126 protein-coding genes, 4 tRNA genes and 11 pseudogenes (2 of these 141 only partly in view) are annotated in these 112422 nt (G+C 43.3%); 87 read left to right on the plus strand and 54 right to left on the minus strand.

Annotated features, from left to right (window positions below; genetic code table 11):
- The 11 genes and pseudogenes from fliO to fliF all read right to left on the minus strand — a co-directional run.
- Nucleotides 1-443: the 5' portion of a flagellar biosynthetic protein FliO gene (fliO, locus tag ACSJJG_RS07975; RefSeq protein WP_481090407.1), read on the minus strand. It extends 28 nt beyond the left edge of the window; only the first 443 of its 471 coding nucleotides appear in the window; its start codon is at nt 441-443; the stop codon falls past the left edge of the window.
- 5 nt (nt 444-448) lie between these two features.
- Nucleotides 449-856: a flagellar motor switch protein FliN gene (gene fliN / locus ACSJJG_RS07980; protein ID WP_047767905.1), complete on the minus strand. Its 408-nt coding sequence runs from the start codon at nt 854-856 to the stop codon at nt 449-451.
- On the minus strand, nt 849-1856 hold the full coding sequence (gene fliM, locus ACSJJG_RS07985) for a flagellar motor switch protein FliM (RefSeq protein WP_481089054.1): 1008 nt from the start codon (nt 1854-1856) through the stop codon (nt 849-851). The genes fliN and fliM overlap by 8 nt, the downstream gene beginning before the upstream one ends.
- A 5-nt stretch (nt 1857-1861) precedes the next feature.
- Nucleotides 1862-2338, minus strand: coding sequence for a flagellar basal body-associated protein FliL (fliL, locus tag ACSJJG_RS07990; RefSeq protein WP_481090408.1), 477 nt, complete (start codon nt 2336-2338; stop codon nt 1862-1864).
- Between the two features lie 217 nt (nt 2339-2555).
- Nucleotides 2556-3032, minus strand: a pseudogene (locus ACSJJG_RS07995) (flagellar hook-length control protein FliK); the annotation flags it as partial.
- 389 nt (nt 3033-3421) lie between these two features.
- Complete coding sequence (locus tag ACSJJG_RS08000; protein WP_481089055.1) at nt 3422-3988, minus strand: hypothetical protein; 567 nt, start codon at nt 3986-3988, stop codon at nt 3422-3424.
- The gene (gene fliJ / locus ACSJJG_RS08005; RefSeq protein ID WP_481089056.1) at nt 3985-4431 is read right to left on the minus strand and encodes a flagellar export protein FliJ; all 447 of its coding nucleotides are present in this window, start codon (nt 4429-4431) and stop codon (nt 3985-3987) included. Before fliJ ends, ACSJJG_RS08000 begins: the two co-directional genes overlap by 4 nt.
- A gap of 135 nt (nt 4432-4566) precedes the next feature.
- On the minus strand, nt 4567-5931 hold the full coding sequence (gene fliI, locus ACSJJG_RS08010) for a flagellar protein export ATPase FliI (RefSeq protein WP_481089057.1): 1365 nt from the start codon (nt 5929-5931) through the stop codon (nt 4567-4569).
- Nucleotides 5931-6638 (minus strand): flagellar assembly protein FliH, encoded by a 708-nt coding sequence (gene fliH / locus ACSJJG_RS08015; RefSeq protein ID WP_481089058.1) that lies wholly within the window; start codon nt 6636-6638, stop codon nt 5931-5933. Before fliH ends, fliI begins: the two co-directional genes overlap by 1 nt.
- Nucleotides 6631-7623, minus strand: coding sequence for a flagellar motor switch protein FliG (fliG, locus tag ACSJJG_RS08020; RefSeq protein ID WP_481089059.1), 993 nt, complete (start codon nt 7621-7623; stop codon nt 6631-6633). The genes fliH and fliG overlap by 8 nt, the downstream gene beginning before the upstream one ends.
- Nucleotides 7620-9332, minus strand: a complete 1713-nt coding sequence (gene fliF / locus ACSJJG_RS08025; RefSeq protein WP_481089060.1) for a flagellar basal-body MS-ring/collar protein FliF — start codon at nt 9330-9332, stop codon at nt 7620-7622. The genes fliG and fliF overlap by 4 nt, the downstream gene beginning before the upstream one ends.
- Before the next feature lie 283 nt (nt 9333-9615).
- Between fliF and fliE the strand changes: the two genes are divergently transcribed.
- The 4 genes from fliE to ACSJJG_RS08045 all read left to right on the plus strand — a co-directional run bounded on the left by fliE (nt 9616) and on the right by ACSJJG_RS08045 (nt 12629).
- On the plus strand, nt 9616-9927 hold the full coding sequence (gene fliE, locus ACSJJG_RS08030; RefSeq protein ID WP_481089061.1) for a flagellar hook-basal body complex protein FliE: 312 nt from the start codon (nt 9616-9618) through the stop codon (nt 9925-9927).
- Between the two features lie 465 nt (nt 9928-10392).
- A complete protein-coding gene (locus ACSJJG_RS08035) occupies nt 10393-10809 on the plus strand; it encodes a hypothetical protein (RefSeq protein WP_189759184.1) in 417 nt (138 codons plus the stop codon).
- A 165-nt stretch (nt 10810-10974) separates the two neighbouring features.
- Nucleotides 10975-11325, plus strand: coding sequence for a hypothetical protein (locus tag ACSJJG_RS08040; RefSeq protein ID WP_189759183.1), 351 nt, complete (start codon nt 10975-10977; stop codon nt 11323-11325).
- Between the two features lie 110 nt (nt 11326-11435).
- Nucleotides 11436-12629, plus strand: a complete 1194-nt coding sequence (locus ACSJJG_RS08045) for an IS4 family transposase (RefSeq protein ID WP_189761394.1) — start codon at nt 11436-11438, stop codon at nt 12627-12629.
- Between the two features lie 191 nt (nt 12630-12820).
- Here the strand turns inward: ACSJJG_RS08045 and ACSJJG_RS08050 are convergent, their stop codons facing one another.
- The 3 genes and pseudogenes from ACSJJG_RS08050 to cycA form a co-directional block, all read right to left on the minus strand.
- A complete protein-coding gene (locus tag ACSJJG_RS08050) occupies nt 12821-13324 on the minus strand; it encodes a GNAT family N-acetyltransferase (protein ID WP_481089062.1) in 504 nt (167 codons plus the stop codon).
- 388 nt (nt 13325-13712) lie between these two features.
- Nucleotides 13713-14538: pseudogene (locus tag ACSJJG_RS08055) on the minus strand (IS630 family transposase).
- 355 nt (nt 14539-14893) lie between these two features.
- Nucleotides 14894-16315 carry a D-serine/D-alanine/glycine transporter gene (cycA, locus tag ACSJJG_RS08060; protein WP_481089063.1) on the minus strand — a complete coding sequence of 474 codons (1422 nt, stop codon included), beginning with the start codon at nt 16313-16315 and terminating at the stop codon, nt 14894-14896.
- 233 nt (nt 16316-16548) lie between these two features.
- Between cycA and ACSJJG_RS08065 the strand changes: the two genes are divergently transcribed.
- Nucleotides 16549-16624, plus strand: a tRNA-Lys gene (locus ACSJJG_RS08065).
- Between the two features lie 22 nt (nt 16625-16646).
- On the opposite strand, the gene ACSJJG_RS08070 is transcribed toward ACSJJG_RS08065, so the two are convergent.
- From ACSJJG_RS08070 to ACSJJG_RS08145, 16 genes are all read right to left on the minus strand, one after another.
- Entirely contained in the window at nt 16647-17723 is a 1077-nt protein-coding gene (locus ACSJJG_RS08070) for a tyrosine-type recombinase/integrase (protein ID WP_189761094.1), read from the minus strand.
- Nucleotides 17624-17959, minus strand: a complete 336-nt coding sequence (locus ACSJJG_RS08075; protein WP_189761093.1) for a helix-turn-helix domain-containing protein — start codon at nt 17957-17959, stop codon at nt 17624-17626. The genes ACSJJG_RS08070 and ACSJJG_RS08075 overlap by 100 nt, the downstream gene beginning before the upstream one ends.
- A gap of 197 nt (nt 17960-18156) precedes the next feature.
- Nucleotides 18157-18822 (minus strand): MT-A70 family methyltransferase, encoded by a 666-nt coding sequence (locus ACSJJG_RS08080; RefSeq protein WP_481089064.1) that lies wholly within the window; start codon nt 18820-18822, stop codon nt 18157-18159.
- Nucleotides 18823-18996: 174 nt separating this feature from the next.
- On the minus strand, nt 18997-19407 hold the full coding sequence (locus tag ACSJJG_RS08085; RefSeq protein WP_189761090.1) for a hypothetical protein: 411 nt from the start codon (nt 19405-19407) through the stop codon (nt 18997-18999).
- Nucleotides 19404-19895 (minus strand): ASCH domain-containing protein, encoded by a 492-nt coding sequence (locus ACSJJG_RS08090; RefSeq protein ID WP_189761089.1) that lies wholly within the window; start codon nt 19893-19895, stop codon nt 19404-19406. The genes ACSJJG_RS08085 and ACSJJG_RS08090 overlap by 4 nt, the downstream gene beginning before the upstream one ends.
- Nucleotides 19892-20323 carry a zinc-finger-containing protein gene (locus ACSJJG_RS08095; RefSeq protein ID WP_189761088.1) on the minus strand — a complete coding sequence of 144 codons (432 nt, stop codon included), beginning with the start codon at nt 20321-20323 and terminating at the stop codon, nt 19892-19894. Before ACSJJG_RS08095 ends, ACSJJG_RS08090 begins: the two co-directional genes overlap by 4 nt.
- A 245-nt stretch (nt 20324-20568) precedes the next feature.
- A complete protein-coding gene (locus ACSJJG_RS08100) occupies nt 20569-21462 on the minus strand; it encodes a RecT family recombinase (protein ID WP_189761087.1) in 894 nt (297 codons plus the stop codon).
- Between the two features lies 1 nt (nt 21463).
- On the minus strand, nt 21464-22276 hold the full coding sequence (locus ACSJJG_RS08105) for a PD-(D/E)XK nuclease-like domain-containing protein (RefSeq protein WP_189761086.1): 813 nt from the start codon (nt 22274-22276) through the stop codon (nt 21464-21466).
- Nucleotides 22254-22568, minus strand: a complete 315-nt coding sequence (locus ACSJJG_RS08110; protein ID WP_189761454.1) for a hypothetical protein — start codon at nt 22566-22568, stop codon at nt 22254-22256. Before ACSJJG_RS08110 ends, ACSJJG_RS08105 begins: the two co-directional genes overlap by 23 nt.
- The gene (locus tag ACSJJG_RS08115; RefSeq protein WP_193836471.1) at nt 22565-22954 is read right to left on the minus strand and encodes a hypothetical protein; all 390 of its coding nucleotides are present in this window, start codon (nt 22952-22954) and stop codon (nt 22565-22567) included. Before ACSJJG_RS08115 ends, ACSJJG_RS08110 begins: the two co-directional genes overlap by 4 nt.
- Before the next feature lie 71 nt (nt 22955-23025).
- Nucleotides 23026-23199: a hypothetical protein gene (locus ACSJJG_RS08120; RefSeq protein WP_193836470.1), complete on the minus strand. Its 174-nt coding sequence runs from the start codon at nt 23197-23199 to the stop codon at nt 23026-23028.
- A 540-nt stretch (nt 23200-23739) separates the two neighbouring features.
- Nucleotides 23740-23931, minus strand: coding sequence for a DUF551 domain-containing protein (locus tag ACSJJG_RS08125; RefSeq protein ID WP_223281926.1), 192 nt, complete (start codon nt 23929-23931; stop codon nt 23740-23742).
- Between the two features lie 40 nt (nt 23932-23971).
- The gene (locus tag ACSJJG_RS08130; RefSeq protein WP_189761423.1) at nt 23972-24199 is read right to left on the minus strand and encodes a hypothetical protein; all 228 of its coding nucleotides are present in this window, start codon (nt 24197-24199) and stop codon (nt 23972-23974) included.
- Between the two features lie 73 nt (nt 24200-24272).
- Entirely contained in the window at nt 24273-25862 is a 1590-nt protein-coding gene (locus ACSJJG_RS08135) for a DUF262 domain-containing protein (RefSeq protein WP_223281901.1), read from the minus strand.
- A gap of 82 nt (nt 25863-25944) precedes the next feature.
- Nucleotides 25945-26199, minus strand: a complete 255-nt coding sequence (locus ACSJJG_RS08140; protein WP_189761184.1) for a hypothetical protein — start codon at nt 26197-26199, stop codon at nt 25945-25947.
- A 681-nt stretch (nt 26200-26880) separates the two neighbouring features.
- On the minus strand, nt 26881-27591 hold the full coding sequence (locus ACSJJG_RS08145; RefSeq protein WP_189761183.1) for an XRE family transcriptional regulator: 711 nt from the start codon (nt 27589-27591) through the stop codon (nt 26881-26883).
- 110 nt (nt 27592-27701) lie between these two features.
- Between ACSJJG_RS08145 and ACSJJG_RS08150 the strand changes: the two genes are divergently transcribed.
- The 13 genes from ACSJJG_RS08150 (at nt 27702) to ACSJJG_RS08210 (ending at nt 34170) form a co-directional block, all read left to right on the plus strand.
- Complete coding sequence (locus ACSJJG_RS08150) at nt 27702-27917, plus strand: transcriptional regulator (protein ID WP_189761182.1); 216 nt, start codon at nt 27702-27704, stop codon at nt 27915-27917.
- A gap of 144 nt (nt 27918-28061) precedes the next feature.
- Nucleotides 28062-28439 carry a hypothetical protein gene (locus tag ACSJJG_RS08155; RefSeq protein ID WP_189761181.1) on the plus strand — a complete coding sequence of 126 codons (378 nt, stop codon included), beginning with the start codon at nt 28062-28064 and terminating at the stop codon, nt 28437-28439.
- 206 nt (nt 28440-28645) lie between these two features.
- Nucleotides 28646-29548 carry a replication protein gene (locus ACSJJG_RS08160; RefSeq protein ID WP_223281872.1) on the plus strand — a complete coding sequence of 301 codons (903 nt, stop codon included), beginning with the start codon at nt 28646-28648 and terminating at the stop codon, nt 29546-29548.
- Entirely contained in the window at nt 29545-30279 is a 735-nt protein-coding gene (locus ACSJJG_RS08165; RefSeq protein WP_189761179.1) for a replication protein P, read from the plus strand. Before ACSJJG_RS08160 ends, ACSJJG_RS08165 begins: the two co-directional genes overlap by 4 nt.
- 1 nt (nt 30280) lies before the next feature.
- The gene (locus ACSJJG_RS08170; protein ID WP_189761178.1) at nt 30281-30616 is read left to right on the plus strand and encodes a nucleoside triphosphate pyrophosphohydrolase family protein; all 336 of its coding nucleotides are present in this window, start codon (nt 30281-30283) and stop codon (nt 30614-30616) included.
- A gap of 2 nt (nt 30617-30618) precedes the next feature.
- Nucleotides 30619-31035 (plus strand): phage protein NinX family protein, encoded by a 417-nt coding sequence (locus tag ACSJJG_RS08175; RefSeq protein WP_189761177.1) that lies wholly within the window; start codon nt 30619-30621, stop codon nt 31033-31035.
- On the plus strand, nt 31032-31223 hold the full coding sequence (locus ACSJJG_RS08180) for a Lar family restriction alleviation protein (RefSeq protein ID WP_189761176.1): 192 nt from the start codon (nt 31032-31034) through the stop codon (nt 31221-31223). Before ACSJJG_RS08175 ends, ACSJJG_RS08180 begins: the two co-directional genes overlap by 4 nt.
- Complete coding sequence (locus ACSJJG_RS08185) at nt 31204-31440, plus strand: hypothetical protein (RefSeq protein WP_189761175.1); 237 nt, start codon at nt 31204-31206, stop codon at nt 31438-31440. The genes ACSJJG_RS08180 and ACSJJG_RS08185 overlap by 20 nt, the downstream gene beginning before the upstream one ends.
- A gap of 10 nt (nt 31441-31450) precedes the next feature.
- Nucleotides 31451-31894, plus strand: a complete 444-nt coding sequence (locus ACSJJG_RS08190) for a recombination protein NinB (protein ID WP_189761174.1) — start codon at nt 31451-31453, stop codon at nt 31892-31894.
- Nucleotides 31895-31987: 93 nt separating this feature from the next.
- Nucleotides 31988-32584: a recombination protein NinG gene (locus ACSJJG_RS08195; protein WP_189761368.1), complete on the plus strand. Its 597-nt coding sequence runs from the start codon at nt 31988-31990 to the stop codon at nt 32582-32584.
- An 8-nt stretch (nt 32585-32592) separates the two neighbouring features.
- Nucleotides 32593-32781 (plus strand): helix-turn-helix domain-containing protein, encoded by a 189-nt coding sequence (locus tag ACSJJG_RS08200; protein WP_399494491.1) that lies wholly within the window; start codon nt 32593-32595, stop codon nt 32779-32781.
- Nucleotides 32703-33392: a hypothetical protein gene (locus ACSJJG_RS08205; RefSeq protein ID WP_311062333.1), complete on the plus strand. Its 690-nt coding sequence runs from the start codon at nt 32703-32705 to the stop codon at nt 33390-33392. Before ACSJJG_RS08200 ends, ACSJJG_RS08205 begins: the two co-directional genes overlap by 79 nt.
- Before the next feature lie 439 nt (nt 33393-33831).
- Nucleotides 33832-34170: a hypothetical protein gene (locus tag ACSJJG_RS08210; RefSeq protein WP_282885465.1), complete on the plus strand. Its 339-nt coding sequence runs from the start codon at nt 33832-33834 to the stop codon at nt 34168-34170.
- Here ACSJJG_RS08210 and ACSJJG_RS08215 read toward each other — a convergent pair.
- A complete protein-coding gene (locus tag ACSJJG_RS08215; RefSeq protein ID WP_189761445.1) occupies nt 34141-34380 on the minus strand; it encodes a hypothetical protein in 240 nt (79 codons plus the stop codon). The genes ACSJJG_RS08210 and ACSJJG_RS08215 overlap by 30 nt on opposite strands.
- 167 nt (nt 34381-34547) lie before the next feature.
- Here ACSJJG_RS08215 and ACSJJG_RS08220 point away from each other — a divergent pair, with 167 nt between their 5' ends.
- The 8 genes from ACSJJG_RS08220 (at nt 34548) to ACSJJG_RS08255 (ending at nt 37245) form a co-directional block, all read left to right on the plus strand.
- Nucleotides 34548-34880 carry a phage holin, lambda family gene (locus tag ACSJJG_RS08220; protein ID WP_189761361.1) on the plus strand — a complete coding sequence of 111 codons (333 nt, stop codon included), beginning with the start codon at nt 34548-34550 and terminating at the stop codon, nt 34878-34880.
- Nucleotides 34861-35100 (plus strand): hypothetical protein, encoded by a 240-nt coding sequence (locus ACSJJG_RS08225; protein ID WP_189761358.1) that lies wholly within the window; start codon nt 34861-34863, stop codon nt 35098-35100. Before ACSJJG_RS08220 ends, ACSJJG_RS08225 begins: the two co-directional genes overlap by 20 nt.
- A complete protein-coding gene (locus tag ACSJJG_RS08230) occupies nt 35097-35492 on the plus strand; it encodes a structural protein (protein WP_189761360.1) in 396 nt (131 codons plus the stop codon). The genes ACSJJG_RS08225 and ACSJJG_RS08230 overlap by 4 nt, the downstream gene beginning before the upstream one ends.
- Nucleotides 35489-35869: a hypothetical protein gene (locus ACSJJG_RS08235; RefSeq protein WP_189761362.1), complete on the plus strand. Its 381-nt coding sequence runs from the start codon at nt 35489-35491 to the stop codon at nt 35867-35869. The genes ACSJJG_RS08230 and ACSJJG_RS08235 overlap by 4 nt, the downstream gene beginning before the upstream one ends.
- Complete coding sequence (gene lysC / locus ACSJJG_RS08240) at nt 35784-36038, plus strand: Rz1-like lysis system protein LysC (protein WP_420856253.1); 255 nt, start codon at nt 35784-35786, stop codon at nt 36036-36038. The genes ACSJJG_RS08235 and lysC overlap by 86 nt, the downstream gene beginning before the upstream one ends.
- A gap of 14 nt (nt 36039-36052) precedes the next feature.
- Nucleotides 36053-36295, plus strand: coding sequence for an Acb2/Tad1 domain-containing protein (locus tag ACSJJG_RS08245; protein WP_189761357.1), 243 nt, complete (start codon nt 36053-36055; stop codon nt 36293-36295).
- A 22-nt stretch (nt 36296-36317) separates the two neighbouring features.
- Entirely contained in the window at nt 36318-36500 is a 183-nt protein-coding gene (locus ACSJJG_RS08250) for a Lar family restriction alleviation protein (protein WP_189761273.1), read from the plus strand.
- A gap of 178 nt (nt 36501-36678) precedes the next feature.
- Nucleotides 36679-37245 (plus strand): sce7726 family protein, encoded by a 567-nt coding sequence (locus ACSJJG_RS08255; RefSeq protein WP_189761270.1) that lies wholly within the window; start codon nt 36679-36681, stop codon nt 37243-37245.
- Here ACSJJG_RS08255 and ACSJJG_RS08260 read toward each other — a convergent pair.
- On the minus strand, nt 37242-38303 hold the full coding sequence (locus tag ACSJJG_RS08260) for a beta family protein (RefSeq protein WP_189761271.1): 1062 nt from the start codon (nt 38301-38303) through the stop codon (nt 37242-37244). The genes ACSJJG_RS08255 and ACSJJG_RS08260 overlap by 4 nt on opposite strands.
- Before the next feature lie 397 nt (nt 38304-38700).
- Between ACSJJG_RS08260 and ACSJJG_RS08265 the strand changes: the two genes are divergently transcribed.
- The 21 genes from ACSJJG_RS08265 to ACSJJG_RS08365 all read left to right on the plus strand — a co-directional run bounded on the left by ACSJJG_RS08265 (nt 38701) and on the right by ACSJJG_RS08365 (nt 53440).
- Nucleotides 38701-39228 carry a KilA-N domain-containing protein gene (locus ACSJJG_RS08265; RefSeq protein WP_189761274.1) on the plus strand — a complete coding sequence of 176 codons (528 nt, stop codon included), beginning with the start codon at nt 38701-38703 and terminating at the stop codon, nt 39226-39228.
- Complete coding sequence (locus ACSJJG_RS08270; protein ID WP_189761272.1) at nt 39225-39635, plus strand: hypothetical protein; 411 nt, start codon at nt 39225-39227, stop codon at nt 39633-39635. The genes ACSJJG_RS08265 and ACSJJG_RS08270 overlap by 4 nt, the downstream gene beginning before the upstream one ends.
- Before the next feature lie 154 nt (nt 39636-39789).
- The gene (locus ACSJJG_RS08275) at nt 39790-40236 is read left to right on the plus strand and encodes a hypothetical protein (RefSeq protein WP_189760187.1); all 447 of its coding nucleotides are present in this window, start codon (nt 39790-39792) and stop codon (nt 40234-40236) included.
- Nucleotides 40237-40245: 9 nt separating this feature from the next.
- Entirely contained in the window at nt 40246-40845 is a 600-nt protein-coding gene (locus ACSJJG_RS08280; protein ID WP_189760186.1) for a hypothetical protein, read from the plus strand.
- A 2-nt stretch (nt 40846-40847) separates the two neighbouring features.
- The gene (locus ACSJJG_RS08285) at nt 40848-42320 is read left to right on the plus strand and encodes a terminase (protein ID WP_189760185.1); all 1473 of its coding nucleotides are present in this window, start codon (nt 40848-40850) and stop codon (nt 42318-42320) included.
- Between the two features lie 12 nt (nt 42321-42332).
- A complete protein-coding gene (locus tag ACSJJG_RS08290; protein WP_189760184.1) occupies nt 42333-43760 on the plus strand; it encodes an anti-CBASS protein Acb1 family protein in 1428 nt (475 codons plus the stop codon).
- Nucleotides 43717-44685, plus strand: coding sequence for a structural protein (locus ACSJJG_RS08295; RefSeq protein ID WP_189760183.1), 969 nt, complete (start codon nt 43717-43719; stop codon nt 44683-44685). Before ACSJJG_RS08290 ends, ACSJJG_RS08295 begins: the two co-directional genes overlap by 44 nt.
- Before the next feature lie 20 nt (nt 44686-44705).
- Complete coding sequence (locus tag ACSJJG_RS08300) at nt 44706-46076, plus strand: DUF2213 domain-containing protein (protein ID WP_189760182.1); 1371 nt, start codon at nt 44706-44708, stop codon at nt 46074-46076.
- A 5-nt stretch (nt 46077-46081) separates the two neighbouring features.
- Entirely contained in the window at nt 46082-46507 is a 426-nt protein-coding gene (locus tag ACSJJG_RS08305; protein ID WP_189760181.1) for a hypothetical protein, read from the plus strand.
- Nucleotides 46508-46517: 10 nt separating this feature from the next.
- On the plus strand, nt 46518-47603 hold the full coding sequence (locus ACSJJG_RS08310) for a major capsid protein (protein ID WP_189760180.1): 1086 nt from the start codon (nt 46518-46520) through the stop codon (nt 47601-47603).
- Nucleotides 47604-47612: 9 nt separating this feature from the next.
- On the plus strand, nt 47613-47867 hold the full coding sequence (locus ACSJJG_RS08315; protein WP_223281742.1) for a hypothetical protein: 255 nt from the start codon (nt 47613-47615) through the stop codon (nt 47865-47867).
- Nucleotides 47845-48216 (plus strand): DUF7370 family protein, encoded by a 372-nt coding sequence (locus tag ACSJJG_RS08320; RefSeq protein ID WP_223281741.1) that lies wholly within the window; start codon nt 47845-47847, stop codon nt 48214-48216. Before ACSJJG_RS08315 ends, ACSJJG_RS08320 begins: the two co-directional genes overlap by 23 nt.
- 2 nt (nt 48217-48218) lie before the next feature.
- Nucleotides 48219-48566 (plus strand): hypothetical protein, encoded by a 348-nt coding sequence (locus tag ACSJJG_RS08325; protein WP_189760179.1) that lies wholly within the window; start codon nt 48219-48221, stop codon nt 48564-48566.
- Between the two features lies 1 nt (nt 48567).
- On the plus strand, nt 48568-48936 hold the full coding sequence (locus ACSJJG_RS08330) for an HK97 gp10 family phage protein (protein WP_189760178.1): 369 nt from the start codon (nt 48568-48570) through the stop codon (nt 48934-48936).
- A complete protein-coding gene (locus tag ACSJJG_RS08335; RefSeq protein ID WP_189760177.1) occupies nt 48933-49307 on the plus strand; it encodes a phage tail termination protein in 375 nt (124 codons plus the stop codon). Before ACSJJG_RS08330 ends, ACSJJG_RS08335 begins: the two co-directional genes overlap by 4 nt.
- A gap of 49 nt (nt 49308-49356) precedes the next feature.
- Nucleotides 49357-50109, plus strand: a complete 753-nt coding sequence (locus ACSJJG_RS08340) for an Ig-like domain-containing protein (RefSeq protein ID WP_189760176.1) — start codon at nt 49357-49359, stop codon at nt 50107-50109.
- A 49-nt stretch (nt 50110-50158) separates the two neighbouring features.
- On the plus strand, nt 50159-50851 hold the full coding sequence (locus ACSJJG_RS08345) for a DUF6246 family protein (protein WP_189760175.1): 693 nt from the start codon (nt 50159-50161) through the stop codon (nt 50849-50851).
- A 166-nt stretch (nt 50852-51017) separates the two neighbouring features.
- The gene (locus ACSJJG_RS08350) at nt 51018-51905 is read left to right on the plus strand and encodes a DNA-processing protein DprA (RefSeq protein ID WP_189760174.1); all 888 of its coding nucleotides are present in this window, start codon (nt 51018-51020) and stop codon (nt 51903-51905) included.
- Complete coding sequence (locus tag ACSJJG_RS08355) at nt 51902-52552, plus strand: hypothetical protein (RefSeq protein ID WP_189760173.1); 651 nt, start codon at nt 51902-51904, stop codon at nt 52550-52552. Before ACSJJG_RS08350 ends, ACSJJG_RS08355 begins: the two co-directional genes overlap by 4 nt.
- Before the next feature lie 155 nt (nt 52553-52707).
- On the plus strand, nt 52708-53049 hold the full coding sequence (locus tag ACSJJG_RS08360) for a hypothetical protein (RefSeq protein WP_189760172.1): 342 nt from the start codon (nt 52708-52710) through the stop codon (nt 53047-53049).
- Entirely contained in the window at nt 53039-53440 is a 402-nt protein-coding gene (locus ACSJJG_RS08365) for a hypothetical protein (protein ID WP_189760171.1), read from the plus strand. The genes ACSJJG_RS08360 and ACSJJG_RS08365 overlap by 11 nt, the downstream gene beginning before the upstream one ends.
- Nucleotides 53441-53465: 25 nt before the next feature.
- On the opposite strand, the gene ACSJJG_RS08370 is transcribed toward ACSJJG_RS08365, so the two are convergent.
- Entirely contained in the window at nt 53466-53654 is a 189-nt protein-coding gene (locus tag ACSJJG_RS08370) for a hypothetical protein (protein ID WP_189760170.1), read from the minus strand.
- Nucleotides 53655-53764: 110 nt separating this feature from the next.
- On the opposite strand from ACSJJG_RS08370, the gene ACSJJG_RS08375 reads away from it, so the two are divergent.
- From ACSJJG_RS08375 to ACSJJG_RS08430, 12 genes are all read left to right on the plus strand, one after another.
- Complete coding sequence (locus ACSJJG_RS08375) at nt 53765-54298, plus strand: hypothetical protein (protein WP_189760169.1); 534 nt, start codon at nt 53765-53767, stop codon at nt 54296-54298.
- Nucleotides 54299-54444: 146 nt separating this feature from the next.
- Nucleotides 54445-54615, plus strand: coding sequence for a hypothetical protein (locus ACSJJG_RS08380; protein WP_189760168.1), 171 nt, complete (start codon nt 54445-54447; stop codon nt 54613-54615).
- 147 nt (nt 54616-54762) lie between these two features.
- Entirely contained in the window at nt 54763-58053 is a 3291-nt protein-coding gene (locus ACSJJG_RS08385) for a tape measure protein (protein WP_189760167.1), read from the plus strand.
- Between the two features lie 12 nt (nt 58054-58065).
- Nucleotides 58066-58305: a hypothetical protein gene (locus ACSJJG_RS08390; RefSeq protein WP_189760166.1), complete on the plus strand. Its 240-nt coding sequence runs from the start codon at nt 58066-58068 to the stop codon at nt 58303-58305.
- A 180-nt stretch (nt 58306-58485) separates the two neighbouring features.
- On the plus strand, nt 58486-59118 hold the full coding sequence (locus ACSJJG_RS08395) for a hypothetical protein (protein WP_189760165.1): 633 nt from the start codon (nt 58486-58488) through the stop codon (nt 59116-59118).
- A 68-nt stretch (nt 59119-59186) separates the two neighbouring features.
- On the plus strand, nt 59187-59522 hold the full coding sequence (locus ACSJJG_RS08400) for a phage tail protein (RefSeq protein WP_189760164.1): 336 nt from the start codon (nt 59187-59189) through the stop codon (nt 59520-59522).
- Nucleotides 59519-60223: a phage minor tail protein L gene (locus ACSJJG_RS08405; RefSeq protein WP_189760163.1), complete on the plus strand. Its 705-nt coding sequence runs from the start codon at nt 59519-59521 to the stop codon at nt 60221-60223. The genes ACSJJG_RS08400 and ACSJJG_RS08405 overlap by 4 nt, the downstream gene beginning before the upstream one ends.
- Nucleotides 60224-60227: 4 nt before the next feature.
- Nucleotides 60228-60941 (plus strand): C40 family peptidase, encoded by a 714-nt coding sequence (locus ACSJJG_RS08410; protein ID WP_189760162.1) that lies wholly within the window; start codon nt 60228-60230, stop codon nt 60939-60941.
- The gene (locus tag ACSJJG_RS08415) at nt 60884-61477 is read left to right on the plus strand and encodes a tail assembly protein (protein ID WP_189760161.1); all 594 of its coding nucleotides are present in this window, start codon (nt 60884-60886) and stop codon (nt 61475-61477) included. The genes ACSJJG_RS08410 and ACSJJG_RS08415 overlap by 58 nt, the downstream gene beginning before the upstream one ends.
- Entirely contained in the window at nt 61477-64722 is a 3246-nt protein-coding gene (locus ACSJJG_RS08420) for a TipJ family phage tail tip protein (protein ID WP_282885464.1), read from the plus strand. Before ACSJJG_RS08415 ends, ACSJJG_RS08420 begins: the two co-directional genes overlap by 1 nt.
- Nucleotides 64719-65771 (plus strand): hypothetical protein, encoded by a 1053-nt coding sequence (locus ACSJJG_RS08425; RefSeq protein ID WP_189761369.1) that lies wholly within the window; start codon nt 64719-64721, stop codon nt 65769-65771. The genes ACSJJG_RS08420 and ACSJJG_RS08425 overlap by 4 nt, the downstream gene beginning before the upstream one ends.
- A 17-nt stretch (nt 65772-65788) precedes the next feature.
- On the plus strand, nt 65789-67033 hold the full coding sequence (locus ACSJJG_RS08430) for a phage tail fiber protein (protein WP_282885463.1): 1245 nt from the start codon (nt 65789-65791) through the stop codon (nt 67031-67033).
- A 455-nt stretch (nt 67034-67488) separates the two neighbouring features.
- Here ACSJJG_RS08430 and ACSJJG_RS08435 read toward each other — a convergent pair whose 3' ends face one another.
- A complete protein-coding gene (locus ACSJJG_RS08435; RefSeq protein WP_481089065.1) occupies nt 67489-67755 on the minus strand; it encodes a helix-turn-helix domain-containing protein in 267 nt (88 codons plus the stop codon).
- Between the two features lie 411 nt (nt 67756-68166).
- Here ACSJJG_RS08435 and ACSJJG_RS08440 point away from each other — a divergent pair.
- Nucleotides 68167-69297, plus strand: a pseudogene (locus ACSJJG_RS08440) (ISAs1 family transposase).
- A gap of 59 nt (nt 69298-69356) precedes the next feature.
- Here the strand turns inward: ACSJJG_RS08440 and ACSJJG_RS08445 are convergent.
- From ACSJJG_RS08445 to ACSJJG_RS08470, 6 genes and pseudogenes are all read right to left on the minus strand, one after another.
- A complete protein-coding gene (locus ACSJJG_RS08445; protein ID WP_189761331.1) occupies nt 69357-69794 on the minus strand; it encodes a hypothetical protein in 438 nt (145 codons plus the stop codon).
- A gap of 377 nt (nt 69795-70171) precedes the next feature.
- Nucleotides 70172-70402 (minus strand): annotated as a pseudogene (locus ACSJJG_RS08450) (terminase TerL endonuclease subunit); the annotation flags it as partial.
- A gap of 53 nt (nt 70403-70455) precedes the next feature.
- Nucleotides 70456-70716: a phage major capsid protein gene (locus ACSJJG_RS08455; protein ID WP_223281895.1), complete on the minus strand. Its 261-nt coding sequence runs from the start codon at nt 70714-70716 to the stop codon at nt 70456-70458.
- Nucleotides 70717-70853: 137 nt separating this feature from the next.
- Nucleotides 70854-71237, minus strand: coding sequence for a hypothetical protein (locus ACSJJG_RS08460; protein ID WP_189761330.1), 384 nt, complete (start codon nt 71235-71237; stop codon nt 70854-70856).
- A gap of 2 nt (nt 71238-71239) precedes the next feature.
- The gene (locus tag ACSJJG_RS08465) at nt 71240-71467 is read right to left on the minus strand and encodes a hypothetical protein (protein ID WP_189761329.1); all 228 of its coding nucleotides are present in this window, start codon (nt 71465-71467) and stop codon (nt 71240-71242) included.
- A gap of 238 nt (nt 71468-71705) precedes the next feature.
- Nucleotides 71706-72400 (minus strand): IS1 family transposase gene (locus ACSJJG_RS08470; protein WP_282885640.1). Its coding sequence is split into 2 segments (ribosomal slippage): nt 71706-72151 and nt 72151-72400, totalling 696 coding nucleotides; the frame shifts between segments, so codons are not numbered across the junction.
- 25 nt (nt 72401-72425) lie between these two features.
- Here ACSJJG_RS08470 and ACSJJG_RS08475 point away from each other — a divergent pair.
- On the plus strand, nt 72426-73691 hold the full coding sequence (locus ACSJJG_RS08475) for an IS4 family transposase (RefSeq protein ID WP_399494503.1): 1266 nt from the start codon (nt 72426-72428) through the stop codon (nt 73689-73691).
- Nucleotides 73692-73920: 229 nt separating this feature from the next.
- On the opposite strand, the gene ACSJJG_RS08480 is transcribed toward ACSJJG_RS08475, so the two are convergent.
- The 3 genes and pseudogenes from ACSJJG_RS08480 to ACSJJG_RS08490 all read right to left on the minus strand — a co-directional run.
- Complete coding sequence (locus ACSJJG_RS08480) at nt 73921-74136, minus strand: hypothetical protein (RefSeq protein ID WP_481089066.1); 216 nt, start codon at nt 74134-74136, stop codon at nt 73921-73923.
- 192 nt (nt 74137-74328) lie between these two features.
- Entirely contained in the window at nt 74329-74883 is a 555-nt protein-coding gene (locus ACSJJG_RS08485; RefSeq protein WP_481089067.1) for an Hcp family type VI secretion system effector, read from the minus strand.
- Nucleotides 74884-75372: 489 nt separating this feature from the next.
- A pseudogene (locus tag ACSJJG_RS08490) lies at nt 75373-75522 on the minus strand (winged helix-turn-helix domain-containing protein); the annotation flags it as partial.
- Between ACSJJG_RS08490 and ACSJJG_RS08495 the strand changes: the two are divergent.
- Together ACSJJG_RS08495 and ACSJJG_RS08500 are read left to right on the plus strand one after the other, a co-directional pair.
- Nucleotides 75519-75914, plus strand: a pseudogene (locus ACSJJG_RS08495) (phage portal protein); the annotation flags it as partial. The pseudogenes ACSJJG_RS08490 and ACSJJG_RS08495 sit on opposite strands and share 4 nt — an antisense overlap.
- A 187-nt stretch (nt 75915-76101) precedes the next feature.
- A complete protein-coding gene (locus ACSJJG_RS08500; protein ID WP_189760628.1) occupies nt 76102-76446 on the plus strand; it encodes a hypothetical protein in 345 nt (114 codons plus the stop codon).
- Nucleotides 76447-76527: 81 nt separating this feature from the next.
- Here the strand turns inward: ACSJJG_RS08500 and ACSJJG_RS08505 are convergent.
- A pseudogene (locus tag ACSJJG_RS08505) lies at nt 76528-76831 on the minus strand (hypothetical protein).
- 122 nt (nt 76832-76953) lie between these two features.
- On the opposite strand from ACSJJG_RS08505, the gene ACSJJG_RS08510 reads away from it, so the two are divergent.
- Both ACSJJG_RS08510 and ACSJJG_RS08515 read left to right on the plus strand, forming a co-directional pair.
- Entirely contained in the window at nt 76954-77187 is a 234-nt protein-coding gene (locus ACSJJG_RS08510) for a phage holin family protein (RefSeq protein ID WP_189760627.1), read from the plus strand.
- Nucleotides 77159-77407: pseudogene (locus ACSJJG_RS08515) on the plus strand (IS1 family transposase); the annotation flags it as partial. The gene ACSJJG_RS08510 and the pseudogene ACSJJG_RS08515, both read left to right, overlap by 29 nt.
- Before the next feature lie 74 nt (nt 77408-77481).
- Here the strand turns inward: ACSJJG_RS08515 and putP are convergent.
- On the minus strand, nt 77482-78966 hold the full coding sequence (gene putP, locus ACSJJG_RS08520) for a sodium/proline symporter PutP (RefSeq protein WP_481089068.1): 1485 nt from the start codon (nt 78964-78966) through the stop codon (nt 77482-77484).
- 519 nt (nt 78967-79485) lie between these two features.
- Between putP and putA the strand changes: the two genes are divergently transcribed.
- Nucleotides 79486-83466 (plus strand): trifunctional transcriptional regulator/proline dehydrogenase/L-glutamate gamma-semialdehyde dehydrogenase, encoded by a 3981-nt coding sequence (putA, locus tag ACSJJG_RS08525; RefSeq protein WP_481089069.1) that lies wholly within the window; start codon nt 79486-79488, stop codon nt 83464-83466.
- Nucleotides 83467-83670: 204 nt separating this feature from the next.
- Here putA and fliZ read toward each other — a convergent pair whose 3' ends face one another.
- The 3 genes and pseudogenes from fliZ to ACSJJG_RS08540 all read right to left on the minus strand — a co-directional run bounded on the left by fliZ (nt 83671) and on the right by ACSJJG_RS08540 (nt 86274).
- Complete coding sequence (gene fliZ / locus ACSJJG_RS08530) at nt 83671-84183, minus strand: flagella biosynthesis regulatory protein FliZ (protein WP_189760624.1); 513 nt, start codon at nt 84181-84183, stop codon at nt 83671-83673.
- A 53-nt stretch (nt 84184-84236) separates the two neighbouring features.
- Nucleotides 84237-84959 carry an RNA polymerase sigma factor FliA gene (locus ACSJJG_RS08535; RefSeq protein ID WP_047771773.1) on the minus strand — a complete coding sequence of 241 codons (723 nt, stop codon included), beginning with the start codon at nt 84957-84959 and terminating at the stop codon, nt 84237-84239.
- A gap of 274 nt (nt 84960-85233) precedes the next feature.
- A pseudogene (locus tag ACSJJG_RS08540) lies at nt 85234-86274 on the minus strand (FliC/FljB family flagellin).
- A gap of 275 nt (nt 86275-86549) precedes the next feature.
- On the opposite strand from ACSJJG_RS08540, the pseudogene fliD reads away from it, so the two are divergent.
- The 3 genes and pseudogenes from fliD (at nt 86550) to fliT (ending at nt 88810) form a co-directional block, all read left to right on the plus strand.
- A pseudogene (gene fliD / locus ACSJJG_RS08545) lies at nt 86550-88012 on the plus strand (flagellar filament capping protein FliD).
- A gap of 13 nt (nt 88013-88025) precedes the next feature.
- Nucleotides 88026-88436, plus strand: a complete 411-nt coding sequence (gene fliS, locus ACSJJG_RS08550; protein WP_481089070.1) for a flagellar export chaperone FliS — start codon at nt 88026-88028, stop codon at nt 88434-88436.
- Nucleotides 88436-88810 carry a flagella biosynthesis regulatory protein FliT gene (gene fliT, locus ACSJJG_RS08555; protein WP_481089071.1) on the plus strand — a complete coding sequence of 125 codons (375 nt, stop codon included), beginning with the start codon at nt 88436-88438 and terminating at the stop codon, nt 88808-88810. The genes fliS and fliT overlap by 1 nt, the downstream gene beginning before the upstream one ends.
- Nucleotides 88811-89594: 784 nt before the next feature.
- Here the strand turns inward: fliT and ACSJJG_RS08560 are convergent.
- From ACSJJG_RS08560 to ACSJJG_RS08575, 4 genes and pseudogenes are all read right to left on the minus strand, one after another.
- Nucleotides 89595-90788, minus strand: a complete 1194-nt coding sequence (locus tag ACSJJG_RS08560) for an IS4 family transposase (RefSeq protein WP_189761394.1) — start codon at nt 90786-90788, stop codon at nt 89595-89597.
- 351 nt (nt 90789-91139) lie between these two features.
- Nucleotides 91140-92037, minus strand: a pseudogene (locus ACSJJG_RS08565) (IS982 family transposase).
- 316 nt (nt 92038-92353) lie between these two features.
- A complete protein-coding gene (locus ACSJJG_RS08570) occupies nt 92354-93346 on the minus strand; it encodes a M29 family metallopeptidase (protein ID WP_189760442.1) in 993 nt (330 codons plus the stop codon).
- Nucleotides 93347-93809: 463 nt separating this feature from the next.
- Entirely contained in the window at nt 93810-94721 is a 912-nt protein-coding gene (locus ACSJJG_RS08575; protein ID WP_481089072.1) for a LysR family transcriptional regulator, read from the minus strand.
- A gap of 119 nt (nt 94722-94840) precedes the next feature.
- On the opposite strand from ACSJJG_RS08575, the gene ACSJJG_RS08580 reads away from it, so the two are divergent.
- The 11 genes from ACSJJG_RS08580 to ACSJJG_RS08630 all read left to right on the plus strand — a co-directional run bounded on the left by ACSJJG_RS08580 (nt 94841) and on the right by ACSJJG_RS08630 (nt 102746).
- Nucleotides 94841-95773: a DMT family transporter gene (locus ACSJJG_RS08580; RefSeq protein ID WP_481089073.1), complete on the plus strand. Its 933-nt coding sequence runs from the start codon at nt 94841-94843 to the stop codon at nt 95771-95773.
- A 43-nt stretch (nt 95774-95816) separates the two neighbouring features.
- Complete coding sequence (locus tag ACSJJG_RS08585; protein WP_481089074.1) at nt 95817-96188, plus strand: hypothetical protein; 372 nt, start codon at nt 95817-95819, stop codon at nt 96186-96188.
- A gap of 180 nt (nt 96189-96368) precedes the next feature.
- A complete protein-coding gene (locus ACSJJG_RS08590; protein WP_481090409.1) occupies nt 96369-96770 on the plus strand; it encodes a GFA family protein in 402 nt (133 codons plus the stop codon).
- 300 nt (nt 96771-97070) lie between these two features.
- Nucleotides 97071-97730 carry a UvrY/SirA/GacA family response regulator transcription factor gene (gene uvrY, locus ACSJJG_RS08595; RefSeq protein WP_481089075.1) on the plus strand — a complete coding sequence of 220 codons (660 nt, stop codon included), beginning with the start codon at nt 97071-97073 and terminating at the stop codon, nt 97728-97730.
- A 23-nt stretch (nt 97731-97753) separates the two neighbouring features.
- Nucleotides 97754-99586, plus strand: a complete 1833-nt coding sequence (gene uvrC / locus ACSJJG_RS08600; protein ID WP_481089076.1) for an excinuclease ABC subunit UvrC — start codon at nt 97754-97756, stop codon at nt 99584-99586.
- A gap of 56 nt (nt 99587-99642) precedes the next feature.
- Nucleotides 99643-100191 (plus strand): CDP-diacylglycerol--glycerol-3-phosphate 3-phosphatidyltransferase, encoded by a 549-nt coding sequence (pgsA, locus tag ACSJJG_RS08605; protein ID WP_481089077.1) that lies wholly within the window; start codon nt 99643-99645, stop codon nt 100189-100191.
- Nucleotides 100192-100335: 144 nt separating this feature from the next.
- Nucleotides 100336-100411: transfer RNA gene (locus ACSJJG_RS08610), tRNA-Gly, on the plus strand.
- 5 nt (nt 100412-100416) lie between these two features.
- Nucleotides 100417-100490 (plus strand) — tRNA-Cys (locus ACSJJG_RS08615).
- 6 nt (nt 100491-100496) lie between these two features.
- Nucleotides 100497-100583: transfer RNA gene (locus ACSJJG_RS08620), tRNA-Leu, on the plus strand.
- Between the two features lie 165 nt (nt 100584-100748).
- Nucleotides 100749-102011: a tyrosine-type recombinase/integrase gene (locus ACSJJG_RS08625; protein WP_481089078.1), complete on the plus strand. Its 1263-nt coding sequence runs from the start codon at nt 100749-100751 to the stop codon at nt 102009-102011.
- 528 nt (nt 102012-102539) lie between these two features.
- Nucleotides 102540-102746 carry a helix-turn-helix transcriptional regulator gene (locus tag ACSJJG_RS08630; protein WP_099133550.1) on the plus strand — a complete coding sequence of 69 codons (207 nt, stop codon included), beginning with the start codon at nt 102540-102542 and terminating at the stop codon, nt 102744-102746.
- Between the two features lie 143 nt (nt 102747-102889).
- Here the strand turns inward: ACSJJG_RS08630 and ACSJJG_RS08635 are convergent, their stop codons facing one another.
- Nucleotides 102890-103063: a hypothetical protein gene (locus ACSJJG_RS08635; protein WP_285810986.1), complete on the minus strand. Its 174-nt coding sequence runs from the start codon at nt 103061-103063 to the stop codon at nt 102890-102892.
- A gap of 133 nt (nt 103064-103196) precedes the next feature.
- Here ACSJJG_RS08635 and ACSJJG_RS08640 point away from each other — a divergent pair, with 133 nt between their 5' ends.
- The 7 genes from ACSJJG_RS08640 to ACSJJG_RS08670 all read left to right on the plus strand — a co-directional run bounded on the left by ACSJJG_RS08640 (nt 103197) and on the right by ACSJJG_RS08670 (nt 112186).
- Complete coding sequence (locus ACSJJG_RS08640; protein WP_481089079.1) at nt 103197-105635, plus strand: phage/plasmid primase, P4 family; 2439 nt, start codon at nt 103197-103199, stop codon at nt 105633-105635.
- Nucleotides 105636-106276: 641 nt separating this feature from the next.
- The gene (locus tag ACSJJG_RS08645) at nt 106277-108088 is read left to right on the plus strand and encodes a non-ribosomal peptide synthetase (RefSeq protein WP_481089080.1); all 1812 of its coding nucleotides are present in this window, start codon (nt 106277-106279) and stop codon (nt 108086-108088) included.
- Nucleotides 108085-109359, plus strand: coding sequence for a hypothetical protein (locus ACSJJG_RS08650; RefSeq protein WP_481089081.1), 1275 nt, complete (start codon nt 108085-108087; stop codon nt 109357-109359). Before ACSJJG_RS08645 ends, ACSJJG_RS08650 begins: the two co-directional genes overlap by 4 nt.
- Complete coding sequence (locus tag ACSJJG_RS08655; protein WP_481089082.1) at nt 109359-109967, plus strand: thioesterase domain-containing protein; 609 nt, start codon at nt 109359-109361, stop codon at nt 109965-109967. Before ACSJJG_RS08650 ends, ACSJJG_RS08655 begins: the two co-directional genes overlap by 1 nt.
- Nucleotides 109964-110605 carry a phytanoyl-CoA dioxygenase family protein gene (locus ACSJJG_RS08660; protein WP_481089083.1) on the plus strand — a complete coding sequence of 214 codons (642 nt, stop codon included), beginning with the start codon at nt 109964-109966 and terminating at the stop codon, nt 110603-110605. Before ACSJJG_RS08655 ends, ACSJJG_RS08660 begins: the two co-directional genes overlap by 4 nt.
- Before the next feature lie 7 nt (nt 110606-110612).
- Nucleotides 110613-110837: a hypothetical protein gene (locus ACSJJG_RS08665; protein WP_481089084.1), complete on the plus strand. Its 225-nt coding sequence runs from the start codon at nt 110613-110615 to the stop codon at nt 110835-110837.
- A complete protein-coding gene (locus ACSJJG_RS08670) occupies nt 110834-112186 on the plus strand; it encodes a hypothetical protein (protein ID WP_481089085.1) in 1353 nt (450 codons plus the stop codon). The genes ACSJJG_RS08665 and ACSJJG_RS08670 overlap by 4 nt, the downstream gene beginning before the upstream one ends.
- Here ACSJJG_RS08670 and ACSJJG_RS08675 read toward each other — a convergent pair.
- Nucleotides 112173-112422, minus strand: the 3' end of a protein-coding gene (locus ACSJJG_RS08675) for an IS982 family transposase (RefSeq protein WP_481089086.1). Its footprint extends 650 nt past the window's final position; only the last 250 of its 900 coding nucleotides appear in the window; its start codon lies beyond the right edge, outside the window; the stop codon is at nt 112173-112175. The two genes, ACSJJG_RS08670 and ACSJJG_RS08675, sit on opposite strands and share 14 nt — an antisense overlap.

Raw genomic sequence — 112422 nt, forward strand, 5'->3', positions numbered from 1 at the left:
TTTAGCATCTGACCAAATGGCAGCGACTTGAGTACGGTTTCCTTGTCCACGTTGTCAGACGGTACAGGCATTTGATGCAGCATACTGATCTGTTGGGATGTGACCCCCAAAACCAGCCAGTTATCCTCAACTTCTACCACAACAACCCGTTCTTTCGGTCCAAGGGCGCAGCTTGCCTTAACGTTTAGCAAACGATGATTTTTGCTTTTGGCAGGGGAAAAACCTAAACGGCGAACTAACCATGTTATGAAGAAAATCAGCAATAAAATACCGCCCAGGGCACTGCTGACTTGCATCAGCGTTTGGCTGGCTGGAAGAGGGGCACTATTGCCTGTCTGTTTGATCGTATTCACATGGGCATAGCTGACTGCCGTGTTAACAGGTGCAGCATCAGATGCCGCACCATGTTGAAAAGAAGTATGAACGGAGGGCTGGTTCGCCATCATAGTTAACGACTCAAGCGACGCATGCGTTCAGAAGGAGTGATGATATCTGTGATACGGATACCGTATTTATCCGATACGACAACCACTTCTCCCTGTGCGATCAAATAACCATTAATCAGAATATCCAATGGTTCTCCCGCCAAACCATCAAGGGGAACGACTGAGCCTTGTGACAATCTCAACAGTTGTTTGATGGTCATTTTAGTACGGCCTAGCTCGACAGAGAGCTTGACAGGAATATCCATGATCAAATCAATATCGGAAAGTTGGGCCAACGCATCCTGCGCTTCCAGATTCTCAAATATTGACGCGCCGCCGTCAGAGGTTTGCTGTGCGGCCTGTTGTTCCAGCGCTTCTGCCCACATATCTTCAGTCGAGCTGGTATCTGTAGGTTGTTTAGCATCACTCATTGGGCTTTTCCTCATCCAGAGCAGTTAAAACAGGGTTAATCAGGTGTTCAACACGCAGGGCATATTGCCCGTTTAGGGTTCCATATTGACTGGTGAGCACAGGCACACCATCAACGTGAACGATCAGGCGTTCAGGTTTTTCAATCGGCAAGATATCGCCTCTTTTCAATTGAAGGATTTTTGACAGCCGCAGAGGAATATCAACAAAGTTCGCCACCAGCTCTAATTCTGAATGTTGAACTTGTTTCACTAAACTTTCACGCCACTGGCTCTCTTCCTGACGCACATTTTCCACAGGGGGATTGGTCAGGCGCTCGCGCAGAGGCTCGATCATGGCGAATGGAATACAGATATTGAATTCCCCGGTCAATGCACCGATCTCTACCTGGAACGGAGTCGTCACCACGATGTCATTCGGTGAAGTGGTGATATTGGTAAATTTCACCTGCGTCTCGGAACGCACGTATTCCACTTCAAGTTTAAAGATGGAATCCCATGCATCACGATAGGCATCCAGTGCCAGTTTCAGCATCCGGTTAATGATCCGTTGTTCGGTATAGGTGAATTCACGACCTTCCACTTTGGTTGGAAAACGACCATCCCCGCCAAACAGGTTATCAACTGCGATATAAACTAAGCTAGGCTCGAAAGCGAATAGTGCAGTGCCCCTCAATGGTTTCAGGTGAACCAGATTGAGGTTGGTTGGCACAGCCAAATTGCGGGCAAATTCGAGGTAAGGCTGAACTTTGATAGCGCCGACCGTAATATCCGGGCTACGGCGCAGCATGTTAAACAACCCCATCCTGAACTGGCGGGCAAAACGTTCGTTGATGATTTCCAGTGACTGCAAACGCTCGCGTACAACACGGCGTTGTGTATTGGGATCGTAAGGGCGAACCTCACTTTCTTGGGACACAGCTTGTTCTGCGTCATCAGCAGAGGCACTGTCACCATTGAGCAGAGCATCGATCTCTGCTTGTGAAAGAATATTGTCGCTCATTGTGATTATCGCAGAATAAACGTGGTAAATAACACATCGGTGATTTCCTGATCGGGTTCACCGGGTATTAGTGTCGGGTGTAGTGCCTGTTTGATATCTGCTACTAAACGCATCTTGCCATCATCTTTTGCCAGATCAGCAGCTTTCTGACGTGATAATAACAGCAACATACGACTACGAACTTCGGGCAGATATGCATGGAAGCGTTGACGGGTTTTCTCGTCAGTCAAACGCAATGTGATGCCAACGTACAGAACACGATCGAAATGCTCTTCGTTGTCGATCAAATTGACGGTAAATGGTTCCAGAGTCATAAATACGGGGGCGTCAATGACTTTGGTTTTTTCTGTACTGTTGTTGGTTGACTGGTTCATTATCCACCAGCTATACCCTCCGATGGCAACACCAAGAACAGCAATCAGTATTAACAGTATCATCCAAATTGGATTTTTGCGTTTATGCTCGTAGCTATAATCAGACATGGACAGATAAATTCCTGTTTTCTGTTGCAAATAAGTCCCCGCTCATTCCGTGGCGGAGTCCCTATCCATCAAAATCGATATCAATTATCCCGCGTCTTTGTTCCGGCAATGGCTGGAACAAACGAGGAAAAAACCATTAACTCACACGTTTGTTATCGATCCATTTTCGTTTTATTCCGATGCCTCACGAAATTAGGCTTAATATTTAGGTGAATAATCAGGCGAAAGTATCAATGCCTCCTCGGATCGAGGTGAGTTGCTGAGGTGTTACCCTGATGGCGGATACTTGGGAGGCTGTGATCCCTGTCGCTGCCGTTAAACCAGACGCTTGCGTTTTAGCATGGGAATCAGAATTGCTGTTCGGATTATTGGCATGGTTATCAGCAAAATGCTCTTGTTGACCGTTTCCTTGAGCATCACTGTTGACACTGCTTTGTGCCAATTGAATGCCGTTTTCAGCCAGTGCATGGCGTAATCCGGGTAATGCTGCTTCCAGCGCCGCACGAACATTCTGATGGGCGGAAACAAAATGTAATTGAGCCTGATTGTCCTCAACGTTCATACGGATATGCAGCGCCCCCAGCTCTTGAGGATGTAAGCGGAGTTCAGCCTGTTGCAATCCATTACGATTAAAAAACAGCACATGTTGATTGAGCTGTTGTTGCCACTCTTCACTGCCAAGATGAGCATTTAATAAAGGTGTTGTTGCACTGTTCAGCTGGAATTGCTGTTGCCCTACTGAAAATAGGGAAGGAGTTGCCAATACCATCGGTGAGTCGATAGACGTTGTCTCTGTCGTGGAGGCTGTTAATGCAAGGCTGGCCTGACTTGCCATCTGGAGCAGATTTGACTCTTTGCTATTGCCTGAAGCTGTGTTTTTAAGAGTATGTTCAGATTCGGTTTTGTTATTGATGGCAAAGTTATTAGCAGCCTGACTGATTTGTCCGGTCAGCGGCGCCAATTCAGATTGAAGATTGACCGAGTCTTCTGTCTTATTATTCAGGGGGATATCCTGTTTAGCAGAAAGCTGAATGCCTTTATCTTGTTCACTGACTTTAGATTGTTCAGCAAGGTTGGTGTCAGTTAGCCGGCTATTTCGGTATTTCTGTCCAAAAGTGTGTTAACCGTGCTGCCTTCGCTATCTAGCCATTCATTTTTCAGTAAGACATCTTCTGGTGAAAAATTCTCCAGTAATGTATTTTCTAACGATCCATTGCCCATCAAACCCTGTGAGTTTTCAGCAAGAAGCGCGGAATTTGTATGAGAGTTAAGCAGCCCAGCAAGCTGGATGGGTATCGCCGCACTTAATGCTTCGGCTGATAAGAGATCTTCATCTTTTAATACAGCAAATTTGGCACTGTTTTTTTGCGGTGCTGTTTCTACCGGTGATTTATCCTTGACCACACTGTTATCTGACACTACTGCCAATTGCGGGCAGTTGTTTTCTGCTGTTTTATCAGAAGTGGATTTTTCCTCTTTCAGACTATTTTTATCCGCCTGAGTAATGGGCTTGTGCATAGCGGCTGTTTCTGCATTGAGAAGTTGCCCAAATTGAGAAGAATGTATCACGGCATTATTCAGAGTCGGTTGACTTTTATCCGTACCTTTGTCTGTGAATTTTAAATCAGTAGGCAAAAGAGTGAGGTTCATTGTTTCATTCTCCGTTGTGCACCGCGTTGTGCGTACTCATCCATTTGTTTTTGCTCCATGCGATTTTGGTGTAACTTCAAATTATGCTCTGCCCGCTGTTGCAGTGTGTCGAAAGCATTCAGGCGTTGCTGTTTTTCCTGCCATTGTGACATGGCTTGCTCAAGACGTTTTTTCCATTGATTGAGTTGTGATCTGTGCTGTTCAATTGCCATTTCCAGTGTTTTCATAAACTGCTGGTAATTTTGCCAAGTCGAGCAGGACATACCATTGCTAAGTGTGTCATTCAAACGGGTACGATACTCATCCTGATAATTCATTAACGCCGTGAGTTGTTGCTCCATTTGTTGGTGACTTTGCCGAATCTGTGCAAGTTGCGATGCCGCTTTTTCTGCCGCATCCTGGGCAAGTTCACGCAAAGTTATGAGAGGGGAGTGTTGTTGCATGTATTTCCTCGTTTTAATCACCAAACAGACGCGTTACTGAATGACATCAATAGTAAAGTTATATCGGCATCGTATCGATAAACGTTATACCTCTTGGCAAAAGTATTTTTCTGTTAATTTCCCCTGAGCAAAATATTATGTTGGCAATAATTGTTGAAGCTGAGTACAGGCCTCATCGTATTCGCTATGCTCGTCAATGTCTTGTTGCAGGAATTGGGACATATGAGGATAAAGCTCAATCGCTCTGTCAAGCCGGGGATCACTGCCCGTAGCATATGCGCCGACGTTAATCAAATCTCGGTTACGTTGATAGCTGGAAAGTAACTGTTTGAAATGTTGCACCCGCCGATAATGGGTATTGTCGATCAGCGCGGTCATGGCACGACTGATAGAAGCCTCAATATCAATAGCAGGATAATGCCCCGATTCCGCCAGTGAACGTGATAGCACGATATGACCATCCAGAATGGCTCGCGCAGCATCGGCAATCGGATCTTGCTGGTCATCACCTTCTGTCAACACGGTGTAGAATGCAGTAATGGAGCCACCATCACTGACACCATTTCCGGCTCTTTCCACCAGTGCCGGTAACTTGGCAAATACCGAAGGGGGATAACCTTTAGTTGCCGGTGGTTCGCCGATAGCCAGTGCAATTTCACGCTGTGCCATGCTGTAACGGGTCAGGGAATCCATGATCAACAAGACATGTTTGCCTCTGTCGCGGAAATCTTCGGCGATGCGCGTTGCATAAGCGGCGCCTTGCATCCTCAGCAAAGGTGAAACGTCGGCGGGAGCGGCAACGACGACTGAGCGTGATAATCCCTCCGTACCCAAAATATTTTCGATAAAGTCTTTAACTTCACGGCCACGCTCACCAATTAATCCCACAACGATCACATCGGCTTGGGTATAACGCGCCATCATGCCAAGCAGCACACTTTTACCGACGCCGGAGCCGGCAAATAATCCCATACGTTGCCCACGTCCCACTGTCAGCAGGGCATTGATGGCACGGACGCCAACGTCCAATACATTGCTGATAGGGGTTCTTTGCAGGGGATTAAATGGCGTCGTTGTCAAGGGGGCACGATAACCTGTATCAGGGGCAGGTAAACCATCAAGTGGGCGGCCTGCACCATCCAGAACCCTGCCGAGTAATTCCGCTCCCAGAGGCAAGCGGCGTCCGGCGCCCGCCTCTTCGCCATAAGAACGGGCATAGACGCGAGCGCCCGGCACAATGCCTTCCAATTCTTCCAGTGGCATCAGCAACAGTTTTTCGCCATTGAAGCCGACGACTTCACTTTCAACCTCTTCAATGGCGTTACCATTTTGGCGCTCGATCAGGCAGGTAGCGCCGAGAGGCATATGTAAGCCAATGGCTTCCAGTACCAAGCCTGTGGCGCGGGTCAGGCGTCCATAGCGACGCACTTTTGGTGTTTTTTCCAGTCGTTTTTCCAATGAATCTAACGTTGCCAGCCAGCGACCCAATCTTGCCGTCATCACAATTCTCCCGGTGCTGCCAGACGACACATTTCATGCCAGCGGGTAGCTAAACTGGCGTCCATATCCCCTTCATCGGCGCTGACTTTACAGCCGCCCGGATGCAGTTTGTTATCCGCAACTAAACGCCAGCCGTGTAGCGCCAAAACTTCCCCCAGTTGCTGTTCAACCAACGGAATATTTTGTGGATGGATACGCAATTGGGGTTTGCCGCTGAACATAGGTTCTTGCTGGATAAATTCGCGGATTTGGTTCAGCAGGGCGGTGCCATCACAAACCGCAGGTTGCCCCAGAATATGATGAGCCGCAGTCAATGCAAGTTGCATCAGGCGGGAAGCAATCACGGTATCCAACCCATCCAGTGAATGGCTAAAGTCCGTTAGCAAGGCTTTCCACTGATCAGTAATAACTTGCTGTTGTTGTTTGGCTTCCTGCAAACCTTGTTCCAGTCCGGCTTGGCGGCCTTCCTGAACCCCTTGTTCATAGCCTTGTATCTGGCCTTCTGCAAAACCCTGCGCATGACCAGCATGACGTGCCTGCTCTTTTAGTTCGTCCAGTATTTTTGCTTGTTCCAGCAGTCGATCTTGTTCGCTTGGCTGCTGTTTCTCATCTATTATGGGTTCCAGTTTTGCCCGCAGAGTTTCCCACTGAGTCAATTCACCTGGCTGCCACGGCCGCCAGTTGCCATTATTCGACTTATCAGACATAGGTATCGTCACCACCGTTTAGGATCATTTCGCCACTTTCTGCCAGACGACGAACAACAAGCAGGATGGTTTTCTGTTCGGCTTCCACTTGAGACATCCGCACAGGGCCACGGTTTGCCAAATCATCGCGCATGATTTCAGCAGCACGTTGCGACATATTATTGAGGAAGTGATCGCGCAATGCCTGATCGCAACCTTTCAATGCCACCAGCAAGGAATCGGTTGTAATCTCCTGCAACAGACGTTGGATACTGCGATCGTCCACGTTAATAAGGTTTTCGAACAGGAACATCTCATCAATGATCTTCTGTGCCAGTTCGTTATCATAGGAACGAACTGCGTCAATGACACCTTCTTCCTGCTGGCTTTTCATCAAGTTGATGATTTCTGCCGCTGTACGAATACCCCCCATCTTGCTGCGTTTCAGGTTCTGACCATCCAGCAGGTTATTCAGGACTTCCGTCAATTCCGCTAACGCGGAGGGTTGGACACCACCAAAAGTAGCGATACGCAACATGACATCGTTACGCAGGCGGTCATCAAACAGGGCGAGGATATCAGCTGCCTGACCACGGCTCAGGTGAACCAAAATGGTGGCAATGATCTGCGGATGTTCATCACGGATCATGTCGGCCGCCATCTGTGGCTCCATAAAGTTAAGCGTTTCGATACCCGTCGTGGTATCACGGGACTCAAGGATATCCTCAAGCAGGCTGGAAGCCCGCTCTTCACCCAATGCCTTAATCAGTACGTTGCGCAGATAGTCGTTGGCGTTGATGCTGAGGGCTGTAAATTGTCCCGCATCTTCTTCAAACTCTGCCAGCACTTCAACCAGTTGTTGATTGGAGACTTGTTTCATCCCCGCCATCGCAACACTCAGTTGTTGTACTTCGCGGGAATTCAGGTGCTTGAACACCTCGGCCGCCTGATCTTCTCCCAAGGTCATTAACATGACGGCACTTCTTTCTGTTCCTGTCAGGCTCATTGTTCGTTACTCATCCATTGACGGATCACCAGCGCGACGACGCGAGGATCTTTTTCTGCAAGTTCACGCAGACGCTGGCTTTGAAGCTCAACATTGACACGCTGGCGAGCCATACTACGGCGCATTTTTTCGTCCAATTCAGGATTGGTTTCTGTATGCTGTTTCAGTTGTTTCTTTTGCGCTTCCTGTGCCGCTTTTTCCGCAGCACGTTTTTTAGCGATTTGTGGCACGATCATCTTACGCCACAGTAGCCATGCAACCAGTACTAACAGTAACCAACGACCTGCTTCTAACAGTTTTTCCAGCAGGGCAGGGTGCTGCCAGAATGGCAAAGGTTCTATCACGTCGGTGGTGTCATTGAACGGTGTGTTAACCACATTCAGGCTATCGCCACGGTCAGCAGAGAAGCCCATGGCTTCACGAGTCAATGATTCGATTTGTGATAGCTGTTCTGGTGTCAGCGCTTGTGTTTCAGGGCCATTTTCTCCCTTCACGGTGGCATAGTTGACCACAACTGCAACCGAAAGGCGTTCCACTGCGCCAGCCTGCAATTGAGTATGACGAATGGTGCGATCTACTTCATAGTTAGTGGTTTCGTCATAACGGTTATTGCGGTTGTTGCTTAACATACGCTCGTAACTATTATTTTTGTTAGCGTTACTGCGCGGTTGGTCAGTTTTTTCGTCACCGTTGCTTTTGGCATTTGCGTTCGGTTTTTCGATTGGTGCACTTGGTGCAGCACTTGGCTGATTTGACAACGCGCCCGGTACGCCACCGACCAATGGCCCGCCGCTTTGCTCGTTGGTGCTGCTCTGCTTAGAACGGATAGCAGCCTGATTCGGTGGCTGATTAGGTTTATATTCTTCTGCTGTTTCTTCGCGACGGGAGAAATCAATTTGTGCAGTGACCTGAGCATGAACGTTACCACGACCAACCACAGGGGCCAGAATGGTTTCAATTCGATGTTGGAAACGGTTTTCCACTTCTTGTGTATATTTCAACTGAGTGGTATTCAAATCGCGGCTAGTTGCATCACTTTGTGTCAGCAAACGCCCAGATTGATCCACAATCGTGACATTGCTTGCCGGTAAGCCGGCAACACTACTGGAAACCATATGCACGATGGCATTGATTTGCCCTTCATCCAGCACCCGGCCTTGTAGCAATCCCACAGTTACTGAGGCTGATGGCGATTTTTGTTCACGAACGAACAAAGAAGGTTTAGGCAAAGCCAGATGGACACGGGCGCTCTGGACGGGGCCGAGCGATTCCACGGTACGCGCTAATTCACCTTCCAGCGCGCGTTGGTAATTTACCTGCTCACTGAACTGGCTGATACCGAATTTTTCTTTATCCAAGAGTTCGAAACCCGCGGCTCCCCCTTTGGGCAACCCTTGCTGTGCCAGTTTCAGACGCGTTTCATGCACCTTATCGGTAGGTATCATGAGTGCAGCACCGTTCTCGGTAAAACGGTAAGGGATATTCATTTGGGTTAATTGCGTAACAATCTCTCCACCATCCTTATCGCTCAGATTGCTGTAAAGCACCCGATAGTCGGGGCTGCGCAACCAGAGAAACAGGGCGACGACGATAGCGATGGCAGCAGAGCCAGCAACTAATAACGGAACTTTTGGATCAGCTTTTATCCTGCTGATAATAGCGTTGAAGCCTTTATTTTGGTTTTCAACGTCGGTTGTTGCTGCACTCATAGACGATCCTTGCCTTGCTGGTCAACATGAATACTAAAAGCGTGGCGTAACAAAACAGACTCCCCATACGCAAGCGAAAAGATTCTTCCTATTATTAATCCCATCATTATTCGCTGTTCACACCTCTTTTAATGGCACAATAAGCTTCGAATTTTTACTTCAATTACCCGCTTTAGTTTAGAAAGGCTATGTTACGGTGGCAGTAGTGGAAAACTGCCAACCAGCCTACGGCTAATAGGGCCCTTATCACATAATCAATAGGGTGATTTAACGCGAGGTTTTTATGTCAATTCCGGCAATTGAAGGTGTACTGCAACAGATGCAGGTTCAGGCGTTACAAGCAGCAAACATTGCCAAACCCATGCCAATACAAGGCAGTTTTGCCAGCCAACTGACGGCGGCAGTGGAAAAAATAAACCAAAACCGCCTGAGTGCGACGAAGCAGGCACAAGATTTCACCCTGGGCGTACCCGGTGTGGAGCTAAATGATGTTATGGTGAATATGCAAAAATCGAGCATTTCTCTGCAAATGGGTATCCAGGTAAGGAATAAGCTGGTGAGTGCCTATCACGAGATTATGAATATGCAGGTTTAGATTTTAAATATTTACCTCATCATGCCCCATTTGAGTTGCAATAAATGAAGGATTGGCGCCAGCGGAAAACATCCAACCGGCGTATTTATTGCGTGTTTGGTTGGATTTTCTGTGTCTGACGCCTGACCTTTTGATTAGGAACTTCCAGATTTGCCCGAAACCTCCAGGGGAATAGAATTGCGTTTTTAATCCGTTGCTGGCGGTTACTGATGGTTGAAAAACGAATGTACAGGAATCTACACGTTTTCTGCCATATTCTCTGGTGGAAACCTCAACATCGACAGATTGAGTCATTTTTGTGAAAAAAGCTTGAGATCTAAGATCTCTCGATAACCGGGTCTAACATATGTATAGTTCTATTTGTGCCAGAGAATCTATCCTCAATGTAATAATATAACCCTGTAATGGGCTATTGTTTTTTTGGAATCAAGAAATATTATTCATTGCCAGAATGAAAGGGATAAAATGAAAAAGCTACTTATGGCATTAATGCTTATTTTAACAGGATGTGATACTGATTATAGCAAATATGACGGAGTATATACCTGTAAAATAGGTCGACTAATGAATTATGTAGCAACAGACAGAGGAAGTGAATATGTTTTTCCGTTGGGGATAGTAAACACCAGAATGACGTTTAGCAATGGGGTTATGATCATTCATGGAATGAAATCAGGTGATTATGTTGGACATGAAATGACTATGACCGTACCGTCAGTAACACCGGATGGCAGGAAGCTAATGTCAGAACCGATGTTTAAATATGATGATGGTGAATTCAATGAAACCTTTTTCCCTAAATACGCTATAGCTACACTTTCGGTTGGTAGCCCACGTGATGGCATAATGCAGCAGCTAACTAACTGCAAAAAAGAACAATAATAATTTGCTTGAAAGCCAAGAGAAGCCCCTTACGGGGCTTTTTTGTTGGTCAGGAACTGATTCTAGCGATTCACTATAATTAAGTAAAATCAGTGGTATAGTGAAATATGCACCTAACGAAGATGAATTGAGAATTTACAGAAAATACGGTCTAGGAACAGAGAAATGAGCAAACATACTGATAAGCGAACAAACCTGATAGCTTCCACTGATGAAGCATGGGATAACGGTGAGCTTGGTCGCAGTGAAGCTCACGTCAAAGTGTCTAATGATATAACAGATGAACTGATTAATGAGGCATTGGATTTGCAACCAATTTCAATCAGGTTGAATAAATCTCTGATTGAAGATCTGAAAATGATAGCTGACCTTAATGGCTTGGGCTATCAGCCATTAATCAGGCAAGTTTTAAATCGTTTTGCAAATAGTGAGAAAAAACGGATTCTGACAGAAGCTCACAAAAAGGCGATGAAAAGTGAAAATCAGCAAATAAGCGCCACAAGGCAGCTTGACTAAAGCAATAACTAACTCTAACCCGCTTCGGCGCTGAGGAATCCCCAGAAAATAGACAAGCATAGCGTTGTGTGATCTACTGATTGTTCCACCAAGTCAATAGGGTCACTGCTATGCCTGCACGTCAAGTATGCCATAACTTCTTCAAAGATGCCTTAGCGCCGTTTCATCAATATCGTCAGAACGCATTAATCGATGCCACTACCGCTTTAATTAATGGGGCTTCTCTGACGTTAACCAGTATAGGACGTTTTTTGCCCGGAAAGGCTCACGTCAAACATAAAATTAAACGCGTTGACCGATTACTCGGTAATGAAGCACTCCATAGAGATATTCCTGATATTTTTCGTCACATTATCGCCATGCTGACTGAACCGCTATCACTGTGTGTGATTGCTGTTGATTGGAGTGGATATCCATCACAAGAACATCATGTACTGCGCGCGAGTTTGATTTGTGATGGACGCTCAATCCCTTTGTTAAGTCAAATAGTTCCGTCATGCGAGCAACAAAATTCAAAGATACAGAAGGTGTTTCTTGACAGTTTAGCGCAAGCCGTTAACCCTAAAGCCAGAGTCCTTATTATCACCGATGCCGGTTTTCAAAATGCCTGGTTTAAGCATATAAAAACACTCGGTTGGGATTTTGTCGGACGCATTCGGGGAAATACGCAATTAAGGCTTGAGAAATACGGTGAGCTTTGGTTTAAACGACAAGCGTTAAAAGCCACGGAAACCCCCCAATTTTTGGGCATGGGGACATTATCAAAAGCAAAATATGCACGTTGTGATGGTTTCTTCTATCTCCATAAGAGACCCAATAAAGGTAGAAAATTTAAAAAGTCACGCTACCGAATGGAACGAATGTCGCAGGTGAAAGATGGACGTTCGTCAGCCAAAGAACCCTGGCTAATTTTTACCAGCATGGATGATTTTAAACCTCGGCAGGTCATGAAATTATACAGCCGAAGAATGCAAATAGAGCAAAATTTTAGAGATGAAAAGAGCGAGCGTTTTGGATTTGGACTCAGGGCGAGTTATAGCCAAGGCGCTGGTCGTTTATCCGTATTGAGCCTGCTTGCTACACTCAGCTCAATTGTCCTTTGGCTGATTGGATTTTATGCTGAAAACCAAGGGTTACACCTCCATTATCAGGCAAATAGTCTCAAATCAAGAAGGGTCATCTCTTACCTGACATTAGCGGAGAATGTATTACGCCATTCCCCGCTAATATTATTTGAAATAGTTCTTAATCAACTCCTCAAATACCTCGCCAAAATCTACCAAAATATGGTTTTGATTTATTAGCACCGTTTTGTGGGGATCCCTCAGCGCGAAGCGGGGAGAGATCACGTTTCATAGAGTGTTGTAAATTGCAACTTGAAGTTTAATGTATATAAAACGGAGAAATACTTCTCCATTTTCATATTTCAAGTTTTTTGCAAAATTCCTTTTTCCAAAGGTTAATTTATTATTTACTCCTATAAACTCTAAAAACATCATGTAAATCGACTATTGATTAAAGCCATCCCCATCACATCACAATATTGACCATTCCTAAACGACTGCATACGCCGTATACCTTCAGCTTCAAAACCAAATTTTTTATACAGAGCAATCGCTTTTTCATTATCAGCAAAAACTTCCAGTTCAATTCTGATGCAGCCTAACCAATTGAATGCATAGTCAATGGTAAAAGCCATCAACTTTGAACCAACACCCTTACCAAAATAAGCCGCATCAACACCAATACCAATCCCCACGGCATGTCTACGTCTCGGATTAGCATAGGTAAATAACGCTATTGTACCCACGACCTTGCCATCTACTTCGGCCACAAAATCAATGTGCCCTTGTGTTTTATTTAATTTTAAACGTTCACGCCACATTTCATGCGAAGGACATGGGCGTTGTAACGTATTGAAGTAAACATCAGGGTGGCTAAAAATTCGTTGATAATACTCAGCATCCTCTGGCTCAGTTGCCCTTATTATAATTTCCATACACACCTCTTTTTAACTTGCCCTCTTTATAACTACCTGATAAAAAAACAAATGTAAATAGCGTATTAGATATTTATTAAAAGTAATAATTCAGCCTTTTGCTGATTTTATTTTATATCCAATTTTTTGGAGTTCATATGGTTCAGGAAAATGTAACTACTTTTGAATTACTCAAAAATCTTGAAATGAGTCTTCACGGTAAAAAAGAAACAATCCCGATTGGTTATATATAGTATTACACGCTGATTTTCTAGAAATTAGTAAATCAGGTTATGTTTATACTAAAAAAGATGTGTTTGATGCATTATATAACTTTTCATAATTATGAGAGATTCATATTTCCTATTCCTTTCCATGTATTTTTGTGAAGTAGTGTTTCAAGAAAATTTTACTCTTTGATCAGTTGCCACATATATTGGCAACAATGATTGCGTGTCACCGTTTCATGTAATGATTGCCATAGCCGCTCTCTATCTATTCAGCCAAGGAGAATACGACCCAGAAATAATTGAGAGTTTTTTATGCCATAACTGGTGTAAAAAATTTCTCTGGTTTGAGATCAATACAACCGGCAAGATAATGTTTTTGATTTTTTCCCGGTGTGACAATTCGTTTTTGTTGACCTTTAATATATGAATCTGAACCGATTTTTCAGGATTAAAGTTAATATTGACTTCATCTTCATAAAATCCGGGTTTTCTTTTGATGCCTGTGATAATACTTGATTAATTTGAGCCATTTTTTCTTCATATTCAGGATCAGGTTTATGCACAGTGGGCGCGGCGCCAAAACAATATTGTTTTTACGGAGGAATCGGTAAAGTGTACTGATTGAAAGTTTCACATTCATTATTTTATTGATTTGTTTAATAAAAGTTTGAGACTCCAACGAGAACGGACATAATCGAGCTGTTGTGGCGAAATTTCCAGTAAATGAAGAATAAAAGGTAAAAGTGGGGCCAGATCCCATTGGCGATGGCGGCCCGCTGGCTTACTTTTCAATCCTATCCAACCATATGTTCTAAAACGCTTAATCCAACGCCATACAGAAGATTGAGCGATACAAAATTCTTTAGCTACGACAGAAACTGATTCACCTCGGTAAAGTGCAAGCACGGCCATAACCCGGATAGCATAGGCTTTATCTTGCGTTTTTTGGGCAATTTTTTTCATCAAACGGCGTTCAATACGGAAAGTTGGTGGTAAGATAAGCATGACTCAGTCCTCTCTTTTGCTTTTTTGTTTGTGGAAAATCAAAATTCGCAAAAATTGGACTGAGTTTCTTCGACACTCCTACCATTTTGAAAAGTTATTTAACTACAGAAATAAAAACCATTTTTCAACTTTTCTCAAAAAATTTTTCTATTAACTGTCTTGATGAAAATATTGTATTACTAACTTATCAGTCTTATGAAATGGATCAAACTGGCAACCCATTCAATCAAACACTTCGTTCATCAATTTGGCAATTATCTTCAACTGATAAATGGCAGCTTAGATTCCATCAAGGTACGATCATGCCTGTTTAAGAGAAAAAATGGCCCAATATTTGGGCCATCAAAATTAATCATCAGGATTCTTTTACTTCATGAACAAGGCGGGTTTTACGCTTTTTCACAATCTGAAACCCGATCATTAGAATAATAAACCAAATTGGTGTAGCCACTAACGCTTGGCGAGTATCTGGCTGCAAGGAAAGCAATACCAAAACAAAAGCAAAGAAAACCAAGCATACCCAAGACATTACAATACCAAATGGCATTTTATACACCGAAGCCTGATGTAGTTCTGGGCGATGCTTTCTATAAACCAGATAGGAACATAAGATCATGCTCCAAATAAACATAAATAGGATCGCAGAAACGGTTGTTACTAGAGTAAAAACCCGCATCACATCGGGGATAAAATAGATCAAAATGACCCCAAAAGAGAGGCACAGACAAGTAAAAACCAACCCTGATGCCGGAACCGAACGGCGGGAAAGATGGCTAAACTGCTTTGGTGCATCGCCTTCTTTTGCCAGCCCGAACAACATCCTGCTAGTAGAGAAAACCCCACTATTTGCCGAAGATGCCGCAGAAGTCAAAACCACAAAGTTAACAACGCTGGCAGCAGCAGGCAATCCGATCAAGAGAAACAATTCCACGAAAGGACTTTTATCCGCACTGACGGCTCGCCACGGTGTGACTGACATAATGACAATCAGAGCCAATACATAAAATGTGATAATGCGAATAGGAATAGCATTAATCGCTTTTGGTAAAGATTTCATCGGATTTTTAGTTTCCGCTGCGGCAGTTCCCACCAACTCAATACCAACAAAAGCAAATATCGCTATCTGGAACCCAGCAAAAAATCCGCTTAACCCCATAGGGAACATACCACCATCATTCCAGATATTAGAAAGTGCTGCAACATGCCCTGCTGGTGATTTAAAATTGATGCCAATCAGAATGCCTCCTGTCACAATCAAGGCAATAATGGCAATAATTTTGATCATGGCAAACCAAAACTCCAGTTCACCAAACAGCTTAACTGTCGCTAGATTCAGAGTTAACAATACCAGAACACACAAAAGCGAAGTTCCCCATTCTGGAAAACCAGGTAGCCAATATCCAACATAAGCAGTGATGGCAACAATATCTGCTACACCAGTAATTACCCAGCAGAACCAATAAGTCCAGCCGACAAAAAAACCGGCCCACGGCCCTAGTAAATCCGCGGAGAAATCGCTAAACGACTTATAGTGCAAATTAGAAAGCAATAACTCTCCCATTGCCCGCATAACAAAAAACAGCATAAAACCGATGATCATATAAACAAAAATGATCGATGGTCCCGCAAGAGAGACAGTTTTGCCTGATCCCATAAACAGGCCAGTACCGATGGCACCACCAATTGCGATTAGCTGTATATGTCGGTTGGTGAGACTTCGCTGCAAGTGCGAACTTCCAGTTTCAGTAGTGTGAGTGGGTTGTATTTTTTCTTCCATAGTTATATCCAATTTATTCTCACAGCATGGCCTTAATACCCTCAAGCTGTGTTTAATAGAACATTTTGACATAGACAACCGCGCCATTAACAGAAGGATTTCACATGAAAAACAGAGTGATTGTAATTCGACCAATTCGTTAAGAGTTTACTGTGCGTATTTTATTCAATTAGTAAAAAATGGATAATAGGCCATTGACGCCCAGTTAACATTGGAGAATAATTAATCGTATTGGGTCGTTAGCTCAGTCGGTAGAGCCGTTGACTCTTAATCAATTGGTTACAGGTTCGAACCCTGTACGACCCACCAGATTTAACAATAGGTTATAGAGTTAATTATTTCCAGCAGCTTTCTTGAGTGTCATATTCGTGTCATGCACGCATAAAATACTGTCAATATTTTTCGCGTGCTCTTGCAAATGCACTGGGGATAAATGAGCATATCGTTTAACCATTTCTATGCTCTCCCATCCCCCCATTTCTTGCAATGCTGATAGTGGGACACCAGATTGAATCAGCCAACTAGCCCACGTGTGGCGCAGGTCATGGAATCGAAATCCTTCTATTCCCGCCCGTTTCATGGCAGACTTGAATGATTTATTGGCATCAACCCTCATTGGCACCATATCAGTAACCCCCTTTAACTTTCGCTCTCTGACAAAAACATACTTTGTATGCCTGCCTATCTGTTCCCGAATAACCTGACAGGCAATGTCATTGAGCGAAACTCCAATAGCTCGATAGTTTTTAGATTGGTCTGGGTTTACCCAGGCCACTCTTCTTACTAAATCAACCTGTGACCATTCCAACTCTAAAATATTGGACCTTCTAAGTCCTGTAGCTAGAGCGAAAATAATCACTGGTTTTAGATAATCAACAGCATTATCTATCAGAGCTTGCGCTTGTTCACGAGTTAGCCATTTTATCCTTGGTTGTCTCGGTGGCAGTGCTTTTATGTACGGGGCGGCCTTTAACCATCCCCATTCATTTGCTGCTATCCGCAACAGAGATCTGATAAATGCCAAATGAGCATATTTAGATGACTGAGATGGATATCCTTTTGATGCGTTTCGGTTCCTCATCCGCGAAACTATATCCTGACACTCATTATTGGTAATGGTACTCAGAACTCTTCCTTTAAAGTGCTGCAACCAAAACCTAATCTTCCCTTTATCTTTGTCTATTGTGCGCTTATGCTGTTTTTCCTTTAACCAGCGCAGGCAAGCCTCATCAAAGTAATACTCAGGATCTTCACCTAGCCTCTCAACTTTCCATGAGTCCGATTTCAACTTATCATGCAGTTCTTGAGCTAATTTCTTATCTGAGGTGCCAAGGCTTTGTCTAATTCGCTTTCCGCTCGGCGTAACGAAGTCACAGTGCCATACTCCGTATCGTAATTTGATCGACATGTAAAACTCCTTTTTGATTTACCATGACAATCAGCATTCACGCTGACATTTTTATGTAGGTTGTGGATATATGCAACACATGATGATCGCAAAATCTCATATGGCCCCTCACCTTCCCTCCCTCTACGTCTCGCAGGTAATTCACCATCTTTTATTAATTTCCTGACGCGCCTAACTGAGCATTTCAGGAAATTAGCAGCCTGTTCGGTTAGAAATAATTCATCGTGAACATCCATCCTTCATCTCCTTCTGAATCATCCGCACATAGTGCACCAGCACTGATTTAGCGCTGAATTTCATGTGGTTGAGTGGTTTAAATTTGGGGGTGTATTTATCGAGGATTGCGGTAACTGCGGTGTCATCGTATTTGGGTAGGCGCCTCAGTTCCTCCAGGCATTCCCTTGCTACCTTCCTCCTTGCGTTCTCGAATTCGCTAGTCATCGGTGATGAATTTAGCCTCACTAATAAATTCGACATTATTTATCGGCGACTCATTCCCCCATGTATCCCAGCCGTCCATTGACTCGCGGGCGAATAACTCAATGCGTGGTACATCGCCGTATAATCGCTCCAACCTGTAATGAACCTCTCGCGGTTTCTGTGAATGTTCACCCAGACACGAATAAATCACCTGTTTCACACTGGCGCTTTGCCGGGGTAGTCCATTGCCCCGAACAGCGATCAACATGTCTTCTGAGTTACTGCGGGTATAATTGCCTCCGTTCATTCGTGTTTCAGTATTCAGTAGTTCCATAAAATCCCAGCTATCGAACAGCTTTTCTTCCTGAATGGCTTTATCTATGCGTTCCATCGCTAACTTGTTGAGTTTTACCCATGTGAACAGCTTCATAGTCTTGACGGTGAATCCCCATGCTGCGGCTAATTCCATCGCCTCAGCCGCAAAATTCCCCGTGTACCACATACAGAGTACGGAGTTTTCAGCGGCTATTTGCTCTATGGGAATTCGAGCGAGGGAATAAAAATCGGTGGTGGTGTAGTGATTATTGGCGGCTCCGTTGCTGGCTGCGTTATTATATTGCCAGGGGGGATCAGCTAATATCAGGTCGTATTTTCGTTCCATTGCGCCTATCCCGCTCATAATCCTCCCCACACTCCCGACTACAGAATGCACCATGTATTGCTGGTTCTGCCTCACACCATCGACACATTCCGTTGATACTGGTTAATGCTGGTGGTTGGTTCTGTAGAGCATGAGATATATTCAGCTCATTTAAATCATTCGCTGCGTCGATAATATCCATGTTATTTCTCGTTATTTGTTTGGATGGGGATAGAGACAAACTGCAAACATTGTTTTGTCCTTATCAAAATCATCTATGCTTTTACATATTTTTCCATCCACTAAATTGTAATATGCCAAAGGTTTCATATTTTCATATTCAGCGAGTTTCTTTGCCAACTCAATCACATCATTGTTCATTTCCGGCCCCTTAATTTTAAATCCCTGCCTTTCCAGCATTTCCCAAATATCATTAATCGTTTCATTGTGAGCAATCATTTCCAGACTTGCTTTCCACCCAGCTTGAAACACCTCCCAGTAATTTTGGGCTGACATATTGAAATATGTTCCGTCTCCATCTTTCTCTAACGCATTTTCAAAATAACGGAACTTAGTTAATAGCAGTTTTTCAAACGCTGCTCTGCATAAATCTGAATTAGTCATTCAATCCTCCGAAACTCAATAACCCAAACCCACGGGTTAGCGGCCCAGCTTTCTTTGTCGTAGATTGACCACCATGTTTGCGCAAACCATGAGCGAGAAAAATCAGGAAATCCGAACTGCTGTGATACTGCATCTATTGAGGTGTGACTGGGTGGACCACCTTCTGCAATGGCGTCTTTCCGGCTTATGTCCTGCAACCGCTCAACCCGAACATCCGTTATTTCCAGCCTGCCCTTGATATTGCCGTCTTTGTCGGTGAAATTAGTGATGTCACCAAACTCACCATACGGGCAACCAACATCTATAAATCCAGCTTGCCATGCTCCATTAACTACTTCTGCAAGAGTAAATCCTTCTGCTATCGCGCCCATTTGACTTAGTTTTTGTTCATCCAATTGAGGCTGTGGTTTAATCGGCCTCCGCGTCTGCGTCTTAGTTCCTGCCAAAATAGCGTCTATCATCTCACCGTTAAATTTGAGCTGCTTCATTTAAACCTCCTACATATATTCGCTGCCCGTTCGCACATATCAGTGTCGAACCAGCCGAAATGGCATTGGCTGGGACTAATTTCTAGCTGTTTTGCTAACCAATGATAGGCCTCCGTGCGCGTCAATCTCCCTGATCTCCATATCTGTTCGAAATATTGTTTGCAGCTATTCCGTGCCGCGCGAGTTTCTTTATTTGCTAATGTCCCTAGTGGAATATCCGTAAATGGGTGCATCCCCACATAGGCTCGGCATGTAGTGCATATATACAACCATGGCCAATTTCCATAACTCCGGCCATATACATCTTCATGACTGACTATTGCCACATTCCCATTGCAGTAACGACATTCGGTAGGTGCAGGTAGCGGATCTTTGACTTTCCTGATTGCTTTTATGCTTGGATTCCATGGCGTTTTTTCCACAATCATCCTCCCGCCGCATAGCAGCGTAGTGATAGGGTTGGGGTTACAGGGTCCTATCTGGATTGCCGAGCACGGTGACTCGGTGTTGAAAATCGGTGGTAGGTGGTGCTGGTTGTGCTGGTTTTTTCTTGACTTTACTCACATACTTACCTTGATTCTCATTGGCGCATATTCGTCTACACACAACGCATCTGCGATTTTTTGTGTAGCGCAGCGTGTGTCCATTCGGACAGGGTTTACCGTAGAAATATTTACTCGGTTCCGCGGTCATGAGTTTCATTCTCCATGCCGTTTAGTTCATCTTTTCTAATTTGATAAACATCAGTAGCTTTATCTAGCGCATCCTGCTCGCGTGCTAGCTTCTTGGCGCTGTAGGTATAGAACTTATTTAATTCTTCAATGCTTTTCGCGTTATTTGCAGCCTCAGTGAAATCACACAGCAACTCATCAGGCGTGCGTTTGTCACCTTTTGGCTCATCCTTTACTGGCTTGTTGTTGATTAATTGATTGAGAGATTGCTTTGTTGTGACTGGGGTTACATCGCGCATAGCACGAGGCTCTGACTCAAACTCATCAGGCGTATAAACACCTAGGATCACTTCAGGGCAATAAAGGCGCGCCCAGTATTTCACGGCTAGATAAGCAATTTGCTGTTTAGGTGCCGTTTTCCACAGCGGGGAGTTTCGTGTCGTAATATCGATAAGATAAACAGGCTCTCCCCATGTAATTTCAGACTCACCATTAAGGATTGCACCCACTTCAACGAACAACCCGCTTTCGTCTGATTTATTCTTGGTTCCTGTGATTTTCTCCCAATCCCCGCCATACCGATAATGAAAGCGTCCGCGAACAGCCTTTGAGCTTGTAACCACTGCGTTTACTAACTGCGCCTCGTAACCCAATACCCCATTAACGAGATGTGTTTTTTGTGCTACTGCATATGGATTCATTCGCCATTGCGCGGCTTGTAACGCTACTGCCAGACAATCGGCTGGCTTGCCTGCTAGATGTTTCGGAACGGTTGCAATCCCTTGAGACATAACCTCAGCGAATGCCTGTAGCTTTTGCAGCCCCGTAGGGCTAAAAATTGCCGCCGATGTATCGGCTTCATGTTCATTTTCGAACGTAGTAATTGCTTGTGACATATTAGTTTCTCCGTTTGGCCCAATCAGGGCGCGAAATAGGTTCTATACCGCCCCAATCATCGTTGATGCGGCACTCATGGAAGGTGTGTAAATTCTGTTTAAATAGCTCGAACCCAACATCAACATCGTCTGAATCCAGTTCAAAAACGTGCACTGGATAACGGGCACAATCAATCCTTTCACTAACTGCAATAAATAGGAAAAGCGGCGATTCTCCGAAGTGACGCAAATAACCTTCCTGATACATTGCGTTTTGTACGTGATACCTTAGCTCTTCGATATGACGCGGAAATCTTTCCATGTCCGCGACTTTTTTAACATCGACAATGACAGGCTGATTTAATAAAAATTTATCTGGCCTTATCCGGCATAACTCATCCGTGTCTGGGTCTGACCAATAAATGGATGCTTCGCTATATCCGTCAGCTTCTAAAAAGTATCTGGCTGCATGATGGGCCATGACACTATCTCTCATTAATTTCAGCTTCCTATGCTGCTCGTAATCCATGACGGTTTTTCCTGTATCCTCACAATCCTTTAAGAAGTCCTTTTCAGTCTGCTTTCCCTTGTCAGTCCTTCTGTTGAATTCCGGCGCCTCAATGAACCGATTGATAAACTCATCAGGCTCTAATAGCAGGCAGTGCAATGCTGTTCCCATATCCAGCGCTTTTAACTTTTCCGTGTCGATTGGGGCATTTTTCTTCCATCTATAAAATGCAGGACTCTTTGCAATATCATCCAACTGCGACTTACTCACCCCTTCACCGTGGTGATAATCCTCGTTGGAAATGTCATAATAGATACCGGGTTTCATGTAGTTCTTCCTCCACTGCTCGACACACATCAAATAGCCATTCGTTGTATTTTTCGATTAATTCATCCTGTCTGTCGCCGGTGGTGGCTAACAGAGTGTTAATGAGCTCTGACCATGTGTTATCCGGCAATTGTCCCAGTCGGTCATTAGCTCGGTTATCCAGATCCGCAGCAAGGGCGTTCTGATATTCTTCATCCTCTTCCAGCCGTTCCTGACGATTTAACGCCGCCCGAATATCGTCATTTCTATTGCGAACATCGTCCCAATAGGCTTGGTTATCGTCGTAACTCATGCAGCCTCCTTATGCATATGCTGGGCGATAGCCATAAGCTCCCGATAGCTGAAACCCGCCTTTTGCATCTCTTCCGCGAGACGCTCTGTATCACAATGCACTCTGGCGTATTCCAGCATTTCGCTAACATCGAGGTCGGAACGCAGGGCGAACTCTTTGAATGGAATATTGAATTGCATATCACCCAGATCGTGATAATTGATATAGATTCGTCCGTTAAATACCCGTTCCTCTGGTTGGACATAACTGTAATTTATTGATGGCAACATATTACCCTCCGCTAAACCGGAATAAATACGAATAATGAGATAATGAGTAGTGTGAGACGGCGCTTCCATGCGCGCCGGTTCCTGACTGCCTGTGGTTTTGCGGGTACGACTGCGCACCCGTCCAACATGTTGTTACGCATGTAACAGCCCCTCGTTAGTGAAAACGATTTGTGATTTTTGGGGTTAGATTATTTAGCGGTTAGAACAATCAGCGCTTGGGCGTGGAGCGTGGCGGATTCGCGGATTGCTCCGCTTTTGGTGAAAACAGCTTCTTCAGCACTCCATCCTTTGCGCAATCTTTTCCCGATAGTTTGAGGGCGAACATTACACTCTGGCATTCTAGCCCATTGTGATAATGTCATAGATACTCCATTTATAGTAATGAATACATTTGTTCTTGTGTTATTGCTTTGTATTAATTTTTTCGCCCACCTGCAGTTGTCAGGGCTATAATTCCCATTATTATCAATCCTATCTAAGCTATGGCTTTTGCTTGGCCTTCTTCCCATGTCTTGAATAAAATTTTTGAATTCAGACCACCTTTCACAAACCCTTATTCCCCTACCTCCATAAGATGGATATGCTTTGTTTCTTTTATTTTCACATCGCTGTCTCATTGCTGACCAAATAGAATATTCATTCGACTTCGCCATTTTATGTTTAGTAGGTCTATTATCATTCCATTTGCACCCGCAAGATGTGGAATTACCACTTTTTAAACTAGTCCCTCTAATTTGAACTTTATTTCCACAATCACAAATGCAATTCCAAAATCTACCGGGCTTTTCTGGAACAGGACTAATCACCAAAAGTCGATCGAATCTTAAATTTGTTAATTCCAATGGTTTCATATTGTCACGATTACCCCATAATTAAATCGGCGTGAATGTGTTTAGGCATTGCTATTTGTCTCTTGGTGGTTCTGGTAATGGCATCCAGTGAGTTACAACTATATTGTCTGGCGAACTGGTGCCGACCGTCACATAATTGCGTCTAAATGTTGACCCCGTCCAAACCATTTCCCCAATGAGCGGTGAAGTTATTTCAGAATCGGAATCAACGTGAATAATTACTGTTTGTCCCGTTTTTGGCATATTTCAGGGCTGCATTTAATCCGCTCCATGAATCCTCCTGTTATTCATCGTCATCACAATAGCAATTGAGAATTCGCTGGTTTAATTGAGCTATTTCCGACGCGGTTTCGGCTTTTTCTTGCAGACTGTTTTGAACGTGCTCATGAAACGACTTAGTAAACAGCGCAAAATATATGGAAGGTGAGCCTTGCAAATCACTTTTGGTGCTGAGTTTCACTTCGTCGCTGCCATTTGATATCAATTTTATTGTTAGTGTAAATTCGGCCATTATTATTTTCCTATATTCAGGTAATAAAAAGCCCCGCATTGGCGAGGCTGGTGTTTAATTTTCAATGTTTCAACTAATTCTTAACTGACATATTGCAATACGGGTGAGTAATTTGCGTATTATCTACAGAGCCCACACCTCCATCTTCAACTCTAGCTTTATGATCGTAGGATATAGACTTGGAACTATCTATATATCCGTTACAGATGGGACAAATTAACGCCGAAGATAGTGCTGTTCTTATGAATACAGTATTTTTGCTATCTTCACTGATTTTCTTTCCTTTTGTAATATTGCTTCCTTTTAATACATCACCTTCAAAATGAGAGAGTGAAATAATTTCTTCCCCATTAAGCTGTGAGTTTTCTGATTTTTTAATTTTTTCAAGCAGAAGATCTATCATTGATTCTAGAAATTCAGAGTAATAAACGACCCTTTTGTTATGGCTGGCTCTATTTACTAATGATGATATCAATTGCTTATTTTCAATAAGTGTTTTTTCTAGATTAGAGCGTATGGTAATAAATTCTTTAAAAAATCGCTTGTTATTAAATTTTAATTGCTTTGCTATTACTAATAATGTTCCTAGAAACATTGGGTTAATATGTCTACCCGATGAACTATAGAAATATACAGCTGGATGTAACCCAAGGCTACCCCTGTCATTACCTGTAATCCAATTTACTAATTTTAATGTCTTATCTAACGCTAAAGCAGTTTCTTCTCCATTTTGATCATCTGTTTGAGTTATTAATTCGTTTTGATATTTTTTATTCTGAACAATAGCGATTGATATAAGTTCAATTAAAATATCCAATGCTACTCTTACTTCTCTTGAGCCACCAAGAGGAAGATCTATTGTCTTTATTTTTGAATTTATATCTGGTGAAAATAAGGCTGAATTTAATTTAAGTGATTTCTCTTCGATTTTCTTTACTTTATCATCAGAGAATGAAGACCAATATTTATGACCTTTGCCAGCCCTAATTATTGCTCGCGCTGCTATAGATATTGGCTTTTTTCTATTTCTGAGAAGAAGTTCTTCCACATTATCTAAAGGAGTTCCTTTTTTGTTTATATTGAAAAAGGAAGTTTCAGCTTTCTCCGCATCACCTTTAACCCATTGTATTTGTAGTGCCCTTACATAAATATTAGTTAGAAGCCTAGTTTCATCAGGAGACATACTATTTGGATTTTGTATTTTTTTCTCTATTTCATCCCACTTACCTACAGATTCGTTAACAAGTTTCCTGGTTTTATCAGCGATGCTTTTTTGTTCTTCGGATATATTTCCACCAAAAAAAGATCGAGAAATAACTCCATCACCATAATCATCTTCTTTCCAAGCTCTTAATACGCTGAGCCTATGACCACCATCTATAACAAAAATATAGGAACTTTTCCAAAGAATGACTGATGGAATCAAATCTCCAGAGACAAAGCTTTGTAATAAAGAAACAACCTGTTCAGGTGTCCAGTGATTGGTTTCTCGTTGAAAGTCCGGCTTTCTTAACAATCCAGTTAGCATACCCATATCTCTCATTGCTATATTCTGAATCGATTCAAACCCCATTTCGCTATCGGCTTTTACGAGAAAGTCTTCTCTCGCAATCATTGCATCTAAATTAACTAAATTAGCTTTTCTTGCCATTTTTTTACTCATTTATCACCTTTGATTGTATTGTGATGATTCATCATTAATAAAAATTTAGCAATGACCTAGATCTCGTCGCGTGATTTACAACTCACACCCTCGCTGTCACATTCCCCGACGCCAGTCTACGGCGGGAGTTGGGTTTGGTTGAAACTTGCTCTTTTGACGGAGCGCCATTTATCGCCGGAATGAAACTGCTGAACACGTTGATAGTGTCGCGTTCCTGTTTGGTCATACGCTGTTTGGGTTCGCGGTTAGACCAGAAATTTTCGCGCTTTTTTTCACGCTGCTTTCTCTCCAGCTCACCGAAAAAATTATCGAAAATTGATTCAAGATTATCTTTCATGAAACTTCTCCGTTAATTGGCTTTGATGCTATGGCGATCCACACCTCAAAACCAACTAGTTTTGAACCACACTCTCGCAGTGGTCGCGCTCATGCCCTTGAGTCCGTCGTCAGGGGTATCTCCGCGAATCCCTCACCTCTAACCGATAGCTGATTGGCGTTCAGCTTGGAGCATCGGAGCTACTTGTAATCTATGAACCTTGACCCGTCGCTACACAGGCTAACCATTCGGTTACTCAGGGATGCGTCACTACCGCATCATTAAGCATTACTCTTGCGGTCTATCCGCTTTGCTAAACCATAATTAGTTTTCCTTTTGGTTAATTACAGCGCCCTCTCTGTCAGGGATGCCCGTTCGCGCTCTTTCGAGGCTAATCTTCTCACTGACATACTAATCAACTGCCAGCGATACATCGCATTTGTGCGTAGGGGTATAACAGAGCTATACGCTGTTTGTGGGTTCGGATTGTTAAAGAGCAAAACTTCCTTTTACTTTTGGCTGTGTGCCTTTGATGAATTCAATATAACCAAGGTTATGGTGTGGTGCAATAACTTTTTTCATATTAATTATGAATTAAGTTATAAATGATTGAATAAGAAAGGAATATTTTAGAAAAATAGTTATGGTGTGATAGATGAGAGGAATGGATAATAAAAAAGCCGCAAATGCGGCTTTGATTAACTAATCTAGAATGGATGCAACCCAGAATACTTTACCTAGTATTTCTATGCTACTGATTAAAGCCTCTTCATCAGGATATTCATCTCTATTGCAACTTCTGATAGTGACTTTGTCGTGCGATGACCTGATTAATATTTTAATTCTCTTCCAACCATCTTGATTGATTGCGTAGACCTTTCCATCTACGATTTTTTTATCATTACAATTAATAGCAACGGTTGCTCCATTAGGTATCAATGGCTCCATGCTATCCCCTCTAGCCGGAAAACATAACACTCCAGTACCATCAGTGTTAGCTCCGATCCTCCTAAAAGTGGCTTTAGAAAACCTTAGCTTAAACCCGTTATAATCAGATTCACTACACGCACCACTACCACAAGCAAACTCTATATCTTTCAAAAATGGAACCTCTACTTCATCACACTCTAAAGGCGTCTTACTGTCCCAAGGCCTGATTTCTCCCCATTCTGTCTTGGGAGGGACATTGGAATCATTAACTCCATTTTTGATACTACCAGTTCCATTGACTAACCATGCAGGACTAACACCCAGCGCAAGAGCTATTTCCAGCGATTTTCTAGATGATTTTGCTTTTCCAGAAACGAGCTTTGCTATAGCTGGCTGAGAGAGTCCCGCTTTTTGTGCTAATTGCTCTTGCGACATTTGAGCCGCTTCTAGTGCCATTTTTAGGCGTTCAGATAACGTTTTCATGCAATGAATATATAACTCCAGTTATGCAAGATCAAAGAACCAAAGTTATTGCTTTAATCCATAACATTGGTTATATTTCTGTTTAAATCATTACCACAAGAGGTATAACCATGAATTTAGTTATTAAGCGTGCGGTTAACATCGTTGGCAGCCAAGACAAACTGGCTCACCTCTGTGGTGTTAGTCAGCCAGCAGTACATAAATGGCTGAGAGGAGGAGGAGTATCTCCACAGCGAGTACTTTCCATCGTTAACGCCACGGATGGATTAATCAAGGCTCATGAGATCCGTCCTGATTTACCGCATCTCTTCCCTCACGAGGGATAAACAGCAGTATTAAGTATGTTCTTTAACAATCTGGGCAGTACAAGACCCTGAACAATTGTCAGGGCACATCACCTATCTCAGGATAGGTGATCTCTCTGTTTATTAACTAAACAAACATTAATTTAACTTTAGGAACTATATCAGATGGAAATCGCAAAAACCGTCAAAAATACTCGTATTACGTGTAGCGCCCAATATTTGGAGAGTTATTTTCTCAAGTCAGCTTTGGATTTTGGAAACAATGATCTGGCGCGTGAAATGGGAATTCACCCATCTACATTGAGTCGGGATAAAAACCGGATAGCGAAATTAGCTAGTTTGATGGTTGTGAAATTGGGATTGCCTGAATGGGCGTTTGAGGTTGGCATTTCTGACTGTGAATCTAAACCCGTTGTAGTTATTGAGGGTGAGCACGCAGAACGGCTGATTCAAGCTCTGGAAGGGAAAGGCAAGATCAAAAGAAAAACCTCGGTTGCGCGAACAACCGAGGCTTCTGAAATGCAACTTGAGATGTCGATTTAACGACTGAGGGGCAGTATGCAAGTCCCCCTCAAAACAACATTTCTATGGAGAATTATACATGAAAAATAAATTTAATCCTAGCGCTGTGCATAAAAACAACATGCGCGACAGGTCGGCACGTTCCGTTACTGAGGATGGAGGGAAACAGCATGGGTAACGTTGCATACGCTGATTTTGGAGCGAGAACGTCTTCAAGGAGCGCACGGATGGAAAACCAAAAACAGGGGCACTTTGCACTGTACAGGAGTCTTCTGTCCAGTGGATGGGCTGAGGACACCGCTAAATTAGCACTGTGGGTTAGACTGCTGGGGTTAACTCAACCTAAGCCTAGGCGTGTTGAATTTAGCGGAGTTTACTGGGATCTGGAGGCTGGGCAGTTAGTAACACAAATACCGTTATTAGCCAGAAAGCTAAAGGATGCCAAAGGGAATGAAAAGACACCCAAGCAGGCCAGAGATATGCTCGAATTTTTCTCTTCCGAGGGAATGTTAACCTTCAAAGGAAACCGTCACGGAACAGTGATCACCATCACAAATTATACCCAATATCAGGGTATTTTTGAGGTAACAAACGAGGTAACAAATCAGGTAACAAACAAACCCAGTGATAACGCGGCCTCAGAACGAGGTCAGGTAACAAAGTTAGTAACAAATCAGGTCAAGCAGAGTAATAAATTATTAGATACTAACGTATCTAATGATCGTCCGAGAAAATCTAAATCGTCTGGCAAGGTTAATCCTGATGCCGCTGTTAGTTCACCCAAAGGCGATAAGTGGGGAACTGCCGAAGATCTGACTGCTGCTGAGTGGATTTTCAGGAAAGTTAAAACCGTTCGTCCAAACGCTAAAGAGCCTAATTGGGCTGCATGGGCGAATGATATCCGCCTGATGAGACAATTGGATAACCATACTCACGCCGATATTTGCCACTTGTTCAAATGGGCGAACAAGGATTCGTTCTGGTACTGCAACATCTTGTCCCCCGCCAAGTTACGGGAAAAGTGGGATACGCTCGAAGAGCAAAGTACACAGGCAAACCGGAGGAAAGCCACCTCAGAATCAGCTGGAAACTGGAATAACCGTGAAGAATGGGAGGAGGAATTTATATGAGTACTAACCTTGCCAGAGTTATTCAGGATCGAGACGGGGCAGCATTGGCAAAGATGGCTGGAACGGGGAAATCACCGGATAAAGTCGTCAACGATGAAGCCGAAAAACTGGTCGATGTACTATTCAAAAACCTTAAGCAAGTCTTCCCCGCCGCTGTTTCTACAACGTTTCGAGATCCCAGTGATGAAGTTGCCGCTAAGCGTCAGTGGATCGCTGCATTCGCTGAAAATAGCATTCGCACCAAAGAGCAACTGTCTGCGGGAATGCGTCAGGCGCGAGCCAGTGCATCACCGTTCTGGCCGTCCCCTGGTCAATTTGTCCAGTGGTGCAAACAGGGTGAAGCACTGGCAATTGGCTTGCCAACTGACGATGAGCTTTACGATATGTTCCGTGACTATTGCGCTCATCGTGGTTGGCGTGAATACAAATGGCAATCCAACGCCTGTTACTGGATGGTGACGAGAGTTCACTCTGAGATGCTGCGTCAGAATTTAACGGATTCGGAAGTAAAAAAACTCTGTGGCCGCGAATTAGGGGCAATGGTGAAGCGTATTCAGGCAGGCGAGAAAATACCAGAACCTGTTATTCAGATTGAAGAAAAATATACGCCTACCGACTCCTATGAATCATTAAGGAAGATTTATTACCTGAAAGAGATGCTTAAGAAAACTGACTTAAGTTTTCATGAATGGTTACGTGAGAGCAACAGAAAACACCATAAGGACTTTTGAGATGAAACTAACTGAATTACAACAGAAAATTCACCAGCAAAATGTTGAGGCAGGTTGGTGGGATAATCCAAGAGAGCGAGGGACATTACTGTGTTTAATTCACTCAGAAATCAGCGAGGCTCTAGAGGGAGAGCGTAAAAATTTGATGGACAATCATTTGCCTCATCGTCCTATGGCTGAGGTCGAATTGGCTGATGCAGTGATCCGAATTCTAGATTATGCAGCGGCATTTGGTTATGACATCGAGGGCGCGATTGCTGAAAAATTAGAATACAACAGGCATCGGGCAGACCATAAACGAGAAAACCGCACCAAGACTGGCGGTAAGGCATTTTAATAATGAAAATCAAAACGAGCGCACTAACCGGGCGGGCGTTGGATTGGGCTGTGGCGATGATTAATGAATCTATGCCCACTCTAATTAACGAAAATGGAAAATATGTTGTAGGCATCCCAAATCTGTTCTCCACAGATTTTAATGGCAATCTGATGCCTGCATATTATCAGTATTCTCCATCAACCAATTGGGCGTTATGCGGTCAGTTGATGGATAAATACTGCAAATCGTTCGGCATGGTTCAGGGCATAACCGATAAAACATGGCGCGCGTTTGCCTATGGTATACCGTGTCGCGGACAGGACACAATGAGGTTGGCATCTGGGGACACTCTGAAGATTGCATTTTGCCGAGCGTTGGTTACTGCACAATTAGGCGACGAGGTTGAGATACCGGATGAATTGGTGGAGGCAAAATGACAGGCAAACTCAAACCGTGCCCATTTTGCGGTAGTGGGGATACGGAAATGAACTCATATTTGGATGATTCGTGGTTTTTTGTGCAATGTAATAATTGTGCTGTAAATGGGCCAGAGGATTATACAGCAGAGAGTGCGAGGATTGCATGGAACCAGAGGGCAAATAACTATGGCAAGAACAGCGATTGAACGAGCTAATAATGCTGCGAAACACAATTACTCATGGTCGGAATCATGCCGGGTTCATATCTGTACTAAATGCGGAACCGCTGAACATCGTTCAGGCTGGTATTGGTGGGCTGGTTATAAATCAAAAGTTGAGCCGCCATGTGCATACAATCAACAAATTGATAGCGCAGAAATGCGGAACTGGTGTGCAGAAAATGCAACTCATGAGGGGTTATAACGGAGGTTAGATGGATAAGCAGATCTTTCTGCTACGAAATGCGCAAATACTCGATAACCTGAAAGCTACTCTCGAAAACCTCCCCCTCAACGACACATTCCCCATTCAGATTACTATTTCAGACTCAAGCCGAACATTACCGCAGAACGATAAGTTTCATGCGTTATGTGGTGACGTCTCTAAGCAGGGTATTGAATGGGCTGGCCACACATGGAAGACACCAGAATGGAAATGTATTTTTGTTTCCGGTCATGCCAAAGCGACCGGAAAAGAGGGGCAGATAATTGAGGGGCTAGAAGGTGAGCTGGTGCCACTGGCAAGAGAAAGCACTGCCAAAATGAGCATGAAGCGCATGAGCAGCTTAATTGAATATTCACAGGCGTGGGCTGTATATCAGGGCGTAAAGCTCACTGAAGCACGATACGAGCTGAATTACTACGGTCACAGGATTTAACTCAAACAGGAGCAGAATCAGTGAGATTTTTAATATTTATCGGATTTTGGACAGCGCTCATGCTGATTATGGGATTGGTGTTAGGGGGATAAGGTGGCAAAGTTTCGACAACGGAAATGTAAAGAATGCAGTGAGTGGTATCAACCAGAACGGCAATTACAAAATACCTGCTCAATTCAGTGTGCAATAGCCAGAGGTAGGAAGCAAGAGCAGAAAAAACGAGAGGAACAGGAACGACGACGAAAGAAAGACAATATCATCAAGCAGAAGTTAGCCCGTGATAAACTCAAAGCCCGCAAACTCTCAGTAAAACCCCGCAGTTATTGGATTCAACAAGCCCAGCACTCAGTCAATGCCTATATCAGAGAACGAGACTGCGATTTACCGTGTGTTTCTTGTGGTACGTATACGTCTGCTCAATGGGATGCGGGGCATTACCGGACGACGTCAGCAGCGCCACAACTGAGATTCGATGAGCGGAATATTCATCGCCAGTGCATTGTCTGTAATCAGCATAAATCGGGGAATCTGGTTCCGTACAGGGTGGAGCTAATTCGGCGAATCGGTCTGGCAGCGGTGGAGGCTATCGAATCCAATCATGATCGGCACCGATGGACGATTGAGGAGTGCAAGGCGATTAAAGCTGAGTTTCAGGAGAAATTAAAGACACTGAAACGGGAGGCAGCATGATATTTGAAATGACATCAATTCCCGACCTGCTCATAAAGCACAGAGGTAATCAAACTCAGTTAGCTCGTGAATTGGGTATTAACAGAATGACAGTTGGCAAATTCGCACGTGATTTTAAATGTCAGTATCACGTTATATGCAATGGAGTACTGATGACAAAATCAAAGCTGAAAGGGAACCAGAGAGGAATAAGATGAGGAGTAAAGAATCATTCCCGTTGCTGGCCTATGTAGCCAACAAGAAAGATTTACGTCGGGTGTGGGGTAAAGGCTGGAAAACAATCACACCAAGTCAGCGTGTTTGGGTCAGATATTTACTAATGATTTGGGGTAAGCAATATGGGGGGAATGAATATCCTGGTGGAGACTGTAGCGTCATAGGCCGCTTAATGACTCGTGAAGACTGGACTGATGCCGAAGGTGAGCGAATCGTCAAGGTAGTGAAAGATCTGCATAAACTAGGCTACGAAGGCGATGAGTTATTTCAGAAGGCTCATGAAGTTCTAAACCCCAAGCAAACATTAAGCGACATCATTGCTCTCGCCAAAGAATCAGATGATGCCGCCTTTGTTGAAATGGTTCTGAATAAGACGTTTAAGCGGGGTAATCCTATTCGTGATATCGCTATTAAACGATATTGTGAGCGCAAATGCCCGCAAAAGATTGCCCGTGAGTTATCAGGGGTGACTGGCTGTGATGTCCAATGGGCTAGGAAACGCGCTACATGGTCAGAAGAGCTATTGGAAGAGGAAATGTATTACGCGATTAAGAGGGAAATTAGAAAAGAAAACTGCGAAATATATCACTAAATATAAATATTTTCTAAATTAGCTTGATTTTGAGAAATTTAAGTGTATATTTTGTGTTATGCTCGGGAGGTAAAACCGAAAGCAGAGTAACAAGAGAAACCGAGGCGGCGCTTGTTACTGAACCGTCTAGTTCGTCAAGCGAAAGATTTTCGCCTACTCGAACCACTCCGGCTGAGAGGTCGGAATAAATTTATAGCCTCGCACTCGCGGGGCTTTTCTATTTCTATCAGTGGTCAACTCGGAGTTGACAGCTAAACTACCGAGGATTTTCAGGTAGTTCAAAATCCCGATATGGGAAATCCCATAACGGAATAAATTCAATCGGTTATAAATTCAAGGCTGCGCGTGGCGTGGCTTTTTTCATATCTGCCACCGCAATCACTCACAGAACCTCAGTATCGCTATTGCGGCTGGCAACCTATTAACTCACGTGAGGTGAATGATGATGAATGAAATTGATGAAGTTATTACGGGAATGATTTCAGAGAGAGATAAGCATTTGGCAGATCTCCAACATTTGGTAATGACTAGTGCTGCATGGGGTGTTAAAAAGGTTGATATTGATGTAACCAAAGCGGCTTTAATGGTGAAAATAACAGAAAAATTACTTCGTTCACAAATCTCATTGAGTAATGCCGAAGATCAGCGTTCTGTTATTGATTCAGTTTTGAATCCAAGTGTTTTGGGATACGGTATATCAGAAAAAAGTGAAACCGCTACAGCGATCTCACTTGAACTAAAAGAGAATTTATTTCAGGGCTTTTGCGCGAACCGCTGAAAGAATCCCCTGTGCAATACTAAGAGAATTTTGCCTCCTATTAAGAGAAAGACGTTCTTTCACTTCGTTCTCTATTTCCCAAATGAATGAATTGGCGTTTTCAGATTGCTTTGCCAGTACGGCAATCAGGGAAATCAGCACTGCCTCAGCAGCAACATCATAATCTGATGTTGACTCTGCAAGAGCTGTTCCTATTTCAAAAGATGCCATGTTTTTCCTTGTTCAGAGGTAATCAGCCATCCCTCTACTAGTTGATTGATTTTTGGCTGATCTAGCAGCTTACCTTAACTATCAACCTATTACTTTTAACCAACTCACAGGGGTAACCATCGTTCACCCCAAGGACGCCCATTGTTCAAATGGGGTGGAATATGAAGATGAAAGAAAATCCTGATACCTGGGTACATATCAGTGACTGGCTCTTATCGGTCAAAGAGCAAGGCATCTGGGCAACCCTCGCTGGAACAATGGCGTTCTTCCGAGGTCGCTACAACGGGGGCGGCTGGGTAAAGGTATCAATCGATGCCTTTATGTGTGCCATGTTCGCCTGGTTCATTCGTGATGTATTAAATCTGTTCGGTCTGAATCCTGACTTGGCCTACATCGGCAGTGTGGTGATTGGCTACTTGGGTACAGACTTCATTGGCCAACTGCTGCGTAAGATGGCAGAGAAAAGGGCGGGGGTAAAAATTGACGAGCCAAAACAGTGAGTCAGTATTTGGTGTGAGCTTTTCTTACATGGTAGAGCTTCTACATCAAAATCGTCGTCGCTGGTTGTTGCGTAAATGGCGTGGCTATTGGAATGAAGACAGGGACATTCGAGAGCAAGTTCGCTACTCCAAGTACCTACGCGCTTTATTTAATTTTGAGAGTCGTTATCGGGTTATCAAGTTGTTCGTAAGGGCTGACCAAGAAAGGGGAAAAATCTGATGAGAGGCATTCGTAATAACAATCCGGGCAATATCCGCCACGGCGCTGGCTGGCAGGGACTGTGCAGCAGGCAGACGGATAAGTCATTCTGTCAGTTTATCGCACCAGAATATGGTATTCGGGCGATGCTCAAAATCCTGCGCAATTACGTGAAACTCTATGATGACAGGACCATCCGCCAGTTTATTTCCCGCTGGGCACCCCCGAATGAAAATGACACCGAGAGTTACATTGCCTATGTCAGCGATATGGTGGATATCTCTCGCGATGCGGTGATTGATGTTAACAATCAGGACGTCATGACAGCATTAGTCAAGGCGATGATCTACATGGAGAACGGCAAGCAGCCTTATTCCGATGATGTTTTCACACGGGCGTTTGAGATGCTATGAACTGGAAATTACAGGTCTATTCAATAGTTGGCGTTGTGCTGCTGGGTTATATCTGTAATTACCTCATTGACAGATATATTGAGGTGCGGGATGAAAATGAATCACTGAAACAGCAGAACCAGCACCAGCAGTCCATCACCGACAACGCCTACCACTCTATCAGGTTATTCCATGACATCTCACGAATTAATAGCGAAAACCGGCAGCGGTCAGCCGTGGATTCTGAGAAAACTCAGGCCGCCATCAAAACTATTGTTGTTAATCATGATTGCGCCGCTCGCACTGTGCCTGATGGGGCTGTTAGCCGGTTGCAGCAGCACGCGAACCGAATACGTTCCGGTGCCGCCGATACCGATTCCGGCGCATCTGCTCGCTGATTGTCAGCCACCTGTAATACCGGACAAAATGACATGGGTTGACAGTCTGATTTTGAATGAGCAACTGTTGACAGTCATTGAGCAATGCAATCTGGATAAACGGGCGATACGGGAAATTGAAGAAAAACAAAACCCAGTTCCTCGGATTGAGAGAGTGGGCGAATACTGAATGTAGGAGTAATAATGGAAAACCAACACCGTAAGATCACGGGGTATCGTGAATTATCCCAAGATGAAATTGATTGCATGAATAAGATTAAAGCGAAAAGTGCAGAATTAGGTCAGCTCTATGATTATCTTGTAGCGACACATACACAAACAGGAAACCACCAAATTGATATGCGTTGGCTGAACGAAGGGCGAACTGAACTGCAAAAGGGCATTATGTGTTGGGTTCGTGCCGTGGCTCAACCAACTACATTCTGATTGAGTGTGGGAGAGCACAGTAATGACAGACAAACTCAAACCGTGCCCGTTTTGTAGTGGTTCAGATACGGCTGTTAATTCATATTCAAATGACACGTGGTTTTTTGTGCAATGTACTGACTGTGGTGCATGTGGGCCAGAGGAAGCGTCATCGGTCACTGCTGTATCTGCGTGGAATAACGCAACACCACCTCAGAGCAAATGATACTGAGGTGGTGGGAATGGGTTAAGGGGCAGTGCTTTAACTGAGTATTGGAATTTTTCTTAAAATTAGCTTTACGTCAGAGGACGAAGAAAAAAATAGTGCTATATATTCAGTAAGCGTTTAAAGTTTTTGTCCTAAAAAGCGAACACATTAACTCCTTGGAAAGAAAGACAAGAAAATGAAAGACATAGACGTGCGGCGTGCTGTTCATTCTAAGATATTGAAAGAGCATCATAAAGATCCAGATACACTGGTTATTGATGAGTTTTCTTTGAATCAGGGTCTATGCCGTGCTGATATTGCGGTTATTAATGGAATTATTCATGGTTATGAGTTAAAGAGCGAGAGAGACAATCTTTTGAGACTACCTAACCAGATAGAGCAGTATTCCTTAGTTATGGATAAAGTCACACTAGTTGTACATGATTCTCATTTATTGGCTGCTCAAAAAATTATCCCTGAATGGTGGGGGATAAAAATAGTCAATCAAGGTGGTAGGGGAGCGATTCATATACATAACTACAGGCGGGATAAACTAAATCCTGATGGTGATGTTTTTTCATTAGCAAAACTGCTTTGGAAAGATGAATGTCTTCGTATTATGGAAAAATGGAATATATTGAAAGGCAATAAAAGCAAACCACGTTTTGAACTATGGGATATAATTGCACAGCATACCTCACTTGAAAAATTGAAAGTTGAAGTGAGGCACACTTTGAAGCAAAGGACTACGTGGAAAAACTAAGGTATAGCAGGATATTTAGTGGAGTATTGAGAAAGCTGCTCAACTACCATAGTGAAATGATGTGTGTGTGCAACTTTTCTCCATATCTTTGAGCTACCAGCTTTTACAGTATTGTTAGCTCTATCGTGTATATATCTATCCCCCCAACTATAATTTGGGTCAAAATAATAGGGACTATTAACTAAGATTTGAGAGAGATTTTGTGTTTGCCCCCAACCATTTTTTCTGGCTGCCAAGCCCTTAACGATGATCCAATTGCTCCAATCAGAGTAACGAACTGAAACATGCGGGGACATCAATCGAGGGTCAATATTGCTTATTTCTGAGCTGGCAGTGGGGTAATCACTAAATCCTGGAGTTCTAGTCATGCCGGACGTTTCTACTATTTTTTGCCATAAACTCCACTCTTCTCTTGGGATGGTGTGTATCGTATGTTGCTGGATACCTGTTTGAAATTGTGGATAATGACAACTTGAAAATATTATTCTCCTCCAGTTCTTCAAGTTACAAACCGTTACATAGTGATAAATTGCATCCTCTATTAGTTTTGTGGTCAGATCTGGAATATCAGTAAAATCTATAATTAAATCGACATCTTTAGCGTCTAGTTTAATTTGTGTAAGTAAGTACAATATAAGCCCTGCATTTTTTGGTGTTACTTTTATTGCAGCACCATTACTATTATTTCTCAGTACAGAATATATATATTCTGTAGAGTAATCTGGTGATATGACAGGGATTAATTCTTTCCCGTGATTTTTTGCATGACTAATACAGATATCTAGTGGGTGATTTTGCATGTCACCATGCTCATCTAAATAACCAACATCAACAAATGCAGGACGTTCAGATTTCCATGAGTCAGCTAATATTTCTCCGAATGATGAAAGGTGATCTATCAAGTTTTTTTGATAGCATTCGTTTATGAAATCCCAAGGAATATCTAGAACAGAAATAATGGGAGTTAAACCAGAAATTACATCAAGTGATAACTCTTTAAGAGCTTCATATTCAGCCGCTTTCCATCGAATTTGGGGGTAATAATGGTGTATATTCATATATAGATATCCTTATAAAGTATAAAAAGAGAAAATATTACATACTTATTTTTCAATCTTCATACGAATAACTTTCTAAATGTGACTTACTGCATTCATTTTTTAATATAAGATACCTAAATAAAATTATTGCAATAAAAATAATAATACATGAATTAAACAATATTCCTCTGCCCATTCCCTGAGTGGCTACAGAAATAACCCATGCTGCCACCCGTTCCCATCGCGTACCCAACGCTCACGGGATGGTGGCATTTTTATTTTCACTGCGCATTCGCACGCGCAAATTTAATCCAAGAACCTACAGAAAGTGAGCCTGAGAAAACCGCTAATTACGTGGTTATCTTGGGGCGGCTTTTCTGTGCGAACAGGTTCACTTTCTATAGGAAACCACATGATGAAATACCCAACCGTTATTGTTAATGGCGTATCTGTTCGTGTAGATAACGAAGGACGTTACAACCTAAACGACTTGCATGCTGCTGCGGTAGCCAACGGAGAAGCAACAGAATCTCAAAAGCCTAGCAAGTTTATTCGAAGTGCTCAGGTTAAAAGATTCATAGAAGCATTAACCAAAGGACAAAAAAGTCCTCTGGAACAAAATCAACCACTTAAAGTTAACAATGGTGGTGATAATCCAGGAATATGGGGTGTTGAGCTGCTTGTGATTAGATATGCAGCTTGGCTCAAGCCAGAATTTGAAATCCGAGTTTATAACACTTTCCGTGATGCCGTGCTGCTTGGATTTGATGCAATGGTCCGCCTAAACAAATTGGATCTGGTTATTAATGCGGAAACAAAAGATATCAGTATCTGTGCTCGGAAAATGAATCAATGGGGAGTGGGTGGAAGAAAAGAACTATTGCTTACTGCTCGCGAGCGGATGATTGAACAGGTTCAGCCATTCTTGCCGGGAGTGGAATGATGGATATGCAAGTAGAACCTTATGAGTTTTTCGGCTGGCGAGTGGCTGAAGCCTATGTCTATCACTTAGTGGCGACTTGGCATCGCCCGATTTATCGTTATGAAACAGGTGATATTGAGGTTAGCCGTCACTTCTTATTTGGTCTTCTTGATGGATATCTGATGGATAGAAAAGATACTCAATGGCGAGCCAGATTCTACTCAATGCTACTTGAGCCATTTGATGAAAAACCGGCACCCAATACGGTCATCTGCGGTGGAAAAATACCTGTTTTGAGTAAGAGAGGTATCAGGTACATGAATGCGCTCGTTCATCAGTATGGCGACATGTTAACTGATATCGGTGTTCAAGATGAATACGGAACATTGATCCCACCAGAGAGCTATAGCGGAGTAAGTTTACAGTAATCAACTCAACATCCCAAAAAGTAGAAACCTCTACAAAGCATCCTCAAACGGGTGCTTGATAGAGTTTTGTGTAAGTTTTGGTCTGGTGTGGTCTCGCCCGAATAGGGGGTTATATAAACCAAGCCAGTTGATTATGCTAAATGAGGCAAAAACGATGATGATAATCCGCATTAATGAAGATGGTAGCACCTCGATACAGGCTGCTGGATACATGGCTTGTTACGATAAAGAAGGTAAGCCCAAAATGACGATAGGAGACGCCCCTCAACATCTCATCATTCACAATGGGTTCAACCCGAAAGCAGAAAAGGAACAGGCAACTATAGCAGCCGATAGCTTCAAGGTCTGTGACTCGGAAAGGAAAGTAAGAGCAGTTGCTGCTCCATTGAAACTGGCAGTAGATACAAACGCTAACGCCATCATCAATGAGGCGAAGAGGGCTTTTGAAGTAGCTTGTGGGGTTCACTTTAACTCTGCGGTTATTAATTCAGCGAAAATAAACAACATCCCCGATGATGATCATATTCGCCAGATAGTGCGCGAAGAGATACGCCAGTTTGTCAATCGTGAACTTAGGCAAGGCGGGCTGTTTTCAAAGTAAGGAATAAGAATGGCAAAACCAGATTGGGAGGCCATCGAATCGGCTTACCGGGCTGGGTTGATGTCACTCCGAGAAATTGCGTCCCAGCATGGTATATCAGAAGGAGCTATTCGCAAGCGAGCAAAGCGTGATGAATGGACAAGGGATTTGGCGGCTAAAGTCAAATCTCGCTCTGATGACATGGTACGCAAAGAAGAGGTACGCAATCAGGTACGCAGTGAAACAACACTCTCTGAACGCGTACTGATTGAAGCGTCTGCGGAGGTGATTACCAAGGTTCGCATGGAACACCGTGGTGATATCCGCAGAGCCAGAGATATTGCTAATGCGCTATTTGATGAGCTTGGTGCGGAATGCGCAGATATCGATGCCTTGAGGCAATTGGGGCAGCTAATGCACGAACCTGATGATAACGGGCGAGACAGGCTCAATGAACTCTATCACTCCATTATCAGCATGCCTGAGCGCGTGAAATCAATGAAAGCGCTGAGTGAGACACTAAAGAACATTATCGGGTTGGAACGTCAAGCATACGGGCTTGATGATATGCAACCGAATAAAGCGATTGATCAGCTATCGAATTTAATGGACGAACTTTCCAAGGGATAATCATGAAGCCGGAACATTTAGCGTTACTGCGCGATAAACTCTGGCGGCTCAACAATCTCTACTGGATAACCAACAAAGAAGGTCGCCCTGTCAGATTTAGGATGACGCCAGAGCAGTTGGAATATTTCGAAGGCATCCACACCCGCAATATCATTCTTAAAGCCCGCCAGTTGGGATTTACTACGGAAGTCTGCATTATTCAGCTGGACGCCGCCCTGTTCGAATCCGCCAAGTGTGCCCTGATAGCGCATACACTCAATGATGCTAAGCGCCTGTTTCGGGAAAAGGTCAAGTATGCCTATGACCGATTACCGGACGAGATTAAAGCGGCTAATCCTGCCAGTAATGATGCGGCAGGAGAATTGGTTTTTCGCAAAGGTGGTTCATTGTATGTCTCAACCTCGTTTCGTGGTGGCACATTACGCTATCTGCATGTTTCCGAATTCGGCAAGATTTGCGCTAAGTTTCCTGATAAGGCCCGCGAGATTGTCACTGGGGCATTTGAGGCGGTATCAACCGACTGTTTCACAACGATAGAAAGCACCGCAGAAGGGCGAGCCGGTTACTTCTTTGACTACTGCCAGACTGCTGAGAAGGCACAGATACAAGGCAAGCTACTCTCCAACCTCGACTGGAAGTTTTTCTTCTTTTCTTGGTGGAAAAACCCACTCTATGCGATTGATCCGGTTGAGCCAACCCCGCAGCGACTGGCTGATTACTTTGCTGAATTGAAAGCAAAGCACGGCATCAACCTGACCGAACGCCAACAGGCTTGGTACTACGCTAAAGAGAAAACGCTCGGCGACGACATGAAGCGGGAATACCCGTCAATACCGACTGAGGCATTCCAGCAATCAGTAGAAGGCGCTTACTATGCTAAGCAGTTCCGCTGGTTGTATGAAAATAAACGCATCGGCAAGCTACCGGATAATTCACATCTACCTGTCCATACCTTCTGGGATATCGGTGTGGGGGACTCAACGGCTATCTGGTTCGTGCGTGAGGTGGGTGATGAGTTTCATGTCATCGACTATTACGAAAACTCAGGTGAAGGGCTGCGGCACTACATGAAGACGCTGAAAGATAAAGGTTATACCTACGGTGAGCATTGGGGGCCACATGACATCGATAATCGTGAATTCGGTGCCGATGCGAAATCACGCAGGGAACTGGCTCGCGAAGGGTATGAAATCGACGGGCAGAGATATTCAATGATATTCAAGGTAGTACCGAAAGTGGCGGTTGATACCGGTATTGAATCGGTGCGTGAAATTTTGCCTAACTGCGTATTTGATGAAGAAAAGTGTAGTGAAGGAATATCCCATCTGGAAAGCTACCGCAAGGAGTGGGATGACAAGCGCGGGTGCTGGAAGGATAAGCCGCTGCATGACTTCACATCGCACGGTGCTGATGGCTTCCGTTACTTTGCTGTTGCCAAGAACAACCGCAAGACAGTTGGAGCATTTTTCTTTTAAGGAGCGTCTTTCATGAGTAAAAGCAAAACGGAGTTTTTGGTTAATAGCCTAGCTGACACTATCGCCAAACGGATGATCTATGCATCGGGTGGTATCAGCGGCAATACAAAACGCACCAATATCTATTCTGAATTTGGGTATCCCGAACAGCTCAGATTCAGAGAATATTATAACGCCTATGAACGTAATGCCGTGGCACATGCTGCTGTGCATCGTTTACTGGATAGTTGCTGGCAGGATAATCCGACCATCATTGATGGTGAGGAAAAAAGCGAGTCAGACGTCACCAGTTCATGGGAGACAAAAGTAACAAAGTTATTAAAGCGATTCTGGCCGAAAATCAAAGATGCTGATCGCCGCAATATGATTGGTCATTACTCGGCGCTGCTCATTCAAGTTCGGGATAGCAGGGCATGGAGTGAGCCTGTCGATACCACAGTAGTATCACGGTTAAAAGGCGAAGCGCTGGTTAACCTGATACCTGTCTGGGAGCCTCAACTCACAGTGTCTGAATGGGATACTGATATTAATTCAGAAACCTACGGACAGCCGGCGATGTTCAACTTTGATGAGCGGACGATCGGTCAGGTTGAGATACAAGGGCCAGCAAAACAATTAACTATCCATCCATCGCGGGTCATTATTTTGTGCGAGGGGGCCGAGGATGGGAATATTTTCTCAGGAACGCCATTGCTCAGGGCGGGATATAACAAATTGCTGGATGTTGAAAAAGTCTCTGGCGGTAGTTCTGAGGGATTTTTGAAAAACGCCTCTCGTCAAATTGGGGTGGAGTTTGATAAAGAAACTGATTTACACAGCATCACCACTGCGGCAAAACAGGCAGGCTATCCAGATCTCGGGGCAGCACTGGAGGATAAAATCCATAAGCTGAACAGGGGGACGGATTCAGCCGCCGTGATGCAGGCCGGAAAGTTAAACGTATTGTCAGTCACGCCGGGTGACCCAACGCCAACATGGGAAGTAACTACCCGTGAGTTTTGCGCCTCTGTGCAAGTTCCGTTCACTATCCTGTTTGGCACCCAGACGGGAAAGCTGGCCGGTGATAAAGATGACGCCACGTGGAAAGTGCGCTTGAACGGTCGCCGCTGGGGATTTCTGACCCAGTATGTCACTCAACTGATACGGCGGTTGTGGGAAATTGGCGTCATTGAACCGCCAACATCGGGCGAGGTCACTATTGCATGGTCTGACATGCTCGCAGCCAGTGAGCAGGAGAAGATCGACAACATGATTAAGATGGCTGATGCAGCATTGAAAACTCAGCAGGCATTCGGAACGCCGATATTTACACCGAATGAAATACGTACCGTGGGTGAGCTGGAACCGTTGGAAGATGAACCCGAACCGCAGGGCATAACAGGAGATCCACTAACTGATGACCCAGGCCAGAATCGGAACCCCGATAATACCCAGAAATAAAAGCGACCCCACTCAGTCCTACCGCGCAGTTAATAAAATGTTCCGTGATATCGAGCGGCGGTATTACGACATCAAGACGGCTCTCAGGCAATTATTCGACCAGCGATTAAAAGGCAGAACGATAGAAAGCAACGCCAAACTATCCTATGTCATGCACGGCAATACGCTGTATCACGTTAATACAGGGGCCTATGTCTATGACATGACATCAACGCAACTTGCGGATCTGCTAGAGATTCTACAGATTATTTTGGATGATTATTTGCTGGATGGAGGGAAGGATCAGTTATGGGCGTTTAGTTATGTAGCTGATGAATACAAGCGTGGGACACATAGCGCCTATACCAACTTGTCAGCTCAGTCCACCGTCTACGCACAGCAAACCACCCTCTCAGTATTGCTATCAACCCCAGCCTATCAAAATCAGATTGCTACGGCATTTGTAGAAGCCTATAGCGACTGGAAAGGAATTTCTGACGCTGCCAGGGCTGATTTATCGAATGTAATAACTGATGCCATAGCTCGTGGGGTGAGTCCAAGAGAGACGGCCGCTATTGTCAGTAAGCGCCTTGATGTCTCAATGGGGTTAGCAAAGAACATCGCCCAAACGGAACAAGTTGGCGCATTGCGGCGTGCTAACTGGAATGAAGCAGATTGGGCGCAAGAACGATTGGGCCTAAATATCCAATTACTTTGGTTATCTGCCCTGAAGCCAACCACCAGATGGTGGCACGCAGTAAGGCACGGAAAGACCTACACCAAGCAAGAAGTTGAAGGGTTTTACTCTAAAAAAGGGAATCGTTACCGCTGTTTTTGTGCACAGCAACCTGTGGTGCTGGACGATGACGGCAAGCTGTATAACAAAGGGTTAACTGAACGCCTAACGGAAGAGAGCAAGGCGTGGGAATCTGAATCATCTAAGTAATAATTCAATGAGGTCAAGAAATGGGATTCTTTGGAATTCATGTTAAGTCACTGGCCTTAAACTCCTCCAATATCTCAACTGAAATTATTGATGGTGATGAGCATATCGTCATTCGTGGCGTAGTGCCTGTCGTTGATGATGTTGTGATGAACGGGGGATTATATCCCGCCAGTGAAATTAACAAGAGCTATCAGTCAATGGAGGGTAAACAGGTTCCTTACGGACACCCGAAAATTGACGGTCAGTATATATCTGCTGACACACCAAGGGCAGTAAATCAATTCCATATCGGCGCATGGGCTGAAAACGTCCGCAAAGATGGTGACAAGGTTGTTATGGATGTGAAAGTTAATCGGCGCTTTGCTGATTCAACTGATAAGGGAAAGGAATTTTTATCCCGTATTGATGATGTACTAGCGGGTAATAGCTCCGAACCAATCCATGTTTCAACAGGGCTACTATTACAGCGCGAGCAGAACAAAGGCAAGTCTAAGGGTAAGGCGTATACATGGATTGCCCGCAACATGCACTTTGACCATATTGCCGTATTGTCAGTCAGCGAACCGGGTGCAGCCACACCAGAAGAAGGTGTTGGAATGTTTGTTAATGCTGCGGGTGAAAAAATTGAAGTTGAACAGGTCAATTTGTCTGATGCCTCAAACTGCACCGAAGAAAGGCTGATAGATAAAGCGAGGTTTTTCTTTACTAACGCCTCCAACTTCTCTTTTGACGATATCTATTCCGCACTGAGAACGAAATTAAAAGCCACCTATACCGATGATGACTGGCCTTACCCTGAGACAGTCTGGCCTGACAAATTCATCTATTACCGATCCGGTAAAACCTACCGACAAAAATATCTCATGAACGATGACGGTACAGCCGAACTCGTTGGGGAGCCTATTGAAGTTGTGCGCAAGCCGACCGAATACGAAGAAGTCAAAACCAACAAGGAACACAACCCGATGAAAGACATGATCATCAATGCCCTGAAAGCGGCAAATCAAGCTACCGATGGCAAATCAGATGAAGAGCTGTTGACAGCGTATAACGCGCTTAAGGAGAAAGAGAAGCAGGATAAGGACAAAAAAGAACAAGAAGAAAAGGAGAAAAAGGAAAAGGCGACAAACTCAAACGACATGCCTGATTGGGCAAAGCTGATGAGTAACGAGCTTAAGGATCTGAAAAGCGTCCTGACCGCCAATGCAGACAAAGAAAAGGCTGACAAACGCGCCGCTGTCAAAGCGAAATTTGGTCTGGATGACACCGCCGTTAACGCACTGGATGGTGCGGCACTCGATGGCTTCTATGCACAATGCCAGTCCTCAACGGGACTGAATTCTGCGTTTACTAATAACAATTCTGAATCATTTACCTCTATGCCGGAGTAATAGAAATGGCGAAAAACGGAAAACATGTAATTCATGCGGGCGGTGTGTTTATCAACCCTATGCTAAACCGAGAAGGTGCGGCGGCGGTGGATACTCTGCCCGGCACTATTGGGTATTTTGACAAAGGCAAGTTCAAAGCTTCAGTAGATGGCAAAGAAGCGGTGATCCTTTATGTCGCCAATATCGACTATCTCCGTTGTCAGACAGTGGATGATCCTATCACGGCGGGTGGTGTGGTTGTCGGCATTCACCCAATGACGGGGATGTTCCTGAATGTCCGTGCGACAGAGGGGATCTACAAAAAGGGGCAGGCGGTAGCGGTCGCTAATGGTCAGATTAAAGCCATCAGTGATGGAGCTGCATTTGCCTATATCGAAGAAGACAGCATCACCGCCAAAGCGGGTGATCTGGTTCGTGTGGTTTTTAAGTAAGGAGGCATGAATGTTTGTATTTTCAACCCAAAGGGCAACCGAAACCGGAAACCTTGAGGCTAATCAGGCTCAGTTTAATGAACTGACATTAGCACGGAACTCTTCTGCTCAAGCGGTCGCGGATTTTATTTCCCGCGCTCGCTTTCGTAGTGAAAATGCTCCGCAACTCGATGCAGTCAATGCTATCGACGATATTCGTCGCCTGTACCGGACGTATGACCAGACCGTGCTGGCGGAGTTCGAGCCTAACACTGAGTTTACACTTCTGAATGACCTGATGCCGCTGTCGCGCTCTGTTCGTCTGGAAGAGTCTGTCTATGAGTACGCTCGTACAGGTGGCAAAGGCTGGGCGCATACGTCCATGAGTGGTCAAATTGGTGCCGCATTGGATGCGCGTGCGTATTCATTCGATGGAACAATGGTGCCGATTCACGACTCTGGATTCAAATTCCAATGGCGTGATCCGATTTTTAACAAAGGTTCAGCGCTAGCATCTTTGGCGGATGCCCAACGGGGTTCGGTTGGCAGCGTTCGCCGTCAGTACATGGACTACATCTTCAACGGCTTCAAAGACAGCGAAGGCAACTATGTTCAGTTTGACGGCAAAACATGGAAAGGCTTGAAGGCAGATGAACGCGTTGGCATGGTGGATTTGGGGGCTGCTGGCCTGAATATCGATTTCACCAAATCGGATGCCAAGTCCACTCGTGAAGGCGCTATTGCACTCCGTGACACTCTGCGCCTGAAAAACTTCATGTATGCCGAGCAGACTTGGTATGTCTCCGGTGACATCCTGTCTCACTGGGAGAAGATTTACTTTGATGTCAATGCAACTCGTACTGTACTGGAAGAAATCAAGCGCCTAACTGGTATCAAAGAAATTAAGGAAGATTTTGAACTGAAAGGTAACGAAATTCTGGTTGTACCTTTGAGTGCTGGCGTTATCTCTCCTATCGTTGGTCAAGCATTTGGTACGGTGGCAGACCCTCGCCAATACTACAACTCAGACTACGTATGGCGTACATGGGGTGCGGCTGGCCTGATGGTCAAGACCGATATCAACAACAAGCACGGCGTTCTGTTCGCTAAAGGATAAGGAAGCATTATGGCACTGGTAAAAGTGATTGCAGGCAATCTGTTTTCTGGTGCCAACCTCCAAAAACTGGAGGTTGGTGATTTTGCGGAAGTGGATCAGCTTACGGCGCAGCGATGGGCGGCAATTGGGTTGGTGGAGTTAATTGAAGACCGAGTGTTTGAGGTAGCAACACCGCCTCAAGATTCTTCTGATACTAAGCCTGATAAGCCCCTAAAAGGTAAAGGAAAGGGGGATAAACCCGATGGTGCAGATAACGCTGAATGATATCAAGCCCATGATCGGCGAATTGGGGTTTACGCTGCCTGATACGGTGCTTCAATTGCTGTTGGAGCAAGTGAATGCCAAATCTGAATGCCTGTCTGCTAATTATGATGAGTCAACGCAAACGCAAAAGCTATTGCTTATTTACGCCACTGTCCGTTTGGCCTCCCTATCAGGTGCAAGAAAGATTGCCTCGCAGGGTTCACCATCTGGTGGCTCGCGTTCATTCAATTATGATTCAGCCGGTACAGATTACCTGCTTAAACAAATCAGGGCATGGGACAAACACAATTGCCTGTCTGATTTGCCGCTGGAGAGTAAATCTGTCGGATTCTTTGACGTGGTAGGGTGATCATGAGCAGTGTTGCTAATTGGGCTTATACCGCCCCTTGCACTTTCTGGAAACAATTAGGAACTGATGAGTATGGCCGACCGCTTGGTTATGAAGCGCCGAAAATCATCCAGTGTGATTATCAGGGGGGCCTGTCCAGCAAACTATCCGGTGTGGGTACTGAACTGGTTGCCAAAAATACTTTCTGGACGGAGTTCGCGGACGCGTCTATTGGGGATTATATCCTGATTGGCGAATCGCCAGATCCGAACCCTGTTGCTGCCGGTGCTGATGAAATCAAATTCACTACCCGCTATGCCGACACCTTTGAGCGCTTGGCTGATGATTACGTATTAGTGACAGGAGCGTGATATGGGTGCCAAGGTCAGGGGTATTCGTGAAGCTAAATCAAGGCTTCACGCTTTAATCGGTGATATACGTGGGCGAAAAGTGGTTCGAGCGATGTATAAGGCTCTGTATATCGGTAGTGCTCAGGCCGCGCTTTATACGCCGATTGATACTTCCACGCTGATTAACTCCCAATTTCGTGATGTTCGCTTTGAAGGAGTGCGGTTGACTGGGCGCGTGGGCTATTCTGCGAATTATGCCGTTTATGTCCACGATCCTAACGTGAAGCAGGATTTTCGCCGGGCGACCGCGAAGAAGGAGTTCCTAAAACAGGGTTTTGATGAGATGAGAAGTGAGATAGATAAAGTCGTCGCTCAGGAGCTGAAACTATGATGACCTTTGAGCAATTCCGCCATTATCTGGCAAAAGCGGGACTGATTGGCGGTTTTAAGATCCAGATGCTCAACTGGATTGAGCAAAAAGGCGATGGCGGTCAGACGCAATACATGGTCTTTCAGCCTGCTGGCGGAACTGGTCGGCTGGATGATTTAGGGGCTGATGACAATGTTCAGGTAATTTTGGTCAGCGGACAAAATAACCCGCAACCCGTCATTCAACGAGCGCAGGAAATACTCGATCATGTCGCCTCTCACCCCGATGATGATTGCTTAACGTCTGTTTTTAATCTTGGCGGTTTGACAGCTCCCATCCCCACCCAAGAGAACCGGTACGTTATCCGGTTACTATTCCGCTGCACATCATAACAGGTCGCTTAATGCGACTTTTTTATTTCTATTAGTAGAGGTTATTCACATGGCAGATTGCCCGGTAGAAACCAACAAACTCATTGGTCGTAACGCTATTATTCGCATTGCACAGGGCTGTCCTGATGCAGTGCCAAATCAATCTGCGTTTTTTCGAATAGGCGCATTGACCACCAAATCATTTGACCTGTCACCCAATACCCTGACATCTGAGGCTGATGATTCAAAAGGGCTGGTGGAAAGCGTTGTAACCAGTATGGACTTAACTATCAGCTTTGATGGTGAATATCGCAAGAGGGACAAGAACGATGACTTTGGGCCATTGCGTTTGTTGAAGGAAATCCCGAAGGAGGTTCAAGCGGGTCGCCAGCCGGCGTATTGGGTACAAATGGACTTCACAGGCGAAGATGCACTTGTACTACAGGCGTACATGGTATTTACGTCATGGTCATCTCAGTTTGGCTCTAGCGAGTTTGCTACATACTCTGGCGAACTGAAAGTCAGTGACGCTGATACCGTTGAATGGTTAATTGAAGAGGTTGCAGTGCAATCAGTTTCGGTTAATCCTCAGTCATTGACGGTAGCCGTAGGGAAAACTGGCTCATTCGTAGTTAATTTCAGTCCTGCTGATGCTACTGATAAAACCTATACCGCGGTATCAGACAAACCCAGCATTGCGACAGTGAGCCAGATAGGTAACGTGGTAACAGTGAAAGGTATCGCGGATGGCTCTGCAAACGTCACAGTGAAAACGCGGGACGGCAATAAATCCGCAAAATGTGCAGTGACCGTCACGGCATAACATTACAAAGGGCGCTTACGAGTGCCCTTGATAATGTTCAGGAGGAATTATGACACCTATTTTAGATATTGGTGAGATGGTTATCTCTACTGATAAAACCGATTATTTACTGCGCCCCTCTTTCTCTGCAATGACACGTATCGGTACACCTCGACAGATTGTGGAGACGTACACTTTGCTCAATGGAGCAGAAACTCAGGAGTTAATTAACCGCGCACTTTTGGCTTACGGCACACTTCCCGACTGGCTGATTAAACTGATGCGAAAACCCGCATTTGGCCGCAATATCCTGTCAACGGCCATGATAGTGATACAGGCGTGCTGTAACGATGACGTGGAAGAGCTGATCGGTGAATGGCGTCCGGGGCGAAGAGGAGTCGTGTACCGTTTGGGTAGTTTGCCAATTAATGACATCATTGTCATTGCCCGCGAACTGATAACGCACGGTGTTATCGGTCGGGTTAAAATCAGGAAACTCCAGCGGCATGAAGGGAAGGAAGAGTTTTCTGACCAGTTTAAAGCCATTGAATACATCAACGCAGCTCGAGCCCATTTCAATATGTCCCGTCAAGAAGCTAAGCAGTTAACGATGACTGAGTTTCAGATGATGCTAAAAGCTAAGTTCCCTGATGAGAAAGGCTTCACGCGGGCTGAGTACGATGCGGTTATTGATGCCGATGATCAGCGTACTAACGACTTGATAAGCGGCAAGCGAAGGTTGGTGAGTATGAAAAAACAGTAACACCAAACTAAAATGATATTGATTGCGGTAAATTCTAAATGATTTTTTAGTTGATTTTTGATGTACTAGTAAGTGCTACAGCTTACTGGCCGTATTATAAATAATACGCAATTCGCTAACTTATTGATTTAATGATTTTTAGCGCCATTAGAAACAGGGTGAATAAATGTTACAGCTTGATTTCGGTTCTCCAAATGCTTTTGAACGAGCTATCTCACCATTTGAAGAGATGGCTGCGTATGAGGCTTTGTGGTCTGAGCAAGGAGCAACATTCAAAACCATCGCAGATAAATTTAGACAATTCCCCGATACTGTGCCCTCTGAATTGGTTCCCGAAAATGTCAGAACGGAATTTAAGGAAATTCTGAAAGATATTTTTACTCAATACTCAGTTGAGAATTTTGGAGTTAGGGTGCATGGAGCTAATGAATATCCTGAAAAGCTAAGGGATGCCAAACACCCAATAGAGATTCTGTACTATCAAGGGTGGTGGGATCTCGTGAATACACGTGGTGTTGCTGTTGTAGGTTCCCGTAAAGTATCGGAGGAAGGGAAACGGAGAACAAGAAAGCTCGTTCATTGTTTGGTGAATGACAAGTTTACTATTATCTCTGGCTTAGCTGAGGGGGTTGACACTGAGGCTCATAAAACAGCCTTAAAATTAGGTGGAAATACCATTGCTGTCATTGGAACTCCGCTATCTCATTTCTACCCAAAACAGAACAGTGAACTACAAAAATTTATTAGAGAAAACTATCTACTGATTAGCCAAGTTCCATTTAAACGTTATCTAGATCAAGATTTTCGTGCGAACAGATTGTTCTTTCCTGAGCGCAATGTAACCATGTCTGCGTTATCAGAAGCTACGATTATTGTAGAAGCATCTGATACATCTGGGACTCTGACACAGGCTAGAGCTGCTCTTAATCAAGGTAGGAAGCTGTTTATACTGGAAAGCTGTTTTCAAAACAGTTCTATTTCTTGGCCTGCAAAATATGAAGCTCTTGGTGCTATCAGGGTTAGAGATTATCAGGATATCAGGGAACATATGTGACATATCGCCTTACTCAGATTGATGAACTAACGCGGAATTATCACTATCATCTTACTGGTGATGACGTTTGCTATTATTATGGCGAATACACTTCTGGTAGGAATTATATTCATAGTGATACCAATCAGTTAATTTGGAATTTGAAAAAAAGCGTGAGAACGTCAAATCCTAATGAGCTTAGATATAAACAGAGGGCTATCTTTGAAGTGGCTCAGTTAGTGGCTCGTATTGGCAATCTTAAAGATATCACTTTTGTTCCTGTCCCTCCTTCCAAATGTGAAACAGATCCTGAATATGATAACAGAATGGAATTTATTCTTAAGGAAGCTAAGTTAATTAATCCTGAACTTGATTATAGAAAATTAATCACTCAACGAAATTCTATGGCTGCATCACATACAGCCACAAATAGACCTAGTCCAGAAGAGATTGCTGCTAATTATATCTTTGATAGCAACCTTGCTATCGGCATTAGACCATCTATAGTGATCTTTGATGATGTGTTAACGGCAGGAAGTCACTATAAGGCGATGAAAACAGTCATCAAGCAGCATATTCCCCACGTGGAGATAATAGGACTGTTTATTGCAAGAACCGTTCGCGAATCTGATTTTGATGATTTTGATGACCTAACCAAGCAATCTTAGCCCTTGGTTATTTCTCTAATAGACGTTCCCCCGCACTTGCAGAGACAAACCACTTTAATTAAATAACCATCACATAGAAGCCACTTAATTGTGGCTTTTTGCTTTGTCGTTTAGTTAAATTTATTTGACTTTTAAATCAAAGCAAGGAAATTTAGATGAAAATAGCACCAATAATTACTTTGGTAGGCCTTATATATACTCTGCCATCGTTTGCCGATGATTGCATTGGCTATGGAAGCTATCAGACGTGCACTAAATCAAGTAAAAATGCACAAGGTGATGATGTTATTGAATCATATGACTCGGAAGGTAATTCATACTCTATAACATCGGGTTCAAGAGAACATAGTGATGGTTCATCCGAGGTGTTTTCTGTTGATAGCGAAGGAAATGAATATTCAATTAAAAGCTGGTGTGATTCTTCAGGTTGTCACAGTAGAGACAGTGAAGGTAACACTTGTACCGTAACTAGTTCCGGTGAAATGATTGGCTGTTGAGGATAAGAAAGTGATAAAGAAATTACTGGCAGTGGTAGCATTAGCTTCTGTGAGTTTTTTTGCTAAATCAGCCATAACTGATAGACCTTTAACTCAACAGGAAATAAGTTTGGTTGAAGCCGAAGTGAAGGCGAGCCTAAAAGATCCAGGCAGTGCAAAATTCAAACATGTCAATCTAATACAAGATAGTGAAAGTTCGATAGATGTGTACTGTGGTCAGGTTAACGCGAAAAACTCATATGGTGGATATGTCGGCTTTAAACCGTTCATGGTAATACTATTGACGAATCAAAAAAACGAAAGAAAGGCTATGACACTACCAGAAGGAGAGGAATCTTCAACAATAAAGGAAAAAGCCACCATGAAGCAATGCGCTAATCATGGTTACTAGACAGAGTAATCGTTACTAAGCCCCATCACGGGGCTTTTTGGGCTAGAGGCTCAATAGGGTGGTGCTCTGCTTCATATGTTTCGATCAACAGTACCATTGCTTCCATATAAGTAAATTCAGGTGTGCCAACTTCGGATTGATTATCAAAAAGCGGTGCTATTGCTTTCAGAGTATCCTGATATTCCTGTTCTGTTTTGATAGGTTTTAAATTCATTAATCACCTCAAAATCGCTGTCAGGTTATTAATCAGACTAATATGTAGGTTACTATTATATAAAGATAAGATAAAATATCTTAATTAATTCATAATAAGAGAAATGGCAAATGTTTAATCTTGAACATATAGGAATTGTAGTGAGAAATAATATTCAGGCTATCGTTGATGTTCTTGGACTTAACCTTGCCGTTGGGGATATTTCAGATGAGGACTATTTTCTTTTATCTCAGGGATATGGAGAACTTTGTTGGGATGACAGTTTGTCTAGAGTAGGAAACAGATCAGACAAATTTGAGTTTTGTATCAAACTAGTAGAATGTGGAAATGTACAGGGAGCGCCAGCGGGCTTAGCCTTGTGTGTATATTCGGTGGATGAGAAAACTTTCGAAATTCATATGATAGAGAATTTCCGGAGGGAAGATAAAAACCATCCATTATATGGAAAAATGTTTCAGCTTACGTTGATGGCTGCTTATTTATTTTGCAAGTCTACAGAAGGTGAGTATGTTCGAGTTATTGAACCAGTTAAAGAAGTGATACCTTATTATGAATCTTATGGATTCAATATGCTTGGATGCGGGTATATAATGGAGGTCAATGTAGCAAATATTGAAACGGTATTCAAAAAGCTTGCAACTTGATAAAAAAAGCACTAGACACTAAATTTTATAGTGATAGGATACGAAAATCATTTAAGCATTACTTAATTTATTAATAGAAATATTAAGAATGTCAGTATCTTATATGGTTGATAAACCATTGAGAGAAGAACCTCTTAGGAGTGATTATGTCAAAGCAAAAGGCAACCATGAAAGACGTTAAATTTGATACGCAGCAGGTATATACTGCTATGGGTGCGGCTGTTGACCTGTTAATTAAAGCTGCTCCGGCTATGCTTGCAGATAAACCAGATGTCGAGCTTCAAGGAAAGCGTAAGCACCATAAAAAAGCCGCATGAATTTAAGTAGCTATCAACTAAACCCGCCAACCGAGCGGGTTTTTCATTTCTAGATACATGTATCAATATAATTAATTCAATTTTAGTCACTCTATTAATCAATAACCCTGCCATCTGGCAGGGTTTTATTTTTTCAGGAGCTAGAAAATGGCAGAAGTTCGCGTAGGTAATATCGTTTATCAAGTATCAATGGATGTAGCTCAACTGCTGGAGGCGAATCACCGGTTAGACTCGCGTATGGGGCAATTGGAGCAGCGTTTTAATCAAACAGGGAGAGCGGTTAATGGGGCAGAAAAGGCATTATTGAGCCTATCAAGAGCGGCAACTGCGGTAACTGCGGCATTGTCTGTCGAAAAGATAGCGGGTTATGCCGATGCGTGGGTTACAGTAAATAACAAGCTGGTTAACGCCACTAAAGCAAATGAATCACTAGCAGAGGTATCTGAACGTGTATTCACTATCGCCCAGAATTCCCGCGCTAGTCTGGATTCCACGGCTGCACTATATGGTCGCCTTGAAAGAGCTACCCGCGCTTATGGTACATCGGCTGATGATGTGGCGAAATTAACTGAAACGGTAGCAAAAGGTCTGGTGGTTTCAGGTGCTACTGCTGCGGAATCATCAAGCGTCATGATTCAGTTCTCGCAGGCTATGGCTTCTGGCGTTCTGCGTGGTGAAGAATTTAACTCCATGTCTGAGAACGGAAGTCGCCTGATTGCGGCATTGAGTGATCACCTCGGGGTTAACATTGGTCAGCTCAGGAAGATGGCAGCGGAGGGGAAATTAACGTCTACGGTCGTAGCTCAGGCTTTTCTAGCTCAGGCAGGAACTATTGCTAAAGAGTTTGATAAAACCTCAGCGACTATGAGCCAGTCAATAGAAATGGCGGCTAACAATATGACTCGATTCTTTGGTCAATCAACCACAGTTCAAACAGCGCTTAAAGCATTTAATAGCACTCTGGTTACTGTTAGTGAAAACATGGATCTTGTTGCGGGTGCTGCAACCGCCTTAGCTGCCGTTATGGGTTCAAGGATGGTTGGCGCGATGACATTAGCGGCAAGCCAAAAGATAACAAATGTCAGAGCTTCTATAGCCTTAGCACAAGCTAATAAAGTGGAAGCAGAAAGTGCATTACACGCCGCCACTATGACATTACGTAAAGCAGAAATGGATAAAATTGCAGCTATTGAGGCGGTACGCCATGCCGAAGCCGAATATGCAGTTGTAAAGGGAACTGATGCGGAAGCAGCAGCACTTGCCAGACTAAATGCTGCCCGCGTTACAGCAACAACAGCAACAGGGGCGTATAAAACTGCACAGGAAGCGGCTACCGCTGCTCAAATCAGGCATACGACGGCTGTCAATGCTGCAAGTGTTGCAATGAACGGACTTAAGGGGGCAATGGCGTTATTAGGTGGGCCATTGGGCATAGTTATGCTGGCAGCAACAGCTCTCTACTACTTCCATGACCAGGCAGAAAATGCGAAAAATGAAGCCAAGGATTTATCTAACACAGTTGAAACTCTGACTGGTAATTTAAAAGAGATGAATAAAGCTCAACTTGAGGCAAATAAAGTTAAGTTAGAGCGAAAATTGGCTGAACAGCAAGAGCAGGTAAAAAAACAGGAAACAAAAGTAAGCGGTCTTCAATGGGAAGTCGATCACAATGGTGGCTTTATTTATTCAAAAAGGTCTGAGGAGGAAATGAAAAAGCTCAGGGATGATTTAGCTATCGCCAAGGGTGAGCGTGAGGACATGAAAACTGTCGAAAATAATTATAAAGAAGCTATCGCTCTGACCAGTAAGGCTCTCGCTGAAAACACCAAGCTAACCAATGAGAACGCTGATGCTAATAAGAACAGAAGCGGAGATGTTGATCAGGCATCTGACAAAGCGGCTGATTTTATTACCAAACTCAAGCAAGAAAACGAATTGCTCAGGACTAAAAAAGGGCTAGAACGAGACTTAAAAGCCGCAGAATTAAAGGGCAAAGCAGCAGGTGCAAGCCCTGAACAGCAAAAACAAATAGCAGATTTGGTGAAAAGCAACAAAGAACTAGAGGACGCAGAAAAAAAACGAGAGGATGCGAAGAAGGAAGCAGAAAACGCAGCTAAAAAGGCGGCTGATGAAGCTAAACGTCGATCTGATGATATTACCGCCGCGCTCAAACGCCAGCGTGACGAAATAGACCGCCTCAAAACTGGCTACGAAGAGAGTAGTCTCGCAATGGCTCAATATGATGCTGCTAAAGCCATGCCGGAAGGTTCATCCCCTGAACAGATTAAAAAAGCCAGAAGAAATGCCGCAGAAAGGTACGATCTTGAAAAAGATGCAGAAGCTCGGAAGTGGGCGCTTGAACAGGATTCTTTAGCTAAATCCAAAAAGGCAATGGATGAAGAACTGGAACATTTGAGGCGCGTCAAGGTTCAGGGCTTGATTGAAATAGAAGAGTTTAATAAACGCGAGCAAGAAATAAGAGAGCGCTATAAGAATAGAGCCGTAGAAGAAGAGAAACAGCGCAAAATTAATGAAGCTGTGTCACCTACTATGAATGCTCTTGGCGAGTTTGACCCAGTGCAAAACCTCATTAATGAACATAAGAGAAAAATAGCAGCTATCACAGATTTCGAGCAGAGACATACAGAGCTGAAAGAACAAGCCGAATCAGCTAGAGCCACTATCGAAAAGAAATATCAAGAAGACCTTGCTACCGCCCAATGGGAGCAATGGAAAGGCCAGAGTGAGATGTATCAGTTTATGGGGAGCGCGGTTGAAGCACTAGGCCAACGTTCAGCCAATGCCATTACCGGATTGTTAACCGGCACCCAGACCGCTAATGAGGCCATGCGTAACCTTGCACTGACCATCACCAATGAGGCAGTCTCAGCACTGGTTCAGATGGGGATGCAGCAAATTAAGAACATGATTATGGGTAAAGCATTGGCCGCGGCATCAACAGCAACAACTATGGCTCAAGCAGCTGCGGCTCAAGCTGCATGGGCACCTGCTGCCCTTAGCGCCTCCATTGCGACATTGGGAACGGCGGCGGCTACAGGAACCACCGCTTACATGTCCTCTCTGGCTGCAAGTAAGGCGTTTGCAATTGCTGGCGCTCGTAAAAACGGTGGTCCAGTCAGCCCGAACGGTGCTTACCGTATTGGTGAAAATAATAAGCCTGAGATATTTAAGGCCAATAATGGTAATCAATATCTGGTACCTGGTGATAGGGGCAAGGTGATTAGTAATAGGGAGATGGGCGGTGGCAATGGGAGGTCTGTGATTTACCAGCCAACATTTCAAATCTCAATCAGTACGCAGGGCGGAGTTACTGAGCAAGATGCCAGAATGCTTTCAAATATCATTGATGCTAAAATGAACGATTTTGTCGTGAACCAGATGAGAGACAATGGTCTCTTTGAAAAAATTGGATATTAAAAAGGAAAAATAATGAGATTTCTGATTACGAAAGTTACCTACCACTCTAATTATGATATTGGTAAGGGCCTTGTTTTTGGTGGGCAAACTATTGATGTGGCGATTGATGTTTACACTGAAGATAGTGAAAGGTGCCAGCTTAATACGTGGGTTGAGTTACCATACAGCAAGAAATTAACGCTTGAAGAAATGGAAAATAAAGCCATAGAAATGGCAAAAGAAAAGCTCAAGATGATATTGGGTCAGATCTGAGAATAATCCGCTTCGGCGGGGTTTGGTCATTTAAATAGCAACAAATTGATACATTTCAATCATCAACGAAACAAATAAAATACAGTTTTTACTGTTGAACCCTAGGTTCAAAGGGGCTAATATTACCTCAGTTATATTTATCTATGAGCTAAATATTGAATCTTTTGATTAGGGGGCTGCATGCCATTGCATCTTAAAAATATAGATAAAATTGCTGCTGATTTCAGTCACCTGAATGAATCTAAGCGCAATGGTGATCTGTATGATGCGCTTAATCCATTGGCTCATGAGATCACAAAAGGTGTTGATGAATTAATTCTACCTCCGGGTTATCGGCTTATTCGGGTAGATGAACGGCTGGATATAAACAAAACTCACTTTGAGCTGGCTTTACTGTGTGATGTTACACATGAAGTCGTTTATTACAACAAAGTGATAATAACTGATGATGTAGAGTTGAAGTGCAGACCTGTATCTCAAGTGTTGCTTTGGCGCACAAAGAAACCAAAGCACAATGCGGCTCTAAATGGCTTTGCCTCAAAAATATTCTTCCATTATCTAATCAAAAGTTATGACGTAATAGTTTCTGATGTTAATCAGACGCATGAAGGAATGTCATTCTGGCAAGGCAGGATGTATGAAGCGCTGGAGTACAACCTATATGTCTATGGTTATGATGTGATGAGTGGTGAAGTTAGGCAAATATCTAATCAGGATGAAGTCGGTGATTATCAATCTTGGTTATGGGGAAGCGAAGAACATCACCCACACCGATTAGCCATCATATCGAAAATAGTGCTACCAAATAACTAAACCCGCCAAGTGCGGGTTTTCATTTATATCAACAAGCCCTCTTCGGAGGGTTTTTTATTGGGTGAAGTATGACAAAATCAGAATTTAAATGGCGGCCACAGGATAACTATGAAGTCAGCCATGAACCGCGAGTAAAGGTTATCCGATTTGGCGATGGCTACGAACAGCGCATCAAGGACGGCATTAATAATCAGCTCAAAAAGTACCAACTCAGCTTTGTCGAGAAAGCAGACACGGGACGCGCTATTGATGAGTTTCTACGGGCGCGAGGCGCGGTGGAGTCATTCACATGGCTAACCAGTGATGATAACCAGTTGCGCACTTTCGTTTGCCGTTCGTGGACAGTGAATCGACAGCGGCTGATGTGGTCCATTAGTTGTGTCTTTGAAGAGGTGGTTGCGTGAGAGATATTCCAAAAGAAATGCGGATTGAGGTTACCGAATTGGCTCAGAATGCCATTCTCAATCTGTATGAAATCGATTTAACGGCCTTTGGGGGCGATATCTACCGTTTTCATGATGGTATGAACGGAAAGTTACAGCCGGTTATCTGGCAAGGAATGCGCTATGAGCCTTATCCGGTTGAGGTGACAGGGTTTGAGATGAGCGGTAAAGGCCCCAGTTCCAGACCGAAAATGGTTTTTGCCAATATTAACGGGTTCATTACGGCAATAAATCAGGATTTCAATGATGCGTTAGGTGCGGTAGTGACACGCCATCAAGTGCCTGAGATTTATCTGGATGCAGTGAATTTCCCGAACGGTAACCCACAGGCCGATCCAACACGAGAGGCGGTGAGCAAATACCTGATAGAACAGAAACAAGATTCCAATGCTGACTTCGTGACTTATGTACTTGCCTTGCCCAGTGAAACTGATGGTGCGTTAATTCCGGCACGGGTGATTCAGGCTGATATTTGTTGCTGGCAGTATCGTTCTGCTGATTGTGGCTATGATGGCCCACCCGTGGCAGATGAAAAGGACCAGCCAACCACTAATCCACTGAAAGATCGATGTTCAAAAAAGTACAGCGGCTGTGTTAAACGCTTCCCCCGCCCTTTATCCATGCCATTTGGCGGCTTTCTGGGTGCCAATAAACTAGGTTAATACCATGCTTGAACAAGACATTATCGCCCACGCGAAAGCGGAAGGGGTGAGGGAATCGTGCGGCCTAATTTCGGGTGGGCGCTATTTTCCGTGCCGTAATATTTCACCAGATCCTGAGAACTACTTCGAAATTAATCCTGATGACTGGATAACCGCAGAATGTTTTGCCGATATTGAGGCCATCGTTCACAGTCACCCAAATGGTAAGCCTCGCCTGAGTACAGGAGACAGGGAGCAGCAAATTAAAACGGGCTTACCGTGGTGGTTAGCCTGTGGTGATTGGGTGTATAAATTCCGCCCTGTTCCACGGTTATTGGGTCGGGAATTTATTCACGGCGTGCAGGATTGCTACTCGCTCATCCGGGACGCTTATCATCTTGCAGGTATCGAGTTAATAGATGCCGAGCGTGAGGATGAATGGTGGAACAAAGGGCAAAATCTTTATATTGATAACAGTCTCAGTCAGGGTTTTGAGCGGGTTGATGAAATTCATCCCGGCGACATCATTCTTATCTGCTTAGGTAGCCAAACGCCCTGTCACGGGGCTATCTATATCGGTAATCAGCAAATACTACACCATAGACCAGACCGTATCAGTAAACGCGATGTTTATGACGGTTATTGGCTTAGATACACACATTCAGTATGGAGACATAAACAATGGTCAAGTTACAGCTTGGAGGCCATCTTAGAAGATTTGGCCGTCGCTACGAATTAGAGGTACGTGACGCCGCAGAAGCGGTCAGGTGCTTGTGTTATCAGTTAAAAGGATTCCAACAAGCACTGTCTGACGGGTATATCCGCATTCGTATTGCGGGGCGGGACATGACAGAAAAGAGTGTTCCGGCTGGCATGAATCACCCACTCAATGATGGTGATATTGTCACGATTGTGCCTATTGTTAGCGGTGCTGGCGGAAACATGGGAGTCGGCATGGCTATTCTGGGTGTTGTTGCTGTAGGTGCCGCATTTTTTACCGGAGGGGCTTCGATTGCAGCATGGGCGAGTATGGGTATGGCTGGCACAGTAGCAACTGGTTTAGCTATTGCAGGCGTTGCATTAATCGGTGCAGGGTTGGCATCTATGCTCACCAAGATGCCAAATGGCCCAGAAATGGGTTCTAGCAAAACGGAAGGCAATAAGTATTTCAACTCACTGGAAAATCGTATTGGACAAGGGCATCCGGTTCCGATTGCCTACGGTGAGATAGTTGTAGGTTCAAATGTGATTTCGCAAGGTTTGGAGACGGAATAATGGGAAAAGGTGGCGGTGGTGGCAGTACACCCAGATTGCTTGATGATAACTTGAAAAATAAACAGTTTCTGAAAATTGTTGATCTGATTGGGGAAGGACAAATCGAGGGACCTGTTGGTGGATTGCACGGGTTCAGGATAAACGGGACGCCGGTCGTCGATAAAGACGGCAATCCCAATATCAATGGTGTTACTGTTCAGTGGCGTGCTGGCACTCAATCCCAAGAGCCACTCAGCGACTATCCATTCGTTGAGAGTGAGATACCTGTCAGTGTCGAAGTTAAGAAAGAAACTCCCATCCTCAGATCGGTATCCAGTCAGGATGTAGATCGGGTTCGCTTTACAGTGGGTGTCAGCCAGCTTGTTCAGACCGATAGCAAAGGTAATCAAAATAATACCTCAGTAGAGTTGGCTATTGATGTGAATGACGGTTCTGGTTGGTATAACGCAAAAGTTGTACAGATAGGTCCAGCTAAAATCAGCGGACAATATCTGGAATCTCATACCATTGACGCACCGAAGAAAAAACCGTTTCAAATCAGGGTATCTCGATTAACGGAGGACAGCAAGAGCGACCAACTTCGCAACGGTACGGTATGGGCCAGCTATACCGAAATTACCGATACCTTGATGAGCTACCCCAATAGTGCTGTGGTTGGTATGCGTATTGACCGCTCACAGTTTGCCGATACCCCCAAACGTACCTACCACATCAAGGGGATGATTGTGCAGGTGCCAGATAACTACAACCCAGAAACCCGTGAATATAAGGGCGTATGGACAGGACGCTTTAAGCCAGCGTACACAAATAATCCAGCATGGATTTTCTACGATTTGGTCACCAATACCCGTTATGGCATCGGGAAACTGATGGGGCCTTTCGGTTGTGACAAATTCGCGCTCTATGCCATCGCTCAATACTGCGATCAGTTAGTTCCTGATGGATTTGGCGGGACCGAACCCCGTTTTACCTGTAATGCATATATAGCCACTCAACGCAAAGCGCGGGATGTTCTGGATGATTTGGCATCCGTATTCCGTGGTATGCAGGTATGGGACGGTTTGAAACTGACTGCATTTCAGGACAGGCCATCCGATCCTGTGTGGACATTCACGAATGCCAACGTAGTTGAGGGAAAATTTAACTACAGTTCTGCTGCAAAGAAAGCCCGCCACACCATGATTGAGGTTACATGGACTAACCCCGATAATGGCTGGAAAGACGAGCGGGAAATCATTCAGGATGATGAGCTGGTGGCCCGTTTGGGGATTAATGTCAAAAAAGTGGCAGCATTTGGCTGCACCAGTCGTGGACAGGCTCACCGTGTTGGTAAATGGATCATCGAAACCGAGAAACTTGAAACCGATTCCGTGACGTTCAGCACGGGTCGTGAGGGTATCAATTGCATACCAGGTGATATTGTTGAAATTGCTGATAACACATTTGCAGCGGCGCGTATTGGCGGGCGCGTACTTTCATTTTCAGGCAAAACTGTTCACATTGATGCCCCCGCCGAATTCGCAAAGGGGGAATCGGGTTATTTCTCTTATATGGGAAGCGAAGGCAAGTTTGTTCGGGTTGATATTGAGTCCGTCAATGGTGATGTTGTCACACTGAAAGATGAACCTAAAGGATTGCGGCAATGGGGTGTGTTCTCCATTTCCAAGCGATCACTCGTCACGCGTCTATTCAGAGTCATGAGTATTGCAGAGGACAACAAAACAGGTAATTACAATTTTACCTGTATTCAGCACGAACCCCAAAAAGAGGCTATTGTTGATAATGGAGCCGATTTTAAGGGCGACCCTGCCACACAAAACGTGATCCGTATTCCCAATATTGAACGCTTGAGCATTGCCTATGTTCTGGATAGTTCACAGGTACAGGCGCGGGCGATGTGGGCGACTACCACAGTTAACCGCAATATCACCTTTGATGTGACGGTTTATCGTGGCAATAAAGTGGTTTCCAGCGGCAATACAAAAGAGCTGGAATATTATTTTAATGGGCTGGGTGCAGGAAACTACATGGTGGGCGTTCGCGCCCGTGATGGCAGCGGAATGTTAGGCGATGAATCTAAGGTTCAGATGGTAATTGGTGCACCCGCCGCACCTTCTGTCGTTAACATTGAACCCGGATTTTTTGAGTTAAAAGCCATTCCTCATATCAGTGCACCAAAGACACTGGACACTCAGTTTGAATTCTGGTTCTCAGAAAAACAGATCATCAATATTAACGAGATTGAGGCAAAAGCTGATTTTCTGGGTATTGCGAAATTCTGGATAAAAGGCCAATTAAAAGCTGGAACACCTTACTGGTTTTACGTCCGCAGCATCAATGAATTCGGTAGATCGCATTTCGTTGAGGCGGTCGGCGAACCCAATGACAACACAAGGGAGCTTTTGGGTGAATTAGGCAACAAATTCATGACCGCCGAAGCCGGAAAACGCCTGCAATCTGACATGAACTGGATCAATGAAACTGCCCTCATCCTCACCGGCGCCCAGCAGCAATTATCCCGAGAGCTGATGGTGCGTGATGGGGAAAATAAAGCGCAGATTAGCGAATTGTGGCAGGTCAGGGCGACGGATAATGAGGCGTGGGCGCAGAAACTCACGGAATTGCGTACCAATATCGGGAACACTGACGACAGCGTCAACCGGATTGCAGCGGATGTAATAGACAACAAGCAGGCAGTATCCAATACACAGAAAGCGGTCGCTGAGTCAACACAGCAGGTTCAGGCGCAGTTCAGGGAACAGCAGGCCATCATCAACAGCAAAATGCAGGCGGAATTTAACCAGTCCGGTAACGGTTATGCCATCCATAGTGTGAATATCACCATCAAGCACAATGGCCGGAATTACAACGCGGCGGGCATGGTGATCAGTGGTGAAGTGAAGAACGGTAATCTGGAGTCGTATATCGGATTTTCTGCCAATAACTTTGCGTTCTATAACCCCGTTAATGGCAGGATGGAGCCATTTATGGTGGTTAAAAATGGACAGTTGTTTGTCAGAGAGGCGTTTATTGATATGGCGAATATCAGGCAACTATTGGTTGGACTGGATATTAAATCCACGAATTACATTCCCAATCAGCGGGGCTTTCGGATTGACGCTAAAACTGGATACATTGAGATAAACGGTTCAGGAAATGGTTACCGGGTGCAGATCAAAGATTCAGGCTGGTATATGTTTGACAACAACGGCAGGGCAATCATTGAACTGGGGGAATTCTTATGAGTGGTTACGGGCTAAAAATTGTCAATCCACACGATGGGACCAGCTTTATTTTTAATGAGAAAACAACACCTGCCAGCCTGGTATGGACTGATTATGTCGCCAAAAATACACAGGGGATTCATCAAAGCCCGACTGACTGGCGGCATTATGAATGGGAGTGTCAAATCAAAATCCCGGTGGGCTATCAGGCACATGTCTATCCCGTTGGGTTCACAGAATTTCATCAAGATCGCTCAGGAAATGGATTCAGATTAACGGGGTTTTCTGAGCGAATTCGGTTCTCTCAGAATGGGGAAAACGTCATCGTCGATGGCCTGAGTTTACAGAATGTTTTTGATAATTGGCTCACGGAGCTGATAAAAATTATCGCGTACCCGCTGATGTTGGGTGGCAGGGCGGGATTAAAAATATTAAACAACAGTAATTTTAATACCAGCGTTCCGCCTGCCGGATTTGGTTATGTTTCCCATAAAGCGCGTGTGTATATACAGGGGCGATTTAACCCGGCGTCAATAGATCCCAGACTCAATTACGGAAATTGTCTGATGTTTTTTTACAATGAAGACCCGGCGTGCATGTTGGTTCACCGAGAAGGTTATTACAGCTGTAACAGGTACGATGGCGGTGACAGGGCGGGGTGGTATCGGGTTGTGGTTTTTTCTGACATCGGCGTTAAGGAGCGGCTCGAAGGTAAGGGATATGGCCTTAAACTTAGAAACAAGGACGGGGTTATTACCTTTAACTCCGGCGTTGGTGTGCTGACCAAACCCGTAAGTCTGGATGTCAGCAACAGAAAGCTGGGTGACATCATCCCCACAGCGGGGATACAACGCCCGATGTTGGTGCCTGCCTGGATAGGACATCATCTGTGGATGGACGGGAGTACCGCCTACAGCCGAGATTTGTCACTGACCTGCAATGGGGAGGGGGCGTTATTTGTTGGTTCAGGAAGGAGCGCATACCATAAGGCGAGCCAGTGGGGAACGACCAACTATACCACAAAACAACCCATTCTTATCTTGGACGCTGCCAGTTATTTCAATTTTTAATTTCTCAGGAACACACTATGCTCTATAAACAAGGCACGATTTCCACCGTGTCCGGCTCGGCTATTGTCCGCGGCACGGGCACCAAATTTATCTCGAACATCAACGGCGTTGCACCCGGACAGATTATATTGATCCAGTCCGGCAACGGTAATTTAATCCACATGATTCAGGCGGTGAACTCTGATACCGAACTGGTACTGGCTAGTAATGTTGCTGTTACCCTGAATAACACGAAATACCAGATTCAGGTTACCGTTCCTGATTCCGCCTCCGATGCCGTCCGGCATATTGTGGCCAACACCACCTACGTCACTCAATTTCTCCAGAACATGGACAAATGGATGTCACAGAATGGCGTGGTTGATGTGACCTTACCGAATGGACAGACCGTGTCATTGCAGTCGATACGGGCATTGCAGGCGGCGATGCTGGATAAAAATAAAAACGGGGCGGATATTCCAAACAAACCGGAGTTTGTAAAAAACCTTGGTTTGGTAACTCAGCAATGGGTAATAGATAATGGTTCTGGGTTTATCCAATATAAACCAATTGCTCCGACCGCCCTTACCGAGTTCACGTCGTGGATTAAATCGTTACCGAATGGTGGACATGCATTCCGTTTTGGAGCGCATGACGGGGAAATAGGTTACAAATGGTCATGTGGTTATGTAACACGAGCGGGGGATACATGGGCTGGATTCGTTGCACACTATAATCGGGGTGTTGCAGTCGTCCATGGTAGTGATGATGGTGGTTCTACAAAAGTGAGTTATTTGTGGACTAATAAAAATGCATGGAAAGATAGTAACGGCTACCTGAGAGCATCCTCCCCCCTCATCCAAATCCACCCCGATGGCAAGTTTACCACCAACGACGAATCGGAGGGTGCTACCGTCACTAAACTCGGCATCGGTCATTATCAAATATCCGGTGTGCTGGGTTATAACGCTGACGGGGCATGGGGTGTACATGGTGGTATCTCGTCGCCGAAGAACAATAACGGGCTGGAACTCATCTACATTGATGATCAGGTGCAAAAGGACGGCTGCATCACCATCAAGACATTCCACCGTCAGCACACCCATTTACCTAAGCAGTTCCAGAACAAGCGGATAAAAGACATCGTGGACGGTGAAAAGGTCTACTATGCCGATGCTGAACCCTGTGACATCCCCGAAGGTTGCCGATTAGATGTCCGTGTCCAGATGCCGGAGGATTCGGTGTGGAATCTGAGGCAGGGAAAATCAATTGAGACAGAATAGAGAGATGCTTCTCCCATACTTCTTTAATGGAGTTGAGGAATGAGTGACATATTGGTGACGCACCACTGTGTCATTAGCGTGCCATCAATATGTCACTATACGACACTTTTTGGGTTTGTGAATACTGATTTATCATTTAAAATCAATTTGTTAATATGAGATAGGTAAACTCTTAATCAATTGGTTACAGGTTCGAACCCTGTACGACCCACCAGATTTAACAATGACTTACGCTAATATCGTGAGTCCTTTTCTTTTTCAAGGATACCGATAGGATACCCTTTCGAAGTAGTAGAAAGTATAACGGGTTAATGTAATTACTGTACAAAACCAACAGCATACAAGAACAAAAAAACCTTGATCTTAAAAAATGGTTAAATCTTGCTCCATTTTTAATCTCAAGGCTCATATCAAAAATTATTCTTTTCACAAAATAAATAACATTGGGTAAGTAATTATTGCTGTGGTTGATTTCTAACCTTTCGCTCAATAAGCTGACCACGTTGATCAAAATAACGGCTAGGCCAGATTTCTGAGGGATGCACTTCGAGATAGTTAGCGATGATCCATTCGCCTTTAGGCCACGGACGGCTAAGAGTATTTGCCAGTGTAGATGAACTGAGTCCCGCCTCACGAGAAACGGCTGCTAAGGTTGTACCACGCTTACGTAATGCAGCAATAATATCGGCTTGATGCCAATCATTTCTGATATTGTTATTCATTCCTGCTACCCCTTCCATTAATTGAAAAAATTGATGGTGGTGATTCAAGCAAGGTTCGCATTACCGGGTCAAGATTCCGGTGAGGCCGAAGCCTCCCCTACCTGAATCACCATTGAAAGGGTGATAACAAGTACTGGTAGAAACTTCCTACCAGTATTCTTGACTCAGGGATGCGAAGCCCTGACCATCGGGTTTTACCAATGGCGGGGGTACTTTAACTGATTGGTTTAACTGGTTCAATAAGCGAATCAGTATAAACGCTTAACTTTTTGCGTTATGTGCTATTAAATGAGCTAAGACACCCCCACTGCAGGGCAAGATCACGAATGTTTTTTAACCAAAAATGAAATGGGTTGCGTCGAATAAGACACTGTGATCTTATACTCTCTTTTGAGAGTGAAAATCTATACTATGTGCCTTGATAACTTTACCCTGCACTTTTCCGCGATCCAAGACCCTCGTCAGAGTGCGAAAGTCACCTATCCTTTATTTGACATCCTGTTTGCGTCACTGTGTGCCGTGATTGCGGGTGCAGAAGGCTGGAATGATATTCAGGAATATACCGAAGGGCATCATGATTGGTTCCTGAAGCAAGGTATGTTCAAAGACGGTGTCCCGGTTGATGATACGTTTGCCCGCATTATTTCACGTATTAATCCGGAACAGTTTAATCTCTGTTTTATCAACTGGATGCGTTCAGTTCATAAACTTACCCAAGGTGAATTAGTGGCCATCGACGGGAAAGTATTACGGGGTTCTTATTAGCCTGAAGAACGCCTTTCCACGCTTCATCTGGTGAGCGCTTATGCCACCACGAACAAACTGGTGATGGGCCAGGTTCGGACACAAAAGAAGTCCAATGAAATCATGGCAATCCCTGAGCTGATTAAATTGTTAAACCTAAAAGGGACGCTGGTTTCTATTGATGCCATGGGGTGTCAAACCGAGATAGCCCAGGCACTCCTTGATGCCGGTGCGGATTATTTGTTCCGTGTCAAAGATAACCAAAAACATCTCCACAGGGCGGTTCAAAAGGCATTAGAAGCCCAGCGTATTGCGCCTTCGGTAAGAGAAAAAGTCACGTTAGAACAAGCCCATGGACGCCTTGAAATCAGGGAGAGTCATGTTATCAGCGCTGAGACACTCAGGGAGGAATTCCCCGCGTGGCCGGCATTAAAAACTCTCGGGGTTGCCATCGGTTACCGGCAAGAAAAAGGGCCATCGCCGAGTCTTGAATATCGCTATTACATCAGCTCAGCGACATTGACAGAAGAAATCTTTGCTCAGGCAGTACGCAGCCATTGGGGTATTGAGAATAATTTCCATTGGGTATTGGATGTGACGTTTCACGAAGATGATTGTCAGATTTATCGCGAAAATGCGGCGGAAAATATCGCGATACTGAGGCGAATTGCATTGAATATGTTGAAAAAAGAAGGCAGCAAATTAAGTATAAGAAAGAAACGTATGCGAGCCTGGATGAAAACGCAATTTCTGGAACAAGTATTACAAGCGGGATTTTATCATTTGGGTGATATTTGAGCATTCATGCGGTCGCCCTGACCCCCACTGCTTCACTCAATGAAATGAAAATATGTCGGTTATTCCTTTGGAATCATTCTTAAAGCGTCATTACGTGACTCTCGGTAAATATCTCCAAGATACATACTCTGTGAAGCCGCATATTTTACAGCAGACCCAGCGCCATCAATGTGTTTTAATATATGTTGTCTAGCCGCATAGGTAGGCTTTATTCTTTTATAAACATCAAGCCACCATTTACTTCCATATTTTTTAGTTATTTTTCCCTTTATTCTTTGAAAGTATTCTCTACTATCAGTTCCATCATAAGAAGCCAATAAACTAGCCCAAATCATTTTTTTATGAATTGATAATGGGTTATATTCCCGTTGAATTAATTCTGCTCGTACATCTGGATGTAAGAGTAAACTACCATCAGATATTTTACGTTTTATCCACAAGCGTTTCGCAAATTCGTAGACATGCTTTTTATCTTCTTTTTCTAAATAGGTTTTCATAATACTGAGAGTATCAGATGTTGGCGTTCCTTACCCCGCGCTCCGCGCGGGGTAAGGAATACTCCTATCATTTTGAAACGCTATTTAGGGCTAATGTATGATGAGGCCAACTTTCAAGGTCATCTATAAGAGATAACTTTCTTATTAGGTCTTGATATTCTCCAGCGTCGTTCCTGCTATACATACTTGTTGTCCTTTTTTCACTAAACGAAACACCAAGTATTCAATACTTTTTTTGGGTATACCAGTAAAAGTAGGTCAGGATATTAAACATTCTGGTTCTTGATACGTTACGCATAATAATAATTTAATATTATAATTGATTGATTTTATTTAACATAACTCTCTGGAGACAATACCTCAAATCAATTAGTTATCTAAATTCCATCAAAGTTAGCCAATCTCTGTTTCTGTTCATCATTTTGGCTAAATGCAAATTCTTCATGCTCTACCTGCCATGTGCCAAAACTCATCAGGAACGCAATGGCGGGATCTATTTTATTCGCTGATTTCTTTTTGTTCGGTTTGATATTGGCGTTGGCGTCCGTTTCCATCACCACATTGGACATTGCCCATGCGAGTATCGGATCGCCATTATGACGAATAACGGTATAACCACCATCGGAGGGGACGCCTGTAGACAAGGAGCGCGTTTCGCCGGTCAGAATATAATTGTGCAGCTCGTCATTGCTGAGTTTGTCGCTGGCTGGCGAGTCTTCGCCTGATTGCGTTCTTCATCAGACAATGCCTCATAACGGGCAATTTCCGCATTGAGTGCATCAGACTGGTTGCGCAGCTCGTCAAACTGTTTAGCTTCATCGGCAGTCAAGGAGCGCTTTTCGTCTTCGGCTTTGGTAATCAGTGAGCGCATTTGTTGGGTTAAATCGGCTTTCTGTTGGCGTAATTCGAGAAGTTTTTTCATGGTTTTTTTTCGGAAAAGTTATTTTTTCAGTAAATAACTTTTAACATCATGAAAATAATAAGGAAGAATTATGATTCTGTTGAGCAAGCATACAAATATAGAAATGGCGATGTGAATCGCCATTCTAATAATAAAAATCATTCCTTCACTTTTATTGTGTAGGTTTTATTAAATTTATCTACTTTTGTAAACATATTACCATAAACACCACCAGATATTTTTATAGTTATTTCTCCAGCATGTATAGGCGTCCCTTGAATCTGAATACGGCTATAGTCTTTTTCTGTTGCTGGCAAAACAGGGGTTGTATAATCGCTAGGATTCCATGTTAGACCTGAGTTTGAAGGTGTTATTTTGGCTGAAAAACCCATATTTATAACACCCGGTATATTTATTATTTCATTATATGGAACTCCTACCTGAGCATCTTTTAAATAGTTTCCATCAGGATAAATGGAAACAGTCTGTCCTGTACAAGCAGAAACAAGTAAGATAGATATAATGAAAAAAATATTTCTCATTTTTATTTTATTGGTTTAAAAACCAACCCTCCAAATGTATGTTTTAAAAAATAATTTAACTCATTATTAGGTTTAACCCGCTCACTAATCCCTCCCCAAGTAAACATATTTAAATTAACTATTTCATTTTCACTATCTAGATTTATTGACTTTCCTTTTGAGCTAACTTCACCTTCCCATACAATCCAATGATTTTTACCTGAAGTTTCACCAACTGATCCTTTTAGCATTCCAACCGATATTAAACTTACAACAATATATCCTTTTCTTATATAATTGTTTAAAGTTATTACATATACAGGATCTTAAGCATTAACTGTATATTTTAGATAGAAAAAAGGCTTCATTTATGATCTGATAATCGTCGCCAAACTAATACCAAAACCACGGATGAAGCCTGTGACGATTATTGCTATAAAACACCAGTTAATGCAATTTTTGGTCACGTATTCAAAATGTTGATTGGTCTTAAATATAATATTCTCTTTCGATAAAAGTCCCGATGACTTTGTCATGCATTTCCGGTGATTTTGAATAGCCTAATGTTTTACGATTCAGCCGCTTAATTCGGTTTCTAAGGGTGAGGTTTTCACGTTCAATACGCTGCGTAAAACTTTTTCCGATGAGGTGTTTATCCGTGGGCAACAAGATGTAAGCCTTGAATTTATCGGTACACCAAAAAGCGACGTTAAAGTGCGATAATTTTTTGAGCAGTTTCTTCAACGTCTTTTTGCTTCGTCGGCCGAAAGTATGGGCAATAATACGCTTCAGACGAGGCTCCCAAGCATACCATAACCAACGTTGTTGCTTTTTATTCCCAACAAATGACCACATCTCATCGACTTCACAGATGAGCTCAATTTCCACCTGTTCCAGCGGTAATGTGGTTACACATCGTGGGGACAATTTTTTAAAGTGCGAACGACAGCATTAATACTGATATGTAGTGCCCGTGCAGTGTCACGGATACCGGCATTATTCATGGCAAGATCCACAACTTGTTCTTTTATGCCCGTCCGGCAAGCACGATAAGCATATTCAAGCTGAAAAGTACGGCGACAAGACAGGCAACGATAACGCTGACGTTCACCTTGACCCGTGCCATGTTTTCTTACCGATTCGGTTTGTTGACAAAATCGACATTTCACTTCTACCGTTGCCATCTGATTTCCTGAAAAAGTGAGGAGTATACATGAGAAACAACAAATTGAATACGTGACCCAATTTTTTAGTGATGTTTCTTTGCAAAAGATAGCGTTTGGCTGCGGATTTACTCAACGCATTAGAAATATTGAACCCCGCACATTGCTGCTTAGCCTGATTACGGCGCTCAGCACAGATAAAATCACCTCCATTGCCCAACTACATCAGAAGTTTAATGGCTTGTGCCCTGAGATTCGGCAACAAGTCAGTTACCGACCCTTTTACAATCAATTACGTAAACCGGCCTTTGAGGAATTTGTGAAAATTATTGTCAGGTTTGTCATGGCACAGTGGGTTGAAAAACACGTCGCGATACCGAAAAAATTAGCTCAATTTCAAAATGTTATTTTACAAGATGGGCGTTCATTCAAAGTGCATCCTGCGCTCGCGGAAGTTTTCCCCTCTCGATTCAAAACAACCTCTGCCGCCATTGAATGCCATATGACGATGTCGTTATTGAGCCAGACACCAACAGGAATGGCGGTGACGGCCGATACCGCGTCTGAACACGCTCATTTGCCTGCACCGGCCACATTACGCGGGCAACTCTTGCTTGCGGATGCAGGATATCCGGCTTTTGATTATTTTGAACAACTCTCCCATTTTGGCGCGGCATTTATTGTCAGGGGAAGTCAATCGCTGAATTCTCAGATTATCACCGCGCACACTGGACAAGGGAAACCGCTGCGGAAACTGGCCGGAAAAACCTTAAAAGAAGTCACCCGCAGAACCAACCGTTCAGAAGTCTTGGATCTGTGCTGTCGGAGAAAGGGCTATGAATTCCGGATCATCCGTCGCTGGTTTGCAGAAAAGAAGCGGTTCTGTATTTGGCTGACAAACTTACCACCAGAGGAATTTACCGCGAATGACATTATGGACATTTATCGTTGCCGCTGGCAGGTCGAGTTGTTATTCAAGGAATTGAAATCACACACAAACTGGCACGGATTTACCACCCGAAAAGCGTCGTTAGTCACTGGGCTTGTCTGGTCAAGTTTGCTCGCGTTGCTGGTCAGGCGGACAATGGCAAGACGACTATTTCCAGACGCTTCTTTGCTAAAAGCAGCAAAAAATACGGATATGTGGTTACGGCCAATAATAGAAAATTTGATCCAACGAGCGTGGTCGGAAACCGGTTTTTTACTGGAAAAGGCGAGGGAATATTTATGCCGGAATGCTTTCAAAACACCGCAAAGAAAATCATGTAAAAACAAAACATTGGAGGCGTGTTTTGAAAGGCTTAATTCTTAAGATCCGGTATATGAAAGTTATTATCTCATTGATATTACTATGGGAAAAAACACTTATATTATCAAAAATTTTCTCATAGCCTGCTTTCTCAAACCATTCGATTAATTTCCCCCACATTGTAACTCCAGCTGTTTCAGCTTCAACTTGATTATAGCTAAAAATAGCATTTTCTGAGTCTCTTAAGCTCGCTAATGTTATCCAATCTAAACCTGAAATTGTTGGTTCTCCATTATATTTGCATAATATAAGTCACGGAAAGATTGTCGTCTGTTTCCTGAGTGACATGCTGTTGAGTTTCATAATTGCTCTGTAATTGTGCCTGAAAAATATCAAGCAATATATGATAGCTTCCCCCTTCGTCCTGACGATAAATAATCAAATCATAAAGTAACTTTTCAGCAGGTACATTCGATTCTATTTTTGTGTAAACGGTATAGGTCGGCATGGTATTAATCCTTTAAAATATGAAACTCAGGTTTCCTTTTGTCATCAGTGAGATGCCATTGAGTAAAACCTTGTTTATCGGTCTTCCCTTCTTTTATCTGACCATCCGGTAGGCAAACCCGATACTTGCGTTCGGTTAAAAGATTGCCGTCATCATCCACACAACGATAACGAGCATGATGTTTAGCGGGTTTTACCGGAGTTCTTCAACCAGCGGCTTCTTAAGTGGCTTAACATTCGAGAACCCAGACAATAGTGGCCTGCCTTCTTCACGCCCGGATAATTGCGTAATGCTATAACCCGATGTGCCCGCGGTAAGATGCCGGCATGAAATAGACTTATAATCAATCTGCACTGTTTCATACGGTATCTGGTCATTACTGTCTATCGAATGAGGATAATGACAGGTAAAATCAACAATGGTTGCCCCTGTCAGTTTGATTTCATAAAAGGCTTCTAATTGCCCCAATTGACTGGTTCGGTAACACAAAAAAACGGCCTCTAACAATTCATTACCGTCAATTGTCATTGCTAAGAGCGGCGAGGATTTATCAATAGGCTTGGTAAAGCTAACGGGGTGATGATGTGCGTTCTGGTCGCGGCTCACTGAATGGCTGATACTCAATATCTGTATTTCGTCTTCCCGACCTGCCTGATAGCGGTTTCCAATGGATTCAGGCGTTGAGCACCCGGCTGAAATTAACCCCTGTTTCTTGCCTTTGAGTGACAAGTAAATAATATGCGACATTTTGTCTCCTGTGATCTGACTTCCGAAAATACCGAATAAATAAAGCAGAATACAACAGGATTATTTATCTATTCCAGCTTGAGTGAAAGCGCAGCAATGAATTTGTGATTAATCTCTGTTTTTTAAAGTAAATCAGAAGATTACATCGCTTAAATTTCTGGTAGCACCAAATCAGGCTGATATCGTATTTTACATCTTTTGATTTATCAGGCTTTTGTTTACCTGTCAGAGATACCCCCCTAAAAATCTTTTTCGTACTCTCAGTTATGCACCCTCTGCACAATCCCCTGAAAGCCTTGCTACATCTGGGTTTATCGCAATTAATATGATATTCATTAACTGTAACCCCTATTCACCTCTTTTTTACTCTAATGAAGAGAATGTATATTTGATGTATAGCTAAAAAATAACTATACATCTATTATTTTCTTTTAAATATAGATAGATATTTAAAAAGGTGTATGGAATGCAGACTAAAACCTAAAAAGTTTATAGAGGGGATTTAAAGTCCCTGCATTCAGGTACAGACGGCAACCACTCTTCGGCTTCTTCTGACAATTCAACGTTATAAGAGTAGCCTTTCTTGGTTCGTACTTTCCGATACTCCTTTTTGTATTCCAGCATAATTTTAGGTAGCGATCCCATCCGTTCTGCTGAATGAAGCCTCGACGCTGTTCCGCCGTAAATATTACCTCAATGGCTCGCACGCGGGGTACATTCTCTATATCAGTGATGCTGCACAGAAAACCGATGATGTGGATAAAATTCGTGAAGCCCTGAAAAGTAGTAAAGGCCCCGGCAACTTTCGCAATTTGTTTTTGTATGGCCCAGGCGGCAAGAAAGACGGCATTCAAACTATCCCCTTGTCCGAAGCCGCGGCGAAAGATGAATTCTTGCATATCAAGAACGTGAGCCGTGATGACATGTTGGCGGTTCATCGTGTACCACCACAAATCATGGGGATCATTCCTGAGAATACAGACGGCTTTGGGAATGTGGAGAAAGCGGCCAAGGTGTTTGTGTGTAACGAATGACTGCCACTGCAAGGGATCTTTCGAAGCCCGCCGATACTGGCGCTTTGCGGGGTATGAAATCTTCATTTGATCTTGCGGATTTTGACAGGAAATGGCAGGCTTTATGCGAGAAAATATCACTGGGTTTTTATTCGAAAACGGAAACGACTTAGCGGATATGTCATGATAGTTTGCAGGAGTTTTTATGGCTCAATTACCTACATCCAATGCGTATGTTAATGCTTTTATTACATCCGAAAGAAGACATTTAGCCGGGTGGCGCAGAAGCATTAATCCCAATGTGAACGTTATATTTCTTGATGATATGCTGCAACAAAACGGCGCTTATTTATCATTAAATTATGATAATGATTACCATTTAACAGCACTCACTTATCATCCTGCATCCCCTGCAAACGGGGTATTAGTCTTATTTCGAAACAACTTATGGCACGATCTTGCGTTCAATCAGATACATTCTAGATATATAAAAGTTGCTGTCAGACGCATTATGCGATATTGGACGCCCAGTCATTGGCGAGGGTTTTAATGCATATTTCAATCTCGTTATATCGCTACATAATGACGGTATTGAACACTATTTCGTGACATGTCACAACTTCACCTCATGTCAACCCAGCGTAACCCAACATGAGGCATCGTCGGAAAAGCAGCATTCAAAAATCGCAAGCGCATCACCGCACTTGCCACGCTGCTGCGTTGCCAGCGCCTTCTGTTTCTGCTGCACTTCGGCATCATCTTTGCGGATCAGCAAGGTAAGGTATTCAACCACATCATAGGGATCGCGTCCCGGTCTTCTCAATGCACAATTGCGTTTCAGCATATCCAGTTCCTGATTATCGAACAGCAATTCTATTTTGTTCCTGCTGGCGTTGACGTTGGGCTGCTTTGCGTTCTGCGGGGGATCTAGCCATTATGTCTTCTCCCTGATTACCAGGTGGATGTGGCAAACGACACAAAAACAGCTCTTCAAACTCTTTTTCTGACCAACTCCCACGAAGCTGTTCCTCACTCAATCGGCTTTCTGGCACCTCAAATGCGTATGGACAAATACACCAGCCCCTCTGCTTACGGATGGGGCGCATTTACTGCAATGCTAGGCGCACTATCATTGAATAACTGGGCGGTCATCATCGGTATTATTTGCACGGTCGGTACATTTGCCGTGAACTGGTACTACAAACATCGGGAATTCAGTAAACATGAGAAAGAGGGAAACCGATTATCGGCGTATCGGGACAAAACTACGGAAAAAATTATACCGATTTAATGTCGTTTTTTGGTGTACGGATAATTTCAGTGCTTACAGCATGTATCGGTAAATAAACACCTCATCGGAAAAACTTTTACACAACGTATTGAGCGTGAAAATCTCACTCTCCGTACCCGAATTAAACGATTAAACCGTAAAAACACTGGGTTACTCAAAGTCAGTTGCAATGCATGATAAAGTCATTGGTACCTTCATTGAACGAAAATATTATATTTAACCCCAATCGACGGATTGAATATATGACCAACAAATCAGCCCCTGAATAATCAGAGGCTTTTTTATTTTATTGGGCTATTTAGTCTTATAATGCGCTTCTGCATCAGCAAAACGCTGTTGTGTCGCTTGGCTTGGCGCTTTTCCTAGTAAGCTCACCATAATAATGGCAAGCGTCGCGAAGATAAATCCCGGAATAATTTCATACAGGGAAAACCAGCGGTATTCCATCCAAACCAGTACAGTAATAGCTCCCACCAACATACCAGCCAGCGCACCATTACGGGTCATACGTTTCCAGAGTACTGACATCAGTACCACAGGGCCAAATGATGCACCAAATCCCGCCCAGGCATTACTCGCCAGTGCCAACACCTTATTATTCGGGTTAGTTGCAATCACAATCGCGATAGTTGCTACCAGCAGTACCATCATACGCCCCACCCATACCAATTCTTTCTGGCTAGCCTTGGTACGGATAAAAGCTTTATATAGATCTTCCGTCAATGCACTAGAACAAACCAATAGCTGACAACTTAAAGTACTCATAACCGCAGCCAGTACAGCAGACAGCAATATGCCGGTGATCCACGGATTGAACAAAATACCAGCCAACTCTATAAAGATGCGCTCACGGTTTTGCAATACAGCAGCAGCTTGTCCTGGATATAATTCAAAATACGCGATACCAAAGAAACCCACTGCTACAGTTCCCCCTAAACACAACAGCATCCACGTCATACTAATACGACGAGCCTTATGAATAGTCTGGTGGGAATCTGCCGCCATAAAACGCGCCAAAATATGCGGTTGGCCAAAATAACCAAACCCCCAGCCCAACAGGGAAATAATGGCAATGATATTCAGCCCCTTGAACATATCCAAGTAAGCCGGGTTTTTAGCTTCAACGATATTGATTGCAGTACCAACATCGCCCACTTTAAGCAGGATCAGCACCGGCACCAAAATCAAGGCAAAAATCATCAAAGTTGCCTGAACCGTATCCGTCCAACTCACGGCCAAAAAGCCGCCAAGGAAGGTATAGGCAATTGTTGCCAATGCACCTAGCCAGATGGCCTTTTCGTAGCTGATGCCGAACGTGTTTTCAAACAACAATCCACCAGCTACAACACCGGATGCACAATAAATGGTGAAGAAAATCAGGATAACCAGAGCGGAGATAATACGCAGGATTTTACTCCGGTCTTCAAAACGATGGGTGAAATAGTCTGGTAAAGTTAACGCGTTATTATTTATCTCAGTATGCACACGCAACCTACCCGCGACCCAACGCCAGTTCAAATACGCCCCCAGCAAACAGCCCAACGCGATCCAACTTTCTGAAATACCGGAGAAAAAGATCACTCCCGGCAATCCCATCAATAACCAGCCACTCATATCAGAAGCGCCAGCAGATAATGCGGTTACCACACTACCTAATCTCCGTCCACCCAATATGTAATCATCAAAATTCTTGGTGGAACGATAAGCCGCAAAACCTATCAACAACATCCCTGCGATATAGATAATGAAGGTAATGAGCATTGGTGAATTTACTGTCATGCAGGTTCTTCTCCATAGTGTTTTTATAAATTATGTCTCTGCAAATGTGTTATTTGCGTAAATAATGTCATCTATGCTTGAAGTACCTTTAAGTGATACCTCATCATCTTCTTGACCAGGCTGTAACAAGTTGTACCTGAAGATGCCATTAGTTTCCATGTGTACTATTTATGCTTGTAATTATTTTAAAATTACATTCTATCCTAGTTTAGCTAAAACATTTTTAACAACTAATTAACTATGTTTTTATAAAAAACGCTTGCCAAATCACATTTATCGCCCCGAAAGTTGCACCTGAAATTGAATAACGGGTTATACCTGAAATTTAACAATTATAATAAAACCAATAAATATCAATAAAATAAATAAAAATCAATAATAAGTTTCACTGAGAAAATAGTGAAAACAAGATTAATTTCACAAATTTAGAATGACTGCTTTTAACAAGGTTGCACAAAGTTGCAACATGAAAGATATTGTTATGTAACTTGTTATAGTCTTACCTATTAAGGAGTGAAAATGGGTAGTACCACTATGGGTGTAAAGCTCGATGAAGCAACGCGTAATCGAATCAAAGCCGCAGCACAACGAATTGAACGCACACCACACTGGCTAATTAAGCAAGCCATTTTTAATTATCTTGAACGTCTGGAAAATGAGGGAAAACTCCCAGAAATATCAGCAGGTCAGGATAACAAAGAAGAAATGATTTCCGAAGTAGAATCACAGATTGAGGTGCCTTATCAACCCTTTCTGGATTTTGCCGAACATATTTTACCCCAATCGGTGAAACGTTCTGCAATTACTGCGGCCTATCGCCTCCCCGAAATCCAAGCAGTTCCTATGCTGCTACAACGTGCACAGCTATCAGAAGAACAAGCGAAAGCAGCTCACAAACTCGCTTATTCTATTGCTGAAACGCTGCGTCAACAAAAACAGGGCATTGGCCGCTCAGGTTTGGTTCAGGGATTGTTGCAAGAGTTTTCACTTTCTTCACAAGAAGGTGTGGCATTGATGTGCCTCGCCGAAGCTTTGTTACGTATCCCCGACAAAGCAACCCGCGATGCCTTGATCCGCGATAAAATCAGCAACGGCAACTGGCATTCTCATTTAGGCCAAAGCTCCTCCATGTTTGTCAACGCTGCAACGTGGGGTTTGTTGTTCACTGGCAAGCTGGTGTCCACCCATAATGAAGCCAAGTTATCCAAATCCTTAAATCGTATTATCAGCAAAAGCGGCGAGCCGTTGGTACGCAAGGGTGTGGATATGGCGATGCGCTTGATGGGTGAGCAATTTGTGACGGGAGAAACCATCGCCCAAGCCCTTGCCAATGCTCGCAAACTGGAAGAAAAAGGCTTCCGTTATTCTTATGATATGCTTGGCGAAGCCGCCTTAACCGAAGAAGATGCGCAAGCCTACATGGTTTCTTATCAGCAAGCGATCCACGCCATTGGCAAGGCATCAAATGGCCGGGGTATTTATGAGGGGCCGGGCATTTCCATCAAACTTTCTGCCCTGCACCCGCGCTACAGCCGCGCCCAGTACGAACGTGTGATTGATGAACTCTATCCTCGCCTGCTTTCCCTGACCTTACAGGCTCGCCAATACGATATCGGTATCAATATTGATGCAGAAGAAGCTGATCGTCTGGAAATCTCCCTCGATTTGTTGGAAAAATTGTGTTTCGAACCAAAACTGGAAGGCTGGAACGGCATTGGTTTTGTTATTCAGGCTTACCAGAAACGCTGTCCTTTCGTCATTGACAGTATTATTGATTTGGCACAGCGCAGCCGTCACAGATTGATGATCCGGCTGGTGAAAGGAGCTTACTGGGATAGTGAAATTAAACGTGCCCAAATTGATGGCTTGGAAGACTATCCGGTCTATACCCGCAAGGTCTATACCGACGTTTCTTACCTTGCCTGCGCCCGCAAACTGCTCGCTGTCCCTAATCTGATCTATCCACAATTTGCTACCCATAACGCTCATACTTTATCCGCCATTTATCACCTGGCTGGACAAAACTATTATCCCGGACAATATGAGTTCCAATGTCTGCATGGCATGGGGGAGCCGCTTTATGAACAAGTTGTCGGTAAGATCTCCGAAGGTAAACTCAATCGCCCATGCCGTATTTACGCACCGGTAGGCACACACGAAACATTACTGGCCTATCTGGTGCGCCGTTTACTGGAAAATGGGGCTAATACTTCGTTTGTTAACCGCATTGCCGATACGTCACTGCCGATTGATGAATTGGTCGCTGATCCGGTAAAAATTGTACAGGAATTGGCGCAAACTGAAGGGCAAATCGGCCTGCCACATCCTAAAATCCCTCTGCCACGTGATTTATACGGCAAAAAACGGGTTAACTCATTAGGGCTAGATCTCTCCAATGAACATCGTTTAGCTTCTCTTTCCAGTGCCCTGCTCAGTTCTTCAATGGAAACGTGGAACAGCGAACCGTTGTTAGGTGGTGATTACCAACCGACAGGAGAACTGCCTGCAACTAAGCCGGTGAACAATCCCGCCAGAAATTCCGATATTGTGGGTTATGTTCGTGAAGCCACTGAACAAGAAGTCAACCACGCGTTGGATATGGCTACCGATGCCGGCGCAATTTGGTTTGCCACTCCTCCCTCAGAACGTGCCGCAATTTTAGTGCGTGCAGCGGAGTTGATGGAAAATGACCTGCAAGCTTTGCTCGGCATTCTGGTTCGTGAAGCGGGTAAAACATTCAACAATGCGATTGCCGAAGTGCGCGAAGCCGTAGATTTTCTCCATTATTACGCAAGCCAGGTTCGCCAAGACTTTGCCAATGATACCCACCGCCCACTGGGGCCTGTCGTGTGTATCAGTCCGTGGAACTTCCCGCTGGCAATTTTCACCGGCCAAATCGCTGCTGCACTGGCAGCAGGCAATAGTGTTCTGACAAAACCCGCAGAACAGACGCCACTTATTGCCACCGTTGCGGTCAAAATATTGCACCAAGCGGGTATTCCTCGCGAAGTGCTGCAATTACTGCCCGGACAAGGGGAAACGGTGGGAGCGCTACTGGTTGGTGATGAACGTGTACGCGGTGTGATGTTTACCGGCTCTACCGCAGTTGCCAGCTTGTTGCAACGCAATATTGCCGGCCGTCTTGATGCACAAGGGCGCCCGACACCGTTGATCGCAGAAACCGGTGGCCTGAATGCCATGATCGTCGACTCTTCCGCGTTAACCGAACAAGTGGTTACCGATGTCATCGCTTCTGCTTTTGACAGTGCAGGCCAGCGCTGTTCTGCCTTGCGTATCCTGTGTGTTCAGGAAGATGTCGCTGAAAGGACTATCGCCATGCTGAAAGGCGCGATGGCTGAATGCCGGATGGGTAATACTGAGCACTTATTCACAGATATTGGTCCCGTCATTGATGCAGAAGCGAAAGCGGGTATCGAACGTCATATCCAAACCATGCGTACCAAAGGCCGGACTATTTATCAGGCGGCATACGAAAATACCACCGATAGCCAGGCGTGGTCACAAGGCACTTTCGTCAAACCAACGCTTATCGAGTTGGAAAGTTTCGATGAATTGAAGAAAGAAATTTTCGGGCCAGTCCTGCATGTTGTCCGTTTTAAACATAATGAGTTGGATAACCTGCTGGATCAAATCAACACGACAGGTTATGGCTTGACATTAGGGATCCACACTCGTATCGATGAGACCATCGCCCAGATCACCAGCAAAGCGAAAGTCGGCAACATATATGTCAATCGTAATATAGTCGGTGCTGTCGTCGGCGTGCAGCCATTTGGTGGCGAAGGTTTGTCAGGCACAGGGCCAAAAGCCGGTGGGCCGCTGTATCTGTACCGCTTGTTGTCACAACGCCCTCTCAATGCCGCCAGCCAAACCCTGGAGCGGCAGGATACAGAGTATGAGATTGATGCCAAAGCCCGTGTTGATCTGCACTTACCCCTCTATAAACTGGCAGATTGGGCAACCGGGCAGAATAATGAAACATTAGGCCAGGTGATTCAGGAATACAGTTTATTAGCACAAGGCGGAACAATACGCTTATTGCCGGGACCAACCGGAGAGCGCAATACTTATACCCTACTGCCGCGCGGTCAAGTTCTTTGCCTTGCAGACAACGAACAAGATGCATTGGTGCAATTAGCCGCAGTACTTTCTGTCGGTTGTCAGGCCCTTTGGGAGAAAGACGAACTGCATCAAGGGCTACAACGCCAGTTACCGAATGAAATTCACCGTTATATCCATTGGGTTAACGATTGGCAGAATGAAGAAACAGCGATGGAAGCGGTTATTTATCATGGCGATTGTGACCAATTGCGCCGGGTGTGTGAGGGGGTAGCCCAACGTAAAGGGCCGATTATCTCCGTACAGGGTTTTGCCCGTGGTGAAACTAATTTACTGCTAGAACGCTTACTGCATGAACGTTCATTAAGTGTTAATACGGCAGCAGCAGGCGGTAATGCGAGTCTGATGACAATTGGTTAATATTATCGGGTAGCGTAATTTTTTCGTTGAGGCCACTTATTTAGTCATTAAAATAAGTGGCTAAATTAAATGGTTAAAAGTAGATTGATTTAAGATAGTTAATTAAAATTAATTTATTATAAATACATAGAGGGGAATGCGATTACCACACATTCCCCTCTGAAATCGTTTCAATTTGACAACATTATCTATCGGTATAATTAATCAATGACCGTTCTGTTGCCAACTCAGATATTGTTCATATTTACGCAGTGCAATATTGTAATTGCTGAAAGCAGATTGGGATAATTTCTCGCTGAGTTTTTCCTGAATCTTTTCTGTCGTAAACTCACTGGTCGGATAATTACTTGAAGTCAGCAATTCATCCAAACGCCTTAAACGAACCACATACTCACGCACAGTACTATGACTCATCTCTGTTTGTTCAAACAAATACTGTTTAAATGACATAATGTCGAAATAATCAGTCTGGCTATTGCAATAAATTTCACTACAAAAGCGGCACAACGCCACAAATTTACCCTGCAACTCATTCCAGGTTTTGTCATCCACCAATTCAGTCATCTCAGAAATAGCTTCTTTATTGATGACCTGACCGTTAAAAACCAGCGAAATACGGTCAAGGGTTTTATGACAGTGCAGACAATGAGTCTGGCTGTGTTTATAATCTTTGATATAACGGCTAAGAGGCCGTTTCTTTTGTGTTGTAATAGACATAAGAGATAAAGCCCTGTGTATAGTCTTAACAAAAAAAACAAACAAGCAAAAAGTTACTTCTCTGGATTCAAACGCGCCCTCAACCTTTTTATCGCCTGGCTGTGAAGCTGACTTACGCGGGATTCACCCACATTAAGCACCGCGCCGATCTCTTTAAGATTCAGTTCTTCCTGATAGTACAACGTAAGAACCATCTTTTCCCGTTCAGGCAACGATTCTATGACATCGATGACCCGCTGACGAAGATCACCTTCCAGTAATTGTTGCAGAGGATTTGCCTCATGCTCCTCCTCGATCACTGGCTCACAGCTTTCACCGTGAATTTCGTGCCATTCGTCATAAGAAAACAGTTGACTGTTATTCGTGTCTAACAGTATTTGCCGATATTCTATCAGATTAATCTTTAATTCTTTAGCAACTTCCTGCTCACTGGCTGGACGGCCTAACTCTTGCTCAAGTTTACGGATGGTCTGCGTGACTTCACGTGCGTTACGCCGCACACTACGCGGAGCCCAATCACGGCTCCTCAACTCATCCAACATTGCACCTCTGATGCGCTGTACCGCATAGGTGGTAAAGGCGGTTCCCTGCATGGAATCAAACCGTTCCACCGCATTCAGTAAGCCTATGCCACCGGCCTGAAGCAAGTCATCGAGTTCTACGTTGGCAGGCAACCTGACCTGTAGCCTCAATGCTTCATGGCGAACTAGTGGTACATAGCGCTTCCAGAGGCTATTTTTGTCCATCACGCCTTCGGCGGTATACAAATCGCTCACAACAACAGACACCTTTGGATAAGAGACTGGATACCATTATCCAATCCCCTAATCGGTACAATCGTTGGAACAATGAAGTAAAAGCACTTCTTTTTCACCTATGCGAAATTTTTGCTGTCCGCCCAAATGCATAATCAGTTTCAGGCTGTCCTTGACGATCTTGATAAAAACAATCATTAAAAACTAAAAAATAAGGATCGGCGAACCGATCCTTATTTTATAAGCATTGTCTATGCAGGTCGCCCTGCATAAGTGCTCAACTGGGAAATAAAAATTAACGCAGCAGAGACAGAACAGATTGTGGAATCTGGTTCGCCTGAGCCAGAACAGAAGTACCCGCTTGTTGCAGGATCTGACCACGGCTCATGTTGGAAACTTCAGTTGCGTAGTCAGCATCTTCGATACGGCTTCTTGCAGCACTCAGGTTGTTAACGGTATTGTTCAGGTTGTTAACGGTGGATTCCAGACGGTTTTGTACTGCACCCAAGGAGCTGCGCATGCTGTCAACTTTAGACAGAGCTTCGTTTAATTTAGCCAATGGGTTTTCTGTAGGTTCGTGCTTTGTCCCGGCTTTTTTTGCTGTTTCAAGATTGTGTTTGCAGGTGTCTAGCGCCGTTTGTTTAGTTAGTTTTAGCAGCTGCGCCAGTCCATTCTGTTTTCTGCGCTCAGCCAATTCTGTTTTAGCCTTTGCTTAATACTTCTGCTTTAGAGCCTTTTACAGCTTTTGTTTTAGCTGCATCTTTTTTAGATCTGCTTCTTCAGCTTTTGTATCTGCATCTTTTTCAGATCAGTGATGGAGATCCTAGCTAAACCCTGATTCTTTATCAATTTTTTCCAGTTTGATATCGATTATTTCACCATCATTAGCGCCAACCTGAATTTTCATAGTATCATTTTTGCTCAGTACTTTTACGTTGTTGAACTGAGTTTGTTCAGAAATACGGTCAATTTCCGCCAGACGCTGAGTGACTTCTTCCTGAATGGATTTCTTGTCACTTTCAGAGTTAGTGCCGTTTGTAGACTGAACAGCCAGTTCACGGATACGTTGCAGGTTGTTATTGATTTCGTTCAGGGCACCTTCGGTAGTCTGGGCAATGGAGATACCGTCGTTAGCGTTACGGGAAGCCTGATTCAGACCTTTAACGTTAGCAGTAAAACGGTTAGCGATCGCTTGACCAGCAGCGTCATCCTTCGCGCTGTTAATACGTAAACCAGAAGACAGACGTTCAATAGCAGTACCCAGAGTACCTTTAGATCTTGTCAGGTTATTTTGCGCCAGCAGAGATGAGTAGTTAGTATTAATGACTGATGCCATAGTAGAGTTCCTTTTAAAATCAAGTCGATATAATTAGTTTGAGCCTTTTGCTCACGGTGTTCATCACCGCCAACAGTTTTATCGGCTCCTTAAAAAGAACCTTTAATATTTCTTTAAAAAACTTTTTTATTTTTTTCTCGCTTTTTCCCGATACCCCAAACAGCGCCTGTTCTGATCAATTATTCCGTCCATCAAAAAAATCATTTTGTCAGTAAACTTTTCGCAAATTAATCCGATAACATGTCCAGTGATGCTTTTTATTAAAAGGAGTCAATATGGCTAGCATTTCCTCCTCGGCAGGAGCCTTATCCGGGTTAGATCCAAATTTATTAGATAAGCTTGAAGCAAGCGAAAGAAAACGTTTACAACCAATAACCCAGCAACAAACCAGCTATAAAGCTAAACTTACTGGTTTCGGTACGTTAAAAGGGAGTTTGGAAAAATTAAAGAGTGCATCCGAAGAACTCAAAAAATTCGATAAGCTCAATACTACTAAAGCAAGCGAAGATCATAAAACATTTACGCCGAGTACAGATTCTAAAGCCAGCCCGGGTAACTATGTTATTGAAGTCCAACAGCTTGCCAAAGCTCAGTCTTTGCAATCTAAAGATTTTCCTGACGTAAAAGCCCCGTTAGGAGAACAAGGTAAAGGCACCCGTACCATTATTATTACCCAACCGGGTGAAGAGAAAGCAGGTGAAAAAAAGAAGAACCAATACGCATTTCCCTAAAAGATAATGAAACGTCCCTGATTGAAATCCGTGATGCCATTAATAAACAAGAAGGCAACGTTAATGCCAGCATCATCAAAGCAGAAGATGATAAAAACTATTTGATCCTGACTGCGAAAAAAGCCGGCACAAAATCAGTTATGACGATTGAGGTTCAAGGTGATGATAAGTTAGGTGAATGGCTGAACTATAAGTCTGACGACAAAGGCAGTGGCACTGGTGCAATGAAACAAGTGGTGGAACCTGCCAATGCAAAATTAACAATCAATGGCATTAAGATTGAACGTCAGACTAATGAAATAAAAGATGCACCAGAAGGCATTACCCTGAATCTGAAAAAGATTTCAGAAAAAGAAGAAGTCGAAATCAACGGCAAAACTGAAAAAAGACCGGTGGCGGAAACACTGGTGGTTTCTCGTGATATTGAGCCAATGAAAGAGGCGATTAAAAAATGGGTTGATGCCTATAATGAGCTACAAAACACGTTCAGTTCATTGACCAAATACAAGAAAGTTGGAACAGGTGAAGCACCTTCAAAAGATAATGGTCCCCTACTTGGTGACAGTACTTTAAAAGGTATTCAAAGCCAGCTAAGACACCAGCTCGTTGTGGCACAAGATGTTGCTGATATTGCTACCCTAAATAGACTGGGCATCAAACAAAAATTGGATGGTACACTGGAAATCAGCGACGAAAAACTGGAAAAAAAACTGAAAGAGAAACCCGCCGATGTTAAGGCTTTCTTTATGGGTGATGGAAAAAAAACCGGTTTTGCAACCACAACTTATAATTTCTTGAAAAAAACCCTGGATAGCCACGAAGGAACTATCGCAACAGTCACTGACGGCATCAATAAGAGTCTAAAGACACTGGAAAAACAAGCAGAACAGACGAATAGAAATATTGAAGCCACAATGCAACGTTATAAAAAACAATTTACCGCGCTGGATAAACTGACCACTTCAATGAATCAGGCAGGTTTATCCCTGGCCCAACTTTTAAGATAATAAAAGGACACTAATGTATCAACATTCGGCAAGCCAATTATACGCTCAGGTAGATCTTGAGAGCGAAATTATGAATGCCTCTCCCTATCAGTTGATTCAGATATTGTTCAACGGGGCGCTCAGCGCCCTACGTCGTGCAATCATTCTGATGCAACAAGGAAATATTCCAGAAAAAGGAATAGCTATTTCAAAGGCGATTAATATCATTGATAATGGTCTCAAAGAGGGATTAGATTTCGAGAAAGGCGGCGAGATTGCCCAGAATCTTTTTGCTTTATATGATTATATGGGTCGCCGTTTACTCCATGCCAATTTACGCAATGATGAGAAGGCTATTACCGAAGTGATTGATTTACTTACCGAGATTTCAGATGCTTGGCGGCAAATAGGTCCTCATTACAACGCCAGTCAGGATATTGTTTAATGAAAAATGATACGGATCTTTTGTCAGCTTATCAGCAGATCCTTAGTTTAAGTGAGCAAATGATTGATTTAGCTAGAAATGAAAAGTGGGATGAACTTGTTGATATGGAGATCACTTATCTGAAGGCAGTAGAAGTGGTGACTTTACTATCAGAGAACTCAGACGCACCTATTTCATTACAACAGCAATTAACCAAAATTTTGCAAACTGTCTTGGATAATGAAAAAGAAACTAAGAGATTGTTGCAAAGAAGGTTAAATGAACTCAGTGACCTGATTAAACAGGAAAGTTGTAAACAACTCTTACATGATACATACGGACAGTTCCCAACTAATAACTATGAAATGGAGTTGATTACGACGGAATCAAAATAGACAAAACACAGGCACCAGTGATTCCATTTCACAATAACTCTGATTAATGGTGTCATTTATTTTTTATTTCAGGCGGTGTCAATTCGTCACTATCGTTTTTTTGGTTAACCTAATTCGGCACTTTATTGTATTTATAATTTGCAAACAATCAAGATATCTTATCTATAATTTTTAACAAAAAATTAACCAACAAATGATAGTGGCGATTCATTAAGGCAATTTACAGGAGATATTATCATCACATATTATTTTTTAATTAAGGGATGAATAATGCAAACAAACTATATAAATAATATCGTTATCATCATGATATTCTCCATTCGAGAAATAGGATTTTCTCAGTATCAATTTTAATTGACAGCTATCCACTGGAAAAAGATAAGTTACCGATAACGTTTGCGGGCTGGGATTAGATAATAAATAATCACCCTCCTCCAGTTGGAAGAATAAATGCCTTGAAATATTTACAACAGATTTTTCGGTGCATTTATGCAACTGACTGAAATAGCCACATCTGAAAGTGATGATTCGGTGTTTAAATTCACCGCTGGGCGAATCCTGTATTTGAGCCATTTAAACTCTTCAATAGCCATATATACCCATCTAACTTCAAGATGCGTGTGATTTCTCCCCGCGAAGCGGGGAGAAATCGGGTTTCATAGCGTGTTGTAAATGGCAACTTGAAGTTTAATGCGTATAAATACCTATAAAAGAAAAAACCACAGTTAAGCAGCGTTGGAAATAAAAACCCGCCGAAGCGCTGAGGGATCCCCACAAAACGGTGCTAATAAATCAAAACCATATTTTGGTAGATTTTGGCGAGGTATTTGAGGAGTTGATTAAGAACTATTTCAAATAATATTAGCGGGGAATGGCGTAATACATTCTCCGCTAATGTCAGGTAAGAGATGACCCTTCTTGATTTGAGACTATTTGCCTGATAATGGAGGTGTAACCCTTGGTTTTCAGCATAAAATCCAATCAGCCAAAGGACAATTGAGCTGAGTGTAGCAAGCAGGCTCAATACGGATAAACGACCAGCGCCTTGGCTATAACTCGCCCTGAGTCCAAATCCAAAACGCTCGCTCTTTTCATCTCTAAAATTTTGCTCTATTTGCATTCTTCGGCTGTATAATTTCATGACCTGCCGAGGTTTAAAATCATCCATGCTGGTAAAAATTAGCCAGGGTTCTTTGGCTGACGAACGTCCATCTTTCACCTGCGACATTCGTTCCATTCGGTAGCGTGACTTTTTAAATTTTCTACCTTTATTGGGTCTCTTATGGAGATAGAAGAAACCATCACAACGTGCATATTTTGCTTTTGATAATGTCCCCATGCCCAAAAATTGGGGGGTTTCCGTGGCTTTTAACGCTTGTCGTTTAAACCAAAGCTCACCGTATTTCTCAAGCCTTAATTGCGTATTTCCCCGAATGCGTCCGACAAAATCCCAACCGAGTGTTTTTATATGCTTAAACCAGGCATTTTGAAAACCGGCATCGGTGATAATAAGGACTCTGGCTTTAGGGTTAACGGCTTGCGCTAAACTGTCAAGAAACACCTTCTGTATCTTTGAATTTTGTTGCTCGCATGACGGAACTATTTGACTTAACAAAGGGATTGAGCGTCCATCACAAATCAAACTCGCGCGCAGTACATGATGTTCTTGTGATGGATATCCACTCCAATCAACAGCAATCACACACAGTGATAGCGGTTCAGTCAGCATGGCGATAATGTGACGAAAAATATCAGGAATATCTCTATGGAGTGCTTCATTACCGAGTAATCGGTCAACGCGTTTAATTTTATGTTTGACGTGAGCCTTTCCGGGCAAAAAACGTCCTATACTGGTTAACGTCAGAGAAGCCCCATTAATTAAAGCGGTAGTGGCATCGATTAATGCGTTCTGACGATATTGATGAAACGGCGCTAAGGCATCTTTGAAGAAGTTATGGCATACTTGACGTGCAGGCATAGCAGTGACCCTATTGACTTGGTGGAACAATCAGTAGATCACACAACGCTATGCTTGTCTATTTTCTGGGGATTCCTCAGCGCGTAGCGGGGAGAGATCACACGCATCTTGAAGTTAGATTGGTATAATCATTAATATACTAATGCGAAGAATATATATTCTTTTAAATGGGCCACATGGCTGTTCCAACGGGAACAACGGCTTTTTCTTGCATAATTTCAACAGCTTCTTCAAAAGTTTCTTCTTCAAACCATTCGTTTAATTCGATAGTGGTATTTTCCATATTAACCTCAACTTTACTAAGTTTATGATGATTAAACTGTATATAAATCTATAACGCGATGCTCGACTTTAACATCCTATAACGTTGGCTTGTTGAAGCCAGTCGCGTTGACTTTTACCTTGTTTAAAATTGGCAAAAATACCCAACGTGTGAGAAAGCAGTTTTCTGGCAATTCGATTACCCAAATGCCACAAATCCCGCGCCCAGCACTTCTCGATAGCAAATTGCCCGGCGAGTTGACCAATCACGGTTTCAATTAAACGGCGTTTGTCATTAATACGCTTTCTGATTTCCCTGGGGATCGGATCATCCATATTGGCACGCACCGGCGTAATCATCTCAATGCCCTGCTTTTTCATTTCCTGTTTAAACTCAACGCCTAAATACCCTTTATCGCCCAGCAAATAGCCTTTTATCGGGACGGACAAAATCCCAGGCCGCTTCACGCTCACTGACGCTCGCAGGTGTTAACGTGAGCCCCGTGACTACGCCGGTTTCATCTATCATCAGATGCCCTTTAAAGCCGTAGTATGTTTCGTTCTTGGCGGCACAATATCCATAATCCGCTTGCCCTTTAAAGTTGGCGCTGCCTTTCGCTCTTTTGAATCCACAGACGGGCAGGGGAAATCCGTCGATAATATGCACCGGTCTGTCGAACGCGCCCAATAACGTCGCCAGCTGCTCTTGCAGCTTTTGTTTGACAACCCAAAGATTTGCCGCCTGTTTAGCAAAATTGGCGCGTGAACCCAGCCCGGAAACCACTCGCGCCAGTGGTCAAAAAAGTATTTCCAAATCCCTTTATCTGTTGAAAACCCTAAGAATTCACCAATCACTTCCATCGTGATGACTTCGGCATCGCTCATCTTAGGTGGGTTCCCCCGGCTTCGTAATCGTGTCTTGCTGTAACGCTGTTAAACTATCGTCTACCCAACAAAACACCCAAATGATAAAATCTTGCTGTGACATAGCCTTTGTTCCTTTATTTCTCTCAGTTTGGCGATTTAAAGTTATAAAGGAGCGGCTATGTCATTTCAACTCACCACGAAAGTCGAGCATCGCGTTATGATATGTTGCAGATAACAATATTGTATGATAGTGAATGAATTGTAAATAAATATGTTGTAAAAAAACAAAAATTATTTTGTCTGGTATAATGGTACGATTATATTAGTTTTTCATAAAAATTCACTGTTTAGTTTATTTTTTAAACGTCGAAGTGGTTGTATTATTTTTTTGGTTAGCAACCATATATCAAATTGAATTTTATGAATTTATCGTTAATCTAAATATTAAATAATTTATTATGAAAAAAGTTTTTCTTATCAAAGAATAGTTTCCCTCCTTCAAAAATAAGATCCAAATGGTGGCTACCCATCGCACCGCCACCTAATCCAAGATGCAGGCCAGGGTGCCGTTCTTCAAAACCAGCATTTAAACCGTACAGCCTTTTAACGCCATAGTTTGTCCCAATACCAAATTCTTCAATCACACTATTGCTTGGATTTGCGGATAGATACTTGTCAAAATCTTGGGAGAAAATAGGATCTCGGCATGTAAAGTCAATGATCTGGCTATTTTTTACTTTTATTTTGAAAAAATCTTTTACAACACCATATTTAATAGCAAAAGGGATAGTACTGAGAAAAGTACCACTAAAAGTAATACATCCTTCTAGATTGTGTAGTTTTGTTGCTATTTCACCAGGAGTGATATCATAACTATTTTTACCGTCTATTGAGGTCCATGATTGTTTTTCGTTAATCGTTGCGGTCAGAATGCTATCATGTTCTTGTTCAAAGATAATTTGTTTGCTTACCATGGCAAGATTTATGATTGATTGGTTTCTATTACTTATTATTTCTATTTGCTCAGAGAAAGCTTCATAAAAATGCTCACCATAATCCTTGAAGATAATTGATTTTCGCCAATTTTCTTGCATAACTTTCCTTATGGGGGACAAAAACTGAGGCCCTGATGATGTAAAAGGTTTTAATGTTGATGAAAGATAAAAAAACATGAAAACATCACATTTTTCAATTTGTTCAATTAAAATTGATGAAGGAGTAGAATCGAGAGGCAGTAAGCAAGTTTCCAGCAAAGGGAATTCTGTCGAGGCACTTGAAATATTTTCAATAATATTTTTATGTCTCTCATCCCATCCAATTAATAAGTTAATAACCTCGCTATTTTCTCTCTTTTTATTGACTGAAGGATGATGAAACAAGTTAGAAAACATGTTTTTTATGCTTTTGTTTTTTTCATCAATGATTAACATAGTAACCTCATGATTAAAAAAGATAAAGTATTTCCCCGTTTTTCTATATATGATTATGGCGATATATTAATGATAATAAAGAATATATACCAATTTTAGAGAAATTACTTAGTTGCTCCAATAGTGGAAATAGCGTCTTACTGAATTATGTTTCAACAAATTTTTGAATTTATTTTTTAATAAATTGGCTCAATGAGATAATGATGCTGTAATACACAATATCACAACAACATCATAACGTGAATAAATGAATTGTAAATAATATGTATGCAAGATCGGATAAAAATTATTTTTTATCCGAATATCATCGGATGGGAAAGATTTATTCATCTTTAATATCTTAATATAAGCTTAAACGGAAGCCTGGCCGATAACAATTGATTAGACAGGGGGCCAGATTAAAATTAGATGGTTATCTCATCGCTTATCTAACCAAGTGTGCCGCTGTTGGTCATGCGGAATGTTATAGTATGCCCGATTGGTGTGACCGCCCTGAAAGTTTATTCTGATTTTGAAAAACCACCTCTGCCAAAAAATCTGCCACTTTCCGTATCCTGGGAGAATGGGCCAAATCAGATTGAATAACAAGCCAGATGGGTTTATCTATGCCTAAATCAGGCGAAATACAAGTAAGCCCTGCGTCACTGGCTGCAATATGAGGTAGCACGGCTAACCCCAGGCCCGCAGTTGCTGCTGCAATTTGAGAACAAATTGAAGTTGTTGCGACTGAAAGTGAGCGCCCTTGTAAGACTTGTTTAAACCAGTTAACGGAAGGAAGTTGCGAGTACTCACTTGTCCAGCCAATAAAATGCGCATCGTTGTATTTACCTTTGAATATATCGGAGGGGCAGGTCGCTAAATAAGTTTCGCTGCCATACAGACCAAACCCCAAGGTTCCCAGTTGTCGGACATTAACATGGCCTTGCTCCGGTCTGATGATACGAAGTGCTAAATCAGCATCACGGCGGTGAAGGTTTACCGGGTAGATATCCGTTGTGATTTCTAATGTCAGGTTTGGATGATTTTTTTGTAAGGTCGGCAAGTTTGGCATAATTAAATAATTGGATAATGTTTCGAGTGTTGCAAGGCGTACACTGCCTGCAATAGTTGCCCGTAGATCGGCTTCAAACAGAAATGAACTTGCTGCTATCTCCATGGCTTTGGCTTTTTCCAATAGTTCTGCGCCATCTTCTGTTAGTTGATAGCCTGTTTGATGCCGCAGAAATAATGGCATCCCGAAGATATTTTCCAAACGTTCGATTTTTCTCGATACTGTTGCCACTCCAATACCAAGAAACTCAGCCGCTTTACTGATAGTACCTACCCGCGCGATTGCCAAGAATATTCGAATATCATCCCAAATAAGTGATTGCATGATTTGTTTTCCATTTCTGAAAATTTGATTACCAATTTTGCCTAAATATTTCAATTTTAAAAGATGCCACAATGATTTTGCCAAGGATCACTTTGTTTAAGATAAATCAAGATAGGGTAATGAATATGAAAACAACTCCACAGTCAGCGATTGCACTGACGTTAATCGCAACATTCTTTTGGGGATCAAATTTTCAGATAACAAAATTTGCACTTACGAGTTTGCCTCCGTGGACAGCTTCTGTTGAGCGTTTTTTTTATGCAGTTATCTGTATTTTTATTTTTTTGGCATGGAAAGAGGGAATTCACAGCAAGGTTTTGAAACAAAACGGGTGGGCATTTATTGTTCTTGGGGCAATTGGTGTGGCGGGATTTAATGGGGCATTTTTTGTTGGTCTGCAAAGTTCCAATCCAGTTACGGCTGCTTTAATTGTGGCAACGACGCCTGTCTCTGCCAATATTCTGGAAGCGATTATAAATCGTCGGTTACCCGGATTGATGCGAGTTATTGGTATGGCGATCAGTTTGTTGGGGGTTACTTTGGTTATTACCAATGGTGAATTTATTTTGGGAAGTGTCTCTCAGATAGTAATCGGCGATATAATCATTTTTATGGGAAGTCTTGGTTGGTCAATTTACACAGTGGGAACACGGGTATTTGTCAAAGATGCGACGCCATTAGCGACGACGAGCTGGACGATGCTTTTTGGTGCGATCATATTAGTGTTTATTGCGATTTTTGTGGAATCGCCAATAACGGCATTATCTTTCGGAACATTTGAAAGTCATTTGGCCTGTCTTTATATAGGTATTGGTGGTTCTACTGTTGCCTATCTTTTTTGGAATATAGGTGTTGCTATTCGTGGAGCAGGCAAAACGGCGGTATTTTTTAACTTTGTTCCTATGTTTGCGCTCATTATACAGCTAGTGATGGGAAATATACCCAGCCTGCCACAAATGATTGGCCTTGTTATTACTATTGTGGGTGTGCTCTTGGGGCAGGGAATATTGAGTAATGTCCGGTTCATGAACATTGATAAAAATAAAAACTAACATACAATCACCATGGTAACTAATTTATTAGTGGAGATCTGGTATGGAAAAATTTACTGATAAATTAATTAGCTTTGACCGATTTCTTTTACGGATACTGCGCTTTCTTTTGCATGCATTCATTATTTTTCTGATCGGTATTATTCCGGGTGTACTGGGTTTTTTCTTGATCGAAAGCCATGCTATTCCTGATGCAATACTAAATTCAGTTTCAATGATTGGAACACAAAACTTGCATATTGAACCAGTCAGTACTCTGGGGAAATATTTTGCTGCCGTTTATGGACTATTCCTTCAGGCTATCTTTTTTATCGCAGTAGGTATGGTGGTGACGCCTTTTGTCCACCGAATATTGCATAGCTGGCACATAGATGATGATGATGAAGAAGAAGATAACGAAGATGTGAAAAAATAAATAACTTAATTTTCTGCTATCAAGCCATAACTTGAAGTTTAAAAAACTTATTTGTATGGTTATAAATTAGAGAATCATTGTAGTAAATATGGTATTTTTGATGAAATATAGTGGTAGATTTATTCAATCTCAGATATAAGATTTTTCCCTATAAAGTTATTATAGATAGAGAGTTAAATGATGAATAAAGGTTATTGTTTATGCGGTGCGGTGAGTGTAAAAACCAATCAAGGCATTGAAGATATTAACGTATGCCACTGTGAAACGTGTCAAAAATGGAATGGAGGGCCATTTTTATCTGTGGACTGTAAGGATGACCTAAAAATAGAGGGAGCTGAAAGTATTTCAACATATCCGTCATCCGAATGGGCAGAACGCGCTTTCTGTAACAGGTGCGGCACACATCTTTTTTACCATTTGCATCATCCAAGTGCTTATTATGTTCCAGTTGCATTGTTTGATAATAGTAATCGAAGTAAATTATCTCGCCAAGTTTATGTGGACAGCAAGCCAGCATATTATAACTTTGTTGAAAAGACCCCTATGCTGACTAAAGCAGATATCCTTAACTTATTTAAATAATCGTTGCAATAATGGGGGAAATATCATCCTCATATTGTTCTGGACTAAAATGAATTGCTATGAATAATATAGAGATATGTTATTAAAAAAATATTAAACGAAATCAGTTGGCTATATATTTATTACATTTCATTGATATGTAACAATTTTCTTTCTGTTTTGCGCTAATGTGAGTATAATCTGTTATCTTTTGTTAATTTATCTTATGAAAATCATAAAGATAAATTCAGCGTGTTCGTTTTGTTTTGGGATTTATTAATTTTATCATTATAGTGGATATTACGTTAGTGGAGATGTTGTTTGATTAATGTTTTATTAGTTGATGACCATGAACTGGTGCGCATTGGTGTGAAAGGCGTCCTTGATGATGTAAAAGGGATAAAAGTCGTAGGGGAAGCCAGTAGTGGAGAAGATGCAGTCAGATGGTGTAGATCAAACAGCACGGATATTGTCATGATGGATATGGGAATGCCCGGAATAGGAGGGTTGGAGGCGGCTAAAAAAATCATCCGTTATTCACCTGATACACGGGTGATTATGCTAACTATCCATACTGAAAGTTCTTTGCCCACAAAAGTGATGCAAGCAGGGATTAGGGGATATTTGAGCAAGGCTGCAGCTCCTCAGGATATGATCAACGCAATTCGGGTGGTTTATGCAGGCCGACGTTACATTTCCTCGGACATTGCTCAGCAGATGGCACTCAACCAGTTATCACCCCCAAAAGAGAACCCGTTGGATGAACTTTCGGAGCGGGAATTGCAGATCATGACAATGATAACTCAGGGGCGTAAAGTTAATGAGATTTCTGAGTTGCTTAATCTGAGTCCAAAAACAGTGAATAGTTACCGCTATAGAATGTTCAGTAAACTAAATATCAAAGGTGATGTAGAATTGACCCATATGGCAATACGCTGTGGATTGCTTGATGCGCAGAATATGGTAACTCACGGTGGGTAATAAGATTTGATGGGTGATCAGTCATGGCGGAACTATTTAATTCAAAGGCATTTTTAAAAACAGTTACCAGTCAGCCGGGTGTCTACCGCATGTATGATATCGCTGGCACAGTGATCTATGTTGGTAAAGCTAAGGATCTAAAAAAACGGTTATCTAGCTATTTTAGGGCACAAGTTAGTAGTCGAAAAACTGAATCATTAGTGAAAAATATCGTCCAGATAGATGTCACCGTTACCCACACAGAGACAGAAGCGCTCCTGCTCGAACATAACTACATCAAACTGTATCAGCCTCGCTACAATGTATTACTGAGAGATGATAAATCTTATCCTTATATTTTCTTGAGTAGTGATATCCATCCCCGTTTAACCTTATATCGTGGAGCCAGGCATGCGAAAGGAGAATACTTCGGCCCATTCCCCAATTCTCATGCAATACGTGACACTTTGGTTTTATTGCAGAAACTATTTCCTATTCGCCAATGTGAAGACAATGTGTATCGCAATCGTTCAAGACCTTGTTTGCAATATCAGATTGGGCGCTGCCTCGCCCCTTGTGTTAAGGGGTTTGTAACAGATGAAGAATATCTGCAGCAAGTTGAATACGTCCGTTTGTTTTTGGCGGGGAAAGATCAGCAAGTATTGGATGAGCTGGTTACAAAAATGGAAAAAGCGAGTCAACAGCTTAAGTTTGAAGAGGCTGCCCGTTATCGTGATCAGATCCAGGCAGTACGGCAAGTTACGGAACGACAATTTGTTTCTGGAGAAGGTGATGATCTTGATGTTATCAGCGTTGCTTTTGAGGCGGGAATGGCCTGTGTGCATGTCTTATTTATCCGTCAGGGCAAGATATTGGGCAGCCGCAGTTATTATCCCAAAATTCCGGTTGATACGAAATTAGATGAAGTAGTGCAAACTTTCCTTGGTCAATTCTATCTCCAAGGAAGCCAAAACAGGACGTTGCCGACAGAAATTTTGTTGGATTTTGCATTACCTGAAAAAGAATTATTGGAAAAATCACTGGCTGAAATATCGGGCAGAAAAATCTATATCCAGGCACGGCCAAGAGGTGACAGAGCGCGTTACTTAAAATTAGCACGTACTAATGCCGCTACAGCTTTGATTACCAAACTTTCCCAACAATCGACAATTCATCAGCGATTAGAATCACTGACCACATTTGTCGGCCTTGAAAAAATCCAACGTATGGAATGTTTCGACATCAGTCACACGATGGGAGAACAAACTGTTGCATCATGTGTTGTTTTTGATGCTAATGGCCCGGTTCGTGCAGAATATCGACGCTATAATATTACAGGTATTACTCCAGGGGATGATTATGCTGCGATGAGCCAAGTCTTGCGTCGTCGATATAGCAAAGCTATCGATCAGACAAAAATCCCGGACATTATCTTTATTGACGGTGGAAAAGGGCAGCTTGCGCGTGCGATTGAAGTTTTCAACTCTTTGGAGGTTGAATGGAATAAAAAGTATCCTAAGCTAATTGGAGTTGCGAAAGGCAGTGATCGTAAGGCTGGGCTAGAAACCCTATTCTTTGCTGCGGAAGGAGAGGGGATAGCACTTCCTCCTGATTCACCTGCGTTACACGTTATTCAACATATTCGTGATGAATCTCACAACCATGCCATTACAGGACATCGTCAGCGTCGGGAAAAAGTGAAAAAGACCAGTACATTGGAATCGATTGATGGTATTGGGCCGAAACGTAGACAAATGTTACTTAAATATATGGGAGGATTACAGCCTTTACGCAACGCAAGTGTAGAAGAGATCGCAAAAGTACCTTCTATTTCTTATGCACTGGCAGAAAAAATCTATAATGCGTTGAAACACTAGAAGTATTGATGCACCATACTGATAAACTTAACTTGGCCAGATAGTTACTAAGCATTATGCAATTAAATATTCCAACATGGCTTACTCTATTTCGTATTGCCTTAATCCCATTCTTTGTTTTGGCATTTTACTTGCCATTCCAATGGGCACCGATGTTATGTGCCATTATCTTTATTATTGCTGCTGCAACAGATTGGTTTGATGGTTTTCTTGCCCGTTTGTGGAAACAGACGACGCGTTTTGGCGCATTTCTTGATCCGGTGGCGGATAAAGTCATGGTAGCTACTGCGCTGGTACTGATTGCAGAACATTACCATACGTGGTGGATCACGCTGCCTGCTGCGACGATGATTGCTCGTGAGATCATCATATCTTCCCTGCGTGAGTGGATGGCGGAATTGGGAAAACGCAGTAGTGTCTCTGTTTCTTGGATGGGAAAAATAAAAACTACAGCACAAATGGCGGCATTGGTTGCCTTATTATGGCGTCCTTGCATTGAACTCGAAGTGGGAGGGTTCATCCTATTATACGCTGCTGCGGTCTTGACATTCTGGTCAATGTTTCAATATTTGAGCGCTGCATGGGATGATTTGCGTGAAAGTTGATCCAGGTGACGTAAAAATCATCGAACGAACGCGTTTTATAAATAATTGTGTTGACTCATTTCGTGAAGTAAGTAGAATGCATCGCATCGAACGGCACATGATATTTACAAAACAAATTAAGTAAATCAAGAAGTTCGAAGAAAGGCGGGAATAGCTCAGTTGGTAGAGCACGACCTTGCCAAGGTCGGGGTCGCGAGTTCGAGTCTCGTTTCCCGCTCCAAAAAAGGCGCGTTGGCAGAGTGGCCATGCAGCGGATTGCAAATCCGTTAACCTCGGTTCGACTCCGGGACGCGCCTCCAGATTCAGCCCAGGTGGTGAAATCGGTAGACACAAGGGATTTAAAATCCCTCGGCCTTTAGGCTGTGCGGGTTCAAGTCCCGCCCTGGGCACCAAACATAAGTTTACTAACGTCTACTCTAGTAAACTAATTCCTAGAAAGACCTGATAAATCAATCAGGTCTTTTCTTTTTAGGTCTACTCCAGTCTATTGCAATCAACGTGCACGGCGGGGCATAATCAGGGGCACCTACACTTCTATTTTAAATGTGCCCCCTATAATGAAACTAAACGCACGACTCATCGAAACAGCAAAATCCAAAGAAAAAACCTACAAACTCGCCGATGGTGGTGGTCTCTATTTGGAGATTACTTCTCGCGGTTCAAAATACTGGCGTATGAAGTATCGCCGACCGACCGATAAAAAAGAAGACCGACTGGCTTTCGGTGTCTATCCTACCGTTTCTTTAGCTGATGCTCGCGCCAGGCGAGATGAAGCCAAGAAGCTGATTGCTCAGGGCATTGATCCCAAAGCTGAGAAAAAAGAGGTACATGTCGGAGCAAAGGGAAAATATACCTTTGAAAAAGTCGCCCGTGACTGGCACGCCAGCAATAAACGTTGGAGTGAAGATCACGGCAACCGTATCATGCGCAGCCTTGAGCATTATATTTTCCCTCATATTGGCAGGCTGGATATTTCCACTTTGCGAACAAGCCAGCTTTTAGCCCCGATCAAAACCGTTGATACCGGTGGCAAGCATGATATTGCCCAGCGATTACAGCAACGTGTCACTTCCATCATGCGCTACGCCGTCCAGAACGATATTCTTGAATTTAACCCGGCTAATGATATGGCTGGCGCACTTTCCACTGTCAAAGCCAAACATCACCCCGCTCTGCCTCACGAACGTTTACCTGAATTTTTGAGCCGACTTTCTCGCTATCATGGACGCTTAATCACCCGTATCGCAGTGGAACTGACTTTATTAACATTCGTCCGTTCCAGTGAACTGCGATTTGCCCGTTGGGAAGAACTCGACCTTGAAAATGCAGTCTGGAAAATCCCTGCCACAAGAAAGGCTATTGAGGGCGTTAAATTCTCCGAACGGGGCATGAAAATGAAAACCGAGCATATTGTTCCGCTGAGCCGTCAGGCCGTTAATTTATTTAAATCATTGCGCGAGTTGAGCGGCGAATGTGAAGTGATGTTCCCTAACGACCATGACCCACAAAAAGTCATGAGTGAAAGTACCGTTAATAATGCCTTGCGCGGCATGGGGTACGACACCAAAACAGACGTTTGTGGGCACGGGTTCAGAACAATGGCTCGCGGTGCAATGGGGGAATCGGGATTATGGAACGATGATGCCATCGAACGCCAGTTAAGCCATGTGGAAAGAAAGAACGTCAGAGCCGCCTATATTCATACCTCTAAACATCTGGACGAACGGCGACTGATGGTGCAATGGTGGGCGGATTATTTGGATGCCAACCGGGAAAAACATATCACGCCGTATGATTTTGCGAAAAAACGCCGGAAATAACATGGATTAATGCTCAGAACGTATTGAGTTCATGATGATTTTTTAGACTTTGTTGGCACTACCAACAGAGTCTGCTTTTCACACAATACATAGCCAGCTAAAAACTCCGCATCCTACCCTTTGTTATGACAATCATCATATGATGTTTTTTTAACCTTTGCTGGCAGTGCCAGCATAGCCTGTTTTTTATGCAAAAGGTATTTTTTTAAACTTTGTTGCCCAGGACAACAAAGACTATTTTTAATACAGTGTGTAATCCACTAAAAATCCCATACCCTGACCCATCATACATTTTCCTTATTTTTCATTTGGTTAAATTTACCATCACAGCTATATACATGGTGTTTTTTTAGGCTGCTGTGCCCGTGGCACACAAGGTTGCTTTTTATACAGTCAATAGACAGCAATTAATTTTACGCATTGGTTAAAGAGTTTACGCTTTCAATTAATCTGAATTTTTAAATAATCCCTCTGTCGTCAAATAACGTCCACTAAGGCATTTCAAGGACTCGATCACAGGAGGTATACATGCCAACAATGACAACATCTAAAGAAAGTCTCATTCGCCTGCCAGAAGTTCAGCGCAGAACGGGCTACAGCAAGGCATGGATCTACAGGCTCATTAAAGAAGATAAATTCCCGAAGCAAGTCAAAATCGGCCCTCGTTCGGTTGCGTTTATTGAATCAGAAATTGATGGCTGGGTTGATCAGCGTATTGCTGAATCTCGTGCCTGATAGTGTGTTGACTGAATTTTGGTGCATGAGTTCACGATGCGGGTAATCCATTCATTGAGAGACAGACAAATCTTGCAATTGTTATTTAAACGAAAAAAGGATAGCGGTATGGGAGCTATCCTCCTGACTAACTGTTGGTTGGTTCAACCTTTGGGGTCAATACCACGCGATTGGAGTTCTTTACGGAGTATGCGCTTGATCCATGTAGCAAGGGAAGCATCACCATCGGCTTTTGCTTGTTCTTCAATTTGTTGCCTGAATTCTTCCGTTAATCTCATTTGGTATTGTGGAGATCGTTTTTCTTTTTGTGTTGACATGGTAATTACCCAAGGATATTTTAAATTACATGGTAATGACCATTTTAATTTTAGTAACCAAATAAAACAACGCCCCGTAGTGCTCGCAACACATACAGGGCGTCTGACCAATAACCGTTGAGAGATAACGATAATGGCTGATACACAGCATAACCAAACTCGCCCTAAATTTACATCTTCAGATAAAACAGATGGACAAAAACCGCTCGATCTGATCCAGACAGTAAAAAGATCCGCCACGTACCATTGGGAAAACCTGCTGCCTGCATGTGGCATCGACATTCCCGCAAAGGGGAAACATGGCGCTTGCCCCATCTGCGGTGGTATTGACCGTTTTCACTTTATTGACGACCATCATCATGGCAACTGGCATTGTCGCCAATGTGATGTCCCAAACTATGGTGATGGGCTGGATTTAGTGGCAAAAACCAAAGGGATCTCGATTCTTGAAGCAGCAAAAGTTATTGCGGATACGCTGGCATTACCTTTGCCAGAACCCAAGCTAACTAGGGAAAGCATTCAAACAACACAGTCGATTGCTGAAAGAGTGACGGGACTGATGGCGCAAACTGTCGCCGGGCAATCTCCCTACCTGACCGCAAAAGGGCTGCATTGCCCTGGTCAGCGGCTGCTGTCCGATAATTCGATAGTGTTGACATTGACAACATTGGATAAGAAAGTCACAGGCGCACAGATCATTAAGCCCAATGGCGAGAAAAAATTACTCTCTGGCAGCCAGAAGAAAGGATCATTTATTGCCTTAGCAAAGCCAGAAGAGTATTCCGATACAGTAATCATTACCGAAGGTTATGCCACTGCGCTCACAGTTAACCAACTCTATAAAGGTACTGTTCTGGCGGCACTGGATGCAGGTAGTTTGCTCTCTGTTGCTCAATCAGTTCGGGAACGATGGTTTGACACGAAAATCATCTTTGCGGCTGATAATGACTGGCACAGCCCCGGCGAACTGGATAAGAACGGTAAACCAAAAGTGAATATCGGCAAGATCTCGGCAGAAAAAGCTGCCCTTGTGGTTAATGGCTGGGTCACATTGCCACCTACAGAGTATAAAGCTGATTGGGACGATTATCGCCAGCAACACGGTGTGGAAATGGCAAAGCTGGCCTTTTCTCAGGGACTTTATCAACCGACATCAACCAAGAAAAAAGCGACTACTCAGCCCAATGATGCCGAGCATTCAAAGTTGACATTATGCCAGATGGGAGCCAGTCAGCGCGGGGAAGTGCTACTGGCACGTTATGACGGCAATTTGGCACTGGATGGCGCTTCGGAAAGCGTTCATCACTATGATGGTATTGTCTGGCGTCCGGTCAGTGACCGTGATTTAAAACGGGAAATGGTGGCGGCCTTTATGGAAGAAAAGCTGCCGTATTCACCGCATGGTATTAGCTCTGCCGTGGATGCCCTGAAATTACAGCTTCCCATGATGCAACCGCCAAAGCGCCACTTAATCGGGTTCAATAATGGCGTGTTTGACCTGAAAACCTGCCAGTTCCGGTCGCATCGTAAAAGTGACTGGCTGCTACTTGCTAATGATGTTGAATTCAATTCCCCCATTTCGGGGGAAACCCTGAAAGACCATGCACCACAGTTCTGGCACTGGCTGAATCGGGCAACAGCCAACTGTGAAAACAAGTTTAGTCGTGTATTGGCGGCACTGTTTATGGTGCTGGCGAATCGTTACGACTGGCAGCTTTTTCTGGAAGTCACTGGTGCCGGAGGCAGTGGCAAAAGCATCTTTGCTGAAATTTGCGCTATGCTGGCAGGCAAAGGCAATACGGTTTCTGCGAGTATGGCTGCTCTGGAAAACCCACGGGAACGGGCGTTGATTGTCGGCTATTCGCTGATTATCCTGCCAGATCAGACTCGCTATGTGGGCGATGGTTCCGGCATCAAGGCCATTACAGGCGGCGATGAAGTTGCCATCGATCCGAAGCACAAACAACCCTATTCAACCCGTATTCCTGCTGTCGTGCTGGCGGTGAATAATCATGCTATGAGTTTCAGTGATCGCAGTGGTGGTGTGTCGCGGCGTCGGGTAATCTTCAACTTTTCTGAAGTCGTACCGGAAAATGAACGTGATCCTCTGCTGCGCGATAAAATCGCGGCAGAACTGCCCGTGATTATCCGACATCTGCTGCATCGGTTCGCTGATCCACAAACAGCAAGGCGTTTACTGGCAGAACAACAGAAATCTGAAGAAGCGCTGGATATCAAACGTGGCACCGATCCACTGGTCGATTTCTGCGGTCATCTGATTGCATCCCATGAAGCTGATGGCCTGTTAATTGGCAATGCGGAAATTATGCCGTTTAATCCCCGCAAATACCTTTATCACGCCTATCTTGCTTATATGAAAGGCAATAACCTGAATAAACCTGTTTCCGTAACTCGTTTTGGCATGGATATGCCGGGCGCACTGGCAGAGTATAGCCTGCATTACCTGCGCAAGAAAAGCAAATACGGCATTCGCAGCAATCTGAGCCTCAATGTCGACACCGCTAATGAATGGATGCCAAAACTAACAAGGAATGACCAGCCAGAAGAATAATTTTTTCTTGTACAGGCATTTTTCAAAGAAATATAAAAAAGTGTTCACCATTATTCACTCTGTAATTTAAACCAGATATATCAACCTATTATAGGGTGAATAGTTATTTTTAAACTGTTCACAAGTATTCAACCCTGTTCACCTTTTTTCAAGTTTGAGGTGAAGGGTTGGTTGAAGAGTAATGATGAGTTTGATTTCATGTCATCACCACTTAATGGCATGAATTTAAATAAAAATATTTAAAAGTGAATAGGTGAACAGTTTTATCACTAATTCTTTAATAGGGTGGGTTAAATAAGAATTTTTTCTGGCAGGTGTTTTTTCAGCTCTCCGAGTTACCGGGGTAATGTATTAGCCCGGTAACTCGGAGAAGACAAGCGCAGCGCGTCAGTGACGTCATTGGTCAAAATGGTTATTACCCGATTAAGCGAGAAACTTTTTCTGGCTGGCCATTAGTTTTGTGCCACTGCAGTTCCAAATTTATGCAGCTAATAGCATTCTCTATGTACGTATAAAATCATTTAAATAACATATTGTTAACAAAAATAATAACATTTATTTAAAATTTGTTTAATTAACCAGCTCTTATTGTATGGATTGTCTCTTTAGTTTTTATTAATATTTTTTCCAGGCTAAAAAGATTGAACTATATTGTTACTGGGAAAATGGATAATTATAAATCAATAAATTTTATAATATCCCATATTGTTGATCTTTATGGGAACTCACAGGCTGTTATTGACGAAACAGAATCCTTAAGCTATTCGCAGCTATATGCTGCGGCAAGCCAGCTCTGCGTGCATTTGGCGAATATCCAGCAAGGTAAAGGGAAGTGTATTGCTGTCGCAGGTCCTCATAATGTCAGAACTATTGTTGCTTTATTGGCAATCGTCCTTTCCGGAAATTACTATGTCTATGTTGATTTAAATCAACCAAAAACTTGGCTTGAACAGCAACTTAGTCGACTAGATTGCCATATAATGCTCTATTCCATAGGTAGTTACCCTACAAATATACCTAACGGTATTACATTGTTTTCTGTAAGAATTAAGAGCGATAGTTGCTTTGTTTCAAGTACTTTCCCCGATGTACCAACTCATCAGGCGGCTTATGTTAATTTTTCATCCGGCAGTACGGGTAAACCAAAAGCAATTGTCTGTACTCACGCTGGTATTATCCGTCTTTGTCGCCAACAAACATTTCTCGACTTTGACTCTCGTCCAGTATTTCTATTTCATTCCCCTTTATCTTTCGATGCTGCTACTCTGGAAATCTGGGGAGCATTGCTCAATGGCGGCACTTGTATCATCCATCAAGGAAAAATACTGACCCCACAGGCTCTACAAAAAGCTATTCATTATTATGGCGTCAATACGTTGTGGCTGACTACAGCCCTTTTTAATGCTCTCGTTGATACTGATATTCAATGTCTACATGGATTACATACTGTACTAACTGGTGGAGATATTTTATCAGTTTCTCATGTACGTAAAGCCGTTACTGTCCATCCCAAAATCAATTTTGTAAATGGCTATGGTCCAACTGAGAACACCACGTTTACTTGTTGCCACATAATTCGGGCTAAGGATTTAACGGGGCATGATATTCCTATTGGACAAGCAATCAACGGCACGCAGGTATTACTTTGCGATTTGCAAGGTGAAGACATAACTGCCCCCGGTGTCAGTGGTGAAATATATGCTATTGGGGAGGGAGTAGCATTGGGATATTTCGGTGAACCAGAACGTACAGCACAAGCCTTTGTCACCGTCACTTGGCAGGGAATATCCCAACGAGCTTATCGTACAGGCGATCTTGCATATTATGACGAAGAGGGAAATCTACATTTTATTGGTCGAGCGGACAGTCAAATAAAAATTAATGGCTACCGCATTAATTTAAGTGAAATAGAAAATAGACTGCGCAATATTCCGGGAGTAGAAGATTGTTCATTATTGGTGCAGCAATATCATGGTAGTAAACAGCTGATAGCCGTACTACAAGCAGAAGATGATCGTCCAGCTCGTCAAGCTATGCTGAAATTTCCTTCTTGGGAACGCCCGTCCTCTTGGTTTTGTGTCCGTTCACTACCTTTGACTCAGCATGGAAAAGTGGATCGTCAAGCGCTTTTTTTGCAATGGCAAGCATTACAATCACAATCATCAACTATGGAAATGAGCCAGCAAGAAGCAGCCTGTGCCATCTGGTGGTCAGAATTGCTGGGCTATCCAGTTACTTCTTCAACACACAATTTTTTTGAATCAGATGGTAATTCATTACATGCTTTGCGCGTACTGGCTACTTGTTATCAATACTATTCTGATGTGGCACTTTCCCTCCAGGAACTTTATCAGCATGCGACTCTTGCTGATTTTGCTTCCTTGTTAACCCGCAAGGGAATTGATGTCAATACATTACAGAATCCTGTTCCTGAGGGGGTTCTGGTACTATGAATGAAATCTTTGAGAAGTTATCTCAGCGGCAAATTTATTGCTTACCATTTGGTAATCGGCTGGTTATTTATGGTCAGTGGCAACAGTTAGATCAAGAGGAACGTTTCTGGCTACAGCAAGGAAAAGAACAGCTGCTTACCTCTTATAGTGATAGCTCCTGCACTTTGCCACTTCCTTGCTGGCTTAATGCAATGGTACTGAGTGAGATTATTTCCGGTGATTGTTCACAATTCGGATTGTTTTACCTGGCACCAGACTCGATCCCTCTAGAACCTTCCAAACTAAAAAACTTGATCGAAGGTTTATATAGAACCTTTCCACTTCTCAATAGTGCAGTGGAGTGGGGGGATAGTGGACTCGACTTACGCCTTTTTACCTCACCATATAATGCCGAACCTGAATATCAAGAATCTGTGCAGTATGCAGATGCTCAGGCTTTTATTCGCGAACAATTACAGCACTCTCACTCTGTGTTTAAAAGAGGAATGCTGCGAATCGTATATGCACGTTGCGGTAAGGATATGCGGTGGGGAATATGGCTGCATCACTTGATTGCGGATGCCGACTTTGTTCAGACATTACTTTCTCAGGTACAAGTTTGGTTAAAGACAGCTGCATGGCCAGAGCCGGATCTGGATTTTATTCAACAAATTTGGGTTCTAGAACAACAAATCACAGTACACCGAGAACGACTGCAAACTTTCTGGCGCAATCAAAAAACGCTTTTCAGCACTCTGACCATGCCTCCGACACGGGAGTTGTTACCCGAGAGTTCATTTATGAGCGTCACATTGCACGATGAACCACAAATGTTTACCCGTATGATTCTGTCGCTCTCACGGACATTGGTTAAGCTGAATATTAATGGTCCTCAGTTAGCAGTAACCCCGGTTACTTTGCGTCGTATAGGGCGAAATACGAGCAGTGGATGTTATGTCAATCTGTTACCGATACTGCTGGATGCTCGCTATGAAGTCACGGAGTTTGACCAGCTACGTTTGTCGTGGCTAGAGCACGCACAGCTACCTCAGGAGGAAATTACTTCTCTGTGTGAGCTCAATTATCGTGATGCTATCGTGATGATCAATTTCATAGATACACCAATAGTAATGGAAGGGTTTCAGCATCATCCTGAATTTCGTAGCAGGAAGCCTATCACCATAACCGTCACTCATGGAGAACCAGGATTCTGGCACGTTAAGCTGACAACCCGCTGGGGAGAAACATTTAGCAACGCTTTACACAGTGCCTTGGTGGAGGAGCTGACCTGATGATACTTTTGCTTCCTGATTTCATCGGACATCCCAGTTGTTTTCAGTCCCTGCTTTCCCATCTGCCTGAACAGGTGGAAAGCGTTAATTATCACACATTAGCTATGAAAGAAGATCTTTCTGAACTGGCTGATCTTATCGCTGATGGATTGAAATATAAGCCGACTTGGATCATTGGCTATTCGTTCGGTGGTGCTCTGGGATACGAACTCTGCCAACGCAATTTTCCTACTGCCCGCTTAGTTATGGTGGACAGCCATTTGCCTTCGTCTTCGTTGCGTGAAATGCCTGTCGACGAACAGTACCAGCGCTGGCTAACAACAGATATACAAAACTGGCTTTCCTTGATGCAGGAGCTTAATGAAATAAAGTTACCTGTCATTCTAAATAACATTAGCCTATTCAGCCAATGGCAACCAAAACCAACCTTGCAACAAGCATGGTGGATACGCTGCACTCGAAATAATATCAACGTAAACACTGACTGGCATTTATTGATCAAGCACATACACCAATTCGATGTCTCGTTATGTCATCACGAGGTGATGAAAGAGAGTAGCGTAATTTCTTACCTTATCCGATTAATTCAAGAGGTTACCTTTTCATGATATTTCATAGGCAGGCAATTTCACTTGATTTTCAAAAACTGGCTCTGGATTGGATTCTTGCACAATCCGATTCTCCATCTGCAGGGCTAGAGCCAGAGTTCGATATTGGTGATGATAAACTGCGTTATGCAAAAAAAATCCGCAATATCTCTAATCATGACCCGCAGTTCTGGCAGGCATGGAGTTATGGTTCTGGTCTGACGAAAATTGTAAGTCAGTACCTCGATAACCCTCGTTTGTTACGTCATGCAGCCTTTATTAAACGTCATGCTGATGAATCGTTTATACCTCTACATCAGGACATTGCATTGTGGGAAAAACCCTTTAATACCGCTTGGACATTCTGGGTAGCTTTGACCCCCGCATTTAAAGAGAACGGAGGTATGTTTTATCTGCCCGATACTGATGTGGTTTACCCGCACGAGTTCGATCTAAATTATCCCATGTTTAAGTGCATCGACCTCGAAAAAAACCAAATTTCTCAGGAAGAACTAAAGGATGTATCACTCCAAGCAGGAGACATATTGGTGTGGCCTGCAAAAACCCCACATGGCAGTTACATGAATATCAGCGGTCAATTGCGTATAGGTATGCCGATAGTGTTTGTTGAAGAGATCGAATATCAAAAACTAATGTGAGGCAAATATGAAAGTATGGGTAATTGATAATCTAAGAATTATTTTCCCTGATAGAGATATTTCAGAAGACAATATTGATGAATCCCTCAAGGAACTATTAAATCATTCAATGAAAATGGTGACTTTTCTGGCACGCTTTGCTCGACAATTTAATCATGCACCAAAAATTATGGATTTTCAGGCTGCTCCTTGTTTTGAAACTTTAGTAAGAAGTATGGAGCACCCTACATGATACGTATTATTGATTGCACCTTGAGAGAAGGCATGCAAACCCGCCAGTGTTGCTTTACTACTGAACAGTCGGTACTACTTTCCCGAGAAATAGCGGAGTTAGGGGTAGATACGATTGAGTGTGGACATCCTTTTATTTCGTCGAAAGAAGCAGAACGTGTGCAAGCTGTGGTAGCAACCTCACCTGTGCCAGTGTTAGCTCATGCCAGAGCTCGCTTGGAAGATATCGATGCCGTGTTACAAACTGGGGCTCATTGGGTTGGATTGTTCGCCTCTATTAATGAAATTTCAATGGCAACGAAGTTTAAAGGTAAGAGCCGCGAAGAATTGTTAACCATGTTTGGTTCTTCTATCCGATATGCCCGTGAACAAGGGCTGTTAGTCAGGGCAACCATTGAGGATGCCGGGCGTACTGCAGTCCCTGACTTGGTCAGTATGGTTATAACTGCTCGTGAAGCAGGTGCTAATCGTATTTGTTTCGCTGATAGTGTAGGTATTCTACTACCCGATGAAACTTTTGATGTGTTATCGCTATTACACTATGAGTTTCCTGATATTGTTTTGGAATATCATGTTCATAACGACAGAGGACTAGCGCTAGCTAACACGCTAAAAGCAATTGAAGCGGGAGTTGAATGGATCTCTACGAGTTGCAATGGCATAGGTGAACGTGCAGGTATCACTGATACTTTCCAATTGATTACGCTGCTTGCTACACGTTTTGAACAAAATCGTTTTGATATTTCCCGAATTTTGGCACTCTCTGAATTGGTAGAAGCGTATAGCCGAATACCCATGTCTCCAATGCAACCGGTTGTAGGTAAAAATGCTTTTGTGCATGTTGCCCGCTTACACCAACTTGCTATGCAGAAAGACAGTGCTGCTTACAGCATTTTTGATCCAAAACTCATCAAGGGACACATTTCTCTGGAGCATTTTACTCCCTTACAAGAACAAGAGCTTTTTCTGGTTCCGTTGGAAAAATCTTCAACAGAACTGAAGTATCACCGCCACGGCCCAGGAAAACGCTTTGTGATGTTGGATAAACGATTGGTAGATGGGTCTCCCTACTATTTTATTGCCCGCCAATTTTCGATGATAGGCGCTGATGAGTCTGCAGAGACAGGTCATGTTGATAGCCATACTCATAATTGTGACTCCGTATTCTTGTTTTTAGGAGATGGTCAGGACTATATCGGCCTAGAGGTGGAAGTCGATCTTGGGGGTGATATTCGTCATCTACATAGCCCAGCCAGTGTTTTTATCCCAGCGGGTGTGGCTCACTCCTATCGTTTTATTCGTGGTTGTGGCACCTATATTAACGCGATGCTCAACTTTAACACCCAATAACGAGCGTTTGTTGAAGCCAGTCGCGTTGTTTTTTACCTTGTTTAAAGTTGGCAAAAATACCCAATGTGTGAGAAAGCAGCTTTCTGGCGATTCGATTGCTCAGATGCCACATATCCCGCGCCCAGCACTTCTCGATAGCAAATTGTCCGGCGAGTTGGCCAATCACCGTTTCAATAAGACGTCGTTTGGCATTGATGCATTTTCTTATCTCTTTGGGAACAGGATCATCCATATTG

The organism is Xenorhabdus sp. SGI 60, assembly GCF_056632175.1.

What these genes read in the sequence shown, in the direction of transcription:
- ACSJJG_RS08105 (WP_189761086.1), bottom strand. Translation starts at nt 22,276, where the DNA reads ATGAAACCCGGTATCTATTATGACATTTCCAACGAGGATTATCACCAC.
- ACSJJG_RS08275 (WP_189760187.1), top strand. Translation starts at nt 39,790, where the DNA reads ATGATGATAATCCGCATTAATGAAGATGGTAGCACCTCGATACAGGCT.
- ACSJJG_RS08100 (WP_189761087.1), bottom strand. Translation starts at nt 21,462, where the DNA reads ATGTCACAAGCAATTACTACGTTCGAAAATGAACATGAAGCCGATACA.
- ACSJJG_RS08560 (WP_189761394.1), bottom strand. Translation starts at nt 90,788, where the DNA reads ATGCCTGCACGTCAAGTATGCCATAACTTCTTCAAAGATGCCTTAGCG.
- fliG (WP_481089059.1), bottom strand. Translation starts at nt 7,623, where the DNA reads ATGAGCCTGACAGGAACAGAAAGAAGTGCCGTCATGTTAATGACCTTG.
- pgsA (WP_481089077.1), top strand. Translation starts at nt 99,643, where the DNA reads ATGCAATTAAATATTCCAACATGGCTTACTCTATTTCGTATTGCCTTA.
- ACSJJG_RS08630 (WP_099133550.1), top strand. Translation starts at nt 102,540, where the DNA reads ATGCCAACAATGACAACATCTAAAGAAAGTCTCATTCGCCTGCCAGAA.
- ACSJJG_RS08215 (WP_189761445.1), bottom strand. Translation starts at nt 34,380, where the DNA reads ATGGCATCTTTTGAAATAGGAACAGCTCTTGCAGAGTCAACATCAGAT.
- ACSJJG_RS08625 (WP_481089078.1), top strand. Translation starts at nt 100,749, where the DNA reads ATGAAACTAAACGCACGACTCATCGAAACAGCAAAATCCAAAGAAAAA.
- ACSJJG_RS08135 (WP_223281901.1), bottom strand. Translation starts at nt 25,862, where the DNA reads ATGAGTAAAAAAATGGCAAGAAAAGCTAATTTAGTTAATTTAGATGCA.
- ACSJJG_RS08380 (WP_189760168.1), top strand. Translation starts at nt 54,445, where the DNA reads ATGTCAAAGCAAAAGGCAACCATGAAAGACGTTAAATTTGATACGCAG.
- fliS (WP_481089070.1), top strand. Translation starts at nt 88,026, where the DNA reads ATGTATCAACATTCGGCAAGCCAATTATACGCTCAGGTAGATCTTGAG.
- ACSJJG_RS08370 (WP_189760170.1), bottom strand. Translation starts at nt 53,654, where the DNA reads ATGAATTTAAAACCTATCAAAACAGAACAGGAATATCAGGATACTCTG.
- fliJ (WP_481089056.1), bottom strand. Translation starts at nt 4,431, where the DNA reads ATGCAACAACACTCCCCTCTCATAACTTTGCGTGAACTTGCCCAGGAT.
- ACSJJG_RS08590 (WP_481090409.1), top strand. Translation starts at nt 96,369, where the DNA reads ATGAATAAAGGTTATTGTTTATGCGGTGCGGTGAGTGTAAAAACCAAT.
- ACSJJG_RS08295 (WP_189760183.1), top strand. Translation starts at nt 43,717, where the DNA reads ATGACCCAGGCCAGAATCGGAACCCCGATAATACCCAGAAATAAAAGC.
- fliI (WP_481089057.1), bottom strand. Translation starts at nt 5,931, where the DNA reads ATGACGGCAAGATTGGGTCGCTGGCTGGCAACGTTAGATTCATTGGAA.
- ACSJJG_RS08305 (WP_189760181.1), top strand. Translation starts at nt 46,082, where the DNA reads ATGGCGAAAAACGGAAAACATGTAATTCATGCGGGCGGTGTGTTTATC.
- ACSJJG_RS08085 (WP_189761090.1), bottom strand. Translation starts at nt 19,407, where the DNA reads ATGACTAATTCAGATTTATGCAGAGCAGCGTTTGAAAAACTGCTATTA.
- ACSJJG_RS08130 (WP_189761423.1), bottom strand. Translation starts at nt 24,199, where the DNA reads ATGGCCGAATTTACACTAACAATAAAATTGATATCAAATGGCAGCGAC.
- ACSJJG_RS08040 (WP_189759183.1), top strand. Translation starts at nt 10,975, where the DNA reads ATGAGCAAACATACTGATAAGCGAACAAACCTGATAGCTTCCACTGAT.
- ACSJJG_RS08180 (WP_189761176.1), top strand. Translation starts at nt 31,032, where the DNA reads ATGACAGGCAAACTCAAACCGTGCCCATTTTGCGGTAGTGGGGATACG.
- ACSJJG_RS08585 (WP_481089074.1), top strand. Translation starts at nt 95,817, where the DNA reads ATGGAAAAATTTACTGATAAATTAATTAGCTTTGACCGATTTCTTTTA.
- ACSJJG_RS08665 (WP_481089084.1), top strand. Translation starts at nt 110,613, where the DNA reads ATGAAAGTATGGGTAATTGATAATCTAAGAATTATTTTCCCTGATAGA.
- ACSJJG_RS08260 (WP_189761271.1), bottom strand. Translation starts at nt 38,303, where the DNA reads ATGAATATACACCATTATTACCCCCAAATTCGATGGAAAGCGGCTGAA.
- ACSJJG_RS08160 (WP_223281872.1), top strand. Translation starts at nt 28,646, where the DNA reads ATGGAAAACCAAAAACAGGGGCACTTTGCACTGTACAGGAGTCTTCTG.
- ACSJJG_RS08435 (WP_481089065.1), bottom strand. Translation starts at nt 67,755, where the DNA reads ATGAATAACAATATCAGAAATGATTGGCATCAAGCCGATATTATTGCT.
- ACSJJG_RS08510 (WP_189760627.1), top strand. Translation starts at nt 76,954, where the DNA reads ATGCGTATGGACAAATACACCAGCCCCTCTGCTTACGGATGGGGCGCA.
- ACSJJG_RS08045 (WP_189761394.1), top strand. Translation starts at nt 11,436, where the DNA reads ATGCCTGCACGTCAAGTATGCCATAACTTCTTCAAAGATGCCTTAGCG.
- ACSJJG_RS08205 (WP_311062333.1), top strand. Translation starts at nt 32,703, where the DNA reads ATGTCAGTATCACGTTATATGCAATGGAGTACTGATGACAAAATCAAA.
- ACSJJG_RS08395 (WP_189760165.1), top strand. Translation starts at nt 58,486, where the DNA reads ATGCCATTGCATCTTAAAAATATAGATAAAATTGCTGCTGATTTCAGT.
- ACSJJG_RS08165 (WP_189761179.1), top strand. Translation starts at nt 29,545, where the DNA reads ATGAGTACTAACCTTGCCAGAGTTATTCAGGATCGAGACGGGGCAGCA.
- ACSJJG_RS08460 (WP_189761330.1), bottom strand. Translation starts at nt 71,237, where the DNA reads ATGAGAAATATTTTTTTCATTATATCTATCTTACTTGTTTCTGCTTGT.
- ACSJJG_RS08190 (WP_189761174.1), top strand. Translation starts at nt 31,451, where the DNA reads ATGGATAAGCAGATCTTTCTGCTACGAAATGCGCAAATACTCGATAAC.
- ACSJJG_RS08145 (WP_189761183.1), bottom strand. Translation starts at nt 27,591, where the DNA reads ATGAAAACGTTATCTGAACGCCTAAAAATGGCACTAGAAGCGGCTCAA.
- ACSJJG_RS08070 (WP_189761094.1), bottom strand. Translation starts at nt 17,723, where the DNA reads ATGTCGATCAAATTACGATACGGAGTATGGCACTGTGACTTCGTTACG.
- ACSJJG_RS08220 (WP_189761361.1), top strand. Translation starts at nt 34,548, where the DNA reads ATGAAAGAAAATCCTGATACCTGGGTACATATCAGTGACTGGCTCTTA.
- ACSJJG_RS08200 (WP_399494491.1), top strand. Translation starts at nt 32,593, where the DNA reads ATGACATCAATTCCCGACCTGCTCATAAAGCACAGAGGTAATCAAACT.
- fliM (WP_481089054.1), bottom strand. Translation starts at nt 1,856, where the DNA reads ATGAGCGACAATATTCTTTCACAAGCAGAGATCGATGCTCTGCTCAAT.
- ACSJJG_RS08285 (WP_189760185.1), top strand. Translation starts at nt 40,848, where the DNA reads ATGAAGCCGGAACATTTAGCGTTACTGCGCGATAAACTCTGGCGGCTC.
- ACSJJG_RS08050 (WP_481089062.1), bottom strand. Translation starts at nt 13,324, where the DNA reads ATGGAAATTATAATAAGGGCAACTGAGCCAGAGGATGCTGAGTATTAT.
- ACSJJG_RS08235 (WP_189761362.1), top strand. Translation starts at nt 35,489, where the DNA reads ATGAACTGGAAATTACAGGTCTATTCAATAGTTGGCGTTGTGCTGCTG.
- ACSJJG_RS08110 (WP_189761454.1), bottom strand. Translation starts at nt 22,568, where the DNA reads ATGAGTTACGACGATAACCAAGCCTATTGGGACGATGTTCGCAATAGA.
- ACSJJG_RS08330 (WP_189760178.1), top strand. Translation starts at nt 48,568, where the DNA reads ATGGGTGCCAAGGTCAGGGGTATTCGTGAAGCTAAATCAAGGCTTCAC.
- ACSJJG_RS08485 (WP_481089067.1), bottom strand. Translation starts at nt 74,883, where the DNA reads ATGTCGCATATTATTTACTTGTCACTCAAAGGCAAGAAACAGGGGTTA.
- ACSJJG_RS08340 (WP_189760176.1), top strand. Translation starts at nt 49,357, where the DNA reads ATGGCAGATTGCCCGGTAGAAACCAACAAACTCATTGGTCGTAACGCT.
- ACSJJG_RS08320 (WP_223281741.1), top strand. Translation starts at nt 47,845, where the DNA reads ATGGTGCAGATAACGCTGAATGATATCAAGCCCATGATCGGCGAATTG.
- ACSJJG_RS08125 (WP_223281926.1), bottom strand. Translation starts at nt 23,931, where the DNA reads ATGCCAAAAACGGGACAAACAGTAATTATTCACGTTGATTCCGATTCT.
- ACSJJG_RS08075 (WP_189761093.1), bottom strand. Translation starts at nt 17,959, where the DNA reads ATGGATGTTCACGATGAATTATTTCTAACCGAACAGGCTGCTAATTTC.
- ACSJJG_RS08420 (WP_282885464.1), top strand. Translation starts at nt 61,477, where the DNA reads ATGGGAAAAGGTGGCGGTGGTGGCAGTACACCCAGATTGCTTGATGAT.
- ACSJJG_RS08035 (WP_189759184.1), top strand. Translation starts at nt 10,393, where the DNA reads ATGAAAAAGCTACTTATGGCATTAATGCTTATTTTAACAGGATGTGAT.
- ACSJJG_RS08425 (WP_189761369.1), top strand. Translation starts at nt 64,719, where the DNA reads ATGAGTGGTTACGGGCTAAAAATTGTCAATCCACACGATGGGACCAGC.
- ACSJJG_RS08170 (WP_189761178.1), top strand. Translation starts at nt 30,281, where the DNA reads ATGAAACTAACTGAATTACAACAGAAAATTCACCAGCAAAATGTTGAG.
- ACSJJG_RS08270 (WP_189761272.1), top strand. Translation starts at nt 39,225, where the DNA reads ATGATGGATATGCAAGTAGAACCTTATGAGTTTTTCGGCTGGCGAGTG.
- ACSJJG_RS08290 (WP_189760184.1), top strand. Translation starts at nt 42,333, where the DNA reads ATGAGTAAAAGCAAAACGGAGTTTTTGGTTAATAGCCTAGCTGACACT.
- ACSJJG_RS08660 (WP_481089083.1), top strand. Translation starts at nt 109,964, where the DNA reads ATGATATTTCATAGGCAGGCAATTTCACTTGATTTTCAAAAACTGGCT.
- cycA (WP_481089063.1), bottom strand. Translation starts at nt 16,315, where the DNA reads ATGGAAGAAAAAATACAACCCACTCACACTACTGAAACTGGAAGTTCG.
- ACSJJG_RS08480 (WP_481089066.1), bottom strand. Translation starts at nt 74,136, where the DNA reads ATGCCGACCTATACCGTTTACACAAAAATAGAATCGAATGTACCTGCT.
- fliL (WP_481090408.1), bottom strand. Translation starts at nt 2,338, where the DNA reads ATGTCTGATTATAGCTACGAGCATAAACGCAAAAATCCAATTTGGATG.
- ACSJJG_RS08095 (WP_189761088.1), bottom strand. Translation starts at nt 20,323, where the DNA reads ATGATTGTGGAAAAAACGCCATGGAATCCAAGCATAAAAGCAATCAGG.
- ACSJJG_RS08310 (WP_189760180.1), top strand. Translation starts at nt 46,518, where the DNA reads ATGTTTGTATTTTCAACCCAAAGGGCAACCGAAACCGGAAACCTTGAG.
- ACSJJG_RS08635 (WP_285810986.1), bottom strand. Translation starts at nt 103,063, where the DNA reads ATGTCAACACAAAAAGAAAAACGATCTCCACAATACCAAATGAGATTA.
- ACSJJG_RS08400 (WP_189760164.1), top strand. Translation starts at nt 59,187, where the DNA reads ATGACAAAATCAGAATTTAAATGGCGGCCACAGGATAACTATGAAGTC.
- fliH (WP_481089058.1), bottom strand. Translation starts at nt 6,638, where the DNA reads ATGTCTGATAAGTCGAATAATGGCAACTGGCGGCCGTGGCAGCCAGGT.
- ACSJJG_RS08360 (WP_189760172.1), top strand. Translation starts at nt 52,708, where the DNA reads ATGAAAATAGCACCAATAATTACTTTGGTAGGCCTTATATATACTCTG.
- ACSJJG_RS08500 (WP_189760628.1), top strand. Translation starts at nt 76,102, where the DNA reads ATGGCTCAATTACCTACATCCAATGCGTATGTTAATGCTTTTATTACA.
- ACSJJG_RS08155 (WP_189761181.1), top strand. Translation starts at nt 28,062, where the DNA reads ATGGAAATCGCAAAAACCGTCAAAAATACTCGTATTACGTGTAGCGCC.
- fliN (WP_047767905.1), bottom strand. Translation starts at nt 856, where the DNA reads ATGAGTGATGCTAAACAACCTACAGATACCAGCTCGACTGAAGATATG.
- ACSJJG_RS08430 (WP_282885463.1), top strand. Translation starts at nt 65,789, where the DNA reads ATGCTCTATAAACAAGGCACGATTTCCACCGTGTCCGGCTCGGCTATT.
- ACSJJG_RS08445 (WP_189761331.1), bottom strand. Translation starts at nt 69,794, where the DNA reads ATGAAAACCTATTTAGAAAAAGAAGATAAAAAGCATGTCTACGAATTT.
- ACSJJG_RS08570 (WP_189760442.1), bottom strand. Translation starts at nt 93,346, where the DNA reads ATGTTAATCATTGATGAAAAAAACAAAAGCATAAAAAACATGTTTTCT.
- ACSJJG_RS08315 (WP_223281742.1), top strand. Translation starts at nt 47,613, where the DNA reads ATGGCACTGGTAAAAGTGATTGCAGGCAATCTGTTTTCTGGTGCCAAC.
- fliZ (WP_189760624.1), bottom strand. Translation starts at nt 84,183, where the DNA reads ATGTCTATTACAACACAAAAGAAACGGCCTCTTAGCCGTTATATCAAA.
- fliF (WP_481089060.1), bottom strand. Translation starts at nt 9,332, where the DNA reads ATGAGTGCAGCAACAACCGACGTTGAAAACCAAAATAAAGGCTTCAAC.
- ACSJJG_RS08640 (WP_481089079.1), top strand. Translation starts at nt 103,197, where the DNA reads ATGGCTGATACACAGCATAACCAAACTCGCCCTAAATTTACATCTTCA.
- ACSJJG_RS08350 (WP_189760174.1), top strand. Translation starts at nt 51,018, where the DNA reads ATGTTACAGCTTGATTTCGGTTCTCCAAATGCTTTTGAACGAGCTATC.
- ACSJJG_RS08335 (WP_189760177.1), top strand. Translation starts at nt 48,933, where the DNA reads ATGATGACCTTTGAGCAATTCCGCCATTATCTGGCAAAAGCGGGACTG.
- ACSJJG_RS08250 (WP_189761273.1), top strand. Translation starts at nt 36,318, where the DNA reads ATGACAGACAAACTCAAACCGTGCCCGTTTTGTAGTGGTTCAGATACG.
- ACSJJG_RS08000 (WP_481089055.1), bottom strand. Translation starts at nt 3,988, where the DNA reads ATGAACCTCACTCTTTTGCCTACTGATTTAAAATTCACAGACAAAGGT.
- ACSJJG_RS08245 (WP_189761357.1), top strand. Translation starts at nt 36,053, where the DNA reads ATGGAAAACCAACACCGTAAGATCACGGGGTATCGTGAATTATCCCAA.
- ACSJJG_RS08265 (WP_189761274.1), top strand. Translation starts at nt 38,701, where the DNA reads ATGAAATACCCAACCGTTATTGTTAATGGCGTATCTGTTCGTGTAGAT.
- ACSJJG_RS08175 (WP_189761177.1), top strand. Translation starts at nt 30,619, where the DNA reads ATGAAAATCAAAACGAGCGCACTAACCGGGCGGGCGTTGGATTGGGCT.
- putA (WP_481089069.1), top strand. Translation starts at nt 79,486, where the DNA reads ATGGGTAGTACCACTATGGGTGTAAAGCTCGATGAAGCAACGCGTAAT.
- ACSJJG_RS08410 (WP_189760162.1), top strand. Translation starts at nt 60,228, where the DNA reads ATGCTTGAACAAGACATTATCGCCCACGCGAAAGCGGAAGGGGTGAGG.
- ACSJJG_RS08090 (WP_189761089.1), bottom strand. Translation starts at nt 19,895, where the DNA reads ATGAAGCAGCTCAAATTTAACGGTGAGATGATAGACGCTATTTTGGCA.
- ACSJJG_RS08280 (WP_189760186.1), top strand. Translation starts at nt 40,246, where the DNA reads ATGGCAAAACCAGATTGGGAGGCCATCGAATCGGCTTACCGGGCTGGG.
- uvrC (WP_481089076.1), top strand. Translation starts at nt 97,754, where the DNA reads ATGGCGGAACTATTTAATTCAAAGGCATTTTTAAAAACAGTTACCAGT.
- ACSJJG_RS08300 (WP_189760182.1), top strand. Translation starts at nt 44,706, where the DNA reads ATGGGATTCTTTGGAATTCATGTTAAGTCACTGGCCTTAAACTCCTCC.
- ACSJJG_RS08140 (WP_189761184.1), bottom strand. Translation starts at nt 26,199, where the DNA reads ATGAAAGATAATCTTGAATCAATTTTCGATAATTTTTTCGGTGAGCTG.
- ACSJJG_RS08210 (WP_282885465.1), top strand. Translation starts at nt 33,832, where the DNA reads ATGATGATGAATGAAATTGATGAAGTTATTACGGGAATGATTTCAGAG.
- ACSJJG_RS08080 (WP_481089064.1), bottom strand. Translation starts at nt 18,822, where the DNA reads ATGAGCGGGATAGGCGCAATGGAACGAAAATACGACCTGATATTAGCT.
- ACSJJG_RS08255 (WP_189761270.1), top strand. Translation starts at nt 36,679, where the DNA reads ATGAAAGACATAGACGTGCGGCGTGCTGTTCATTCTAAGATATTGAAA.
- fliT (WP_481089071.1), top strand. Translation starts at nt 88,436, where the DNA reads ATGAAAAATGATACGGATCTTTTGTCAGCTTATCAGCAGATCCTTAGT.
- ACSJJG_RS08375 (WP_189760169.1), top strand. Translation starts at nt 53,765, where the DNA reads ATGTTTAATCTTGAACATATAGGAATTGTAGTGAGAAATAATATTCAG.
- ACSJJG_RS08465 (WP_189761329.1), bottom strand. Translation starts at nt 71,467, where the DNA reads ATGCTAAAAGGATCAGTTGGTGAAACTTCAGGTAAAAATCATTGGATT.
- ACSJJG_RS08185 (WP_189761175.1), top strand. Translation starts at nt 31,204, where the DNA reads ATGGCAAGAACAGCGATTGAACGAGCTAATAATGCTGCGAAACACAAT.
- ACSJJG_RS08120 (WP_193836470.1), bottom strand. Translation starts at nt 23,199, where the DNA reads ATGACATTATCACAATGGGCTAGAATGCCAGAGTGTAATGTTCGCCCT.
- ACSJJG_RS08575 (WP_481089072.1), bottom strand. Translation starts at nt 94,721, where the DNA reads ATGCAATCACTTATTTGGGATGATATTCGAATATTCTTGGCAATCGCG.
- ACSJJG_RS08670 (WP_481089085.1), top strand. Translation starts at nt 110,834, where the DNA reads ATGATACGTATTATTGATTGCACCTTGAGAGAAGGCATGCAAACCCGC.
- lysC (WP_420856253.1), top strand. Translation starts at nt 35,784, where the DNA reads ATGGGGCTGTTAGCCGGTTGCAGCAGCACGCGAACCGAATACGTTCCG.
- ACSJJG_RS08390 (WP_189760166.1), top strand. Translation starts at nt 58,066, where the DNA reads ATGAGATTTCTGATTACGAAAGTTACCTACCACTCTAATTATGATATT.
- ACSJJG_RS08325 (WP_189760179.1), top strand. Translation starts at nt 48,219, where the DNA reads ATGAGCAGTGTTGCTAATTGGGCTTATACCGCCCCTTGCACTTTCTGG.
- ACSJJG_RS08150 (WP_189761182.1), top strand. Translation starts at nt 27,702, where the DNA reads ATGAATTTAGTTATTAAGCGTGCGGTTAACATCGTTGGCAGCCAAGAC.
- ACSJJG_RS08345 (WP_189760175.1), top strand. Translation starts at nt 50,159, where the DNA reads ATGACACCTATTTTAGATATTGGTGAGATGGTTATCTCTACTGATAAA.
- ACSJJG_RS08385 (WP_189760167.1), top strand. Translation starts at nt 54,763, where the DNA reads ATGGCAGAAGTTCGCGTAGGTAATATCGTTTATCAAGTATCAATGGAT.
- ACSJJG_RS08650 (WP_481089081.1), top strand. Translation starts at nt 108,085, where the DNA reads ATGAATGAAATCTTTGAGAAGTTATCTCAGCGGCAAATTTATTGCTTA.
- fliE (WP_481089061.1), top strand. Translation starts at nt 9,616, where the DNA reads ATGTCAATTCCGGCAATTGAAGGTGTACTGCAACAGATGCAGGTTCAG.
- ACSJJG_RS08455 (WP_223281895.1), bottom strand. Translation starts at nt 70,716, where the DNA reads ATGAAAAAACTTCTCGAATTACGCCAACAGAAAGCCGATTTAACCCAA.
- ACSJJG_RS08415 (WP_189760161.1), top strand. Translation starts at nt 60,884, where the DNA reads ATGGTCAAGTTACAGCTTGGAGGCCATCTTAGAAGATTTGGCCGTCGC.
- ACSJJG_RS08655 (WP_481089082.1), top strand. Translation starts at nt 109,359, where the DNA reads ATGATACTTTTGCTTCCTGATTTCATCGGACATCCCAGTTGTTTTCAG.
- ACSJJG_RS08580 (WP_481089073.1), top strand. Translation starts at nt 94,841, where the DNA reads ATGAATATGAAAACAACTCCACAGTCAGCGATTGCACTGACGTTAATC.
- putP (WP_481089068.1), bottom strand. Translation starts at nt 78,966, where the DNA reads ATGACAGTAAATTCACCAATGCTCATTACCTTCATTATCTATATCGCA.